This window comes from Alloalcanivorax xenomutans, assembly GCF_900217905.1.
Taxonomy (GTDB): domain Bacteria; phylum Pseudomonadota; class Gammaproteobacteria; order Pseudomonadales; family Alcanivoracaceae; genus Alloalcanivorax; species Alloalcanivorax xenomutans.
Genome location: NZ_OBMO01000002.1, coordinates 1 through 115,343 on the forward strand (window position 1 = coordinate 1; position 115,343 = coordinate 115,343).

Consider the following 115,343-nt stretch of genomic DNA (forward strand, 5'->3'; position numbering starts at 1 on the left):
CGCCCGCACCGCCTTCGCCCTGATGAAGCAGCAACAAGAATATTGCCCCGCAAAGCTCTTTTAAGCGTTGCAGGGCACCATAGAATCTCCCACAGCGGCCTTGTAGCGACCTCCTGCTACCCCAGGCACAACCGCACCCGCACGCCCTGCTCCAGGTTTTCCACCTGCAACCAGCCGCCGTGCAGCTCACCGATTTCCTCCACCATGGCCAGTCCGAGCCCGGAGCTTTTTTCCTCCCCCGGCGCCGGCAGCGAGTAAAATCGCTCGGTCACCCGGGCCAGCGCGTAGTCCGGAATACAAGGCCCCCGATTGCTGACGTCGATACCTTGCTGGCCCTCTTCCCGCCAGCCGCGGACGTCGATGGTGGAGCCCGGTTCGGCGAACCGAAGGGCATTGTCGAGCAGATTGAACAGGGCCAGACGGGTAGTATCTGGTTCCACCCGCAACACCGGCTCGCCGCTCAACGCCACACTCAGCCGTTTCTCATCCAACAACACCTGGCGGCTGAGCTGCCATTCCTCCAGCAACAACGCCAGCCGCTGCTGTTCCCTTGGCGGCAGGCTTTCCAGTTTTTCCAGCCGCGCCAGCGCCAGCATGCGATCCAGCAGATCACTGAGCCGCTGACTCTCGTGCACCACATTTCCGGTCAGCCGGCTCAGGGCAGGTTCGCTCACCTCCTCGGCCAGAATCTCCCCGGCTCCCCGAATGGCCGCCAGCGGACTCTTCATTTCGTGGGTCAGCATGGTGATGTGATTCTCCAGCCGCGCCCGTTCCTCCAGGCGGCGGCGCATGGCGGTGACGGCATCGGCCAGTTCGCGAATCTCATCATGCACACGGAAACGGGGCGGCGATGGCCTGCGCCCATCGGCCACCGCCAGGGCATAGCCGCGCAGCCGCCCGACCCGGTGGCTGATCCACCAGGCCAGACCGATACCCAGCAACAGACAGGCAACCAGCGCCTGCCAGCCGTAACCAATCAGACGCTGCTCCGCCTGCTCGATGAACGGCTCGATGGCCGCCCCCGGCTTGCCCAGGGTCACCACGCCGATTAACGTGCCCTCGTGGCGCACCGGGGCCGCCACGTACAGTACCGAGGACGCCGGGTCATTAGGGTCGGTGCGAGTGGTGCGAGCGCCATATTTGCCCTGCAAGGTCAGGTGCACATCGTTCCAGCGGGAAAAATCCTTACCTTCGTTTTCCCCGCGCGAGTCAAACAGAACGATGCCATCGGCGCTGGTGATATAGATGTGGGTATCGATGCGATTTTTGCTCAATCCCCAGATCTTGGCACCCGGCAGCCGCTGAGCGTACCGCCTCAGCGCCGAGCGCAGCGCCGGGGTAACCGCCAGTTCGTCCCCCCGGGTATCCATGGCGATCACCTCCGCCAGCAGGTTGGCGGCGTCCACCAGGGTTTCCTCCGCGGACTGGCGCACCAGCGGCTGGGCCTCATCCAGCACCAGATCCATGGTGAACCAGCTCACCAGCCCCATGATCAGGAAGAAGATCAGCAGGAACTGACCGCTGAGTTTCATGGCCGCTCCAGCACGTAGCCGAGACCGCGCCGGGTGACGATCCAGGCGTCCCCGCCCAGCGGTCGCAGCTTGCCGCGCAGAGTCTTGATATGGGTATCCACGGCGCGCTCGAAGCTGTCCTCGTCACTGCCACAGATATCCAGCAGTCGGGCGCGGCTGAACACCTGCCCCGGATGTTTCACCAGCGCTTCGAGAATAAGGAATTCAGAGCGCGTCAACGACAGCGCCTGATCCCGAAACCAGGCTTTTGCCGCCTGCTCGTCCACCCGCCATTCCCTTCCTTCCGCCACGGGCGCCGGCGTGCCTTTATCCAGACGCTTGAGAATGGCACGGATGCGCGCCACCACTTCGCGCGGACTGAAAGGCTTGGTGACGTAGTCGTCACCACCCAGTTCCAGACCGAGAATGCGATCCACCTCATCCTGGCGGGCAGTGAGGAACAACACCGGCACTTCACTGGAACGGCGTAATTGTTTGAGAACCTCGAAGCCATTGAGATCCGGCAGCCCCACGTCCAGCACCACCAGCGCCGGGCTGTCGCCGTCCAACCGCGCCAAGGCCTGTTCGCCACGTTCCACATGGGTGACCTGAAAATGCTCCCGCTGCAAAGCGAAGATCAGCGGCTCCGCCACCCGAGGCTCATCATCGACAATCAAAATGTGTTCCGTCACCGGGCACCCCCTTCTCTGGATCGCGCCCATCATACCACCGACATCGCTACCGGTTGCCCTGAACGCCGCTGACGGCTTACGGTTGAGGCTCGCGAGGGCCGAGAGCCCGCTGGCAAACAATAGAATGGGAAGAATCATGAGCGAGGCACGGGAGTTTGATCTGATTGTATTCGGCGCCAGTGGTTTCACTGGCCGCCTGGTGGCGGAGTACGTACAGGAGCGCTATGGCGCAGACGGCGGGCTGCGCTGGGCCCTGGCCGGCCGCAACGAAAGCAAGCTGGAACAGATACGCGACGAACTCGGCATTGATCCCGGCGTGGCGATCCTCAAGGCCGACGTCACCGACGCCGACAGTCTGCGCGCCCTGGCGCGGCGGACCCGGCTGGTGCTGACCACCGTCGGGCCTTATCAGCTCTATGGCGAGCCCCTGGTGGCCGCCTGTGCCGGCGCCGGTACCGACTACGTGGATCTGTGCGGCGAAGTGGCGTGGATGCGCCGGATGGTCGATAAGTACCAGGAGCAGGCGCAAAACAGCGGCGCCCGCATCGTTTTCTCCTGCGGCTTCGACTCCATCCCGTTCGACCTCGGCGTCTGGTTCCTGCAGGAGCAGGCGCGGGCCAAACTGGGCGCGCCGCTGCCCCGCGTCAAGGGACGGGTACGGCGAATGAAGGGCACTTTCTCCGGCGGCACCGCCGCCAGCCTGCAGGCCACCCTGGCCGCGGCGCGGGACGCGGAAATCCGTAAGCTGCTGGTGAACCCGTTCGCGCTGACCCCAGGTTTCGAGGGCCCGAAGCAGCCACCGGCCGCCGAGATCGAATATGACCAGACCCTCGGCAGCTGGGCGGCGCCTTTCATCATGGCGGCCATCAACACCCGCAACGTGCACCGCTCCAACTTCCTGCTCGGTCACCCCTACGGCGAGGACTTCGTCTACGATGAGATGATCCTCACCGGCCCCGGCGACAAAGGCGAAGCCACCGCCCAGGCCGTCGCCAACGACCGTTCGCTGACCGGTGACAAAGCGCCCAAGCCCGGCGAGGGACCGGGCAAGGAGGAGCGGGAAAACGGTTTCTACGATGTACTGTTCCTGGGTGAAACCGCCGACGGCCAGACTCTCGCCGCCAGTGTCTCCGGCGACAAGGATCCCGGTTACGGCTCCACCTCGCGCATGATCACCGAGAGCGCCCTGTGTCTGCTGCGGGACGCCACCGACACCCCCGGCGGCATCTGGACCACGGCGCCGGCCATGGGCGACAAGCTGATCCGCCGCCTGGAACAGAACGCCGGGCTGCGTTTCGCCCTGGAAGACTGACCGCCCCGGGACGGCCAGGAAGTGCGGGAAGCCCCGCGCTTCCCGGCTCAGCCGTCGAACTGGTAAAGACGGGCGGGATTATCGGTCAGCACCTGTTTCCTGATCGACGGGTCCGGAACCAGGCGCAGAAACTCATTGACCAGATCCCCATCGTCCGGGATTGGCCCTGGCAGTTGCACGTGAGGCCAATCCGTCCCGAACAGGCAGCGATCCGCCCGAGCCTCCAACAGCGTGGAAAAGAACGGGTCCACATCGTGAAACGGCGCGTGCTCTAGGGCGGTAATGCGGTTCGGTCCGGTGAGCTTCACCCAGGTGCGCCCACCTTGCAGCAACTCCAGAAGAGCCCGGAATCCGGGATGTTCGATTCCCCGGTGGGTGGGAATATGGCCCATGTGGTCGACCACGCTGTCGGTGGGCAGCCGGTCCAGGCGCTCGACCAGCCGTTCGAAGCGCGATACGTCCACCAGCAACTGAACATGCCATCCCAGACCGGCGATTCGCCGGGACAGCAGTTCAACGTCCGCAAACGTCAGGCCGCCGGGAAATACCAGATTGACACGCACCCCGCGTACCCCGGCCTCATGCATCCGCTCGAGCTCGGCGTCGCTGATGCGGTTATCCACCACGGCGATACCACGCCATTGGATATCATCGTCAGCGCGCCGACGGGCCAGTGCATCCAGCATGCGCCGGTTATCGGTGCCGTACACACTGGGTTGCACCAGCACCGCGCGCTGAAAGCCCAGGGTATGCAACAGATCCCGATAGGCTTCCTCGGAAGCGTCCGGCGGTGTGTAACTGCGATTGGGCTGATACGGGTAGCGACTTTGCGGCCCAAACAGATGGGCGTGGGTATCACACGCTCCCCGGGGCAAGGCGCTCAGGGGCTTGCTTGGCGCCGGGTGCGGTCCCGGGATCGTCGGCTCACTGATCCCGGACGTCGGTTTCTGATTCACGGTCATACCATCTCCTAGCCCAACAGGCCCGGAAGCCAAAGCGTCACCGCCGGCACATAGGCGGTCAGTGCCACCACGCCAATGAGGACCAGGAAGAACGGCCAAAGATTGCGGGCCACTTTCTCAATACTCAAACCACTGATGGTGGAGGCGACGAACAGGGAATAGCCCAGCGGAGGGGTGATCATGCCCACGGCGAAATTGATCACCACCATGGCACCCAGTTGAACCGGATCCAGGCCCACCTGGGTACCCACCGCGGTCAGAACCCCGCTGAGGATGACCATCGCGGACACGGTGTCCATGACCGCGCCGAGCACCAGCAACATGATGTTCAGCAACAGCAGGATCAGGAACGGGTTCGATGTAATACTCAGCAGTACTTGCGTGACCTGCGAAGGAATCTGCTCACTGGCGATGATCCAGGCAAAGCCGTAAGCCACCACGATAATGAACATGATCACCGTGGTGGTACGCATCGACTTTATGAACAACGGGATCAGCGATTTCCATTGCAGATCCTTATAAATGAACAGGCCAATGACGAGGCTGTACAAGGCGCCCACCATGGCCGCCTCGGTGGGGGTAAACACGCTCCCGTAAATACCTCCGAGGATCACCACCGGCGCCAACAACGCCCATATCCCTTCACGTATCGCCGCCAGGATCTCCCGGACACCGGGGCGCTTCTCCCTGGCGATACCCAGGCGCCGGGCATAGACATAACTGACAACACAGAACCCCGCCGCCGCGATCAAGCCGGGAACCACCCCCGCCAGAAACAGCTTGGAGATCGACTCTTCCGCCAGCACCCCCCAGATAATCATGGGAATGGAGGGCGGGATCATTTGCCCCAGCGGCCCGATGGAAGTGGACAGCGCCGCGCCGTAGCCCCGTGAATAGCCGCGTTTTTCCAGTTCGTCGATCATCACCGATCCAACAGCGGCGGTGGTGGCCGGCGCGGATCCGGTAATGGCGCCAAAAAACGTACCCGCCGCCACGGTGGACATGGAAAGCCCTCCGGTTAAGTGGCCAAAACAGACCGAGGCCACCCTGACCAGACGTTTTGACAGCCCCCCCGCGCTCATCAGATCCCCCACCAGGATAAAACCGGGGATCGCCAACAGGCTGGTGATAGTGCTACCCGCGATCAGGCGCTGGGCCAGGATCATCGGATTGTAGTCGGCCATCCAGATACCCACGGCGGTGAGCAGGCCCAGGGTAAAGGCGATGGGAATCCCCAGCAGCAACAGGACGAACAGCCCGACAATCAGAACAACGCCAATCTCACTCATCGACGGCGCCTCCGTGTTCACCAAGCTGCCCGGGTCGGAACAGCAACACCAGGGCATGGAAGACGATCAAGGCGCCGCTCGCCGGCACCGCCGCACCTTGCAGCCACAAGGGATAGCGCAGCGCCGGTGACACCTGGTGCGCGGTAAAGGCGGTGAATTGCCAGCCGGCCCACAACATCAATCCGCCAAACAGCAGAATCAGTATCACGCTGCCCCGTTCAAGCAGGTGCCTGGGCAGGCCGGGCAAGGCGTCCACCACGATGGAGACGCGCACATGTCCGAACTCCCGCGTCAAAACACTGGCGAACAAAAACACCGTCCAACTGAACGCCAGCAGCGCGACCTCATCACTCCAGGACAAGGACGAGTTCAGCACATAGCGGCAGAACACCCCGGCCAGCAGAGCCAGGGTCATGATCAACGCGCTGGCCGCGCCAAGCGCGGCCGTCACGGCGGCAAGGTGTTTGCTGCCTGCTTCGAGATATCTGTACATACCGGTATCTAAGGCTCTAGGGACAGGGCTCCGGGACCTTGCCGGAGCCCCATGCCAGCGTTATTCCGTGACCAGTTCCATGGCGCGGTCGACCAGGTTTTCGCCGATGCGTGGCCGATATTCTTCATAGACGGGGCGCACCTCGTCACGGAAGGCGCCGGTATCGGCAATCTCGGTAACCGCCATGCCCTTCGCCTTGATCTTCTCGATCAGCGCCTGCTCGTTCTTCGCCACCTCGGCACGTTGCCGCTCGATGGCTTTCCGCGCGGCGGTACGCACCGCGTTCTGCTGTTCGGACGACAAACGGGAGAAAGCCTGCTTGGACATCAGCAGCGGCAAGGCGTTATAGGTGTGATTGGTCAGGGAAAGGTACTTCACCACGTCGGCGTACTTGTTGGCGTAAATCACCGCCAGCGGAATCTCGAGACCGTCCACCGTACCTTGCTGCACCGCCATGTAGGCGTCGCTCCAGGCCATGGGAACCGGATTGGCGCCCAGAGCCCGGAAGCTGGCGATAAACAGATCACTCGGCTGTACACGCAGCTTCACGCCCTGCAAATCGCCCGGTGCCTGCACCGGCCGCTTATTGTTGATGACATGGCGGAAACCGGCTTCACCGAAGCCCAGGCCGATCAGGCCCTGTTTCTCCAATCGGGCGAACAGCTCCTGCCCCACTTCGCCATCCAGAACCTCGTGGGCCTGGGCCCTGTCCTTGAACAGGAAAGGCAGATCAAGGAGCTGGAAGCTCTTGTCCAGGGTACCCAACTGAGTGCCGGTGATAACGCCGGCATCCAGGGTGCCGAACTGCATCCCTTGCAGCATATCCGTGTCGTTCCCCAACTGGTTGTTGGGGAAGAACTTGATCTCGAACTGTCCCGGCGCGGCGGCTTCCAACTCTTCCTGGAAGTAGTGGGCGGCGATGGCGTAGGGATCCACTTCGCTGTCGGCGGTGGTCCATCCCAGGCGGATCACGGTGGCGGCCTGAGCCACGCTCACCGCGGTCAGGGCCGCCGCCAAAATGGCAGCGGGCATCAACGTTTTGACGGATCGGAGTAAGGGCGTCATCACGGCTTTCCTGTTTGTTTTGATGGGGTTGATGGCGTGGAGGCAGGCGGGGCGAAGCGCGCCCCACCAAACTTGTCCTACAAGTTGATCATAATTTTACCAGTGCTGTAAAGTCAGTCATCACGCCACGCATCAAGGCCCGTAATCTCCGGCCCAGGCCCGGAACCGGCCCGTACATGGAGCGGCAAGCCATCCGGAGAGGTACTATTACCGCTGCCGTTTAGCCAACACCGTTTGTACCGAACAGGATGAGTCCTATGAAACAAGCTGCCGCTGCAGGACGCAGCCAGCTTTCCGTCAAGATTTCCCGCCATCTGGAGGCGGAGATTTCCGCCGGCCGCCTCAAGCCCGGCGACCGCATCCCCAGTGAGTCGCAACTGACGGCGCGGTTCGGTGTCGGCCGCAACGTGGTCCGGGAAGCGATAGCACGGCTCAAATCGGAAGGTCTGGTGGAGAGTCATCAGGGCCTCGGTGCCTTCGTATCCAGCAAAGCCCATCGCAACAGCTTTCGCATCGACCACGATGAACTGAGCCATTTGCCAAAACTTCGTCAGCTCTATGAGTTGCGTCTTGATCTCGAGGTTTCCGCCGCCGGCATGGCTGCCCGCCGCCGCTCCCGCAGCCAGCTCGCGGCGATCCAGGCCGCCTTGTCCGCGTTACGCGACGCCCTTGCCAACGGTCAGGGCATGGTCGAGAGCAGCCTGGCTTTCAAACGCGCTATCGCCGACGCCACCGGCAACGAATACTTCAAGAACTTCGTGCTGTTCCTGACCGCCCATATCTTTGAGGCCGCCTCTTTCGAACGGCGCATCGCCACTTCCGGAGCGCTGCGCGAAACCGTGCTGACCGAGTACGAGTCGATCCTCGAGGCCATCACCGTGGGCGACCCGGACCTCGCCCGCCGCGCGGCCTGGACCCAGATCATCAATTCCGCCGAGCGCAACGGTCTGCGTGGTCTGCAAGGCTGGGAGGTCACGCGCATGACCTCGCTTGGCGAGACCTACGCCCCACCCTGTGCGCCGCCGGTATCCAGCTGCGCCACCCCGTCGCTGCCGCTTCCCGACGGCGCCTGCGATTGCCATTTCCATATTATCGGTGACGCCGCGGTACACCCTTTCACGCCGCATCGTTCCTATACACCGCCGCCCGCGTCACTGGACGACTATCGGAAAATGCAGGGCACGCTGGGGCTGAGCCGGGGGGTTATCGTGCAGCCCAGCGTCTACGGCTACGATAACCGGGTGGCACTGGAAGCTCTGCGTCAAGGCGGCGACAACTATCGCGGCGTGGTGGTGATCAGTGATCAGACCAGCGAACAGGAATTGCGGGACATGGACGCCCTCGGGGTACGCGGCGTGCGCGTCAATCTGATCTACAAGAGCGGTGTCGAGGTCTCGGACGTGACCAGTCTGGCACGCAAGGTCGCACCGCTGGGCTGGCATCTGCAATTGCTGATCGACATCTCGGAATTCGCCGATCTCTACGACACCGTGGCCAATCTGCCAGTGGAGGTGGTGATCGATCACATGGGACACATGCCGGCCAGCATCGGCGTGAAGCATCCGGGATTCCGCGATCTGCTGCGCCTGGCCCGGGACGGCAAGGCCTGGGTGAAATTATCCGGCGCGTACCGCTTCACCAACCAGCCGGACACGCCCTACTCCGATGTCACTCCGTATGCCAAGGCGCTGATCAAAGCCAATCCCGATCAGATCCTGTGGGCCAGCGACTGGCCCCACGTGTGTATTTCCGTACCGATGCCGGACGACACCACCCTGCTGGAAGAATTTTTCCAGTGGACCGGGCATGACGAGACCATCATCCGCAAGATCCTGGTCGACAATCCCGCCCGCCTTTATGGCTTTTAAAGAGAATCCTCGCGGAATGTTGCCGGGCAACCTGTTAACAGGCAAAGAAATGGCCGCGAAGCCACTGTGGGAGCTTGCCTGCAAGCGAATCTTGAAACCCTGAGGCTAATTCGCTTGCAGGCAAGCTCCCACAGCGGCTTCGTAGCGGAGCCGTGATAGAGGGAGTGCCCCACCAAAGCGCAATGAGCGCTTATAACTCCGGCGGCACACGATGCATCCACGGTTCCGCCCGTTCCAATTGTGCCGCCAGGGACAACAGCTTGCCTTCGTCGCCATGGCCGCCGACAAACTGCACGCCCAGCGGCAGGCCGTTGTCACACCAGTGCAGCGGCACCGACATGGCCGGCACGCCGGTGACATTGGCCAGTTGCGTGAACGGCGTGTATTTCAGGTTTTCCCGCGCCATCTGCTCCACCAGCCCGGTCTTCATCAGCAACTTTTGCGCGCCAACTTTCAGCACCAGCTTCAGCGCCGCTTGCTGCAAGGATGGTGTCGCCATGGCACCGATGCGCGCCGGCGGCATGGCCAGGGTCGGCGTCATCAGAAAGTCATAACCCTGAAGGAACGCCATCAACTGACGCGTGTAGGTTTGCCAGCGCTGATAGCACTGCAGATAATCCGGCGCGCTCAGGCTGCGCCCGAACGCCGCCATCGCCAGAGTATCCAATTCAAAGCCGTCATCACCGGCGCCGGTAAGCCGGCGCATCTCGTCGACGCTGTCGGCGCACTTGGCGAACCACACCATCAGCCAGTCCATGCTCATGGCCATGACATCGATATCCGGCTCCGCTTCTTCCACCCGGTGGCCGAGGGATTCCAGCAAACGGGCCGTCTTCTCCACCGCCCGCACCGCCTCGGGATCCACCGCCGTACCAATGGGCGAGCGGTTGGAGAAAGCGATACGCAAAGTCCCCGGGTCACGTTCGGTCCCCTCCCGGTAAGGCCGCGCTGGCGGCGCCAGCGGATAGAGGCTGGCCAGTTCGTCTCCGGCCACCGCATCCAGCAACACCGCGCAATCACGGACCGAACGGGTGACCGCGTGATTCACCGACAGTCCATGCAAGGCTTCACCGAAATCCGGCCCCCAGGGGGTACGGCCACGACCGGGCTTGAGCCCGAACAGGCCGCAGCAGGCCGCCGGAATACGGATGCTGCCGCCGCCATCGTTGGCGCCGGCGAAGGGCACCACCCCGGCGGCCACCAGGGACGCTGAACCGCCGGAAGAGCCGCCAGGGGTGTGATCGGGATTCCAGGGGTTGCGGCAGGGGCCGAACGAATCCGGTTCGGTGATCCCCTTGGCGCCAAACTCCGGCGTATTGGTGCGCCCGAACAGCACCAAACCAGCCTGGCGCCAGCGCTTCACCAACTCCGAATCATGGGGAGCGCGGAAGCCCATGTTCTTGAGCGCCTTGTTACCCATGTAACAGGGCGCTCCGGCCATCTCCTGGAACAGATCCTTGGCCAGCATGGGCACCCCCGCCAACGGCCCGGAGAGCGGTCCCGCCGCTGTGCGCCGTCCTTCCTCGTAAAGCGGAATCACCAGGCCGTTGAGCCTGGGATTGACCTGTTCCGCCCGGGTGATGGCCAGTTCCAGCAATTCCGCCGCGCTGACTTCTCCCCGGGCCACCAGCCCGGCCAGGGCCACGCCATCCAACTTACGGTATTCGTCGAAATCCATGATGGTATCCTTGTTCTCTGAAGTCCGCGGCCCATTGCCGTGCCGCCCCGAAGCCCGCTTGTCATCCTACACGGCGGCGACCGGTTCGCGCGGGCTCACTTTGCGCCAAACTGCGTTACCAGGAGGAGAGGATGAAAGCTGTCGGTTTCGACCGCCCCCGAGCCATTGAAGACCTGCACGCGTTACAGGATATCGAGTTGGAGACACCGGTTCCCGGTCCCCGTGATCTGCTGATCGCGGTGGAAGCGGTGTCGGTGAATCCGGTGGACACCAAGGTGCGCCAACGGCCATTGGCTGAACCCGGTTTCCGGGTGCTCGGTTACGACGCCGCGGGCCGGGTACAGGCGGTGGGTGACGAGGTTCGGGGTTTCAAACCCGGCGACCGGGTCTGGTATGCCGGCGCCATGCAACGCCAGGGCAGCAACGCCCAGTTCCAATGCGTTGATGAAAGGCTGGTGGCACACAAACCCGACAGTCTGGGCATGCAGGAAGCCGCCGCCTTGCCGCTGACCACGCTGACGGTCTGGGAAGCCCTCGAAGACCAACTCGGTCTGACCCCGGACACCGCCAAGGGCAAGACCCTGTTGGTGGTCGGCGGCGCCGGTGGTGTCGGCTCCATCGGTATTCAACTGGCCGCCCGCCATTTTGGCATGACCGTGATCGCGACCGCCGGCCGCGATGAATCCGCCCGTTGGTGTCAATCCATGGGCGCCGCCCACACCATCGATTACCGCCAGGGGCTGGTGGAACCGGTAAAAGCCCTCTGTATCGACGGCGTGGATGCCATTCTGCTGGCCCAGGAACCGGATCCGTATTGGGCCGAAGCCTGCGAGTTGGTCAAACCGCTGGGCGGCATCGTTACCATTGTCGATGCCCGCGGCCCTCTGGACCTGAACGCGCTGAAGCCCAAAAGCGCCCGCTTCGCCTGGGAATTCATGTTTACCCGGGCCATGTTCGGCGTGGATATGGAACGCCAGGGGGAAATTCTGTCCCAGGCCGCCAAGCTGGTGGATGAAGGCGTACTGCAAACCACTCTGGGCGAGTCCCTGGGCCCGATCAACGCCGCCAATCTGAAACAGGCGCACCGCCGTATCGAGGACGGCCAGACCATCGGCAAGCTGGTACTGGCCGGCTGGGAGGAATAATCCAGGGACTCGCGGTGCGTTCCTGCATGACTGTACCCGCAGGAACGCACCGCGAGCCGCCATGTCAGGCCGACATCAGCACCAGCCCGAGTTCCGCCAGCCGCTCCCGCGCCCGGTCATGCATGGCCGCGGCCGACGACGACGACCAGTCAATCACGATTGATTTGGCGTCCGGCTGCGGGCAGCTCACCCGGGCGCCGGTATCCAGCTCGGCGATCAATTGCCCGGCCCGGTAGCTCACCGCCTTTTGCCGCAATTGATAGCGCGCCACCTTGCCCAGCGGAGTCATTGGCATCGAAGGCAACACGAACACATGGCGGGGCCGGGCCTGCGGCACGGTTATGCGATCACGCACGAAGGCATTGATGCTTTCGACACTGCGCTCATCCGCCCCGGCTCGCAGTGTCACGTACAGCACCGGCAGTTCCCCGGCATACTGATCCGGCATCGCCACCACGGCCGCCTCCAGCACCGCCGGGTGTTCTTCCGCCACCTGCTCCAGCATTTGCGGATCGATGTTGTGGCCACTGCGGATGATCACTTCCTTGGTACGACCGACGATCCGCAATTGCCCGTCATCGGTGACGGCCACCAGATCACCGGACGGAATCCAGCCGTTGTGCGGCCGGTCCTGTGTACCCGTGGCGGTACGATAGCCAGCGAAGACATTGGGGCCCCGGACCCACAGTTCGCCTCGCTGGCCGGCCCTGAGCGGCCGCCCCGGCTCCTCGATGGCCACCTCCACCAACGGCACCGGATGCCCGGCCAGCGGCGGCCGGAACATCCCGTCGATGAATTGGGCGGTAACGATACCGGCGGACTCGGTCATGCCGTAAAGCTGATACACCGGGGCGCCGCTGATGGTTTCCAGACGCCGGGCCAACTGCGGATTGAGCGCCGAACCACCGGTGAGAAAGGCTCTCAGGGAAGCGCATCGTTGCTGTTGGCGGGGGGCGTCGGCCAGGGTCGAAAGCGTGGCCGGCACGCCGCCCACCAGCGTCACCTCCAACGCCTCCAGCATCGACCAGAAACGCCGGATCACCGCCGGATTCTTTAACCCCAGAGCGGTGGGCAGCACCAGCGTGGCACCGGCGGCGATGATCGCCAGCACGGCGTCCACCGAACTGCCCACATGGAACAGGGGCAGACCGTTCAGGAGGCGGTCGCTCTGACTGTAGCCGCACCCGGCGCAGGTCATCACACCGCCGGCGGCCAGATTACCCAGGGTCAATTCCGCCAGCTTCGGCGCGTAGGTGGTGCCTCCGGTATGCAGCAGAGCGGCCACCCGCTCCGGATCATCGTCCGCGGCCAGACCGGCATCGCCCGCCTTCGCCACGAACGCCGGCCAGGGCTCGCCGTCGAACGCCGCGTCCCCCGCTTCCCCCAACGGCAAAACCACCACAAGGGGTGGTCGCGGCAGACTCGCGGCGGCGGCGCTGACCCGCTCGCTCAAATCCGACTCCGCATGGGATCCCACGGTGATCACCACTTTGCAACGGGCCAGCGCCAGTTGGGAGGCGATCGCCTGTTCCGACATCAGCAGATTCACCGGAAACGCCACCCCCACCGAACACGCGGCGATCAAGGCCGATACCGCCTCCGGCACCAGAGGCAAAAACATCGCCACGCCATCTTCCGGGGTAACCCCGCTGGCACGCAGGGCACGGGCCACTGCTTCGGTCTCGGCCAGCAATTGAGCATAACTGACCGTCACCGGCTGGCCGCTATCGGCATCGCACAGATACACCAGGGCCGGATGATCCGGATAGCGCGCCGCGGCCTGACGCAGCAAGCGCAGCGGCGTTGGCGCCCGCTCCAGACAGGCCCGAACCGCACTACTGGTGTTCGCGATAGCTGGTTCCATCATCACATCCTGTTATTTTCACGCTCCCTCGGCGAATACCGCGCGCCCATCGCCCCTGCCCCTTCGCCCCGGAACACGAGCATCGGCGTCTTGTTTCAATTCCAACTGGCAAGCGGGCCTTCATGCGGGTAAGTAAGACGGCTGGATTTCATGGAATAATACCCGTTGGCCCCACCCTACTTGTTACTCAAAAGTGGAATCGATGAAAGATGATGTAACTCCCCAGGGACGACCGTCAATCCCCTCGCTCACCAAACTGGCGGAATTGACTCCCAGAACACTGGTCCTGGATATGCTCGCCGTGGCCGCGGATACCGCGCTGACCTCGGTGGCGCTGGCCCAGGGTGGCGACATCATGGGGTTCAAGGCCGGCGCCATTCGCGTGGCGGTGAGCCGCCTGTCCACGCAGGGCGCCATCATCAGCCCTCAACGCGGCAGCTGGCAATTGGCGGAAAACGCCCCCTGGGCCCGGGAACAGGGCCGCTGGCGGGGTCTGAGCGAGTTGCTGTGCCCCTGGAGAGAAAACTGGTGGGTGGCGGTCACCCATCAGGTATCGCGTTCCAACCGCAGCGGCTGGCGGGAACATGAGAGAGCCCTCTGGCAAAGGGGTTTTGCCGAGGTGCAACGGGATCTGTTCGTCCGCCCCGCCAACCTGTCACTGGCCTTTTCCGCCCTGCGGCAGGAACTGCGGGCCCTGGGCATGGCCCCGCAAACCGTGCTGCTGCGGGCCGATCAGTTATCGGTCACCCCCAGGCCCGGTTTGTGGGATTTTCGGCGCCGCCACACCCTGCTCGAGAAGGTCCGTGATGAAATGTGCCGGCTGCTCGACCAGGCCCCCGCCGGCACCGCCCCCGACAAAGTCCTGTGCGCGCGTTTTTTGCGCGTGGGCCGGGCCGCCACCAAGATCCTCAACACCGACCCGTTATTGCCGGAAGAATGGACCGGTCCGTCCCCGCGTGGCGAGGTGATCCGCCTGTTGCCGCACTTCATCAGTACCGGCCGCACACTGTGGTTTCGGTACATGGGCATCGAGTAGTGCTGGTCAGGTGCCGATCTCGCCGCCGTCCTCACGTGTGATCAGCACCGTGGTGGAACGGGGGCGGGTATGGCCATCGCTGGCCGGATAGCTGATCCCCGGATGCTGCACGTTGACCCACAAGGTCCGCCCGTCCGGCGTACCGGTAATGCCGGTGATTTCGCATCCCCGTGGCCCGACCAGAAAACGACGCACCTCGCCGCTGTCCGGGTCCGCGCACAACAACTGGTTGGTCCCCATGGCCTGATGGTCCGGGCTTTCGTCGTCGTAATCGGTTTCGATCCAGAGGCGCCCCGCCGGATCGAACCAGAGGCCATCCGGCGAAGAGAACACATCGCCCTGGATGGTACCCCACTGATGGGCCGGCGCCTCACCGCCGGCGGGGTAACCCGCCAATAAAAACAGCTCCCAATCAAAAACCGTGGCGGCGGGATCATTGTCCCGCTCCCGCCAGCGCAGAATCTGTCCGTGCAGGTTCCTGGGCCTGGGATTGGCGGCGTTCACCGGTTGCCCGTCATCGACACCGCGCTCATCGTTATTGGTCAGCGTAACGTAAACCTCGCGGCTGCCGGGCCGCACCGCCACCCATTCGGGCCGGTCCATGCGGGTGGCGCCAAGCAGATCCGCGGCGCCGCGCGCATTGATCAGCACCGCCGCCTGATCGGGGAAACCATTGGCGGCGTTAAGCGGGCCATGACCATGCCGCAAGGGGCGCCATTCACCCCGGCCGTCATCATGGAATACCGCCACATACAAAGTGCCGTGGTCCAGCAGTTCGCGATTGGCGCCGGGTTCATCGGCGCGGTAACGGTCGCGGGGCACGAACTTGTAGATGTACTCCCCCCGGGTGTCATCCCCGAAGTAAAACGCCATGCGCCCATCATCGGCCAGCGAAGGCGTGGCGCATTCACGCACCAGCCGTCCCATGGCGGTACGCTTCACCGGCGTGCTGTCCGGGTCGAAGGGATCGATTTCCACCACCCAGCCGAACCGGTTCGGTTCATTGACCTCCCCCTGGTGAGGCAGGGAACGGTCCGGTGTGGCATCGAAGCGGGATTGCGCGGTTTCCCATAAATAATAGTTACTGCGCTCTCCCTGACTGAGCCGATAGCGGGCCTGCTGCGGACGCCGCTGATAATCCTCCGTGTCCCGATTGACGAAGTAGTTCGGCCAGTTTTCCTCACAGGCCAGATAAGTGCCCCAGGGGGTGTAGCCCAGCGCGCAATTGGCGAACGTGCCAATCACCCGGCGCCCAGTGGGATCCGAGGCGGTGCGCATGGCTTCGGACCCCGCCGCCGGACCACTCAGTATCATCGGCGTCAAACCGCTGATGCGACGGTTATAGGAAGACGTCATTATTCGCCGCCACTGGCCGTCGCGGTCCTTGGCGATCTCGATGACGCTGACACCGTGGGCGGCCAGTTCCTTATTCACTTCCTCGCCGGGCCGGCGCGGCCTGCCCTGTTCGTCATGCAGCACCGTGGCACCCCGTGGATGCAGAAAATCCGTCGCCACTTTTTCATGATTGATCACCAGCAGGCCGTGCCCGTTGGGATTATCCGCAAACGGGAAATAGTGCATCCCGTCATGGTTATCTCCGGCCTGCCGCAGTTGATCACGCCAGTCGTTACCGGCGTCCGCGCGCCACCGTGGCGCCTCGGCATCAATCGGATCTCCCCAGCTGTAGAAAGGCACCGCGCGATATCCCGCCGGCACCCGCACCGCGTCAAAGCCGGGATCGGTTTGCGCCGGCAGCGGCGTGAATCCGATGCGTGGCCGCGCGCCACCGGTCACCGCGCAGCCTCCGACAAAGACCGCCGCCAACCCCAGGCCACCCTTGAGCACACCGCGCCGGGTCAGGCTGAGCCAGTGGCCCTCGCTACTCCGGAGCACCGGATGATCGTCCTGTGCTTCCCAATCGTCCGGATCGGTTCGCCATTCCCCGCTCATGGCCGCGCCTCTCTGGTCAGGTTCAACGCCTCACGCACCGCTGACCAGGGCACGTACTTGAAGTTCTGCGGCGCCTGCGGCAACCGGTTGCGCCCATCCTGAACCACCAACAGCCCTTCTTCGTAAGCGCCTCCCAGGTTGGCGGATGTCACTTCCAGACCATCGGTTTCCGACACCCCGTCCACGCCACGCAGTGAATCCAAAGCAATACGGAATCGTCCCCGGTAGGCATAAGGCGGCAAGGCATCCAGCACCACATAGCTGTCGTTGCCCTGACTGGAAATCACCAGGTAACGGTGGTCCTCGCCGGCGTAGATCGCCAGCCCTTCGATATCGGCCACCAGTTTCTCCCCCACGGCCATGACCTTGGTCAGCGTGGCGGGCACTTCGGGGTCGGCGGGCAGAGTCCACACCGCCTGATCTTCCTCGCCGACAAACAACTGGCCGGTCACTTCATCGGCCACGCACCCTTCCGGCTGGCTGTCCACCCGGAAACGCCGCGCCAGGGTCGCCGAGGGCGCCTCGCCGGTGAGGTCCAGGCGGTATTGTTCGAACTCGCCATTCTTGCCGTTGGCGATGGCATGCAGCTCATCGGCACCGGCCTGATAAAGGCACACCCCGTAAATGTCCTTGAGCGTGGTTTCGATTTCACCGGCGTTGGAGACGTTGCCTTCGGTGTCGATACGAAACACCTGGAGGCTGTCATGATCCCGGTTACTGGCCACCGCCCAGTCACCGCGCACGTCCACATTGTTGAGCCGCCCCACGGGCAGAAACTGCCGGGTTCGGCCGAGCAGATCGTAAACGTACAAACCCGCTTTCTTGTCGGTACCGAGCACACGGCCGTGTTCCGGTTTTTCCGGGTGCAACCAGATCGCCGGATCATCCGCGGCGTCACCGAAACGGGCCACCGGATCGGTTTGTGCCGCCGCGTGCACCACCGCCATATTCATGTCCCCGAACGTTGGGTTCGCCGCCCGCCAGGGCAGCGTCATGGTCCGAGCGGCACTTCCTTCGTCGTCCAATACCACCAGAGTCAACTCTCCGTTCCGCCAAAGCGCCGCCAGTTTTTCCGGTTCCTTCTGAGCCGGCACCGTTATCGCCGCTCCCACCGGTTCGCCGTCGCGATACAAGTGCAAGGTCCCGGCGTCCTTGTCCAGTACCGCCAGCCCATCCGGAATCACCGCCAGACCGGCGGCGCCCAGCCGCAGCCCGCCTCGGGGCGCCACCATATCCACCACCCGGCGTTCGGGATCCCGCTCGGCATCGGCGGCATAACGCCAGACACCAACTCGCTCCTCACTGACGTAGAGGTCGCCATCGTTGTCGTCCACCCGGCAGGCCTGAACCTCCGGCGGCAATACCAGATGGCGCAGCGGCGCCACCATCTCGTTGATCAACCACTGGTCGGCACCGCCCCGCTCATCCAGCAAAAACACCGACAACAGGCCGTCCCGGTCCTGATACAGACAGAGACCGGCCACTTCATAGTCCGGGGCGGGGATGGTATTGCCTGCCATGACCTGACCATCGCGGACGGTCAGCACATGCACTTCATTGCTGCTCTGCTCCGCCAACGCCAGGCGCCAGTCTCCCGAAGCGACAACCCGGCCATCCAGATGCTGATAGCCCTGGGCGGCGCTTGACTGCCGCTCGCCGTTGATCCAGAGACCGCCCCGTTGATCCAGCGCCGCCCACTGCGTGGTGCCCGGCGCATACCAAAGATCCTGAAATCGCCGCTCCGGCTCCCAGCTCCGCCAGTCGGATTCCGCCACACTATCCACGGCGCAACCCGCCAATCCCAGACCACCACAAAGCAATATCGCAAACCGTCTTCTCGTTCCCATCCGTTTCATTCAACGGCTCCTCAGTAATGCTTCAGGGACAGGCCCAGTTTGTAGGTGGCACCGTACTCTTCGTACTGCGCGTTGTAGCGTTCCCTGCCGGTGTAGGCATAGAAGGGTTCGTCGGTCAGGTTGATCGCCTCGAAGGTCAGTTGCAGCTGTTCGGTCAGGAAATAATGGCCGGTGAAATCCAGTTGAACGTGATCGTCCACGTGAATGTCGTAGCGCTTGTCCAAAGGATCCTGCACTTCCTGAAGATAGTTTCCGGTGTAGTTGGCGGCCAGCCGCAGGCTGAGCTTGCGGGTCTCGTACCCCACCATAAGATTGGCGGTAAGGTCCGACTGGCTCGGCAAGGCGATGGTGCGATCCCGGTACCCCCCGGCATCCTCGTCATAAGCGCGAATGCGCGCCTCGGAATCAACCAGAGTGGCGTTGGCACCGACCAACAGGCCATTGAACGGCGCCGGCAAGCCGCTGAAGGTTTTCGAGTAGGCCAGCTCCAGACCGTACAGGGAAGCACTGTCGCCATTTTCAAATGTCTCCGCCTCATCGTACATTTCGTATCCGCTGGCGCCGCCCACATCGGTGCGATACACGAAATTCTTCAGATCCTTATAGAACAGGAAGGCGGAGACCACACCAGCGCGCCCCATGTAATGCTCGATGCCCAGATCGTAGTTGTCCGCTTCCAGGGACTTGAGCCCCGGATTGCCGAAACTGGCCTCGTCACCGTCGATTTCATAACCTGGTGATAATTGCTCGAAGGTGGGTCGCACCACACTCTGGGTGAACGCCGCCCGGACCTGGGTATCCGGCCCCAGCCGGTAACGCAGATGCAGCGCCGGCAGCCAGTGCCGTTCATCCTCGTTGAAGCGATTGGCGACGATATCGCCATCTTCCACGCCGTACCCTCTGGCGGAGAAATCCGTGCTCTGATAGCGCACTCCGCCCAGCACCCGCAGATCCCCCACATCCACGGTGCCCATCACATAGGCTGCCCGGCTGTCCTCGGAGATGTCGTAGTCCTCGATGGCGGAGGCCTCATCGTCCCGCTCGCCAGGTCCACTGAGTAGATTGTCCACGCTGGTATCGATACCCGATCCCATCTCACCCAGCCCATAGTCCACATCCTTGGCAAAATCCGACAGATTGCCATCGGGCTCGTAGATCCAGGTTTCGGCGTCCGACTCCTTGTCCCGGCGGGCCACCTTGCCGCCGAACTTGAGGGTGGCGAAGTGCTGGTTCCACATCAGATCACGGGTGAAATCCAACTTCAGGTCGGTTTGCCGGTCCTTGGTGTCACTCTGGGCGACCTCCACTTCGTCCAGCTCATACAAGGCATCGTCGAAAAAACCGGACGGGAAAACCGGGCGGGGTTTACGACTACCATGATAGCCACCATCGTCGAACTCGGCGGCAAACACGGCGCCACCGGTATGGCGGGGCTCGTCCTCGCTGGCCCGGCTGTGACCGATACGGTACTCCATGGCCCAGTCATTCCAGCGTTGCTCACCGCCGAACACCACCGAGGTGATCTTCTGGGTTTCCTCGCGGTTCTTCAGCTCTTTCTGTACTTCCACGGCGCCGGTTTCGTTGGGCGCCATGGCTTCCTCGAAGCCGAACACGTTGGCCTGACGGATTTCCTCATCCCGGAAACGGCTGTGCAGGGTACGCAAGTAATAGCGGCTGTTGTCGTTGGGCAGGTAATCGAAGTTCAACGCCAGACCGAGCCGTTCCCGAGTGATGGTGTAATCCCGCTGTTCGAATTCCTCCAGCCGCGCATCACCGTCATCAAAGTCCCAGCCGCCACCGGTTTCCACGTTATCGGAACCGAAGTCGCGCTCGGACCAGCTGAACGCCGCCGCCACGCCGAAATTATCCTCACCGGAGCCGATACTGAAGCGATTGCTGAAAGCGGCGGACAATTCCGGGCTGGTTTCATCCATCAGCTCGTTGTAACTGCCCTTTCCGGTCACCGAATAGTAAAGGCCGGGGCGGTCGAAAGCCGACAGGCTCCGCACCTGTACCGTCCCGCCGAGGGAATTGGCGTCCATGTCCGGCGTCAGGGTCTTCACCACGGTGAGCGATTCCAGCAGATCCGCCGGCACCACATCCAGAGCCACCGCCCGGCGCCCCGCCTCCGGCGCCGGAATCTGTACGCCATCCACATCCACCGCGTTGTAGTCCGGCGCCAGACCACGCACCCGCACGAAGCGGCCCTCGCCCTGGTCCCGTTCGATGGAGACACCGGGCAGGCGTTGCAGTGATTCCGACACGTTGGTATCCGGCAACTGACCGATGGCATCGGCGCTCACCGTGGTCTGGATGTTGTCGGCCGCGCGTTGGCTGGCCAGCGCCTCTTCCACACTGGCGCTTTGGCCGACCACTTCCACCGCCTGCAGACGGTGGCTCTCCACGCTCTCTTCAGCGCCGGCGCCTTGCGCCAGGGCACCGATCACCGAGGCCAGTAACGTACGTTTCAAAACAGGTGTATTCAGTTGATAGCGGGTCATGTGTCCCCCAAGGCAGTCAGCAACGTCATCCGCGTTGCACGGAACCTAGGCAGAGGCCATGTCACTTCCGTTACACCCCGTGGCCAGCCCCCTGGTTATCAGGGCTTTGAGCGGCATTTCCGGCCCGCGCTGAGCCGATCACACCCTCCCGTCCGGACGATTTACCGGCATTGACGCCGTCTCAGGCTCGGTCCAGCACGGCGAAAACACCGATGCCATGAGCTGATCCGACCCCCTGCGTCGACGGCACCGATCCTGTCACGCCGATGCAATGCCCACGGCGTAGGAAGGGTAGGAGTTCAAAAAGGAGTAATGACGGATGTGGGGATTCGCACTGCATCGATGGAAGTGGTTCGGTCTACTGACCATCGCCTCGGCGATTCTGGCGCTCAATACATTGACCGGCACCCTGAAGCCGATGGCCGAGGTGGTCTGGCTGGATATCGCCGGCGAAGGCGGCGCCGCCCTGCTGGTTCTGATCTGGCTGGCCCTGATGCTCAACAGCCGGCCCGCCGGCCGTGTCACCAACCTTCTGGCACTGGGGCTCAGCGGTATTTTCGTGGCCTACTGGCAGGACGTCATGGACGAGGTCATTCAACTGCCGGCCACCATAGTCTGGGATCACTGGCTGGAATCCGGAGCCATGCCGGTGGGCATGTTGCTGCTGACACTGGGTCTGTATCACTGGCACAAGGAGCAACAGGCGATCTGCGATCAGCTGCGTAAGCGGGAAAAGCTGTTCCGGGAGCACCGGGATTTTGATCGTCTGACCCCGCTCACCCGGGCCGGTTATCTGCGCGAACATCTGGCCCTCGCTTCCCGCTGTGCCGCCCCCCCGGTTCTGTTGATGATGGAATTGCCGGACTTCGATGCCCACCGCCGCCATCTCGGCGAGCGGGACAGCCAACGGCTATTGCAGGAAGTAGCCGAATTGCTGTTGCTGAACCTGCGCCGCAACGACTTGCTGTGCCGCTACGCCGGCCACCGTTTCGCCGCGTTACTGACCGATATCGACGCCAGGCAGGCGTTGGATCTGGCGCGGGAACTGGAACAAGCGGTGGCGGCTTTCGCCTTCAAGAGCGGTCAGGGCCGCACGCATTATTCACAGCTGGTGGTGGCCATCACCGAGGCCGGCGCGGACCCCCCCGAGGCCTGGCTGGAGCGCGCCAACCGGGATCTGGATGAAGTCCGCCGGCGGCGGGCGGCGAACGTCGCGGCCTGATCATGCGCGGCGGCTCTCACCACCATATCGGTTATCAGCGGGACGACCGTTTCATCCCCTGTCACCATCACCCGGCGCTGTTGCTGGAGATGGTGCGCGAACCGGGGCTGGACGATCACAAGGCGCTCAGACATACCGGCTTGTTTCCCGATGATCTTCTGGATACCAGCGCGCGTTTGTCGCCGCGCCAATACCTGCAACTGGTGCATAACATTCGCCGCCTGCACCCTGATCCCGAGCTCGGCTTCCGCTATGGGCAGACATTGCTTCCCGGCCACTATGGCGCGATCAGCACGCTGCTCGGCAACGCCGCCCATCTGGATCAGGCGCTCATCACCCTGGAGGATTATCAGCCTCTGATCACACCACTACTGGCGCCCCGCATCATCCGTACCGGCGAATATTGTTGCGTGCAGTGGCTGGACAGCTGTGGCGCGGGGAATGAGTACCGGTTTCTGGTGGAGAGCATGATGTCAGCCCTGGCCTCGGTGACCCGCTGGCTCAGCGGCGGACCGTTGCCGTGGACCTTCCAATTCAGCTACCCGCAACCGGACTATCCGGAGCACTATCAGGTCTACCTCGGCTCCCAGCTGTACTTCGAAGCGCAAATGGATGCCATGCTGATTCCCGCCCATTATCTGAATCAGCCCTGGCCCAGGGGCTCGCACACCGCGCGGGCGGTTTCCGAGCAACAATGCCAAGAACAACAGTTGGCCCTGGGATGCGACACCAGTCTGGTTCACCAACTCTATCTGGCGCTGATCGAACGCATCCGCGAGCCGCCATCCCTGGATACCGCAGCGCGGGAACTGGGCCTGAGTCCGGCCACGTTAAAACGCAAACTCAAACACCATGGCACTCACTTTCAGGACCTGCTGGACCGGGCGCGCAAGCATACCGCTCTGCATCTTTTGCAGTTTTATGGCTACAACAGTGAACAGGTGGCGCGCTATTTGCGCTTCAACGACAACACCAATTTCCGCCGCTCGTTCAAGCGCTGGACCGGCCTCACCCCGAGCGCCTGCCAACAGCTGGTGGACCGCGCCATGACCGCGCTGAAACCGCTATAACGCCGTGTCCAGGCAATCCGCCGGTGCCTCCCCCAGTTGCAGGGTACGCAGACAAAGCACCGGCTTGATGGCGAACGTACGCCGCCATAACTTGGACCACATTCCATCATGAATTCTGACATCGCTCAGACGAGTGCTTGGCAAAGGCCGCCAGTCATCACCATCAAATGCCGCCAGCACAAAACGGAACGGATGGGCGCCCGGAACCCCAAGGCGGACGTCCGTCACCACCAGTTGTTCCTGCTCGCGCTGATAATCCAGCAGACCGCCGGTAAACCAGGCCAGCCGTCGCGCTTCCGGCAGCCCGGCGGCGACCGCCTCAAGCTCCCGATGACGCGGAAACCGTTCCAGCGTCATGCTGCCTGGGTGATCCAATACACCGGTGACCATTTCCAGGCGCTGATCATCGGTCAGCGCGGTGGCCCGCCAAAGCAGAGTCGAGAATGGCATGGGCTGCACCAGCAACCGTTGCGGTGTGACACCGATACCGGCCAGTTCGGCGCGCACCCGCTGCGTCATCCACTGCTGGGCGGCCAGGCTCCAGATCAGATAGGCGCTGGACAAGGTCAGCCCCAACGCCAACGCCCGCCGCGACGGCGGCCGCCACAGCGCCACCAGCACCGCCAATAGCAATGGCAGGGTGTATAACGGGTCGATGATGAACACACTGCTCAACGCCACCGGTTCACCAAGGGGCCACCACAATTGGGTACCGTAGGTGGTGAAGGCATCGAGCAAAGGGTGGGTAAGCAACACCAGAGCGGTGAACGCCCACCAGCGTGCCGGCGACACATCACGCCAACGGCGAGACAACAGGATCGCCAGCAACAGCGAAAAAGGCGTCAGCACCAGCAAGGAGTGACTGAACCCGCGATGCTCGGAAAAATTCGCCACCGCGCTGCCGTAGTCGATCAACACATCCAGATCCGGCAAGGTCGCCAGCAGCGCCCCGCCGAGGATCGCGCCACGCGGGAAACGGCGCCCCAAAACGGCGCCGCCCAAGGCTCCCCCCAGGACCGCCTGAGTCAGAGAATCCATTGCTTTTCCTTCCTTTCTTGCCTTTTCCGGCTCGGACGGCCACGCCTATGAATCCCATAGTTTTGATACATAACGGCGATAACCCCATGAATTAATTTGAAAAAAATCAGGCACTCAAACAGCGAAGCGATAACGAAGGGCTTGCACCCGTGATCAGACCGTCAAAGAATGGGGAACGCGCGTTTAATCCGCCCGTGCGAAGAATCGGATTATTGCGCCATGGCACAGGGAGAGGCCACCGCCAATCGACGATTGGCACGACCCCGGGGAGGCCGGAGCCGTGTAGTACTGCATCCGCCGTTCCCGGATGACGGTGACATCCGGCAGGGAAACACGCTTCATCGTCGCACAATAATCAGGGCAATGGGCAGCCAAGCTGCAGCCCGTGACCCATGCAGTTCATCACCCGAAGGGAGGCACTGTATGTTAGGTTCACGCAGCCGGGACGACACCACCCACACCGGTTCCCGCTCCATCGACGCGATGATTTCCGAGATCCTCGCCAACGCCGACATTCAGATCAATGGCCGGCGTCCCTGGGATCTGCATCTTCACCATCCCGATACTTTGTCCCGATTCGCCGCGCAACGTTCCCTCGGGCTTGGCGAATCGTACATGGACGGCTGGTGGGACTGTGACGCCATTGATGAATTCATCACCCGCATCCTGCGCGCCGGCGCCGACGGCATCAGTCAGCCGCGCTGGATGGTGGCGGTACAGCTGGCGGGCTATGCGCTACGCAACCGGCAAAGCCTGCGCCGCTCCCGGCAAGTGGCGGAGAAACACTACGATCTGGACAACCATCTGTTTCAGCTGATGCTGGATCCGACCATGGCCTACAGTTGCGGCTACTGGAAGGACGCAGCCACCCTGCACGAAGCCCAGCAGGCCAAACTTGATCTGATCTGCCGCAAGCTGGAGCTGGAACCGGGCATGACCCTGCTCGACATCGGTTGCGGCTGGGGTTCACTGGTGGAGCACGCCACCCGCCATTACGGCGTGCGCGCCCATGGCGTCACCGTCTCCAGCGAACAGGCGGACTTGGCCCGCGAGCGCTGTAAGGAACTGCCGGTTGAGATCATGCTCAAGGATTACCGCACCGTCACCGGGCACTACGATCGGGTGGTGTCGGTGGGTATGTTCGAGCACGTCGGACGCCGCAACTATCACACCTTCATGAAAACCGCCGCCAACCTGCTCAAGGACCGCGGCCTGATGCTGCTGCATACCATTGGCAACAACCTCAGCAGCGCCGCCCATGATGCCTGGATCGACAAGTATATTTTCCCCAACGGTGAGCTGCCCTCGATCAAACAGATCGCCCGCGCCGCCGAGCCCTTCTATGTGGTGGAGGATATACAGAACTTCGGCCCCGACTACGCCAGGACCCTGAAAGCCTGGGACGCCAACTTCCAGGCCAACTGGGATCAGCTCAAGGACCGCTACGACGATCGCTTCTTCCGCATGTGGCACTATTACCTGAATGTCTGCGCCGGCGGCTTCCGCGCCCGCCACATTCAGCTGTGGCAATGGGTGTTCAGCAAGCCCGGCCAGCGCTCCCGCACCTATCACGCCCCTCGTTGATGTTCTCCACTCTCCGCTCTTCTCTGCTCGGGTGCCGCTGGCGCCCGGGCGGGGATATCGGCATAATTGCGCCCTGATTCGGAATCATTATCATTTAACGTAATCCGGGCGGACCTCCATGCAAGCGGATCCCCGCGACCATCTGTTCCAGCAGCATGCGGCGGAACTCACCGGCTATCTGAACCGGCGTCTGCAATCACCGGAACTGGCCGCCGAGTTATGCCAGGAAGTGTATCTGCGCCTGCGGCGGGTGCCACGCCACCAAGCGCTGGACAACCCCCGCGCCTTCCTGTTCCGCATCGCCCGCAACCTGCTCATCGATCACCTGCGCCAGCAAAACGGCCAACCCACCGCCATCACCCTGCAGGAGGCCGCCGAGGACCTGGAAAGCCCCGCCCCGGACCCGGAAACCGCCGCCAGCGACGCCCAGGTGCTCGACAGCCTGCGTGAAGCGCTCGGCGAATTACCCCATCATGTGCGCCAGGCCCTGCTCTGGAATCGGCTGGAAGGGCTCACGCAAAAGGAGATCGCCGGCCGGCTCGGGGTATCCGAACGGATGGTCGGCAAGTATATTCTGCGCGCCCTCAACCATTGTCAGGCGCGCCTGGCCTGGGAAGCACAAGGATGAGTCCAATGCAGGAACACCGCCCTCCACCATTGGATCAGGAAGCCAACCGCTGGCTCGCGCACCTGCATTCCGGCCGGGCCCGGGAACAGGATCACCAGGACCTGGACCGCTGGCGCCAGCGCAGCCCGGCCCATGAAGCGGCCTACCAGCGCGCGCAAACCTTGTGGCGACACCTGGGCGCCCTCTCCCTCGACGGCGTATCCCTCGATAACGGGGCGGAAATGGCCGCGCCACGGCGCCAGCGGCGGCTCCTGCCGCTGGCGCTGGCCGCCGCCGTGGTGCTGGCTCTGGTGTTCCTGGGTCAGTCCCCATGGCGGCTGTGGCGGGCGGACCTGCGCACCGCCGCCGGCGAACAGCTTTCCCGTGACCTGGCCGACGGCAGCCACCTGGTTCTTAATGGCAACAGCGCCGCCAATTGGCACCTGGATGACGTCAGCCGCCGCATAGAGCTGCTGCGCGGCGAGGCCCTGTTCCAGGTGGCCGCGGATCACCAGCGGCCATTCACCGTCCAGGCCGGGGATGCCCGTATTCGCGTCACCGGGACCCGCTTCAATGTCGCCCGCGAGGGTGATGACGTCCTGCTCACCGTCATCGAGGGACAGGTACTGGCCAGCGATCGACGGCACCGGGAAACCCTCAACCCCGGTCAGGCGGTACGCTGGAAAGATGGCGGGCTGCAGGATCCGGTCAGCGTCGACGCGGCGTGGGCCGAGGCCTGGACACGCGGGCGTCTGATCGTGCGCGATCTTCCCCTGGAGGAGGTGGTCCGCCGTCTGGAGCGCTACCAGGACACCCCGATCTGGGTACTCGGCGACGCCCGCCACCGGCGGGTCAGCGGTGTCTTCGACACCGGGGATCCGGCAGCCATGCTCACCGCGCTCGCCGCCAGCCTTTCGATCCACCAGTACCGGCTGCCAGGTCTGATCATTCTGCGCTGACACCAGATCAGGTTCCGCCAACCGCGCCACAAGGCCACTGTGGGAGCTTGTAGCGCGGGCCTCCGCATTTATGTCTTCAATGGAGGGTGACCCCCTCTGAATCACGATGAAGAAAAAATTTCCCCTCCCGGGTTCAGAAATCCGGACCGGCTTCGTCTTCTCCGGCAGTGCAATCTAAATCATTTTCATTCGCAGAATTGCCACAGCACAGGAAACCGAACCGCCCATGAGTCTGACCCCCTTGCGTGCCGCCCTGTTCGGCGCGGTCATTCTGACTTCCGCCGCCCAGGCGGCATCGTTGAACCTGCCCGCCCAGTCCCTGGATCAGGCACTGCTGGATCTGGCCGACGCCACCGGCGTCACGCTGATCTACGACACCGCCCTGATCCGGGGCAAACAAAGCCCGGCCCTGCGCGGCGATTACTCCACCACGGCGGCGCTGGACCAGTTGCTGGCCGGCAGCGGCCTGCGCTACCGGCGCAACGAGGACGGCAGCTACACCCTGGAACCGGCCCCGGCCCAAAGTTCCCGGGCCCAGTCCCCGGCCCGGTCCAACGTGCTGGCTCCGGTGGCGGTGACCGCCCAGGCGGCCACCAAGATCGACCAGCCCACGTTGGAAACAGCGCAGTCCATCTCCGTGGTGCGCCGCGAACAGATCGAGTCCCAGGGCTCGGAAACCGTGCAACAGGCCCTGCGCTATACGCCCGGCGTGTTCACTGATCAGATCGGCGCTTCCAAGCGCTACGACTATGTGGTGATGCGCGGCTTTTCCGACGACAGCATCGACAACATCTACCTGGACGGCCTCAAGACCATGGGCGATCCGGGGACCTTCAATTCGATCCAGGTCGACCCGTACTTCCTGGAGCGGGTGGAAGTGGTCAAAGGCCCGTCCTCGGTGCTGTACGGCCGCGCCTCGCCCGGCGGCCTGGTGAACCTGACCAGCAAGCAACCGCTGTTCGAGACGCGTCAGGAAATCCAGTTCCGTGCCGGCAGCAACGATTACCTCGGCGCCGCTTTCGACTTCGCCGGACCGCTCGGCGACCGTGCCGCTTACCGCATCATCGGCCTCACCGAAGGCGGCGATACCCAGTTTGATCACGTGGAACAGAAGCGCCACGCCATCGCGCCATCGTTCACCATTGATCTGAGCGACCGCACCACTCTGGATCTGATGGCCTATTACCAGGATGACCCGGAAGGCGGCAGTCACAGCGGCCTGCCGGCGGAAGGCACCCTGTACCGCCACAACGGGCGCTATGTTTCCCGGCATTTCTTCGAAGGTGAGCCGGGCTATGAACAGTATGAGCGTACCCAGAAAATGATCGGCTACCGCCTGGAACACGTGATCAACGATACCTTCCGGTTCCGGCAGAACTACCGCTATCTGGAAAGCGACGTGCAATTGCAGCAGGTCTACGCCTATGGCTGGGTCGGCGACAGCAATGAGTTGAACCGCTATTTCTCCGGCGCCGACGAGCACCTCAGTGCCCATGCCGTGGATACACAGTTGCAGGCGGACTTCGATAAATGGGGGCTGCGCCATACCGTGCTGCTGGGTTTCGACTACCAGCACCGTGACGTGGACGCGCTCTGGCTGAGTGGCGCTTTCCCGCCCATCGACGCCTTCGATCCGGTCTATGGCGCGGGGCCGGTGGCGGACTTCGTCCCATCCGACAACGACCGCAAGTTGATCCAGACCGGTATTTACTTGCAGGACACCATGAGTCTCGATAACTGGCGCTTCTCACTGGGCGGCCGTCAGGACTGGGTGCGGACCGCCAATGTGGATGTCGCCAGCGGAGCCCGCTCCAGTCAGAACCGCAGCCGTTTCAGTGGCCGTGCCGGTGTGCTCTATCTGTTCGACAACGGCTTGGCACCCTATGCCAGTTATTCGGAGTCGTTCAATCCCAGCGTCTACACCGACGAAGACGGTAATCCGCTCAAACCCACCGAAGGCACCCAGTATGAAACCGGGGTGAAATACCAGCCGCGTGACGGGCGCGGGATCTATACCCTGTCGCTGTTCCATATCGACCAGGAAAACGTCGCCATTCGCGAACCGCAGGAGGCGATCTATCTGCCCATCGGCCAGATCCGTTCCCGCGGCGTGGAGCTGGAAGCCCAGACCATGGTCACCGACCAACTGGCACTGCAGGCCAGCTACACCTATACGGACATCCGCTACCAGGACGCGGAACAGGACATCGAGGGCAACCGGGTCAACCAGGCACCGCGTCACCAGGCTGCTTTGTGGGGGCAATACCGCTTCAACGACGGCGCTTTGGAAAGTCTTGATGTGGGGCTGGGCGCCCGGGTCGTCACCGACATCGTGGCGGATCGCGCCAATACTCGAACGGTGCCTTCCTACACCCTGTTCGATGCTTCCCTGGGCTACGACCTTAGCCGTATCGGCCTGCACGGCATGGATCTGCGCGTCAACGTCAACAACCTGACGGACAAGGAATACGTAGCGTCCTGCTATTCCCTCGATTACTGCTACATGGGCGCCGAACGCAGCGTCATGGCCACACTCACTTATCGCCTGCGTTAACCTCCGTTCGACACGCCCTCCTTTCCGGTTTTTTCCCAAGAGGGCGCGCATCGATTAAGAAACCCGATCATACCGGTCGGGTTTTTTCTATTTTTCTTATCCTTGTCCGCCTCCATCTTATAGCCATCCCGGTAACCATACTCCGTTGCCGAAGTGAGCATGGTGCTGCGCAGAATCGGGCAATGATCTTCCGGATCCGTTCTACCGCCCATATCAGGCCAGCGCCTATAGTGCCCGTCGCCGGCATCGTCCGGCCATGAACCCTGGAGAAACGACGCCATGACCGTGTTGCCCTCAACGCGGCGAGGCCTTCTATTGCTTATCGCCGCGTCCAGCCTTGCTCTGCTGACCGCCGCCGCCCACGCCCAACCCGCCGTGTCCGTGGCCGGTCTTGATAGCGAGCCGCGCCTGGCCATGTTGCCTGGCGAAGAACAACGTCCACGCCGCCCGCGTCCGCAACCCAAACAGGAGCGCCCGGCCACGTCCTGGTCGGTGGCACTGGACAACGACATTCTGGTGCCCGGCTCCCGGGATCAGGACTACACCTACGGGCTGAGCTTTTCCTATACCGGCGCCCGGGCCGCCGATGCCTGGTTCTCCCTGGACCGGCCGCTGGGGTGGCTGGACCGGCTGGTGGGGGTGGACGATCGATCACCGGAAGGCATCGACGGCCACAGCATTGAGTTCGGCATGCAGGCGTTCACTCCGGAAGAGGTCAAGATAAAGGACCTGCTGCCCGGTGATCGCCCCTACGCCAGCCTGGTGTATTTGTCTTCCCACCGGGAGCAGATCGACCGTGCCCGCGACCTGGCCTGGCACACCAGCTTCACCCTCGGCGCCCTCGGCCTGCCACTGGTGGGCGAGGCGCAGAACACCGTGCATCGAATCACCGGCAGCAACCGGGCGCGGGGTTGGGATCATCAGATCAGCGACGGCGGCGAACCCACCGCCCGCTACACCGTGGCCCGGCAAAAGTACCTGACACCAGGCCGCCCCAATCTGGAAGTGAAAAGCACGCTGCAAGGATCGGTCGGCTATCTGACCGAGGCACGCTGGAGCCTCAGCTTCCGCGCCGGCCGGCTACACAGTCCCTGGTGGCGGTTCAACCCGGAACTGGCCCGCTACGGCGAAGGCGCCAGCTACGCCAATCCGCCCGGTGGCGTTCAGGAGCACTATGTATGGGGTGGCATCGGTACCGCCGCGCGAGCTTACAACGCCTTCCTGCAAGGCCAGTTCCGTGACAGCGATCTTAGCTATGACCATGATGAAGTGCGTCATTTGGTGGGCGAAGCCTGGCTCGGCTATACCCTGGCCTGGCACAACGGCTGGCGCCTCAGTTATGTGCTGCGCGCGCAGAGCTCCGAGCTGAAGGACGGCCCCGGAGACCGCCACCTGCTGTGGGGCGGCATGGTCATCGCCCATACCTTCTGATCCGAACCGGCAGCCAGTTCACGCAAGACCCGCCTCTTCTCCCGTTGCCAGCGCCGGAATTCCGGCCGGTTCTGGAACGCTGGGAGGATCCGGTGAGGACATCGACAGCGCCGAAGCCCTGGCGGATCGGTACTGGGAGGAAGTCTATTCCAAGGTAGATGTAAGCCAATATGGCTTGTGATCCGATCTTCGTTAATTCAGAGAAGACTACGAAGCCGTTTGCTCTCCCACATGGCGGGCCATGAGGTCCGCCAGATCCGGGGTGCTACCGAGATATTCCAGCAGTTCGATCTTTAGTTCGGGATAGCGCTCCCGCGCCTCGCGCACTTGGGCGGGAATGTCCCGGGCAACATGTTTGCCGCCATTGAAGAACATCGGATAAACGAAGACCTGTTCCACCGGCTGGTGGGCAAGTTGCTGAATCGCTTCATTCAGTGACGGGCTCGCCAACTCCAGGAAGCAGGGCACCACGGCCACGAACCCGGGGCAACGTCGTGCCAGTTGTTCCACCTGGGAGCGGAATTCATCGTTGGCCGCCGCGGCGCGGCTGCCATGGGCCATGACGACCAGTGCCTTGCTCATAACGCTCTCCGGATTCGGGACGACTATGATACCACTCCCGGCCCGGCACCCCGGAACGGCGCCACCAGTTCGGCCAGGCCCTCCACCTTGATGATCATCGCCAGGGCCATCAGCCGCCCCAGCTCGCCCTTGGGAAAGCCTTTGTCGGCGAACCACAGCAAGTAGGGTTCCGGCAGATCGATGACCGGACAGTTCTGGTATTTACCAAACGGCATGGTGCGTTGGCACACCGCTTTGAGATCCTCGGGTTTGAATTCCATGACGCCCTCGTTTCAACCGTGCCGGTAGCATACATACCGGCCCCGGCTAGCACGAGGAACAACCGCTGCCTTCTCCCCGGCCCTCGGCGTTGGCCTGACGCAGGATCGCCATGGCGCTGTGACAAAACAACGCGGCGATCGCCACCGCCACCGCCAGATCCGGCCAGCGGCTGCCACTGGCCATTACCGCCAGACCGGCGCCGATCACCGCCACATTGGCGATGGCGTCATTGCGGGAACACAACCATACCGAACGGATATTGGCGTCTCCCTGGCGATAGCGCATCAACAACACCAGACTGGTCAGGTTGGCCGCCAGCGCCAGCAAGCCGATGCCGGTCATGGTGTGCCCCGGCGGCGGTGCGCCATTGGTCATCGCCAGCAGACTGTCCGCCAGCACCAGTAACCCCAGCAATAATAACGACGCCCCCTTGATCCGCGCCGCCCGCAACCGCCAGGCCAGAGACTGCCCCAGTGCCCACAACGTCAAAGCATAAGTCGCGCTGTCACCAAGGAAATCCAGCGCGTCGGCGCGTAATGCCCGGGAACCGGAGAACCACCCCACCAGAGCTTCCACCAGAAACAGGGTGATATTGATCAGCAGCACCGCTATCAGTACGCGGCGGTAAGCCGGCGGGGCCTCCGCTTTCAATTCCGGTTCGCAACATGCCATGAAACCGCCCCCTGTCAGCGATGCAGCACGCAGACGTGCTCACTGTCGCCACGCTCCACCTGCAACGTCGTGTGCTCAATACCGAAACGATGGTGCAATTCATCGGCCACGCCATCGACAAAGGCATCATCGGCACCGCCGGGCATCACCAGATGGGCGGTGAGAGCGCTTTCCGTGGTGCTCATGCCCCACACGTGCAGATCGTGAATATCCAGCACTCCGGGCTGATCGCGCAGCCAGGCCTCCACTTCATTCAAATCGATGTGCGCCGGCACCGCGTTCAACGCCAGTTTCAGCGACTCCCTGAGCAGCCCCCAGGTGCCGATCACGATCACCACCACGATCAGCAGGCTGACCACCGGATCCAGCCAGTTCCAGTCGGTCATCAGGATCGCCACGCCGGCGATCACCACGCCCAGGGACACCGCCGCATCCGCCACCAAATGGAGAAACGCGCCGCGAATATTGAGATCGCCCTTGCTGCCCTTGACGAACAGCCAGGCCGAAGCGGCGTTGATCAGAATACCGATGGCGGCGACCACGATCACCGTCATCGACGACACTTCCGGCGGATCAGCAAGACGACGAATGGCATCCCAACTGATGGCGCCACAGGCGATCATCAGGAACATGGCATTGGCCAGGGCGGCCAGAATCGAGCTGCCGCGCAGGCCGTAGGTAAACCGCTGATCCGGTATCTTGCGGGCCAGCAACATGCCCACCCAAGCCACCACCAGGCCCAGCACATCGGACAAATTGTGGCCGGCGTCCGCCATCAGCGCGGAGGATTGCGCCAGAAACCCGTAGATGAACTCCACCACGGTGAAGCCCACGTTCAGTGAAATGGCAATGACGAATGCCTTGCCGAAACTGGCCGGCGCCTGGTGTGAGTGGCCGTGTTCGTGACCATGGTGCGCGTGCATCCGCGTCTCCTCTGGCTTGTGGCGGTCATGTTATCCCCCGGCGGGGCTACAAGACCGCGATTCTTGCGGTTCCGTCCTTGACGGCTGCGATGTCCCCCTATTTGAATACCTGTAGTGGCTACAGCTTCAAGAGGAGACAGTATGTTTTCCATCGGCGATTTGGCCCGGGACACCGGCTGCAAGGCAGAAACCATCCGTTACTACGAACAGATCGGGCTGATGCCCGCACCGGCCCGCAGCGCCGGTAACCAGCGACGCTATACACAGCGGCACCGGGACCGGCTGCATTTCATCCGCCACGCCCGGTCGCTCGGTTTCACCATTGATGATATCCGCGAGTTGCTGTCACTGTCCGACGATAAGCATCGGGATTGTTCCGCCGTGGATGCCCTGGCCCGCCGCCACCGGGACGCGGTCACCGCCCGCATCGAGTCACTGATGACGTTACGCCGGGAGCTGGACCGGATGATCGGCGAATGCGGCGGCGGCGAGGTGGGACAGTGCCGGATCATCGAGGTTCTGCGCGACCACCGGTTGTGTGAGAGCGGGCATCCGTTGGCCTGAACACGCCGATTTCCCCCCGGCGGATGAGGACAGTCCAGGCCCGCACCACGGCCTTGGCCAAAAGGTCGCATGCTTGACCCAAAAGCGCTAGAATCCGCCCCGCTGATTCCTGCCTTGGAAGTCCCCTATGACCGCATTGCTACTTATCCTGGTGGCTCTCGGCTTCCTGTCCATCGTCGTCGAAGACGTGGTTCACATCGACAAGGCCAAGACCACTCTGTTTTTCGGATCCCTGGTTTGGGTTCTGTTCTTTATTGCCCCGCCCTCTCATCTCTCCCATGACGCCCTGATGGAGCAGTTGAACGACCAGCTCCTCGATATTGCCACCCTGTGGCTGTTCCTGATGGCGGCGATGACGTTTGTCGCTTACCTGTCCGGGAAAGGCATTATCGACGGCATCGTCAACAAGCTGATGCCCTCGCGCATGTCCGAGCGCAAGCTGATGATCATGACCGGGCTGTTCGCCTTCCTGTTCTCCTCCATGGCCGACAACATCACCGCTACTCTGGTGTGCATCGCGGTGTTGATGAACCTGCGGCTGCCGGCTAAGAAGTTGCTGCGCTATGTGGTGCTGGTGGTGTTCTCGGTCAACGCCGGCGGAACCGCGCTGATCACCGGTGACGTTACCACGCTGATGATCTTCCTCGCCGACAAGGTGGAGATCGTCGATCTGCTGGTACTGAGTCTGCCGGCCTTCGTCGCGGTCATGAGTCTGGCGTTCATGCTCTCCCTGGGGCTCAAGGGCGACCTGGAGCTGGAAAAACGGGACATCACCTTCGGTCACGGCGACAAAGCGGTGGCGGCACTGTTCTTCATGACCATCCTGACCACCATCGGCGCCAACGTGGCCTTTGGTATTCCGCCGGTGCTGACCTTCCTGTTCGGGCTGTCACTGATGTTCATGGTGGTGCAGTTCATGAACAAGGACGAGCCGGTCCTCGATTACATCCGCAAGATCGAGTTCGACACTCTGCTGTTCTTCCTCGGTGTGCTGCTGCTGGTGGGCATGCTCAAGGAACTGGGCATCCTTGCCTATTTCCCGAAACTGTACGACATCATGCCGACCCTCGCCGCCAACTACGTGGTGGGCATGGTCTCCGCGCTGTTCGACAACGTGCCGTTGACCGCCGCCCTGCTGAAATCCGGTATCGAGATGACATTGCCGCAATGGCTGACCCTGACCTACTCCGTGGGCGTGGGCGGCTCTCTGCTGATCATCGGTTCCGCCGCCGGAGTGGTCGCCATGAGCAAGGTCGAGGAGCTGACCTTCGCCAGCTACCTGCGCTACGCCGGCTATCTGTTCGTCGCCTACACCGTCGGTTTCTTCGGCGTACTGGCCATCGGCGTCATGCTTTGAGTCCGCTCAGTTCCCTGGCTGCCACAGCAGGGAACTGACGCTCATCTCGCCCATGCGTCCCGAGAACACCCGGTCCGCCGGCTTGCCGGCGGCGCCGGCGCACACCAGTGCCGGGAGCAGATGCTCCTCGCGCGGGTGACTGAACGTTCCACCTGGAGCCTGGCGCCAGGCACACAAGCGTTTTCCCCGCTCTTCCTCATCCCAGTCTCCGTTCTGACAGGTCCGCCACAACCACTGCTCGAAATCCCGGTTGGCATTCAATGCTCCCGGCGGATCGCCACGCCCCATCAACACCGCCATGTTATGGAACGAGGAGCCGGAGCCGATCACCGCCACGTCCCGGGCCACCAGCGGCGCCAGAGCACGTCCCAGGCGCCAGTGCGCCCCGGCGTCCAGGGAATCCAACAGCGACATTTCCACCACCGGCACATCCGCCTCCGGATACATCAGCGACAACGGCACGAACAGGCCATGGTCGAAGCCACGCTCACTATCCACCCGTGCCTCGATACCCGCCTCGTGCAGCAGGCTGGCGGCACGGGCAGCCAGGGCCGGATCGCCGGGAGCAGGGTATTGCAGATGGTAAGCGGGCTCGGGAAAGCCGTAATAGTCGTAGACCAGTTGCGGATGGGCACCACCGGTGAACGACGCCACCGGCGCCTCCCAGTGAGCACTGATCAACAGGATCGCCTGTGGACGCGGCACCGCCCCGGACAGTTCACGCAGGGACGCAACCAGTTCCCGTTGCCCCGGATCGCCGAGCAGCGGCAGGGGACCACCACCATGAGTAACATAAGCAACGAATGACATGGATCACTCCCAACACGGATTGTGTTCAGAGTACGGCATCGGCCCCAGGCAAGGGATTCAGCAATTCGTGCGATTACATCAGATTTTTTGTGGCCTGCCGTCCATGGCGGCCACCCTCCGGGACGTCGCGAGCGACGTCAAAAATCGTTCCCGACGATTCTTTGTGGCCTGCCGTCCATGGCGGCCACCCTCCGGGGCGTCGCAAGCGACGTCAAAAACGGCTCCTGGCCAACTTCCCACAGACCAGATCACGAAGCCGCTGTGGGAGCTTGCCTGCAAGCGAATTGTGGGACAGCAAAGCCTCCCAGCGATTTTTGAAGCCACGATATCAATCGTTGCGGCCGATAGTGATGCCACCGATCCGGGTCACGCCGCGCAGGCGCAACAATGCCCAGATCATACCCGCCAGTCCGATGATCGGCGCCAGATAGAGAGTACGGTCGGCGAACAGCATCAGCGCCATGCTGGCGAAAAACATCAGCGCGAAAATGACGAAGAACAGATATAGAGGTTTTTTGTTCATGTTCCGCTACTCCCGGGGAATACCCCATGGAGGGCCGTCCCTGAAAAGGAGAGCCCCATTTTGTTATTATCGGCCCATGCAGGAACGTCAAACGGACCTCCCCGGCCGGATTCATTAATCTTTTCATGGAAGCCGGCGCATTGCGATAGTCCGGTATTCGCTCTTTTCGACCACTTGGTCATGCCTCTTTTCCTCCGCCGCGGTCTGTTACTCTGTCAGACCCCGCACCGGAGTTCCCGACTGGAGTATTCGATGAGCAGTCCTCACGGCTTCCATTTTGACAACGGCTACGCCCGCCTGCCCGAGCGCCTGTTCGCCCGCTGTGAACCGACACCGGTGGCCGCCCCTGTTGGGGTCCTGTTCAACACCGCGCTGGCCGGGCAGTTGGGCCTGGACGCCTCCACTCTGGACAGTCCGGACGGCGCCGCTCTGCTGGCGGGCAATACTCTGGCCGAAGGCAGCGAGCCAATCGCCCAGGCTTACGCCGGCCACCAATTCGGCTACCCGAACATGCTCGGCGATGGCCGCGCCATCCTGCTCGGCGAGCAGCTTACTCCCGATGGCCAGCGTCGCGACATCCAACTCAAAGGCGCCGGCCGGACGCCCTTCTCCCGTGGTGGCGACGGGCGTGCCGCTCTCGGGCCGATGCTGCGGGAATATCTGATCAGCGAAGCAATGCACGCTCTCGGCATTGCCACTACCCGCAGCCTCGCGGTGGTTGCCACCGGAGAGCCGGTATACCGGGAAACCGCTTTGCCCGGTGCCATCCTGACCCGGGTTGCGGCCTCGCATCTGCGCGTGGGCACCTTCCAGTTCGCCGCCGGCCAGCGCGACACCGCACTGCTGGAAACACTGGTGGACTACACGCTGCAGCGCCATTATCCGGAACTCAGGGAGAGCGACAACCAAGCCCTGGCGCTGCTGGACTCGGTAATGGAACGGCAACTGGATCTGATCGTCCACTGGATGCGAGTCGGTTTTATTCACGGCGTGATGAATACCGATAACGTGACGCTCTCCGGCGAGACCATTGACTACGGCCCCTGCGCCTTCATGGACCAGTACCACCCGGACACGGTATTCAGTTCCATCGACCACCAGGGGCGTTACGCCTATGGCAACCAGCCGGCGATTACCCAGTGGAACCTGACCCGCTTCGCTGAAACCCTGTTACCGCTGATCGACACGGACACCGACACCGCGGTGCAAAAAGCCACCAACGTGATCAGGTCCTTCAGCGGACGCTATGACGCCAAATGGCTGGCGATGATGCGTGCCAAGCTGGGCCTGTTCGGAGATGACCCGGTGGACGCCACGCTGATTCAGGATCTGCTGGACTGGATGCAGCGACGCCAGGCGGATTACACCAATACTTTCCGCGATCTGATCGGCGAAACCGCGCCGGTGGAAGGGATCTATCAGGACGAAGCCTTCGAAAACTGGCATCAGCGCTGGCAAGCGCGCTTGAGCCGCAACGCCAAACCGCTCAAGTCCTCGTTCTGTCTGATGCGCAACAACAATCCAGCGGTGATCCCCCGCAACCACAAAGTGGAGGAAGCCCTGAACGCGGCGGTGCGGGATGATGATCTGGGCCCCACGCACCGGCTGCTCGATGCGCTGTCCCACCCTTACCAGGATCGCGATGACATCGATGACTATCGGCAACCGCCGAAACCGACGGAGCGGGTACTGCAAACCTTCTGCGGCACCTGATCGCCGCTTGGGGCACACCGGCAAACCGGGCACCACACACTGACATGGGCCAGCACATCAAGAAGGGAAAAGACATGGACAAGATCAGGCGGGTAGCCACCCCCCTCTTATTCGCGCTGCTCATTCTCGCCGGCTGTGACAACAGCACCGGAGAAACCGGCGACCAGGCGTCTCCCAACGCTTTTCACAGCGACGAGTACGGCATCGGCCTGGCCTATGACAACCACCAGGCCCACGCCGTAACGGAAACCGGCGGTTATTTCGGCGACCCGGCCTGGCGGCTGGATGCCGAAACGGATGCCCCTGGCGATCGGTTGCTGGTATTGCGCCTTAACGACTCCGACGAGATCCTCACTGGCGAGCTGCGCCTTGGTGTCAGCCGGGATCCGGGCCAGCTGGAACGTTGCACCCGGCCCGGCCCCCTGGCGACATCAAGCAAGACCGGCACCACCGAGCTGGACGGCGCGCTCTTCACCACCTATCGGGGAGGTGACGCCGCCATGAACCACTTTCAAAATCTGCGCGCCTATCGTGCCGTACACCATGGCACCTGTTACGCCATTGATCTGGTCCTCCAGGGTACCAACCCGGAAGTGTACGCCCCTCCCCGGGAAGCCCCGTTCAGCCGCGAGGAAGGATTTCAGCGACTGAAAGCTTTGCTTAGTGGCCTGGCCTTCGATGAGAAACCGCGGGGGCGTAGTTAATGGTGTGAGGGAAAGCGCGGAGTAACGACGGCAGACCGGTCATCATATGTCGATTGTCGCCCCCCCCTGGGAAGTGCTAAGTTGTGTGTATACGATTTTACTTTATACACACAGGTGAATTATGAGAACGAACATTGTCATTGACGACCAATTGATGGCTGAAGCCCTTAAGGTGTCCGGTTACGAAACTAAAAAAGAGGCGGTTGAGCAAGGCCTGAAGCTTCTGGTTCGATTGAGCAAACAGCAGGAGATCCGGAAATTGCGCGGCAAGGTCAAGTGGGAAGGAGATCTGGATGAAATGCGGGGGGCCGGATGATACTGGTGGACACCAGCGTCTGGATCGACTATTTCAATGGAATTCACAGACCACAGACCGACCTTCTGGATGCCTTGATTATTGAAGGGTCAGCTGCTATTGGCGACCTCATATTCCTGGAAATCCTGCAAGGAATCCGTAACGATAAGGATTATCGCCAAACGAAAAAAAGCCTGATAGCTCTGGATCAGTATGAGCTGTTTGGTAAAGAAATGGCGGAGAAGTGCGCAAGCAATTACAGAGCACTGCGAAAAAAAGGCATTACAATCAGAAAAACCGCCGATGTCATCATCGCGACATTCTGCATTGAAAACCATCTCCCTCTGCTTTTCCTCGACCGCGACTTCATTCCCTTTGTCGACCACCTTGGGCTTGAATCCGCTCTTTAAGAAAAACGTCACGCCTCAGCGGCCCCCCCCTCCAAGAGGAGAGGGAAGCCACGTCAGGTTAGCGCTGTAACTCCTCTATCTTCTTCCTGGAAAACAGACCATAGAGGCTCGGCAGCACCAGCAGTGTCAATGCCGTGGCCGAGACCAGACCACCGACGATCACAACCGCCAGCGGTCGCTGCACTTCGCTGCCGACGCCAGTGGCCAACAGCATCGGCATCAACCCGAGCATGGAGGTCAACGCGGTCATCAGGACCGGACGCAGCCGCGATACCGCGCCTTCGAAGACGGCCTGATCGACGCTTTCGCCGTCACGCAATCGCATGTTGATCGCTTCCACCATCACCACGCCATTAAGTACCGCCACCCCGAACAGAGTGATGAAGCCCACCGAACTGGGCACCGACAGGTACTGGCCGCTGATCGCCAGGGAGAGAATGCCGCCGATCAACGCCAGGGGCACATTGACCAGGATCAGCAATGCCTGGGCCACCGAGCCGAAGGCGAAGTACAGCAGCAGGGCGATCAGCCCCACGGCCACCGGGACCACCATGAACAAACGTTGTTGTGCTCGTTGCTGGTTTTCGTACTGGCCGCCGATATCGACGTTGTAACCGGACGGCAGATCCACCTCGGTATCGATAGCACGCTGGATATCGGCCACCACCGAGCCCATGTCACGGCCAGCCACATTGGCCTGGATCACCACTCTCCTCTGCACATCATCGCGGCTGATCTGCGGCGGCCCGGTGACCAGCTCCACCCGCGCCACGTCGGCCAGGCGTACCCAAGCGCCATTGGCGGCCTGCAGGCGCAGGTTACGGATGGCTTCCGCATCGCGGCGGGCATCCTGTTCGAAACGCACATAGATATCGTAGCGTTCATTGCCGTTGATCACCTGTCCGGCGGCACCGCCGCCGAGTCCGTTGCTGACCAGGCTCATCACCTGATCAACGCTGAGCCCATAGCGGCTCAGTGCATTGCGGTCAGGCTCCACCACCAGCTGCGCTTCTCCGGCGATCTGCTCCAACTGCACATCCGTGGCGCCCTCGACCTGCCGTACCGCCCGGGTGATGGCATCGCCTTTTTCCTGCAATACGTTCAGATCCGGGCCAAACAGCTTAATCGCCAATTGCGCTTTGACACCGGACAGCAATTCGTCAACGCGCATGGCGATGGGTTGCGAGAAGTTGAGCAACAGGCCGGGATGGACCCGCAGTTTCTTCTCGATTTTTTCCTGCAGCTCCAGCCGATTGCCGGCGCTGGTCCATTCGTCCACCGGTTTCAGGCCGATATAAATCTCCACATTGCTTACCGGTTCCGGATCACCGCCGATCTCCGCTCGGCCAACCCGGCTCAGCGCGTAGGTCACTTCCGGAAAGGTCATGATTTCCCGTTCCAGTTTTTCTCCCACTTCCAGCGCCGTATCCAGGCTGGAAGACGGCGCCAGCGTGACCCGTAATGCCAGAGTGCCTTCCTCCAATACCGGCACGAACTCGGTACCGATAAACGGCACCGTGGCCGCCGCCAATACCAACAGGCCAACCGCGCCGCCGATCACTGCCTTGCGCGCGGCCAGCGCCCTCGCCAGTAGCGCGCGATAGCGAACTTCCAGCCAGCCGACCAGTTTATTGGGTTTTTCTTCCACACCATGCCGGAACAGGAAAGACGCCAGCGAAGGCACCACGATCAACGCCACCAGCACGGCGGCGGCCATGGCCAGCATGATGCTGATCGCCATCGGCACGAACATCTTCGCTTCAACGCCTTCGAAAGCGAACAACGGCATGAACACCACCAGAATAATGCTGGCGGCGAAAAACACCGGCCGGGCCACTTCCTGGGCCGCGTCCTTGACCCGCAACGCAATGCCACCGGCCGGGTCATCAGCGCCTTCCCCGCGGCTCAGGTGCTTGAAGATGTTTTCCACCATCACCACCGAACCGTCCACCAGCATGCCGATGGCCACCGCCAGGCCGCCCAGGGACATCAGATTGGCGGACATCCCCAGGCTCGCCATCACCAGCAGCGCAAGGCCAATGGACAGGGGAATCGACAACAGCACCAGCACGGTGGCCCGCAGGTTCATCAAAAACAGGGCCAGAACGATGACGATAAACAGGAACGCCAGCAGCAACGCGCTGACCACCGTGCTCACCGCCTTTTCCACCAGATCCGCCTGATCGTAGAACACCTCGAAGCGCACCCCGTCCGGCAACGCCTGCTGAATGCGTTCCACCCTTTCTTCGATGCCATCAATGGTGGCCTTGGTGTTGGCGCCCATGCGTTTGAGGACGATGCCCGCCACCACTTCACCGAGAAATTCCGGGTTTCCCTCGGCATCGCGACGGGTCATGGTCAAGGCCCCCTGGCGGATCTCACCGCCGAATTCCACCCGTGCCACATCACGCACCCGGACCTGGGTGCCGTTGACTTCCCTGAGAGGAATGGCGGCGATGTCCCGGAGACCCTGCTCGCCGTTACCGACCCAGCCCATGCCACGGATCACCAATTGCTCGGCGCCGCGATCCAGGTACCAGCCACCGGCATTACGATTATTGCCGGCGATGGCATCCATCACCTGTTGCAATGTCAGATCGTAGGCCAGCAGGCGGGACGGATTGACGTTGACCTGATACTGCCGCACTTCGCCCCCGTAACTGAGCACGTCGGTGACGCCGCCCACCGGCATCAGCAGCAGTTTCACCACCCAGTCGTTAAGACTGCGCAATTGCATGGCATCTACACCGGAGCCGGGTTCAGCGGTGAGCAGGTATTGGTAAACCTGCCCGAGGCCGGAGGTATTCGGGCCCATTTCCGGAGTGCCCACACCTTCGGGAATATCTTCCCGCGCCGCCTGCAAGCGCTCGAAGACCAGTTGCCGGGCGAAGTAGATGTCGGTGCCGTCCTCGAACACCACGGTGACAATGGACAAGCCGGTCTTGGAGATCGAGCGGACTTCCGCCACCTGTGGCAATGCATACATCACCGCTTCAATCGGATAGCTGATCAGTTGCTCCACCTCCTCCGCCGCCAACCCGGGGGCCTCGGTGTTCACTTGCACCTGCACATTGGTGACGTCGGGAAAGGCATCCAGTTTCAGGCGCGGCATTTGCCAGGCAATCACCCCCACGGTGATCACCAGCAGAAGCAGCACCACCAGGCGGTTGTTCACCGCCCAGTCGATACAGCGATTCAACATCATGTTCTCCTTGCTGGATCCGAGCGGCCGTTAGTGGGCGTGCACATCGAAGCCTGATTTGGCCTGTTCGCTGGCGAGGAAGAAGGCCCCCCGGGTAACGATCCTGGTGCCCGCCGGCAGCCCCTCGACCACACGGGCCCCTTCCAGCGCTTGTCCCGGAGAGACTTCACGGGCCTCGTAAATACCCGGCTTCTCCTCCACGAAGACTTGCCAGTCGCCATCGCCACCACGGGTCAGGGCCTCTTCCGGCACCACCAAGGCGTTGTCCGATAGCGGCAGTACCAATTCCACATCAGCGAACATCCCCGGATGGAGCAGATGGTTTTCGTTGGGAACGCGAATACGGACTTCCATGGTTCGGGTCACGGGATCGAGCCGGTGACCGGAGAGAATCACCTCGCCGTCCACCAGGGTCTCACCGACTCGTACCCGGGCCGGCGTACCGGTATCGACTCTGAGCCCCGGCTGCGGCGGCAACGCGGCTTCCGCCCACAATTCAGCCTCGTCCACCAGCGTAATCAGCGGACTGCCGGCGGCGAGCCACTGGCCTTGCTGGAAGGCATCGCTGAGAACCAGCCCGGCATCCGGTGCACGCAACGTATAAACACCGGCGTCTCCTTTACCCTTCTCGATGTCCGCCAGATCCGCATCGGCAAGCCCGTAACCACGCCCCCGTGCCTTCAGGTCCTGGTAACGGCCCTGTACATCCAGGTAACGCTGATTGCCCACCGTGGCACGGCCAAGACTACGAACCCGGCGCCATTCGTCGGACACCGCTCGCAACTCGGCCTGCAGGGTAGCCATCTCGGCGCTAAACAGGGTGGCGACAGGGTCGCCTTTCTCCAGGTGCTGACCCAGGGTGGCGGAGCGCGACAGCACCTGGGAATCCACCCGCACCGGTACTTCCCAGGTGCGATACAGATTACTGGTGATTTCCGCCGGCAAACGCAGCGAACGGGTCGCGCTGGCGGCAGGTTGCAGGGTGATCACTTGCAGCCCGAGCATGCGCCGCTGCGCCTCGGTCAGCGTCAGATCATCACCATGCCCATTTGCTTCGCCGGCGGACTCTTCCTGGCCATGCTCATGCTCGGCGGCACCGGCACCATCGTCATGCCCTTCGCCTTGATCCGCCCAAACCGACGAAAAGGCCAGCAGCAACAGGCAAAGTCCCACTCTTTTTCTCGTGATCACATTTTTCATGATTGTCCTCCCTGCCCCCGGTTCCCGGCGGCCAACATCTCGATCCAGCTATCCAATTGCGCGCTTTGATAAAGCCATTCCAGCCACGCCTTTTGCATCGACTCGCGCAGAGCGATGCCGGCCAATAGCGCGTCCTGACGCTGGTTGAGGCCTTGCAGATAGTCCTGGGTGGTGATTTCTCCCAGTTGCCAGGTGCGCTGCAACAAGTCGGCGGAATCCGCCAGGCGAGTGCCGGACAGTTCCCGCCAGGACAACCAGCGGGCGCGGCGTTGCCGGTAATCAATCAGCGCGCCTTCGACTTCGGCGCTCAACGCCCGCTGCTGCTGATCCAGCAGGGCCTGTTGCGCGTCGCCGTCAGCCAGCGCCGCCTGGTACTCCGCCTTGCCGGTATTGAACAGCGGCAGTGGCAGGCTGAAATCCAGCCCCCACAGATTGTCCTCACCTTCCCGGCCGACGGTGACACCGAGAGTGGGATCAGTGCGGCGTTGCTTGCCGGCCAGTTCCACTTGGCGTTCCGCCGCCATCACCTGCAGACGAGCCAGACGCAGGTCATAACTGTCCTTCGCACGGCCGGCATCCATCACCACGGAACCGTCCGCCTCCCATAGCCCGGCATCCGGCAACGGGTAGTCCGGCACGTTCTGGTTGAATACGGCGCGCAAGCGGGTCTCGGCGGCGGTGGCTTCACTTTCCGCGTCGGCCAGAGCTTGCTGGGTCCGGCCCAGGGCCAGATACGACAACTGCGCGCTCATGCGCCCCAGATCACCGGCGCGCTCGCGCTTGCGTACCAGCGCCAGCAGATCCGACAGGCGCTGCTCCTGCTCGCGAACGCCTTGCAGGCGGGCCTGGGCGGCGTCATAGGCGGCCAAAGCGGAAAGCACATCCACCGCCAATCGTGCCCGCGCCTTTTCGGCGCGGACTTCCGCCAGCTGCGCCTGCACGTCACCAAGGCGGGCACTACTGCGCCCCTTACCGGACCAGTCCAGGGTCTGCCCCAAACCGACGGTGCGGGTGGTTTCGGCGCTGTTTTCGTAGCCGATATTCAGTTCCGGGTTGTACAGAGGCTGCGACTGGGCGCGGGCCTCGGCCCGATCACGCTGCAGGCGCGCTTCAATGGCGCGGCTGGCGGGCAGCTCCGCCATCTCGCGGTTGACCCAGCGCGCCCAGGTGCGGGTATCCGCGGCAGCGGGCGCCACCAGCAGCACCGCCAGGCAGGCAACGCCCATGGCGCGCAGAGGCCGCGCCCTTGCAGAAAGGATAGGCATCATCATGACTCCGAATCAGGGCCCGCCGGAATCGGTTCGCGGGCCCGAATCAATGGACACGGGCAGCCTCCGGCTTAACGCCGGCAGCGGTTCCCGTGGACAAAAGCGATGTCAGGAGTCAGACGATGGGAGGCCGGTACGGTGAGGAAGAGGGCGGCACCGGCAGAACAGGTACCCGGCTGTCCGCCAGTACCGGCAAGGGCGCCCGGGCGCTCTGCTCGACGGCAGGGGAGGCCATGAAGCCGTGACACTGACAGCAGTGCTGGGCGCCACCATGGTGCTCGGCGCCGGCATTCTGGTCCGGTTGATCCAGGGCCGCGGTCAGTTCTTGGCCGTCCGTCACTGGCACCCGCTCATGACTGGCCACGTCCGTCACCAGCACATGAAAGCTGGTCACGCACAGCAGCAGCAAAGCCATATAACGTCGAAGTACCATGGCGGATCCATACCGGCAAAGAAACACGATTCACGCACGAGGCGCGGTCGCGCCTGAGTATGCTTGGAACCGGTGTACCATGACAAGTTCCCTGGCCCTCTTGCAGTTTCCTTCCGGCACGGCATAGTGAGCCGCCATGTTGAGAGCCTGAGAGGTCACCGTCACCATGGACACAAGCACCTTGATTGATACTATCCTGGCCCGCCCTCTGCACCGCGCCTGCGGCCTGAACCTGGTGCGCAGCGCCGATGGCGAGAGCGAGGTCACCCTGGAGCTGAATGAATTCACGCTGGGCCCCACCGGCGATCTGCACGGCGGCATACTCTACGCCTTTTTTGACGTAGCCAGTTTTCTCGCCCTGCTTTCGGTGTTGCCGGAGGACCGCTACGCGGTATCCATCGAGACCCATACCAGCTTGCTGCGCGGCGCCAGCGGCGAAGGAAGGATCGTGATCCGCACGCGTGTGGACCGGCTCGGCCGTACCCTGGCGTCGATGCGTGGCGAAGCCTTCTTCCAGGCCGCGGACGGCACCGAAAAGCTGATTGCCACCGGCTCGGTAACCAAGGCGGTGGTGGCCAAAGGCTGATATCCATACAGAGGAAACCCGATGACCGACAAGATTCTCACCGGCGACCGCCCCACCGGCCAATTGCATCTCGGCCATTACGTGGGCTCCCTGCGCGCCCGGGTGGAACTGCAGAACCAACACCCGCAGACCATTTTGATCGCCGACATGCAGGGCCTCACCGACAACGGCCACAACCCGGCCAAGGTGGCCGAGAACATTCTCAATGTGCTGGCCGACTATCTGGCGGTGGGCATCGATCCGCAACGCACCACCCTGTGCCTGCAATCCGGCCTGCCGGCGCTGGCCGAACTGACCCAGTTCTACGCCAACCTGGTGACGGTATCACGGCTGGAACGCAACCCGACGGTGAAGGCGGAGATCGCCAGCAAGGAGTTCGGTGCCTCCATTCCGGCCGGCTTCCTGACCTACCCGATCAGCCAGGCCGCCGACATCACCGCCTTCCGCGCCACCCTGGTACCGGTGGGCGATGACCAGTTGCCGATGATCGAGCAGACCAACGAGGTGGTACGCAAGGTCAATAACGTGGCCGGCCAGGAGTTGCTGGTGGAGTGCCGCGCGCTGATCGGCAAGGCTTCCCGTTTGCCCGGCGTCGATGGCAAGGCGAAGATGTCCAAATCACTGGGCAACGCGCTGGTGCTGGGCGCCAGCGAAAAGGACATCTCCAAGGCGGTGAAGAAGATGTACACCGACCCCGGCCATCTGCGCATCGAGGACCCGGGCAAGGTGGAAGGCAATGTGGTGTTCACCTATCTGGACGCCTTCCATCCGGACGAAGCCCTGGTGGCGGGCCTCAAGGAACACTATCAGCGCGGTGGCCTGGGCGACGGACAGGTGAAGAAAGTTCTGGAAGAATGTCTGCAGGAGCTGCTGGCGCCGATCCGCGAACGCCGGGAACGTTTCATCGCCGACAAGGGGGAATTGATGCGTATCCTCCAGGCCGGCACGCAGGCGGCACGGGAAGAAACCGGAGTAGTGCTGCAGGATCTGAAAAAGGCTTTCGGTTTGCCGATCCTCTGACCCTCTCCCGGGCGGCGAATTCGAAAGCAAGGAACGGAGCGTCACGCCGCTCCCGCCGCCCTACTCTGGCTCTGTCCATGCCGGCATGCCCGGCGATCCGGTTTCCCAGGAGGCAGCCATGAACAGAGCAGCAAGCAAACAGCAACAGGCCCAGGCCACTCTCGCCGATCCGCGCTGGCAAGCCCTGGTGGCACGGGATGCCGACGCCGACGGCCACTTCTACTACGCGGTCATCACCACCGGGGTCTACTGCCTGCCGTCCTGCGCGGCACGGCGGGCGCGGCCGGAGAACGTGCGTTTCTTCGAGCACCGCGAGCAGGCCGAGGCAGCCGGCTTCCGCCCTTGCGCGCGCTGCCACCCGGACCGCACGGCGCCGGCGCATCTGCCGGCGATTATCGACGCCTGCCGGCACATGGAACAGGCGGAAACACCACCGACCCTGAATCAGCTGGCGGAACAGGCCGACCTCAGCCCTCATCACTTTCACCGGGTGTTCAAACGGATCCTGGGGGTCACTCCCAAGGCCTACGCCAGCGCCCTGCGTGCACGCCAGTTGCGCGAGGGCCTGCAACGGGATGGCCGTATCACCGATGCCATCTTCGACGCCGGCTACAACAGCAGCGGCCGTTTTTACACCCAGGCCCGGGCTCTGCTGGGCATGGAGCCGGCCCGCTTCCGCGATGGCGGCAACGGTGAACGTATCGAGGTGGCCTTGGGGCAGTGCTCACTCGGGGCCCTGCTGGTGGCACGCAGTGGCCAGGGCATTTGCGCCATCGCCCTCGGCGATGACGCCGACACCTTGCTGCGCGAATGTCAGGATCATTTTCCCAAGGCCGACCTGCGGCCCGGCGGCGACCGGTTCGACGCCCTGGTGGCCAGGGTGGCGGCCTTGATGGAGCACCCGGAACAAGAACCGGACCTGCCGCTGGATATTCGCGGCACCGCCTTCCAGCAAAAGGTGTGGCAAGCGTTGCGCCGGGTGCCGGCCGGAGAAACCCTGAGCTACGCCGAACTGGCCAGACGCATCGGTTCGCCGAAGGCGGTGCGCGCGGTGGCCGGCGCCTGCGCCAATAATCCGCTGGCGGTGGTGATCCCCTGTCACCGCGTGGTGCGCAGCGACGGCGACGTGTCCGGCTACCGCTGGGGCGTGGAGCGCAAACGCGCGCTGCTGGAGCGGGAGACCGGTGCACAAGAGGCCCGTTCATGACACCACGGCAACGTCTGGAACAAGTAGATTGGCCGGCACTGGAACAGCACCTCGATGATCAGGGCCACGCGGTTATCCCCGGCCTGCTCGACGCCGGCGAGTGCACCGGGCTGGCGGCGCTGTACGCGGAAACGGACCGTTTCCGCTCGCGGGTGGTGATGGCCCGTCACGGCTTTGGCAGGGGCGAGTACCAGTACTTCGCCTATCCGCTGCCGACGCTGGTCGACACCTTGCGTCAGGACCTCTATTCACGGCTGGTACCGATAGCCAATCGCTGGCAGGCCCGCCTGGGCAAGGCCCGGCGGTTTCCAGCGCAGCACCGCGCTTACCTGGCTCAATGCCATGACGGCGGCCAATGCCGCCCCACGCCCCTGCTGCTGCGTTACCGGCCCGGCGATTACAACTGTCTGCATCAGGATCTCTACGGCGAGAACTGGTTTCCACTGCAAGTGGCGGTGTTGCTGTCGGCACCGGGCGAACAGTTCGAAGGCGGCGAGTTCGTGCTCACCGAACAGCGTCCGCGCCGCCAATCCCGGGCCATGGTGCCGCCGCTGCGACAGGGCGACGCCCTGGTGTTCGCGGTCAATCAAAGACCGGTGGCCGGGCAACGTGGGGATTACCGGGTCACTCTGCGCCACGGCGTCAGCGAACTTCGCCGTGGTGAACGCTATACTCTCGGGCTGATCTTTCATGACGCCGCCTGAGTGAGCCCGTTTCGGGGCCACCGGCGGCCCTGACTCGGGAGCTCCACATGCAAATAAAAAACGCCGTCGCTCTGATCACCGGCTCGTCCTCCGGCATCGGCGCCGCCACCGCCCGCCTGTTCGCCGAATACGGCTGCAACGTGGTCATCAACTACAGCCGTAACGAGGCGGGGGCGCAGAAAGTGGCCGACGATTGCCGCGCCCTCGGCGTGGAAGCCCTGGTGGTGCAGGCGGACGTCAGCCGCGATGAGGATTGCCGGGCACTGGTGCAGGCCACGCTGGACCAGTTCGGCCGTCTCAACATTCTCGTCAACAACGCCGGCACCACCCTGTTCTGCGCTCATGAAAACCTGGACGGTCTCAGCGCCGACGACTTCCTCAACATTTACCGGGTCAACACCGTCGGCCCGTATCAGATGGTGCGGGCGGCGGAAAAAGCACTGCGCGACAGCGGCGTTGCCCACGTCGTCAACATGGCCTCCATCGCCGGGCTGGCCGGGGTCGGCAGCTCCATCGCCTACGCCGCCTCCAAGGGCGCGCTGCTGACCATGACCAAATCCCTGGCGCGGGTGATGGGCCCGCAGGTGCGCGTCAATGCCATCTGTCCGGGCTTCGTGCAAGGGGAATGGCTGGCCCAGGGCCTGGGCCAGGAGCGCTATGACGCGCTGTTGGAGCAAACCAAAAGGGGCGCCGCGCTGAATGACGCCGCGTCACCGGAAACCGTGGCTCAGGCGGTACTGGGCCTGGTCATCGGCGGCGACCTGAGCACCGGCGAAGCATTGCTGGTGGACGGCGGCAGCCATCTCAACGCCAGCGGCGTAAAACGCTAGGGAACCCGGTCTGGGACTGCTGGCCTACGCGGCCTTTCCGGTGCCGATCAACCGGCCTGCCGCCGTGGCGGCCGTGCCGCCAGCAGCGCCAGCCAGTGCGGACGCCAGGACAGTGCGAACGCCACGATCAGGGCCGCGCCGGCCAGGGACATGATCCACACCAGGGCCGCCATGGTCGGATGATCCACTTGCAGGCACAGGATCAGCGACAGCGCCAGCGCGACACCGCCAAACAGCCTCAACCCGCGGGCGGAAGCCACGCCACGGGCCTGCTTGCCGCAGGCCTGTTTCCAATGCACATCCAACGCCAGGGCAAACCAGCCCAGGCCAATCACGCTGAGCAGCAAGGCCGCCAGCAACAGAACATTCTCAGGCATGGGCGGCCTCCCCGGACAGCTCGCCGCTGTCCGCCGGCTGCGGACGGGCACGGCGCTGCAGACGCCGCGCGGTAAGCACCGCCACCAGCGCACTCACCAACATGAACAGATCCACCCCCGCCACCGGCCAATAACCGGCACTCAGGGTTTTCAACAGATGGTCGCCGGTGGTGATCCAGTTGAGCACCACCGCGCTCACCGCCAGCACGGCGATGGCCCAGCACTGCTCGCCCCAGGCCGGCGCCAGCCTGGCCCGGGCCACCGGCGCTGTGCGCCAGAACGCGTGCACCATCGCCAGCCCCCATATGCCCCAGAAGCAATACTGTTCCCAGGTGCCCCGGGCCGGCAGGCTCACCGGCAGCAATCGGTTGGCAATCAAAATGCCAAGCGTGGCGATCAGCATGCCGGTAACCGTGGTCACCGCCAGGGCGTCCACCACCCGCGAACCGATCTGGCCGCGTTTGGCATGCTGGCGCTTGCGTTTCTCCACGAAGAACAGGAAACCGGTGGCGATACAGGCGCAGCCGGTAAGACCGCCAAGCACGTAAAGCCAGCGCAACAACCAATGGCGGAAATGCTGCAAATGCAGACCGGTGAGGAACTCATCGATCCGTTCCACCGCCGATGGCGGCGGGTCCTCGCGCAGCACTTCACCGGTGGAGGCGTTGAAGTGAATGCCCTCCCCGGTGAGGGCAATGCGGTCGGTACCGGCGCGGTAAATGCTCACGTAACCATTGGCGTCACCAACGTGCTGCAACGCCAGAAAGCCCACATCACCGGCCATGTCCCTGGCCGCCCAGCGGCGCTGGGCCTCCGCCACCATCGCGTCCACCGAAGCGATTGGCGCGGCGACGCCGGCCCGTTCGTGGGGTAAGCCGGTTTCCTGGGACTCCATCACTTCGTGCAGATCATGCAGAGGTTCCAACTGCGTATGAGTGACCGGGAAATAGATGCCCGCGAAAATCACCAGCCCGGTGAACGCGAACATAAAATGGAATGGCAGCGCCACCACACCAGTCAGGTTGTGCAGATCGAGAATACTGCGCTGATTGCTTTTGTTCGGCCGGAAGGTGAACAGCTCGCGGAACAGCTTGCGGTGCATGATCACTCCAGTGACCAGTGCCACCAGCATGATCAGCGCCGCCAACCCGACAATCCAGTAGCCCAGATCCTTCCAATGCAGATTGAGGCTGTAGTGCAGCGGATAGAAGAAGCGGCTGCCGATCTTCAGTTGATCGTCCGGCAGGGACTCGCCGGTGCGCGGATCGATGGTGCGGGTGCCCCACACCAGCTCGTCCGGGTTGTGGGCGTTGGGCACCTGGTAGCCGGCGAACAGTCCCAGCACCGGGTCCCGGTGCGTGGTGTAGGCCCCCCAGCGCACCGGCGTGTCGAAATGTTCCGGCATCGGCCCATCCACCCGGGAGCGCATCTGGTCGACGCTTTCCCTGGAGGGCTGCATGTCCTCGAACACCGGTTTCAGGATCTCGTCAAAGGACGGCATCGGCTGCGGCTCGAAGCGGCTCTCCGGAATCGCCCAGCGGTCGATTTCCCGATCGAACACCGACAGCGAACCGAAGAAGAACACCACCATCAGCACGAAGCCCAGGAACAGCCCGAACCAGGTGTGGACCCAGGCCATGGCGAGACGGAAATTCTGAAACATGGGGAGCTCCTCTTCCGGTCACACCAGCGCGTGTTGAATGAGAGACGCCAGCGCCGCCATCAAGGCGCCACCACCGGCCAGAACCAGCCATACCCGGCGCGAATCACGGGCGGCGAAGCTCCACAAGAAGGTCACCAGGTAGAGCAGAAAGGCCAACAGGCTGAACAGATGCTCGGCGTCATGGAAAGGCATGCCGGCGGCGAAGGCGGCGGCCACGCCCAGCGCGATGAAGCCCCAGGCGAACACATAGCCGCCAAGCAGGGCGGCGGCAATGCGGGAAAGCCGTTGCGCGTGGGACACGATTGCGGTGCTCATGGTCTTCCTGTCCGGGACACCGGGGGCATCCTGTTCGCGGGTTGATGGAATGCCGCAAATGATATTCGATCGCAAACACTAATGAAATTCGCCCCAGAATGGCGGCGCCCGCATGGACACGCGGATCATTCGACAGGCCCGCCCATATATTTCAATTTTGAATATGTATTCAATTATTTATTACTTTTAAGTTGTTCAGCAAACGATACCCTGTGTGGACATCCATTCCGGCAGGAACCCACCCATGTCCCTCGAACATCTGATCATCCCCGGTTGGCATGGCTCCGGTCAGGACCATTGGCAAAGCCATTGGCAGGCCCGATTACCCACGAGCCGCCGCACCCGCGTGCGCGACTGGCAATTGCCGGACCGGGAAGACTGGATCGAAGCCCTGCACCATCTGGTCAGTACCAGTACTGCTGACCGCGTGATTCTGATCGCCCACAGTCTCGGCTGCGTCACCGTCGCGCATTGGGCCCGCCGCCATGGCCAACAATGGGCCCATCGAGTGGCCGGGGCGTTGCTGGTGGCGCCAGCGGACGTGGAACGGGATACCGCACCAGCGGCGTTGCGCGGTTTTGCCCCAGTGCCCATGGAGCCGCTGCCGTTCCGATCGATCCTGATCGGTTCCAGCAACGACCGTGCCGCCAGCGCCGCCCGGGCGGAACATTTTGCCGATGAATGGGGCAGTGATTTCGAGTTGCTGGAAGGCGTGGGGCACATCAACGTGGCTTCCGGTCACCACCACTGGGACGAGGGCCGCCGTTATTTGCGGCGCCTGACCGCGGAGCGTCCTGCGATGCCGACGGTGCCGCGCATCACTCCTTCCGCTGTCTCCCAGGCGTATTGATGGATCGCGGTCCAGGGGCGATGAATTGGCAACTACATTCGCGGCCAAGGCCGCTTCCCACAGAAGTCTCTTAAGCGCTGTGGGAAGCGGCCTTGGCCGCGAATAGGGCATATCAGTTGTGTGGACAGGGCTGGGGCTGCCCCGCGATTGCGGGGCAGCTTTTATTCCGCCAATGGTCAGGCGGCGTCACTCACCGAGGTGCGGATCAGGTGGTCGAAGGCGCTCAACGCGGCCTTGGCCCCTTCGCCCATGGCGATGACGATCTGCTTGTACGGCACCGTGGTGACATCGCCGGCGGCGTAGATGCCGGGGACGGACGTCTCGCCGCGGGCGTCGGTGATGATCTCACCGTGGCGGGACAGCTCCACCGTGCCCTTCAGCCAGTCGGTGTTGGGCACCAGGCCGATCTGCACGAACACCCCGGCCAGTTCCACGCGGTGCTCTTCGCCACTGTCGCGATCCTTGTACAGCAGCCCGTTCACTTTGGTGCCATCACCGGTGATCTCGGTGGTCTGGGCGTTCACGTGCACGGTGACGTTGGCCAGGCTGTGCAGTTTCTTCTGCAGCACGGCATCGGCGCGCAGCTTGGTGTCGAACTCCAGCAGAGTGACGTGCTCGACGATGCCGGCCAGATCGATGGCCGCTTCCACGCCGGAGTTACCGCCGCCGATCACCGCCACGCTCTTGCCTTTGAACAGCGGCCCGTCGCAGTGCGGGCAGTAGGCCACGCCGCGTCCCCGGTACTCTTTCTCGCCGGGCACGTTCACTTCACGCCAGCGGGCGCCGGTGGCCAGAATCAGCGTCTTCGTTTTGAGGCTGGCACCGGAGGCGAAACGGACTTCATGCAAGCCGCCTTCGCTGTCCGCCGGAATCAGCTGTTCCGCGCGCTGCAGATTCATGATGTCCACGTCGTATTCACGGACGTGCTGCTCCAACGCGGTGGCCAGTTTCGGCCCCTCGGTTTCCTTCACCGAAATGAAGTTCTCGATGGCCATGGTATCCAGCACCTGACCACCAAAGCGCTCGGCGGCGACACCGGTGCGGATGCCTTTACGGGCGGCGTAGATAGCACTGGCGGCACCGGCGGGTCCACCGCCCACCACCAGCACATCGAAGGCCTCCTTGGCGTTCAGTTTCTCGGCATCACGCTCGGCGGCGCCGGTGTCCAGTTTGGCAAGGATTTCCTCCAGCCCCATGCGGCCCTGGCCGAATTCCTCGCCGTTCAGGAACACACTGGGTACCGCCATCACCTGGCGCTGATCGACTTCGTCCTGGAACAGGGCACCGTCGATGGCCACGTGTTTGATGTTCGGGTTCAGTACCGCCATCAGGTTCAATGCCTGGACCACGTCCGGGCAGTTCTGGCAGGACAGAGAGAAATAGGTTTCGAAGCGGAAGTCGCCTTGCAGCGCTTGCACTTGCTCGATCACCTCGTCGCTGACCTTGGGCGGATGACCACCCACTTGCAACAGCGCCAGCACCAGAGAGGTGAATTCATGGCCCATGGGGATACCGGCGAAGCGCAGGCTGATGTCACCCTCCACACGATTCAGGCTGAATGAGGGCCGGCGCTCGTCATCGCCATCCTCACGCAACGTGATCTTGTCGGACATCGCCTCGATGTCGCGCAGCAGCTCCGACAGCTCCCTGGATTTGTCGCCATCATCCAGGGACGCGACCATTTCGAACGGTTGCGTGATGCGCTCCATGTAGGATTGCAATTGGGTTTTCAGGTTGGCGTCCAGCATGCTGGCGGTCTCCATGAACGATTAACAGGATTTCGATTAAAACCCGGGCCCGTGGGCCCGGGATTGATCCATGCCCGTGGCGGGATCAGATTTTGCCGACCAGATCCAGGGACGGTGCCAGGGTGGCTTCGCCTTCTTTCCATTTGGCCGGGCATACTTCGCCAGGATGGGCACGCACGTACTGAGCGGCTTTCACCTTGCGCAGCAGGTCTTCGGCGTCACGGCCGATGCCTTCGGCGGTGATTTCCACTGCCTGAATGATGCCGTCCGGGTCAACGATGAAGGTGCCGCGGTTGGCCAGGCCTTCGTCTTCACGCAGTACTTCGAAGTTACGGCTGATTTGCATGGTCGGGTCGCCGATCATGGTGTACTTGATCTTGGCGATGGTCTCGGAGCTGTCGTGCCATGCTTTATGGGTGAAGTGGGTGTCGGTGGAGACGGAGTAGATTTCCACGCCCATTTTCTGGAACTCTTCGTAGTGATCGGCCACGTCGCCCAGCTCGGTGGGGCAAACGAAGGTGAAATCGGCCGGGTAGAAGAAGAACACTCCCCACTTGCCTTTCAGGTCGGCTTCGGTCACTTCGATGAATTTACCGTCCTTGAACGCCTGGGCTTTGAACGGCTTGATTTCGGTATTGATTACAGACATGTCTTGCTCCTTTCGAAGGGTTGTCAACTTGACGGAGAGAAGCATAACGCCGGCGGCGCGATATTCATAATGGATAGGCAGAATGGCCGCGATTGGTTTTACCTATTCATGTTTTGCGTCGCCGAACGCCCGGCTTTTCCCTGAAACGGGCGGTATCCGTGAGCCGCCCGTCCGGGCCCCATCTTCATTACCCTCGGTGACAGTGGCAAGACGATGTCCTGAATCGAGAGTATCGAGCGCCGCTGTATCCGCTGCCAAGGCAGTGAATACAGCGCGTCAGGCGCCTTCGCTCAGTTCACGCGTTACCCCGCAAACACCCTCGCGGCACGTGGCAGCGCCTTCACCGGCTCACCAACCTGAAACGGCCAACCTCCGCCGCTGTGGGGCAATTCCACCTGCAAGGAGGTGTCACCGTCCGGTATCCGTACGCTGACCCGTAACGCCGCGCCGACCTGGGCCACACTTTCTACCCGCACAGCCACCCCTTCTCCCTGGTCAGCGGTCTGCAACTGAATATCGTGGGGGCGGATATAGCCGGTCACCGGGCGCGGTTCTGGCTGCCCGAACTCGGGGGCGGGCACCCGCAGCCCGGCCAGTTCCGCCCAGCCATCGGCGGCGTGTCCAGACAGCCGGTTGGCATCACCGATGAATCCGTACACGAACGGGGACGCCGGCGCGTTATAGATTTCCCGGGGTGTGCCCACCTGCTCGACCCGTCCCTGATTGATCACCACGATGCGGTCCGCCACTTCCATTGCTTCTTCCTGATCGTGGGTGACGAAGATCGAGGTCACGTGCAGCTCATCGTGCAATCGCCGTAACCAGCCCCGCAGGTCCTTGCGCACACGCGCATCCAGTGCTCCGAACGGTTCGTCCAGTAACAACACCTTCGGCTCCACCGCCAGCGCCCGGGCCAGGGCGATGCGCTGGCGCTGACCGCCGGAGAGTTGATCCGGGTAACGGTCCGCCAGCCAGTCCAGTTGCACCAGTTCCAGCAACCGATGCACCCGTTCGGCGATCTCCCCCCGCGAAGGCCTTTGCCGGCGCGGGCGCACGGTCAAGCCGAAGGCGACGTTGTCGAACACGGTCATGTGACGGAACAGCGCGTAATGCTGAAACACGAAGCCGACGCCCCGTTCGCGCACATGGGTGAAAGTAGCGTCCTCACCGGAAAACAGCACCGCGCCGCTGTCCGGGTATTCGAGCCCGGCGATGATCCGCAGCAGGGTGGTCTTGCCACACCCGGACGGCCCCAGTAGCGCCACCAGCTCACCGCTGTTGAAGGTCAACGAGACCTCATCCAGCGCCTTGAAATGTCCGAAGGTTTTGCGCAGATCACGGACCTGAATGCTCATGAGACCTCCTGACGGGCGGCGGCGCGCGCGGCACGCTCGCGGTCCCGTTGATGTTTGAATTCGAGAAAGGACTTCGCCACCAGGGTGACCACCGCCAGCAACGCCAATAGCGATGCCACAGCGAAAGCGGCGGCGAACTGGTATTCGTTGTAGAGAATCTCCACATGCAGGGGCAGCGTATTGGTCTTGCCGCGGATATGCCCCGACACCACGCTGACCGCGCCGAATTCGCCCATGGCGCGGGCATTACACAAGATGATGCCGTACAGCAGCCCCCACTTGATCGACGGCAGGGTGACGCGGCGGAATGTTTGCCAGCCGCTGGCCCCAAGCGTCAGCGCCGCTTCTTCCTGGCTGACGCCCTGCTCCTGCATCAACGGAATCAGTTCCCGCGCCACGAAAGGGAAAGTGACAAACACCGTGGCCAGCACGATGCCCGGCACCGCGTAAATAATCGACAGATTGTGCTCCTCCAACCAGGGGCCGAGCCAGCCCCGGGAGCCAAACACCAACACGTAGATCAGGCCGGCGATCACCGGTGACACCGCGAACGGCAGATCGATCAGGGTGATCAGCACCTGCTTGCCGCGAAAATGGAATTTAGTCAGGCTCCAGGCAGCGGCAACGCCGAACACCACGTTCAAAGGTACCGCCAGACCGGCGGCGATCAGCGTCAGCTTCACCGCATGCCAGGCGTCCGGCTCGGTCAGCGCCGCCAGATAAGCCTGCCAGCCTTTGGAAAACGCCTCCTGGAACACCAGCACCAGAGGCACCACCAGAAACACACCGAGGAACGCCAGCGCCAGGGCGATCAGCAGCCCCCGCAGCCAGGCTGCCTCGGTCACCGCCCGACGGCTGACCACCACGTTGCCCGGCGTGGACAGGGAAGACACCACACCACTCATTTCAACCTCCTCCCTGCCGGCGCAGGCTCCAGTACTGCAAACCGTTGATGGCGAGCAGCAGAACGAACGAGAACACCAGCAGCATCACGCCCAGTGCCGAAGCACCGGCGTAATCGTATTGTTCCAGCTTGCTGTAGATCAGCAGCGGGGTGATTTCAGTTCGGTATGGCATATTGCCGCTGATGAACACCACCGAACCGTACTCCCCCACGGCACGAGCGAAGGACAGGGCGAAACCGGTGAGCAACGCCGGCACCAGCGCCGGCAGCAGCACCCGCCGGAACGTCTGCCAACGGTTGGCACCGAGGCTGGCGGCGGCTTCTTCCAGCTCCCGCTCCAGCCCTTCGAGCACCGGCTGCACCGTGCGCACCACGAACGGCAGACCGATAAGGGTCAGCGCCACGACAATGCCGGCGGGGGCATAGGCCACTTTGAATCCCCACCAGCCTTCCAGGTACTGGCCGAACCAGCCATTGCGGCCATACAACGCGGTCAGGGCAATGCCGGCCACCGCCGTCGGCAAGGCAAACGGCAAGTCCACCAGGGCGTCGGCGATGCGTTTGCCTGGAAAGGTGTAACGCACCAGCACCCAGGCCACCAACAGACCGAATATCAGATTGATCAGCGCCGCCACCAGGGAAGCGCCAAAACTCAGTTGGTAACTCGCCACCGCCTGCGGATGACTGACCACCGCCCAGAACGTTTCCGCGCCCAGGGAAATCCCACTGGCGGCCAACGCCGCCAACGGGATGAACACAATCAGGCTGGTGTAAAGCGTGGCGTATCCCAAGGACAACCCGAAGCCGGGTATGACTCGGTTTCGTGACATGAGGGTATCCGCTCACCGGGGTTGGTAAATGTGATCGAAGACGCCACCGTCGTTGAAGTGCGTCTCCTGCGCCTTCCGCCAGCCGCCAAAGGCGCTGTCCACGGTGATCAGATTCACTTCAGGAAAGGCGTCGGCGTACTCACGAGCCACGTCCGGATCGCTGGGGCGGTAGTAGTTTTCCGCCGCCAGCTTCTGGGCGGCCGAGGTATAGAGGTACTCCAGATAGGCTTTGGCCACGTCGACGGAGCCATGCTTTTCGGCGTTCTTGTCCACCACCGTCACCGGCGGTTCGGCCAGAATGGACACCGAAGGCACCACGATCTCGAACTCCCCCTTGCCCAGTTCATTGATCGCCAACAGTGCTTCGTTTTCCCAGGCCAGCAACACATCGCCAATCCCCCGCTGCACGAAGGTGGTCGTGGAACCACGGGCACCGGAATCCAGCACCGGCACTTGTTGGTAGAGTTTGGTGATGAACTCCCTGGCGGCGTCCTCGGAACCGTACTTCTCCTTGGCGTAGGCCCAACCGGCCAGGTAATTCCAGCGCGCGCCGCCGGAGGTCTTCGGATTCGGCGTGATCACCTCGACCCCTGGCTTCACCAGATCGTCCCAATCCTTGAGCCCCTTCGGGTTGCCCTTGCGTACCAGGAATACAATGGTCGACGTATAGGGCGCGCTGTTATTGGGCAACCGTTTCTGCCAGTCGGCGGGAATCCTGCCGGTCTTCTCGGCGATGGCGTCAATGTCGTAGGCCAGCGCCAGGGTCACCACGTCCGCTTCCAGACCATCGATGACCGCACGGGTCTGTTTGCCAGCGCCACCGTGGGACTGGCGCACCACCAGCGTTTCGCCGGTTTCTTCCTGCCAGTGTTTGATAAAGTCCTTGTTGAACGCTTCGTACAACTCCCGGGTGGGGTCGTAGGACACGTTGAGGATTTCCCGGTCCGCCAGGGCCGGAGAGGACAGAGCCAGGCCGAGCGCGGCCGCGGCAAAAAAACGAATGAACTTCACGATACAGTCTCCACAAAAATCGGGTGTCACGAATGTGTTGGAGACCTCCGGTGGTCCGGTCGGCCGCAAGCCGGGTTTCGTTGCTTCAGCCGCTCAACGGGGCTTGTCGAAACGGTATTTTTCCTTGCGTTCCACCTGCACTACCCGGCCCTCGTGGACAATGATTTCCACGGCGCCAAAGCGCAGATCCTTGATCAGCGACGTCACCAGTGTGGCCAGATCCACCTCTTCCGACGCCGGGTTGCGATGCGTGTCAGGCCGTGCCATGTCGCGTACTCCTCGGTTCCGTTCGTTAATGAACGTCAGAATTTAAAGGCCAGACCGGAGCCAACGGCACGGTCCTCGGTGCCTGCCTCATCCCGCTCCAGATTCGACAGATACAGATAAGCCACGGTATTGCGTCCCAGGCTGTAGTCGGCGCCGAGGGCCCAGAGTGTCAGTTTTTCGTCGGTCTCTTCACCACGGTTTTCACCACCCTGGGCTTTCAGCGTAAGCCGCTCATCCACATGCCAGGCGGCGCTGATCAGGTAGCCACGATCTTCCAGGTCACTGCCCGGCGCGGTATCCCTGGCCTGCTGGTAGAGCGCACCGAGTTCCAGGACGCGCCAGCGGTAGGTGGTGACCGCGCGCAGAATGTCGGCACGGCGAAAACCGTCCACCGCCCGCCGGGCCGCCTGATCCTTTTCGTAAGCGAGGGCGGCATAAAAACCGTCGCGCTGCCAGACCAGAGCCAGGGACACCACATCGGCAAGATCGTCATCCGGCTCGCCATTGTCATCGGTGTCCTCCTGTTCCCCCGGGGAGAACGCGCCGTGCACCGACAGGCCACCCAGCAGCGTCGGGCTCAGATACTGGACGCTGTTGCTGTTACGGGTCTGTCCACCAAGGAAATGGTCGATATCACCGTACAGGTCATTGAACTGATCGACCTTGCCCTCGATGCTTTTCAGCGGGCTGTCGATGTTGCCGGCGCGCAGGGTACCGAAGGCTCCGGTCAGGCCGCCGTAAATGTTGCGTTTGCTGAAGGTGTCGTCATCGTCGCCATCCACGTCGATGCCATACTCCGCCAGATAGATCGCCTTGAGGCCGCCGACTTCGAGGTCGAAGTCGCCTTTGATCCCCAGACGCGAGGCGTTGGAATTCAGTTCCCACTGGTCGTTGCCGCCGGCGCCGGCCAGACTGGCGCCCTCGAAGTCCACGTGCTCCAGCGAGACATTAATCTTGCCGTACAGCGTCGGTCCATTGGCCCCCGACACCAAAGGTAATGCCCCCAACAGGCCGATCCCCAGTGCGTTCCCGAGCTTCATTCGGTGTTCTCCAAAACAGCGTTGCGCAAGAAATGAAAAGCAACGCCTCCCGAGGTCGGGTGGGCATCCTTTGTTGATGATGGGGATGATGCTAACGAGAAAATCAAAAGACCAAAAAGTAATATATTTCTATTTATTTATTCTTTTTAAACATAATTGGTTTCTCTTTATCCTGGCGGCTCCATTGACGCTTGATGGAGGGATCCACCATGCCCTTGCACGACCTCGTCGACTACTTCAACCGTGAACAGCGCCGTCAGTACGGCACCGCCATTGTCCCTAAAGACACCCTGCGCATGCGGGACAATACGGTGGAAGCCGATTACGCCGGCCTGGTTCTGCGCAGTCGCTTCCAACCAATCCTGCCCCTCCGCCAGGAAGGGGTTTACGGCCATGAGGCGTTGCTGTCGGTACACGGCAAGGGCGGCCCGCTATCACCGCAGGCACTGTTCATGATTCCCACCAGCGCCGACGAGATCGTCTATCTGGATCGTCTGTGCCGCACGGTGCACGCACTGAACTTCCTGCTGCAACCGGACACCGGCGGCCTGCTCTCGCTGAATATCCACCCGCGCCACCTGGCCAGCGTGCGGCAGGATCACGGTCTCGCCTTCGAACAGATTCTGCGCCAATGCGGTCTCGCGCCGGAACAGGTGATCCTGGAAATCCGTCATGATCCCGCCGGCACCGAAGACCCGCGCCGGGCGGTGGATAGCTATCACCGCCACGGCTATCGCATCGCCCTGGACAACGTGACCTCGGCACCGAGCACCACGCTTTGGCGGGCACTGGCCCCGGACATGGTGAAACTGGCTCCCGAACTGGAAGCGACCGAGCGTGACAGGGTGCTCGCCGCCGCCGCGCGGCACGGCACATCGTTCACCCTGCAACTGGGCCTGACCACCGACCTTGCTCTGGAACATGGACTCAGCCACGTGCAGGCGCGCGCAATGGCGCCACCGGCGGAAGGCCTCACCGGCCCCACCTGGCGGCGGGGCGCCTTCCCTTGAAGGCGGCTCCGCCCACCGGCGGCACCGGCAAAGGCCGTTGTCATCCCCCTTTCCCGCGCCGGTAAAGAAAGCGACAACTCCTCTGTCTATGCTGACGCTCCCTCTCCTTGTCACTGGGAGCATTGACGATGTCCGCCCGCGATAGCGCCCCCTTCCATGGACTGTTGGTGCCCGGACTGCATGGCAGCGATCCGGATCATTGGCAGCAGCGCTGGCAAACCCATTTACCCTGGCTGCACAGCCTGACCCTGCCGGACTGGCAAAACACCGAGCTGGCCTTCTGGCTGGATCGGCTCGACCTGGCCGCCGACGCTTTACCGTCCCCCTTCGTGCTTATTGCCCATGGCTTCGGCTGTGTGGCCGCGGCTCACTGGAGCGTAACCCGGCCACGGCGGGTATCCGGATTGTTGTTGGTGGCTCCGGCCCTGCCGGAGACTTCGCCGCGACGCCTGCCCGCCCCCCTGACCGTCCCGGCCCGTCTGGTGGCCAGCACCAGCGACCCCTGGATGAGCCTGGATGAAGCCCGCCGCCTGGCCCGGGATTGGGGCTGCGCGTTTCGCAATGGCGGCGATCTGGGTCACATCAACAGTGCCTCCGGTATCGGCGAGTGGCGGCGCGGCTTCGAGGATCTGCGCTGGCTGCTCAGCCAGCGCGTTTCGCGAGGTACCGCCTTGACCGGATAGCGCCTATCAACCTGCGGCCTCTTCTGCCGATAGTTCTCTTGGAGACAACAATAAAGAGGCTCAGATATGAAGCAGTGGACCATGACCCGACAACTGTGGGGCATGCTCGGGTTACTGTGGCTGGCGATGCTGCTCCTGGCGGGCTGGACCGCCTGGGAAAACCGCCAGACCATTCTGACCGAGCGCAAGACCGGGCTGTCCCAGTACGTGGATTCAGCCCTCAATGCCATTGACGGACAGGCCCGGCTGGCCGCTTCCGGCGCCATCAGCGAAACCGAGGCCCGGCAGCGCGCCGAGGAACTGATTCGCGATATGACCTATGACGAAGGGCGTGGTTATCTGTACGCCTTCGATGAGAATCACCGGATGTTGACCCACCCCAGTCTCGCCAAGGGTACCAACATGTGGGACTACCAGAACGAGGAAGGGCGCTATCTGTTCCGGGAGTTCATGGAGGCGGTGAAAAACGGAGACGGGTTCGTCGATTACCTGTGGGTGCATCCCGGCCAGGAAGGCCTGGCGAAAAAGTCGTCCCTGCATGTGCATTACCCGCGCTGGGACTGGTACCTGGGCGCCGGCGTCTACATCAACGACATCAACGACGCTTTCTACGCCAGCCTCACTCAATCGCTGCTGTTCCTGTTGGCCCTGGGGATTCCGCTGACACTGCTGATGGGCGCGATCATTCGCGGCGTGCTGCGCCGGCTTGGTGGCGAACCCGGTTACGCCGCCGAAGCGGTGCGCTACATCAGCGAAGGCGATCTGAGCCAACCCACCCGTTTGAAGGACGGCGACACCGGCAGCCTGCTGTTCGACATCGAACGGATGCGCCAGTCCCTTGGTGCCACCGTGGGCGACATTCACCGCAGCGCCAACATCGTCAATACCGCGGTGGAGGACATCAAGGCCGGCAACGACGAACTGGCCACCCGCACCGAGCAGCAAGCCGCCTCGCTCACAGAAACCGCCGCCAGCATGGAACAACTCACCACCACCGTGCAGCAGAACGCGGACCACGCCGAGCAGGCCCGGCACCTGGCCAACAATACCGCCGGCGACGCCCGCCGCGGCAATGACGCCATGGAGGCGGTGATTAAAACCATGGGCAGTATCCATGACAGCGCTGAACAGATGAGCGCCATCGTCGACGCCATCGACGAGATCGCGTTCCAGACCAATATTCTGGCTCTCAACGCTTCCGTGGAAGCCGCCCGCGCCGGCGAGCAGGGCCGCGGGTTCGCGGTGGTGGCGGAAGAAGTGCGCAATCTGGCCAGCCGCAGCGCCGAAGCCGCCGGCGAGATCAAGGCCCTGATCGAAAGCGCCGGCACCCTGGTCGCCACCGGCAGCCAGCAGGTGCGCGACACTGGCGAGATCATCACCGGCATGGTGTCGGATATAGGCCGTCTCAGCACTTTGGTCAGCGACATCGCCACCGCGTCCAATGAGCAGAGCCGGGGCATTGGTCAGGCCAACGAAGCGATCACGCAAATGGACATGATGACCCAGCAGAACGCCCGGCTGGTGCAGGAAAGCTTCTCAGCCGCCCAGCGCCTGGCGGACCAGAGCCGGCAACTGCGCCTGTATGTGGCCCGCTTTCAGGTCAAGACCCCGCCACGGACCGGGACAGCGGACGACCACGACTTGCCCAAGGACGAAAAGGCGGTGCCGGCGCCGGCTTGAATAAGGCTTGACCCGGGGGTAACCCCGGGGTTGTATAAGCACACCATGATTCCCGTTTCCGCCGCCTTCCGGCCCGTGGCAACGCTGCTCGCCGGATTATTGATGACCTGGGCCCTGTTGAGCCCGATCGCCGCCATGGCTTCCCACCATGGCGGCGATCACCCCTGCGCCAGCGGCGAGATGCGGGAGCACCATCCCTGCCCCCATCACGCCGGCGACACGGAAGGCTGCACCTGTCTTCAGGCCTGCCAGGGCGGCGCCTTGACCACCAAGGCCAGTTCAGTCCGCGCGCCTCAACGGCCAGCCTCGGACCGCCTTGCCTCTCCCGGCCAGCGGTTCGCCGGTTTCCCCACGCCACCGTGGCGCCCACCCTCCGTCTAGACCGTTTTTCCCATCGAAACACGCGCCCCCGCAGACGGGTGGCGTCTTTTGTTTTCTATTGAGGAGAACGTCCATGACGACGTCTTTTTCTCTGCCCCGCCGTCGCTTCGTGCAGGGGCTGGCTTTGGGCGGTACCGCTCTGGGGCTCGGGCTCACCCCGACACAATTGTTCGCCCGCCAGGGTCAGACCGGCGCGCCGGAGCTGCGCGGTAACCAATTCCAACTGAACATCGGCGCCGCCGATGTGAATCTGACCGGCCGCAACCGGCCCGCCACCTTGGTCAACGGCAGCCTGCCGGCGCCAACCCTGCGTTGGCGTGAAGGTGAGACGGTGACCCTGAGAGTGACCAACCATCTGCCGGAAACCACTTCGATCCACTGGCACGGCCTGCTGCTGCCGTTCCAGATGGACGGCGTGCCGGGGTTGTCCTTCGACGGCATCAGCCCAGGCGAGACCTTCACCTATCAGTTTCCGCTGCGGCAAAGCGGCACCTACTGGTATCACAGTCACTCCGGTTTTCAGGAGCAGACCGGCCTGTACGGCGGCCTGATTATTGATCCGGCGGAACCGGACCCGCATACGGTGGATCGCGATTACGCGGTGGTGCTTTCCGACTGGAGCGACCAGGACCCCAAGCGTATCTATGCCACGCTGAAAAAACTCAGCCACTACTACAATTTCAGCGAACGGACGCTGTTCGACACGCTGAGGGATTTCCGTGAGAAAGGCGTGGTGCGGACGCTCAAGGATCGCCACATGTGGAACCGGATGCGCATGAGCGAGACCGATCTGGCGGATGTGACCGGTTACACCTACAGCTTCCTGGTCAACGGCCATACCCCGGCCGCCAACTGGCAGGCCCGCTTCGAGCCCGGCGAGCGCATCAAGCTGCGCTTCATCAACGCCAGCGCCATGACCATCTTCGACTTGCGCATCCCCGGTCTGGACATGACCGTGGTGGCCATGGACGGCCAACCGGTGAAACCGGTGCGCTTCCACGAGTGCCGCCTGGGCGTGGCGGAAACCCTGGACGTAATCGTCGAGCCGAAGGATCACCGCGCCTATACCCTGTTCGCGCAAACCATCGACCGGTCCGGCTACGCCCGCGGCACCCTGACGCCGGACTCCTCTCTCAGCGCCGAAGTGCCGGAGCTGGACCCGGTGCCGCTGCTCGGGCACCGGGAAATGGGCATGGGCGCCATGGATCACGGAGTCATGGGACACGACAGTGGCGCCATGAAGACCATGGACCACTCTCGCATGAATCATGGCGGCATGGACCATGGGGATATGAACCATGGCGATATGTCCGGCGGCATGGATCATGGAAGCATGAACCATCAAGGGATGAACCACGGCACGCAGAGCGGGATGGACCACTCGGCCATGGGGCACGCCAACCACGACACCAACGCCGCCGTGCCCTTCGCGGTCTCGGCGGACAACCCGGATCTGCCGGCCCGACAAAGCGCCACGGAACACGCCGACAGCGAATACGGTCCTGGCGTGGACATGCGTGCCATGTCTCCGGCGCCGATGCTCGACGATCCCGGCATCGGCCTGCGCGACCGGGGCTGGAAAGTACTCACCTACGCCGACCTGGAATACGCCCACGGTTTGCCCGACAGCACGCGGCCGGAGCGGGAAATCGTGTTGCACCTCACCGGCAACATGGAACGCTACATGTGGAGTTTCAACGGCATCCCGTTCGCCGATGCCGAGCCGCTCGAGCTGTATCACAACGAGCGGGTGCGGCTGACCCTGGTGAACGACACCATGATGCACCACCCGATCCACCTGCACGGTCTGTGGAGCGATCTGGAACTGGGAGACGGGCGCCTGCTGCGCAAACACACCCTGTTGGTGAAACCCGGAGAAAAACTCAGCTATCTGGTGCGCGCAGATGCCCTGGGACGCTGGGCCTACCATTGCCACCTGCTCTATCACATGGAAGCGGGCATGTTCCGGGAGGTTCGAGTAGTACCGCCACCGCAATCGCGGCACCAGCACCAGGAGGGCCACTCATGAAATCACTGACAATCACCAACGGCGCCCTCACCGCGCTGCTCGCCCTTTTCGCCCTGTTTACCACCACCTCCGCCCAGGCCATGGAGGGCGTGCCCGCCCGCTTCGGTCAAATCCTGGTGGACCAGTTGGAAGCCCGCGACGCCGACGACGGCACGGTGGCGGCCTGGTCCGCCAACGCCTGGTACGGCGGTGACATCAACAAGCTGTATTTCGCCACCGAAGGCGAGCGGCTCATGGACCGGGGCGGCGAAACCGAGAGTCTGGAAACCCGGCTGGCCTGGAGCCGTGCCTTCGCGCCTTACTGGGACTGGCAACTGGGTGTACGCCGGGACTGGCAACCGGACGATCCCAACCGGGACTGGGTCAGTGTCGGGGTGATGGGTGTTGCTCCCTACTTCTTCGAGACCGAGGCCAACCTGTTCCTGGGCGAATCCGGCCACAGCGAACTGCGTCTGGAAGCGGAATACGAGTTGCTGTTCACGCAGCGGTTGATCCTGACTCCGGAAGTGGAAGCCAGCCTGTACGGCAAGGAGGACCGGGATCTCGGTATCGGCAAGGGGCTCGCCACGGTGGAAGCGGGATTGCGGTTACGCTACGAAATCCGCCGCGAATTCGCCCCTTACATCGGCGTGCATTGGGAGAGGAAATTCGGCGACACCGCCGACTTCGCCCGTGATCACGGTGAGGACGCCAGTGACACCCTGCTGGTGGCCGGTATCCGGGTCTGGTATTAATTCAGGAGGCGCCATGAAAACGGTTCTTTATACGCTCTTTGCAGCCATTGCCATCGCTTCCTTCACGGTGGCCCTGGTGGTCTTCGGCGGGTTCTATAACTTCGCCGCGGACCAGCCCCATTGGTCACTCACGGAAAAGGTGATTTCAGTCGCCCGCCATCAAGCGGTGGAACGGCGCGGCGCCGACATCACCGTTCCGGACGACCTGTCGTCCCGCGAACGCCTGCTTCGAGCGGCACCTTCCTATGACGAAATGTGCGGTGGCTGCCATCTGGCTCCCGGAACCGGGGGCACCGCCTTGAGAGATGGGCTCTATCCCGTGCCACCGGATTTCACCCGGCACGGCATTCACGATCCCGGTGGTGCGTTCTGGGTGATCAAACATGGCCTGAAAATGAGCGGCATGCCGGCCTGGGGACAAAGTCATGATGACGAGGCCCTGTGGGACCAGGTCGCTTTGCTCAGTGTCTTGCCGGAACTGAGCCAGGAGGAATGGCTGACGTTGCTGCAACAAGCGGAGGAGACCGGTCACACCCATCACCATTAAGAAGGGAAGTGGCCCCGCATGGGGCCACGATTTCCTAGACCTCGAATTCCTGGCTTTCCAATTCACGCAGGTGGGCATTGTTGTCCACCTCGATGCCCAGATCACCGAGACGACCATCACCGATGCCGTAAATCCAGCCGTGGATGGTCAGGGGCTGCTCGCGGCGCCAGGCTTCCTGCACCACCGTGGTATTGGAAACGTTGATCACCTGACGGGCCACGTTCAGCTCGCACATGCGGTCAAGGCGGGCGGTGGGGTCCAGGTCCGCCAGCTGTTTGCGGTGGCGCAGATACAGCTCCCGCACTTGGCGGATCCAGTTGTCGATCAACCCGTGAGGCTGGTCTTCCATGGCGGCACGCACGCCACCACAACCGTAATGGCCCACCACCATCACATGCTTGACCTTGAGTACTTCCACGGCGAATTGCAGCACCGAGAGCAGATTGAAATCGGTGTGATGCACCAGATTGGCCACATTGCGGTGCACGAACAATTCGCCAGGCATCAGACCGACGATTTCATTGGCGGGGACGCGGGAATCGGCACAGCCGATCCACAGGAATTCCGGGTTTTGCTGGCCCACCAGGGTACGGAAGAAACCGGGGTGTTCTTCCTCCACCTGATGGCGCCACTGTTCGTTGTTGGTGAAAAGCTGCGGCAGGGTTTTCATGGTCGGGCATTCTCCATATCCGACCCCCATGATGCCGGAACAGCTCCGTAAAGAAACGGCGAAAACCCTTTCAAAGTGTATCGGACCCGTCCGGTCCCGGGGGCAAGGCACCAATGGCACAGGCCGGTGACACGGCAAGCGGAGCCGATTATAACGTCCGGGGCGCCGGCACGCAGCCAGCCGGCGATTGGTCACGGCCGTCGCTGCCCTGTTACCATGCCGGTATGCGGGCGCGGGAACGGTTCCCGCCCAAAATTCATCAACCCGAAAAGGGCACCCATGCAAATTGCAGACAACAAGGTGGTGGCGTTCCACTACACCCTGACCAACAACGCCGGTCAGACCATCGACTCCTCCCACCAACGGCAGGAGCCGCTGACCTATCTGCACGGTCACGGCAACATCATCCCCGGTCTGGAAAAGGCGTTGGTGGGCAAGGAAGTGGGCGACAAGCTGGACGTGACCGTGGCGCCGGAAGAAGGCTACGGCGAGCGTCACGACGGCCTGATTCAGCAGGTTCCGGCCTCCGCCTTCGAAGGCGCCGGCGATGAGCTGCAACCGGGCATGCAATTCCAGGCACAAACGGAAGCCGGCCCGCGCATCTTCACCATCACCGAGGTGAATGGCGATCAGGTCACCATCGACGGCAACCATCCGCTGGCCGGGGAAACCCTGAACTTCGCCGTGGAAATCACCGATATCCGCGAATCCAGCGAAGAAGAGCAACAGCACGGCCACGTGCACGGGCCGGACGGCCACGACCACTAAGTCGCCTATTGCTCGTTTTTGGCGTGCCCGCGACACGCGGGCACGCCTGCGCGCTTTATCTAAAGACTGAAGAAGCCCTCCGCTTTCCTCTTACCCTCTCGATACTCATCCCTGAGCAACCGCTTCAGCAGCTTGCCGTTGGGTTCACGCGGCAGCGCGTCACGGAATTCCAGCGTGCGCGGACACTTGATTGACGACAGTTTCTCACGGCAGAAACTCAGCAGCTCCGCGGCCAGTTCCGCGGTGCCAGGCCTGTCCTCCCGGGACTGCACGATGGCGTGCACGGATTCCCCCATCTCCTCATTGGGGATACCGATCACCGCCACATCGAATACGGCGCGATGTCCCATCAGGGTGTTTTCCACCTCCTGCGGGTAGATGTTGACGCCGCCGGAAATGATCATGTTGCTCTTGCGGTCGGTGAGATACAGATAGCCGTCCTCATCCAACCAGCCGATATCACCGACACAGGCCCAGCCCCTGTCATTGTGCGCCTCGGCGGTCTTGGACGGATCCTTGTGGTATTCGAACGGATGGCCGCCGGAGAAGTAGATGGCACCTTCCTGGCCAACGGGCAGTTCCTCGCCGGTTTCCTCGTCGACGATATGCAGGGTACCGTAGATCGCCTTGCCCACGGTGCCGGTGTGTCTCTTCCAGTCCTCGCTGTTGGTCATGGTCAGACCGGCGCCCTCGGTGCTGCCGTAGTACTCATAAATCACCGGGCCCCACCAGTCGATCATCGCCTGCTTGGTGGTCACCGGACAGGGCGCCGCCGCGTGCACCGCCATTTTCAGGCTGGAAACGTCATAGCGGTTACGCACCTCCTCGGGCAGGTGCAGCATGCGGTGGAACATGGTCGGCACCCACTGACTATGGGTGACCTTGTACTTCTGGATGTTTTCCAGTGCCCGCTCAGGATCGAATTTCTCCATGATCACCGCGGTGCCGCCGAGCACCAGCACGCCACGGGTCCATTTCAGCGGCGCGGCATGGTAATACGGCGCCGGCGACAGGTAGACCATGTCACCATTGCCGCCGAACGCCAGTTCAATCAACCCCGCAAGGGTTTCGGTGCTGCCCACCGGCAAGCCGCTGATTTCCGGTTTCACCCCCTTGGGGCGGCCGGTGGTGCCGGAAGAATAGAGCATGTCGCTGCCTTCCCGGGCGCCGGGCAGCGCCTCCGGAGATTGCGTTTCCATGGCCTGTTCCAGGGACTCACATCCCGGTAACGGCTCATCCAGCATGAAGATCTTCGGCGCCAATGGCAGCTCACCAATGGCTTCAACCAGTTCCGGGGTGGCGGTTTGCGCACTGAGGATCACCACCCGGGCCTCGCAATCCTCAAGGATATAGAGCACTTCTTCCGGTTTCAGCCGGGTGCTGACGAAGGTGTAATACAGACCGGCATAATGGCCGCCCCACTGGACCGCCGGACACTCCAGGCGGTTTTCCAGCAAACAGGCGATGTGATCGCCGTAATCCAGCCCCTCGTTCTGCAGCACCCGGGCCAGGCGGTTGGCGAAGGCGTCCAGCTCCGCATAACTCATACTGCGACCGGTATCCGCCAGAATCACGGCGGGATGATCGGGTTTCACCCGCGCGTGCAGACCCGGATGGCGCAGACTGGCTTCCGTGTTCATGAACCTCTCCTAGTGTTGTTGTTTTTTGGATGTCGCCCGGCAGGCGTCAACCCTTGATGTTGCCTGGGAGAAGACGGCGGGTATTCGTCAGAACCGACTATTTTGTCATGGCCAAACCGATCATTACCGGACTACGCCGAAGCCAACGCTGGCCGCGACGGCTCGTCCAGATCCGGTAACCAGGGCCCTTCCATGAAGGCCCGCAACGGCCGGCTCCAGGTATTCTCCTCGGCGGTGGCGATGGCGGTGGTCACCGCCGACAACGCTTCCGGCAGGGCCACCGAGTGCAATGGATAGCGATGGCGGTACTGGCGCACCGTGGATTCCGGCAATACCGCCAGCCCCATACCCGAGCTGACACAGCCCAGAATGGCGTCCAGGCTGCCCAATTCATGGATCGGCGCGGGGGGCGCGCCCTGCTCCGCCAGCAGCACCGACACCGTCTGCCGGTAACCACAGCCCTGGCGGAAGGACAAAAAGGAGGTGCGTGACAATTCCGCCGCGGACGGCACGCCATCGAGCGGCCGCCCACTCACCAGCACCAGCCGTTCGCGGAACACCGGCCTCATGATCAGACCGTCGCCGACGTTACCGGCAATTACGAACGCGGCGTCCAGGCGCCCCTCGCGAAGTTCGTCCAGCAAGCAGGCGGAAGGACTGGTGCGCAAATTCAAGGAGACCGCCGGCCAGCGCCGGCTGAAGGCGGGCAGCACTTTCGGCAAATGCACGGCGGCGGTGGTTTCCATGCTGCCCAGGCGCAATTCTCCGGTGGGTTCGCCACCTCCCTTGAAGTGATTCAGCGCCTCACTGTGCAAATCGCCGATTCGGCGAGCGTATCCCAGCAGCTGGTGCCCCGCGGAAGTGAGCGCCACCGGATTGCGGCGCTCCAACACGCGCACGCCCAACTCGCTTTCCAGCTTCTTGATGTGGGCGGTGACATTGGACTGCACCGTGTGCAGGCGCTCGGCGGCGGCACTGAAACTGCCGCTTTCCACCACGGCCTGAAAGATTTCCAAGGATCGGATCAGCATGCCTTAAATCTCTTTTCGCAATGACTGAAGAGAGTAACATCTCCATTAGAGATAATGCCAAGAACCCAGCCCCTCTCGCGGACGGTTTACCGGGACCGCTTCTCCGAACGAAACATGTGACATATTTCACATTTTTATCTGGTCACCTATATTGTTTAAAACACGCCCTTTTCATAAGAGAAGAATCTCCGATCAGGGCCAAACGTATCGTCGACCTCCGCGCTTCCAGCTCAACTGAAGCCGGCACCACGGAGAATTGTTCATTGACCAACGAGCTACTTGGTTTTGTTGGGGAAATCTACGAAGCCTCCTACAATCCGGGGCACTGGGACGCAGTGGCTACTGGCCTGTGCCAACTGCTCAATGCCCGCTCCGGAGCCATCTTTCTGGAAGATCATGAGGGCCGAACCCGTGGCATGATCGGTGCCCACGGCCTGCCCAAACCGGTACGAGCGGCCTATCGCTTCGGCATATCCCGATACGACTACACGTTTCAACTGCAACGCCGCGCGCCACTGGGCAAAGCCCACCAGCTTATCCGGGCGGAAGATGTACGCACCGAGCATCCCTTCTATTACCGGCTGGTACTCAAACCCAATGACATCGGTTTTCTGGCTGCCATGAATGTCTACAACGACGATGAATGGCATGTGGGGATCGGCCTGCACCGCTCATTTCAGGCCGCGCCGTTCTCCGACGATGACTGCCTGACCTTGCAGCAACTCTATCCCCATTTCAAAAGAGCACTGCGCATTCACAAGGAATTCCACCGCCTGCGCTGTCGGCAGCAGACTCTCGAGTCCGCTTTGGGGCGTTTCATGACCGGATTGATCATCCTCGGGCCGGATGGTCTTGTGAACTACCGCAATCCGGTCGCCGAAGCCCTGCTCTCGCAGCACAAGGCATTGACCATCAATAGCAATGGTCAGATACATGCCCACTATCCGCAGGAAAACCAGCACTTTCAGGCCTTGCTGGCCCAACTGGTCACGACCGACCGACGGGACGTCACCACTCGTAATCAGGCTATTGGTCTCCATCATCCTGACCGGGAACACGCCCTCAACCTGATGCTCGCGCCACTGGAAAACTCCCCGGACCATGAGGACCAGTCCGCCGGCGGCGTGGCATTGTACCTGTGCGACCCGGATTCCACCTTCAATCTGCCGGCCGAGGCGTTGCGCTCTCTGTATGGCATGACGCCCACCGAAGCCAGTGTCGCCATGGGGTTGGTCAACGGCCTGTCCACCATGCAGATCAGTGAGCAGCATGGAGTCAGTGTGGAGACCATTCGCAGCCAACTGAAAAGCATTTACCTGAAAATGGGTGTTAATAAGCAGCAGGATGTGATCCGCACTCTGTTGTCCGGGGTCGTGCAGATCAGCTAGCCAGGAGTTAAAACAGTGAAAACGCAAGACCTGACGATGGTTCCCCGGTCGGACCAGGACGCCAGCCTGCCTTTTCCATCACTGGATGGGAACACACTTCAGGCGTACAACAAATTGGTAAGCACCCTGTACCGATGCCTGCACGACAATACCGGCTTTCAGTCTTTCTTCGATGCCTTTCAACAACACTTCAAGGCTTTACAGGGAGGGATTCTCGGGGTTACCTCCAATCCCCAGCGCATGGTGTACGGCTGGACCTTCGGCTACCCGGAAGGGTTCGAGGAGTGGTATATCAACAGCGACTTGCCGGAAAAAGACGAAGCCCTGACCCGCTATGCGCAGCTGCCCCCGCGACAGTTCGATTCTTTTCTGGGCGGCGATAGCAGCCGCACCATCCTCGATATCCTCGGCCCGGAAAGCAGGGCCTGGGCGGAAGCAGTGGGCATGGGCGACAGCGCCGGCATGCTGGTGACCCGGGAAAACGGCACCAATGTGGTTTTCATGGCCAACCGCCACCAGGATTTCGGGCCTTATACCGATGACGAACTCCTGCAGATGAATCTGCTGGCCCCGCATATCGAGAATGCCGTTGCCCTGCACCTGAAGCTGTACCAATCAAACAGCGACAACGAAAACCTGGCCATGGCGCTTAACCATGTAAACAAGCCGCTGGTGGTATTCAACGCGCTGGGCAGCATTGCCCAGGCCAATGATGCCGCCCGAAACCTGCTGACCCACGCCGGCAACCTCTTCATAGGTGAAGACCAGCGTTTGCACAGCAGTGACAAACGCCTGAGTCGCAAATTGCACGACGCCATCAGCACCTGCATTGTGCATTCCCACAAGGGCCATCTGGACACCCGCACCCTGTTTATCCACAACGGACCTGAGCGCCTTGCCATCTGCCTGACACCGCTGGTCGCCGAAAGTGTCGAAAACAACGGTGTTCTCGCGGAACTGTTCAGTTTCGATATAGAGCCGGTGCCGGACCTGGAACGGATACAAACCCTGTTTCAATGCACCCCGGCGGAAGCCGCCGTGGCGGCGGCATTGATCCAGGGCCTGGGTGCCGGCGCGATCGCCGAAGAAAAACAAATATCCATCCATACCGCCCGCCAGCACATCAAGAACCTGCTGGCCAAAAACGGCTATCGCAAGCAAACCGAACTGGTGGCCATGCTGGTGCGGGCGTTGGGATAAAAATACACACCAATCGGAAAACAAGACAATGTCATCCCGCGCACAGTCATCGCGAACCGCACCCGGGATGACAGAGCTGAATTTGTGTAAGGGATGTCCCAATGATAACCAGGAAAAACCATGGCACCAGTACTACAGAATGAGCCTGATCTGCTTCAAACACTCTACCGCTCTCTGACTCACCAGGAAGGCTTTCACGCCTTTCTGGAAAAACTGACTGGCGCCATCAACGGCTGTGCCGCCCAGCTATTGGTGATTCACCGTCAGCCCCTGCGCATGGAACATCTTTGGTATCACGGCCTGTCGGAAGAGTTCCTTGACTGGTATCTGGAAAACAACATGATCGCCCAGGATGTGGTGAGCAATCAGGCAATCAAACAGGCACCAGGGCTCTTCCAGTCAGCCCTGCCGCTGCTGCCTGATTTTCAACCCGACGCGGATTACTCCAAATGGGAGAACGAGCAAGACATGCTGGACTCCGCCTGGCTGGTGGTTGACAGCACCCACACCCACACCTTTGTCCTGACCATTCAGCGCACAGTGGGCCAGGGACCTTATCAGCAGGCGGAACTGAATGCCCTGAACCGGCTGGTTCCTCATATCCGCCAGACCGTGCAGCTATATCGGCAACTTGAAACCCGCAGCAAGGCAGCGTCATCCCTGTCAGCGGTCATTGATGTTCTCCCCAATGCCACCTTTGTACTCGACAGCCTGGCCACCGTGCTGTATTCCAACAAGGCCGCCCGCGCTTTGATCAACCGAGAGCGCTGCCTTAGCATCCGCGACGAACGCTTCAACTTTGCCGAAGAGGACGTGCAGGCCGCCTTCTTTCGCACCTCAGCCCAGGTGGTTCGCTCCAGCATGGGCAAGGAGGGCTACTACAGCGAGACCCTGTTTCTCAAACGTGCAGGGCGAACGCCGCTGATCTTCGTGATCCGTCCCATCGAAAGCAGCGAACTGCTTGCCGGAGGTGCCCTGGTCAGCGTCTATGAACCGGACAACCGCCTTCTTCCCAGCGCGGAACATATCGCGACCTATTTCGACTTGACCCGGGCTGAAGCGCAGGTTTGTGAACGGTTAGTGGCGGGGCATGACGTGCAGACCATCGCCGGGCAACTGGGCCGCGGGGTCTCCACCGTACGCACGCAGATCAAACATATCTTCCAGAAAACCGGCTGCTCCCGGCAGGGGGAACTGATCAGCCGGATTCTGGCGGCGTTGTTGCGTTAACACGCCTCTCCGTCACTCCGGTCTTGCCCCCAACTCACGTCATCTTGGGCTTGCCCCCGAGTCTCCATCAGACCATCGCGGCTTTTCCTGATGCTCTGCCAACGGAAGAAAGGGGAGACATTGCTCCCCTTTCCACGCTATTGATTACAAGGCATTACTGAGGAGTATTTTCTGCGGCGGGATTTGCCACGTCACTGATGAAAAACCCGAGCAAGCTCTCGCTGCCACCATCAATATGGCGGAAATCGACGAGCACAGAACTCGAGTCACTATTCTTGATGGGCGCAAGCGTCCAACTGCCTGTGGAATCGTCCAACATGGTTTCAGTAAACATCAGAGTGCCGCCTGCCGTGGCTGTCCAGGGTGCATCAATGGTGCTTGATTCTTCGTCCTCGGTACCAGGAGAGAAGGTGACCGTACCTGTACCATCCGCGTTGAGATAAATATTGGCCGTGTCATCTTCGCCAACCAGATCAATGCTGAAACCAACTTCCATCCCTTCGAAGAAACCCTCACTCTCGCGCTCGACTACCGCGACGCTGGAATCGCCGGCCAGATCCTCCAGCGCCACGGCGAAGCGGCCAATACGCCCAAACGTTATGACGTCTTCTTCATCGAATGCCATCCGAAGATCGCCATAGGCCGTTGCTTCCAAGGAAGCCGACGCACCAGCCTCACCTTCGCTGCTGGAATCGTACAGCCCCCCCGGGCCATCGGTTTCCTGCTCCACGCCGGTTACCTGAAACTGCCCACCGTTGAGGCTATAGGTGCCCCATTCCGAAGATGCGGCGAGAAGAGTACCGCCTTCATAAACCTCTTCATTGCGGGAGTGCGCAACCACATAGTGGCTGTCGTCCAGAATGGTGAGCACGTTGAAACCGTACTCCTCTGGCAGGTACCAGGCGCCCACAAAGGTATTATCAGAATCCTTAATCGCCTGGAAAGGGGCTTCGGCGCCAGACTCGCTTCCGAGGAGCAGCTCACCGCCAACCAGCCTAATAGTGTCACTACACTCTTGCTCATTGCTGCACAATCCGCCATTGGCATCCGAATTGCCTTCTACCTCAAACGTGACAGCACCGGTCTCCGGATCCCAGTCGTAGTATCCCCATTCCACCGTGGCGGCGCCTTGATCATCGTTACCATATTTGTGGGCTATGATATAACGCCCATAATCCATGAAGGTCAGCACATTGATCTCTTCACCATTGGGCCCGAGACCATTGCTGCTTTCCCCCGCCGGTTCGACAAACACCCAACTTCCTCGCAGATCCGCTTGCTGGGATTCGGCGAAATGCGCTTCGGCTTCTTCAGCGCTGATCAGAGTTGCGTTGGTTTGGGATTTCACCTCTGAATCAAACTGCGATTCAAACGCGGTAGCGCTCAATTCGAGCTGCAACTCAGCATTGACCAGAGCAGCGTGTGTCGCATCACTGATGGTAATGCCGTTATCCGGATTGCCATCATCATCCAGGGACTGAAGCAACCGCAAAATATTGGTCACTTGATCCGGGTTCGCATCACTGCCCATGTCCGCGGGGGTCACCCGACCCGTTGCTTGTACCGTCGGCAACGGAATACCACCGATCATGAAAGTAACCGTGTCACCCTCGACGTAATCGTATTCACCCAGGACACTGGTCTTGCCGCTTCTGTTCCCGGGAGAAGTCTGGTAGTTGATGCCAGCGACGGCGCTATCGGTGAATACCCCTGTTTCCGTCTTCACTGAAGGCTCGGGCTCTCCGCCGCCGCCGGATGATGATCCCCCTCCGCCACAAGCGGTGAGCATCACCGCCAGCGCCACTGATCCATATTTGAATGCGTTCATGGTCCCTCCAGTACTGTTGAAATCGTTCAATGACATAAGGAAACCACCGGCACCCACCGGTCCGCATCCCCCAAATTGGGGATAAGGAATTGCTCGCGGACAGGTTTCAGTCGGACTGACGGGGTTCTTTGGAGAGACGCACTGGAGGCCTTGGCCTTCAATGGCCTGACCAAAGGATGAGCGGCAAAAAAGCTTCCGGGGGAAGTGCCCCCGGAAGAACGCAGGGAAATCAGGCGCTGAGTTGCTCCCGCAACACATGTTTCTGGAATTTGCCGGTGGAGGTTTTTGGCAACTCGTCGACGAAGAACACTTTTTTAGGGCACTTGAAGCCCGCCAGGCCCTCCCGGCAATGGCTGACGATGTCCTCCTCGCTGACCGAGAGCCCGCCCTTCAAGGCGATGAAGGCACAGGGAATTTCTCCCCAATGCGGATCAGGGCCGGCCACCACCGCCGCTTCCAGTACCGCCGGGTGGGCATACAACACACTCTCCACTTCCAGAGTGGAGATGTTCTCGCCGCCGGAAATAATGATGTCCTTGGAACGGTCCTTGATCTCCACGTAACCGTCCTCATGCCACACCCCCAGGTCACCGGTATGGAACCAGCCGCCGGCAAAGGCTTTTTCGGTGCCCTGCGGATTCTTGAGATAGCCTTTCATGACACTATGACCACGCACGAACAGCTCGCCGAGGCTGACGCCGTCCCGCGGCACCGGTGTCATCGTCTCCGGATCAGCCACCATCATGTCGGTCATCGACAGCGACAGGATCCCCTGCCGCGCCACCTTGTCGGCTTTGTGCTCCAGGGACAGATCCGCCCACGGGTCCTGGAATTCACACACCAGACTGGGCCCATAGGTTTCGGTGAGCCCGTACAGATGGACGATGTTGATCCCCAGCTTTTCCATGGCGGCGATGGTGGCGGCCGGCGGCGCGGCGCCGCCGGTGGCCACGGTCACGGTGTGATCGAAGGGCCGCCGTTGCTCTTCCGGCGCGTTGATCATCATGTTCAGTACCACCGGGGCGGCACAGAAATGGGTCACCTTGTGCTCGCTGATGGCACGGAAAATCGGCTCCGGGTGCGGCTGGCGCAGACACACGTGGGTGCCGGCCACGGCGGTCACCGCCCAGGGAAAACACCAGCCATTGCAGTGGAACATGGGCAGTGTCCAAAGGTAGGCCGCGCCCTGAGGCAGCCCCAGACCGATGATGTTGCTCAAGGCATTCAGGTAGGCACCGCGATGGTGGTAGACCACGCCTTTGGGATCGCCGGTGGTGCCGGAGGTGTAGTTCAGCGTGATTGCCTGCCATTCATCCGCCGGCTCCCGCCAAGTGAAATCGTCACTTCCGCGCGCCATCAATTCATCGAAGGTCAGTTCCCCAACCCGTTCACCGCCCTCGAAAGTCGGGTCTTCCACATCCACCACCAGAGGGGAGACCGAACAGCGAGACAATGCCTCCCGGCTGCGGTCATGGAATTCCGGATCGGTGAAGAACACCTTGGCTTGCCCGTGATCCAGCATGAACGCCATGGATGCCGCATCCAGGCGGGTGTTCTGGGTGTTGAGCACCGCCCCCAGCATCGGTACGGCGAAATGCAGCTCCAGCATTTCCGGCACATTGGGCAGCAACGCCGCCACCGTGTCACCGGGCCCCACCCCCATGGCTCGCAGCGCCGAGGCCAACCGCAAGCAGCGCCGATGGGTCTCGCCCCAGGTGCGCCGTACCGGGCCATGAATCACCGCGGTGCGATAAGGATGCGCCAGCGCGGTACGGGTCAGAAAGGTGAGCGGCGTCAGAGCCGAGAAATTGGCGGCATTGGGCGTCAGGTCCGCATCGAAAGCAAGGGTGCTGGACATGATCGGAATCTCCTGAATTGAGGGCGCCCCATGCCGTTCACGGGGCGCCGGATGGTTGTGTCACTTTGTTGTTTTCGCGGGATTATTACGCTTACTCGGAGCCGGCGGGCTCGGCGGCACCGGAAGCCGTGCGGCTGTCACCGGCGAGCCAATCACGTTCCAGTACCAGCCACAGAATCAGACCCGCACCCAGCCCCCAGGCCGCGCCTTTAGTGGCCAGAATGGCGCCGACGATCACCGCCACGCCACGTTGCAGATTGGAGCCCTTGCCGAGCATCTCCACCGCCAGGTATCCGCACAGATAGCCCTGGATCAGCAGCGTCAGCGCCAGACCGATGTTCAAGCCCGGCTTGAACAGGGACACCACCGGCAGCAATAACAGCGCGATGCTCATGCCCCAGTAAATGCTGTTGGCCCCACCCCAATAGCTGTCCATGGCCTTGCGATCGTTGTTCATGTAGCGATTGACCACCAGTGCCTGGCCACCGGTCCAGGACGGCCCGGACAGACTGATGAAAGGCGCGCACAGACCATGAAACAGATTGCGGAGCCCGGCGATGATGCTGTTACGGCGCGGGCTGAAAACCAGTTTTTCGTCCTTGCGCACCTTATCCGCGTTCTTGAACAGGGAATCGATCACCAGCACATCGCCAAAGGCGATGACATAGGCGGCCAGCGCCAGCGGCAACGCATCGAGGAAATACTGGAACGGCGGCCAGCCCAGACCGAACACGGTGTAATCATTGAGCATGTCGCCAAACGGCAGGGATACCCAGCCCCACTCCAGGGTTGGCGCCTGGACCTCGCCGATCAGAATACCGAACACATAGGCGATCACGAACGGTACGGCGATACCGTACTGTGCAATGAAACGGAACAGGGAATAACGCTCCCGCAAAGGCGCGGCGGTGCGGGAAAACAACATGAAAAAGCCGAGGACCGTACCGAGCAAAATGGTGATCGGCATGGTCCACACCCGCCCGGTGGCGGAAAACTCCGTCATTATGGCGGAGAAGCCCGCGCCCACCAGAATCCCCGCCTTCAGCGACATGGGCATCTTGCGAACCAGTACATCCGCGCCCTTGAACAAGCCCATGGCGAAAAAGAGTCCCGCCACCGTCAACTGCAAGGCAATCAACGCCAGAATGCGCGCATCCCCCTCCGGATAACCGGACAGAAACGCCACATACAACGGAATCCCAGCGGTGATCCAGCCGGATACCGCCGGGTCGCCGAAATGGCCATGCAGCATGAACAGAAAATTGTTGATCACCACGAAGGCCACGGCGACTTCGAAGGGGATGCCCAGCACCGACGTCATCAGGCCGGAAATACTCAGGGGCACCACACACAGAATCGCCCCTTGCAGGATGTCCGGCAATTCCAGCTTGTAGTGGACAAAAGGAATGCGCAGCTTGAGGAAACCCAGCGTCGAGGGCTGTTCGCCCCCGTCCGCTCTCTTTCGCAGACTCATGTTGTTCTCCGTTATCGGGCTTTATTAGCGTTATCGATGCGGCAGAGATGCCGCCTTCTGAATCAGGGGTTTTCCCCTGAATACTAGGTATATATACCTTTTTAATCAAGCATAAATACCCAATAAAAAGCCCGCCGAAGCGGGCCTTTCAACGGAACCGAACGGGTGTGGCGGTCAGACCGCCACGCCACCGAGCTTGGTTTCCAGATATTCCAACAAACCTTCGCGAGCCCCCTCGCGCCCCAGACCGCTCTCGTTCATGCCGCCGAACGGCGCCGCCGCGCTGGTGGGGTTGATGTCGTTGATGCCGATGATGCCGAACCGCAGCCCTTCGAACATGCGGATCGCCCGGGAGAGCTTCTCGGTATAGACGTAGGCCGCCAGCCCGTAATGGGTATCGTTGGCCATGGCCAGCACCTCCTCTTCGTTATCGAAGGGGATCACCGGCGCCACCGGCCCGAACGTCTCCTCCCGATAAATACGCATGTCCGGGGTCACGTCCGCCAACAGGGTCGGCGCATAGAAATGCCCGCGATCCGCTTCACCGGCGAACAGGCGCTCACCGCCCTGCATCAGGCGGGCGCCCTTGGCCACCGCGTCGTCCACCTGCCCGGCCACCTTGTCGATGGCCGCCTGGTTGATCAGCGGGCCGATGCTGATGCCCTCTTCCATGCCATTGCCCGCTTTCAGTTTGGCGATGCGATTACTCATCTCCGCCAGGAACGGCTCGATGATGTCCCGCTGAACAAAAATACGATTGGGGCTGATGCAGGCCTGCCCGGTATTAAGGAATTTCACCAGCGACAACCCCTTGGCCGCATGCACCGGATCCACATCATTGAAGACAATGGCCGGTGCGTGACCACCCAGCTCCATGGAAACCCGTTTGAGATGGCCGCCGGCCAGCCCGGACAGGTACTTGCCCACCGGCGTGGAACCAGTGAAAGTAATTTTTTTCACCAGCGGATGGGTGCAGAACGCCTCGCCCACCGGCTTCGGATCCTGTTTGGTGATCAGGTTCACCACGCCTGGCGGGAAACCGGCCTCGTGGAAAATCTCGAACATGGCCCGGGCGCACAACGGCGTCGCTTCCGCCGGTTTCAACACGATGGTGCAGCCCGCCGCCACCGCCGGCGCCAGCTTGCGGGTGATCATCGAGATCGGGTAATTCCACGGCGTGATCGCGCCGACCACGCCCACCGGATGCTGCTGTACCCAGAAACGCTGGTTAGCGCGGGCGGATGGGATGGTTTCGCCGTACATACGCTTGGCTTCCTCGGCGAACCACAGTAGAAAATCAGCGCCATAACCCACCTCGTTGAGCGCCGCCTTGAGGGGTTTGCCCTGCTCGCGGGTCATCAATTCCGCCAGCTCCCGTTTGCGCGCCAGCATCAGCCCGTGGGCCTTGTACAACAGCGCCGCCCGTTCATAGGCGGTGGTGGCGGACCAGGACGCGAAGGCGGTATTGGCCGCTTCGATGGCCGCCGAGATATCAGCGTCGTCAGCGTCGGCGACGGTACCGATCTGCTCGTTGGTGGCGGGGTTGAACACCGCGAAGGTGTTGTCCTTGTTGATCCATTCACCGTTGATGTACATGGTTTTCTCCTGGGGCCTGGATTGGTGACGTTTTAGCCGCAACGGGCGCGATGGAAATAGTGTGAACTGGCCCTATAGCAGCTCTTCGGGCAGTGCCATCAGTGTATCGTCACCGAAACGCAAAGCCCGGGCGTGATGCAGATAACGGGGCAATATCTGCTCAAGGTAAAAGTGGACGTGATGCCGTTTGCGGCGAGCGAACGGGGAATCGTCTTCCGCCACGCTCAGCGCCGCGCGGCCCATTTGCCAGGCAGCCACCACGGTGGCGCTCAGCATCAAATAGTGGAAAGCGATAGCGCCGGGCAGCGTGGCACTGTCGCTGGCGCCCAGCAAAAATTCCGTGGCGTCGGCTACCGCCACCACCGCATCCGCCAACAGCGCTTTGCGTTCAGAGCCCAACACACTCTCCAGGTGCGGCTCGGACAGAAACGCATCCATCTCCTCCAGCATCTCAAACATGGCGGTACCGCGATCACGCAAGGTCTTGCGCCCCACCAGGTCCATCGCCTGAATGCCGTTGGTGCCTTCGTAGATCGGCAGGATGCGCGCATCCCGGAACAACTGCCCGGCACCGGTTTCCTCGATGAACCCCATACCGCCATGACACTGCACGTTCAGGGACGTGACTTCCTGGGCCATCTCCGTGCACCAGCCTTTGACCAGCGGCGTGAGCAAATCCAGGCGCCGCTGATGGCGGGCCCGGCGTTGCGGGTCGCTCTCACCGTGGGCCCGGTCCACTTCGGCGCAGCCCACATAGGCCAGCGCACGGCCCGCCTCGGTGAGCGCGTTCATGGTCATCAGCATACGGCGCACATCCGGATGACCGATGATCGGCCCCGCCTCACGCTGTCCGGGAGCCACGCCCTGTACTCTTTCGCGGCAATATTCGCGCGCCTGCTGACAGGCCCGTTCGGCCACGGCCACGCCCTGCAGCCCAACGGTAAGGCGGGCGTTGTTCATCATCGTGAACATGCACGCCAGCCCCTGGTTGGGCTTGCCCACCAGGTAACCAATGGCACCGCCATGATCGCCGTAGCTCATCACACAGGTGGGGCTGGCGTGAATGCCGATCTTGTGTTCCAGCGAGATAGCCCGGCAATCATTGCGTTCGCCCGGGGAACCATCCTCGTTGAGCAAATACTTGGGCACCAGGAACAGGGAGATGCCCTTCACCCCCTCCGGCGCATCGGGCAAACGGGCCAGCACCAGATGGACGATGTTTTCGGCCATGTCGTGATCGCCCCAGGTGATGAAAATTTTCTGCCCGGTAACGCGGAAGTGATCGCCTTCCGGGACCGCCCGTGCCTTCACCGCGGCCAGATCGGAACCGGCCTGCGGCTCGGTCAGATTCATCGTGCCACTCCAGGTACCACTGACCATGGCAGGCAAATAGCGGGCCTTGAGAGACTCGTCGGCATTGGCGGCGATGGCTTCCACCGCGCCCTGGGACAACAGCGGGCAAAGCCCCCAGGACATGTTGGCGGCGTGCCACATCTCCTGCACCGCCACCGCCAGCGAGAAAGGCAGCCCCTGGCCGCCGTACTCGGGATCGAACTGCAGACTGCCCCAGCCGCCTTCCACGTAGCGCTGGTAAGCGTCACGGAAACCGGGCGCGGCAACCACGCCATCCTCTTGCAGACGCACGCCATGGCGATCGCCGTCGGCATTGAGCGGCGCGATCACCGACGAAGCCAATTTACCGGCCTCATCCAGCACGGCTTCGGCCAAATCACGGGACACTTCGGTAAACGGCGGCAATGCCGCCAGACCATCGATATCGGTCAGCTCGCCGAGCACGAAAGCCATGTCCTGCAGCGGCGCTTTATATTCCGGCATGGGGCATCCTCTGTCTTTGTTGTTCGCGTAAGGGGTTCGCGGTGCCGTCAGCTCATGTACTGACCGCCATTCACCGACAGATTCGTGCCGGTGATGAAACCCGCCTCGTCGGCGGCCAGGAAGGCCACCGCCCGGGCGATGTCGTCGGGCTGGCCCAACCGGCCCACGGGAATACCGGCGATGATACCTTCAAGAATGTTCTCCGGCACCTGCCGCACCATCGGGGTGTCGATATAACCCGGCGAGACGGCATTGACGGTGACGCCCTTGCGCGCGCCTTCCTGGGCGATGGAGCGAGTGAATCCATAAACACCGGCCTTGGCGGCGGCGTAGTTGCACTGGCCGAACTGGCCCTTTTCCCCATTCAGGGAAGAGATGTTGACGATACGGCCGAAGCCCCGTTGGCACATGCCATCGAACACCGCCCGGCACAGGTTGTACATGGAGGTCAGGTTGGTGTTGATCACATCCTGCCAGAAGTGCGGCTCCATGCGCTTGATCGGCGCGTCCCGGGTGATACCGGCGTTATTCACCAGCACATCGATGGGGCCGAGCTCCGCTTCCACATCAGCGGCGAAGACGGCGCAGGCGTCATAGTCGGTGACATCCAGGGGACGGACGTGCACGGAATAGCCCTGCTGCTCCATGCTTTCCTGCCATTGCCGCGCCTGTTGTTCCTGTTGCGGGTCAGGATAGTAGGTCCCCACCACGGTGCGGCCCTGATCACACAGAGCCTGACACATGGCCACGCCCAAGCCGCCGGTGGCGCCGGTCACCACCGCCAATCGTTTCTCGCTCATAACTTTACGCCTTCAACAGTTTTTTCATGGATGCCGACGTGGCCACGGCCCCATCGACGGTGTAACTCTGGCTGCGCGCTTCGATACGCGGCAGCTCATAGCGATAATTGACCATCATGCCGGCGGACTGGCGCCGGCCTTTTTCGGACAGGTCCGCGGCCCAATTCAGCCGGGCCACCTGAGCGCCGTTACTGAGATGGAAGTGGGCCACCGGATCCAGGGCGTAGCGGCCCCGGCGTTGTTCACGGCACAGGTACCAGGCCATCAGCCGCCGCAGCGCCTCGGCACGCAAGGGATCCAGCCGCTCAGGATCCAGCAGAGCCCCGGCGCTGCCGGTGTCCCGCCATACCGCGCCGCCGGGCAAACCGGCCAGAACATCGTCGGACAACCCCTCCAGCCAACGGCTGAATCCGGGGATCGGCGACAGGGTGGCGAACTGCTTCAGTTGCGGTAGTTCCTGGCGCAGCAGCTTCACCACCCGTTTGATCAGGAAGTTGCCGAAACTGATTCCGGCCAGACCAGCCTGGGCATTGGAAATGGAGTAGAAAATCGCGGTGTCCGCTTGCCGGGCATCCAGCACCGGCGCGTCTTCATCCAGTAGCGCCTGGATGCTGCCGGCCATGCCCTCCACCAGCGCCACCTCGACAAAAATCAACGGCTCGTTGGGCATGTTGGGATGGAAGAACGCGAAGCAGCGGCGGTCCGGGCGCAAACGGTTCTTCAGATCGTTCCAGCCACGGATCGCGTGCACCGCCTCATAGGCGATGAGCTTTTCCAGTAACTCGGCGCTGCTTTGCCAACTGATCTGTTCCAATTGCAGCAGCCCCACGTCGAACCAGGCACCGAGCAACCGCTTGAGATCCGCTTCCAGAGGTGCCAGTTGGGGATATTCCTTGCGCAACGACAACAGTTCCGCACGCAGATCCACCAGGAACTTGACTCCCTCCGGCACGCCATTGAAACGGGTCAGCAAGGTCATGCGCGGCGGCTCCAGGGCATCACGCAGAGCCAGGGCGGCCTGCATGCGTCCCTCACTACCGGCCGCGCGCCATTGCTCCATGGCCTGCTCCACCCGCGCCTCGTCCACGGCGTATTGTTCCGCCAGCAACATCAGAAAACGGGCACGGCCGTCGTGATTCAGAGCCTTGAATTCCCGCGCCAGGGTCACCGCCCGGTCACGGGCCGCCACCTGCCCGCCATCGTCCGCCAGACAAGCGTCTATCCATTTGATCAGGCGCTCCACGTCACCGCCGTTCAGGTCCGGGGTCAGTGTCAGCTTGCCGTCCAGCAGCCGCCGCTCGTTCCAGGCCTCCAGCCCCAGCGGTACCAGTCGGCGGATGGCCTTTTCCCAAAGACCGTCATTCTGATCCTGCATCATTGCTCTCTCCCACCAGGCCGCTCCACGCTGGTGCGGCACCGACGGCCAAGAGACTAGCAAAGCTCGATTACAAAACCAAGTATTTCTACTTGGATTTAAAAGTGTAAACCACTACACTTTTGAGTCACTGGCTTTAACTGGATGGCTTCGCGCCTTGTGAATAAACCAAAGCCACGACATAAAGAGTCACTACGTAAAACAAGGAATCCCGATGGACGAACTGCACGGTTACTACCTGGAAGATCTGAAAGTCGGCCTCAGCGCCAGCTACGCCAAGACCATTACCGAGGCCGACGTGGTACTGTTCGCCGGCATCACCGGTGACGACAATCCGGTGCACCTGAACGCGGACTACGCTGCCGGCACCCAGTTCGGCCAGCGCATCGTGCACGGCATGTTCAGCGCCGGCCTGATCTCCGCCGTGCTCGGCACCCGCCTGCCCGGCCCTGGCGCCATCTATGTGGACCAGCAACTGTCGTTCAAGGCGCCGGTCCACATCGGCGATACCGTGGTGGCCACCGCCACCGTGCTGGAGATTGACGAAAGACGGCGCCGGGTGAAGCTGGAAACCGTCTGCCGCGTCAAAGACAAGATCGTAGCCCAGGGCGTGGCCACCAACATGGTGGACCGCCGCCCCTCCCAGTAAAGATTATGAACAGGCTCTAAGGACCCGACCATGCTGATCGAAGCCCAAGATTCCACCCTGCTGGTCATCGACGTTCAGGAACGTCTGCTGCCCGGCGTACATGAACACGAAACCCTGGTGAAAAACTGCCGCTGGCTGATCGAAGTAGCGCAGCTGATGGACGTGCCGGTGCGCTTCACCGAGCAATACCCGAAGGGCGTCGGCCCCACCACCGACCAACTGCTGGAGCTGGCCGGTGACACCAACCCCGCCATCGCCAAGACCGTATTCTCCTGCGCCGACGCGCCGGAATGCGCCTCGCTGCTCTCCGAAGCCCGCGGCAAGACGTTCGTGCTGTGCGGCATGGAAGCCCATGTCTGTGTGATGCAAACCGCCCTGGGGCTGCACCAGGCCGGCAACAAGGTATTCGTGGTGGCCGATGCGATCTCCGCGCGTAACCCGCTGGACACCGAGATTGCCCTGCAACGCCTGCGCGACGAGGGCGTGCGCGTGGTCACCCGGGAAATGGTGGGTTTCGAGTGGGTTCGCGATTCCCTCGCCCCGCAATTCAAAACCTTCAGCCAGAAGTTCCTGCGCTGATACCCGGAAACACCGCCGGCGCCACGCCGGCGGTGGTTGGGCACCGCACGAGGTACACTATGTTCCTTAGCCAGCAACCCAACCACGGCGCCATGGACACACCGACACCGGAAGAGGGCTTCACCGCGCTCACCGACGATGCCGAGCGCAACCGCCTGCTGGCGGAGATGGCCGAGCAGTCCACCGACATGATTTCCCGGCACACGCCCGGGGACTGGCGTTTCATCTATGCCTCACCGGCGGTGACTCATCTGCTCGGCTACAGCGTCGAGGAAATCGTCGGTGTCTCCGCCTATGACCTTTATCACCCGGACGATGTGGAGAATTTTCAGCGACGCGCACCCAGCGTTCGCTACGAGCGCGGCCTGTACACTCACACCTACCGGTTCCGTTGCAAGGACGGCCATTACACCTGGCTGGAAAGCACCAGCCGCACCTTGCGCGACCCGGGCACCGGTGACATCCGTGAAATCCTGGTGGTATCCCGGGACGCCAGCGGCCGTATCGAGGCGGAGCAGACCAACCGGCGGCTGGCGCGAGTGCTGGAAAGCACCAGCGATCTGGTGATCTTCACTTCCCTGGATCATCGCATCACCCATCTCAACGAGTCCGCTCGCCAGGTGCTGGCCCTGGACAGCGCCACCCCATCCGCCAATTTGTCGGAGCTGTTCACCGAGACCAGCTATCGCCTGCTTGGCGAAGCCGCCTTCCCCACCGCCCTGCGACGCGGCAACTGGAGCGGTGAACTGGACATGCGTGACCGCCGCGGCCAGACCATTCCGGTTTCCCTGGAATTGCTGGCGCACCGCTCCTATCACGGCGACATGGAGTATTTTTCCCTGGTGGCCCGGGATCTGAGCGCGGCCAAGGCGGCGGAAGCGCAATTGAAGGCCTATCAGGCGGACATCGAACACGCCAGCCGGCTGGTGACCATGGGCGAGTTGGCTTCGAGCCTGGCCCACGAGTTGAATCAGCCACTCACCGGCATCGTCAATTATCTGCGCGGCATCCAGCGCCGCTTCGGCGATCAGACCGAGGTGCGCTGGCAGGACCTGCGTGTGCCGCTGGAGAAAACCGTGGATACCGCTCTGCGCGCCGGCGGTATTATCCATCGAATGATGGATTTCACCCGCAAAAGAGCGCCGGTGCACGAAGCCATGGATTTGCTGCCGGTGGTCGACGATCTGCTGCAATTCTGCGAACCCAACGCCGAACGCCACAATGTGGTGCTGGAAAACCGCATGACTCTGACCGGCGCCCGGGTTGTGGCGGACCGCATTCAGTTGGAGCAGATCCTGCTCAATCTGATCGTCAATGCCATCGAAGCCTGCCAGACTCCCGCCGGTCAAGCACCGCTCAAGGTCTGGCTGGAGGCACAGCGGCACGGCAGGCAACTGGAGATCCGGGTGCGCGATCAGGGCCCTGGCCTGCCGCCGCACAGCTCGGATAAACTGTTTGAGCGCTTTTTCACCACCAAGAAGAACGGGCTGGGCATGGGCCTGGCGATCAGCCGTTCCCTGGTGGAATCCCTCGGCGGCGAACTGTGGCCCCTCGCCGTGGAAGAAGGGGGCGCCTGTTTCTGTTTCACCCTGGCACTGGCGGACGACGAAACGCCGACCACAACGAATTGACCCGGATCCCAATGGCAAACAGCGAACCGACGCAAACCATTCATATCATCGACGACGACGCCGATGTGCGCGACTCCCTGCAATGGCTGCTGGAATCCGTGGGGCTGCAGGTGCGCTGTTATGAAACCGCCCTGGCGTTTCTTGAACGTTTCCAGCCCGGCGCTGGCGGTTGCGTGGTGATGGACGTGCGCATGCCCGAACTCAGCGGTATCAACGCGCAGAAGAAATTCCCCGAATATGGCATCGACCTGCCGGTGATCATGATCTCCGCCCACGGCAGCATCGACATGGCGGTGACCGCTCTCACCGACGGCGCGCTGACGTTCATCGAGAAACCGTTCGACGACCAGGTGCTGATCGACCATGTCCAGAACGCCCTTGAGCGGGACCGTCAGCACCGCCGCAAACTGCAGGCGCTGGCGGTACACCGGCAACGCTACGAAGGCCTGACCAAACGGGAACGGCAGGTGTTCGAGGAAGTGGTCAACGGCCTGTCCAATCAGGAAGTGGCCGATAAGCTCGGCATCAACCGCAAAACGGTGGAAGGCCATCGCGCCAACATGATGAGCAAGATGGCGGCGGATTCCCTGGCCGAACTGGTGCAGATCGCCATCAGCCTGCGCCAGCAGGACGCCGTTCTCCACGCCTGAACCATCCCATTCGGTTCAGTGATGCCGAGCATCTGTATAAATCATTTTTAGTGATAGGCGGACTCTGCTTAACTGGGCGCCTGCCAACGACCGCCTCTCGCTTTGGAGCCGCCCATGACCACCACCGTCTCGCCCACCCGCCTGATACTGATGGGAGCGGCCACCACCCTGGCCGGGATCGGGTTGGGCCGTTTCGCCTACGCCGCGCAACTGCCGGGGCTGATCGAGGCCGGCTGGCTCAGCGCCCGTGACGCCGGTTTCGTCGGCGCCACCAATCTGCTCGGCTATCTGGTCGGCGCGGTACTTGCCAGCCGTCTGGCACGCCGGCTTGGCCCCGGCCCGGTGATCAAGCTGTCCACCTTGCTGATCGCCGTCAGCTTCCTGGCCAGCATGTGGCAAGGGCAGGTGTGGTGGTTCAGCCTGTGGCGCTTCGTCGCCGGCGTCACCGGAGCCCTGCTGATGGTGGTGGCGCCTTCCCTGATCGCCAGCCAGCTACCGGAATCCAAACGCAAACGGGGCACCGCCTGGATCTTTACCGGCGTCGGCACCGGCGTGCTGATCTCCGCCACCCTGGTGCCCTTGCTGATGCAGCAGGGGCCGGAACTGACCTGGCTGGGCCTCGGCCTGATCGCCCTGTTACCGGTGGCGCTGGTGTGGCGCCCCTGGCCGGGCCTGCCGCAGGCGCCCCAACAAGGACAACAGCAGGCCCGCGTCGGCCTGGTGATGGCCGCCATCTATCTCGCCTACCTGCTGGACGCGGTGGGCTTCGTACCGCATACGGTGTTCTGGGTGGATTATCTGGAACGACAAAGAGGGTTCAGTACCTGGGCGGCGGCGATCCAGTGGGGGCTGGTGGCCTTGGGCGCCATCAGCGGCCCGTTCCTGGTCGGCGCCATTGCCCGCCATGCCGGCTGGCACCGCACCCTGTTCACCGCTTTGGCGTTGAAGGGAACCGCGGTCCTGCTGCCGATGCTGGTACCGGGAACACTGGTGGTATCGCTCTCGTCCTTTACCGTGGGCGCGCTGATCCCCGGCATGGTCGCCACCACCATGGGCCGCATCGGCGAGCTGGTGCCCGCCCATGTGCACGCCACCGCCTGGGGCCGGGCCACCGCCCTGTTCGCTGTCGGGCAAGCGGCGGCTGCCTACCTGATGGCACCGATTTACGCCAGCGCCGAACACAGCTCGCTGATTTTCATCATCGGCGGCAGCGCCCTGCTCTGCGCCGCCACCTTGACTCTGGCGACGCCGCTGTTCGCCAGGCACAAGCCGGTGACGGAGGTGTCCTGAGCGCTGCCTGCTGACCTGGATGCAGAGATGGCCACGCGGCCACTGTGGGAGACCAGCTTGCTGGCGAATACCGTTCTTCCGAGGTTGGTGCATTCGCTTGCAAGCAAGCTTCCCACAGCGGCTTCGAAGTCCAGTCTGAGGGAAGCTGTTTCAGTGGCGGGCTTGCGTGTGCCCTCAGGCGCTTTCCGGCAGCCCGAACAACAAAGCCCGGTGCGCGCCCATGGCCGCCATGGTGCCGTCGGCCATGGCCAGGGTCACGTTGCCGGCGGCCCGGGCGGTGTCGCCACAGGCGAAGATGCCGGGGATCGACGTCGCCTTGATGTCGTTGGTGGCGATGACGGTCCCCATGGGTGTTTCGTCCAGCCTGCAGCCCAACTGTTTCGCCAGTGGCCCAACTGGCGCCACCTCCGTGGCCACGAACAGACCGGCCAGTTCCCTCTCTCTGCCGTCCTTCAACGCCACCGTGGCCCAATCGCCCGACACCGCCACCACGGCTTCCGTTTCCACCGTGACGCCACGCCGGGCCAGATCCTGTTGCTGTTCTTCATCCAGGGTCAACGCGCCATTGGTGAAAAGGGTGGTGGGCCCCCACTGCGGAATCAATTGCGCCTGATGCAGCGACATAGGCCCACTGGCCAGCACCCCGAGCGCGCCCCGGTTCAGTTCGTAGCCGTGGCAGTACGGGCAGTGAAACACCGAACGTCCCCAACGTTCCTCCAATCCCGGAACGTCGGGCAAGGTGTCGGAAACGCCGGTGGCGAGGATCAGGAAGCGGCCGGAGAACCGGTCGCCATCGGCGGTGCCCACGGCAAACCCGTCATCAAGCCGGCTTGCCGATACAGCTTCGCCATCACGCCAGGTGAGATCCGGATAGAGCATTAACTGCCGCTTCCCTTCAGCGGCGATCTCCCCCGGCGGGCGCCCATCCTGGGCCAGAACGCCGTGGGCAGCATCGGCGAAGCGGTTACGCCGCAATCCGCTGTCGATCACCAGCACCTTGCGGCGAGCACGCACCAGCGGCAGCGCCGCGGACATGCCGGCATAGCTACCGCCGATAATAATGACGTCAAACATAACAGCCTCCGGCGAACGTAGCCGCGGTCAGGAAGAACAGTGAGAGTGGTCCCGCCGTTGCAGGCCACGATGAAAATCCCGGCTCAGATCCGCCAGGGTCACATCACGCAGGCGCGCCATCAGTACCGCTTCGGCCTGTTGGAACGCGTCGTTCATGTGAGCGTTGACCGCTTTTTCCACCAGGCAGCCAGGCGATTCGGTACGGTTGCCCATGGCGAACACCGCCGGCTCGCCCAGTGCCACATAGATGTCATGCAGAGTGACGGTGTCGAAATCGCAGCACAGACGCCAACCGCCCCCGTGCCCTTTGACCGAGGTCACCAGCCCCTGCTCGCGCAGCCCGGCAAGAGTGCGACGGATCACAACCGGATTGGTCTGCATGATCCCGGCCAGGGCCTCGGAGGTAACCGGCCCTTCCATTTCCGCCATGTGCAGAAGCACGTGGAGCACACCTGATAATCTGCTGTCTCTCTTCATGCAACAAACAATATTACATGAAAAGAGAAAAGACAAGCTAGGCAGCCGATGCCCGGCTTGCCGATACAGTGTGAGAAAAACCGGGGATAGCGGCCCTGGGGAAGAGCCGCCCTGTCCCGGTTTACGAAAGCAGGAAGTTGACGACGGCGCGGGCTTGCCGCGCCGGCCGCCTCACCATTGATACTGGTATCCGATCTTGGCGGTGATGCCCCGGGCGGGAATATGGCTGGTGTTTCTGCCGTTACGCAGCAACTGACCATAAACGTGGTAGTAATCTTCGTTGAACAGATTTTCCACGCCGAGATCCACGCTGTGCCGTCCCTGCTGGTAACGGGTGCTGTAATCGACGGTGGAGTAGCTGTCCACTTTACGACTGCCAAAGCCCACTTCATCGTCGAAGGCATCATCCCGGGAGCCGCTGTAGTTCGCCTGCAGCCGGTGAGACCAATGACGTCCGGAAGCGTATTCAACGTAGACGTTCAACTGCAAGGGAGGAATACGATACCCGTTCAGTGCCTTCCATTTTCTGTCGGCCCTGTCATAGCTTTCCCCTTCCATCCAGCTCAACAGGCCACCCAGCCGCCATTGCGCGTTCAGTTGATGGTCCATCGTGGCTTCAACGCCGTGGATCCGTTCCTTGGCGCGGCGCTGGGCAAAGGCAAAGTCCTGAATCACTACCGGACCAAGATCCGATGTGTTGTAGAACAGCGCCAGACTGGCCTGGGTGGCACCCCAATAGCCTCGCGCGCCCACTTCATAGTTATCCGTCTTGATCGGTTCCAGCTGGGAATCGCCAACATCGAAATCGGACGGCGCGATGCGTAACTGCAAGCCCAGATCAGGCAATTCGAAGCCTTGGGAATAATTGGCGTAGACATCCACCGTGTCGTTCAGTGCATAGATGAGACCGGCGTTGAACAGGACGTCATCAAAATCCACTTCCCCGCCCTCGATCTGATTCCCCTCTCCCAGAGTGGTGAAGTCATTGAAGGACGCCTCCGCGTACTCGTACCGGACACCGGCTTCGCCACGCAGTTGATCACTGAAGTTATGTTCCAGTTGGGCAAACACGGCGACGGTGTCCTGGGTCACCGGCGGCATGAAAAGACGATCACCGGTATCGATATAGACCAACCCGCCACTATTGTCGTAAGCGCTACCGTCGTAGGTGGTCACCGGCATTTCGGTTTTTTCCCGCCCGCTATCCAGCCCCCAGCGGAGTAAAGCGGTCTCGCTCAAATCGGTGTTGACGGTGAGGCGACCGCCATAACTTTCACTGTCCAGATAGGTTTGGACCAAGGCGCCCCAAGAGGGAATTCCGCGCGCGTCGAACGGCGTGAAACGGGCATGATAGTCGCGATAGTAGAGCTGGGCATCCACCGCGCCAACACGGGTGTCGCCCGCGTGCCAGGCCAGATTCAACAGGCTGTTGTGGGTCCGGTTCTGTTCATTCAGGTGCAGCCCGGATATTGCTTTTGCGCGGGCCTCGCCGGGGGGGACATCATCGACCGCCGGGTCGGAGGCGTAATCGGTATCCTGCTTCGCGTCCAGGTGACTGCCCGACAATGTCAGCGTGCCCGTCGGCAGATGCCAATTGAGCTTGCCACCCAGACTCCAGGTTCCGGTGTCCGACATGTCCCCCTGGCTCGGCTCGGGCGCGATGCGGCGCCCGTTCCCGTCATAGAAAGCGCCTTGCTCTTCCCACGCCAGGTTAGCGCCATAGTCCAGATCGCCCCGGGCGCCCCCGACGGATTGCTCTCCCCGGTACCCCAGACCATCCCCGGTGACCTTGGACAAGGCACTTTGCAATTCCAGTTTGGTGACCGCTTGGGAACGGTTGCGGCGGGTGATGATGTTGACCACGCCACCGGCGGCGCCGCTGCCATACACAGCACTGCCGCCTCGCAGCACCTCAATTCGCTCAATGTTGGCGGGATCGATGTTCATCAGATCACGGCTGATGTTCCGGCTGGTGTTCTGTGGAATGCCGTCGATCAGAACCAGCAGGTTTCTGCCCCGCAAGGTCTGGTTGAAATTGGTCAGCGTCTGGCTGGCCGGGGCCATGCCCGGCACCGTTTTCGCCAGCACTTCGCCAAGGTTAGCGGCGGTGCGCCACTGGGTTTCCAGCTCCTCACGCTCAATAACAGTCACCGCATGGGCCAGTTCGCTGGCCGCCATACTCTGGCGAGTGGCGCTGACCACAACCTGGTCCAGTTCGTTCGCGCCGGTCTCTTCCGCCCATCCGGACAACGGCGCCAAGACCGACACCAGCACCGGCAGGATTGTTTTGTTCGTCATGAAAAATCGTTCCCGATAACAGATCGCAAACCGACGAACCGAATTCCCGGTTCCTCGATTCATCGGACCCCAACAAGAGCCTGTTTAAGGCCTCCAGGAGCCCCTCGGATCATGCCCTTCCCCTTTGGCATGGTGTTGTTATGCCGTGGCGGGTCACCGCCTTTTGCACCATGCGATGGTAATGAGAACTATTCTTGTGAGCAAACATTCCGACGCCCAAACAACCAAAGCGCCACTTATCCGTACCATGGTCCATTAAGTCGGCAAAAAATCCTGCAAATAATGCCGTAACGAAGTGAGGTCCAAGTGCTGTTCAACACTGTCGGCCAGACGATCCAGATCGGTCTGACGATGTTGCTGGTAGTCCACCGCCGCGGCTTGGGAGGGTTTCAACAGGGCATCACAGGCCCCGGCCCGATCAAACAGGCCATGCAGGTAGCCGCCCATCACCTGGCCGTCGTCACTGACCGCACCGTCCAGGCGTCCGCCCACATCGAACAGCGGCCGTTGCAGCGCCGGCCCGCGGGTGACGCCATTGTGAATCTCATAGCCGGTAACGGCTTCACCACCGGGCAGCAAACGCGCCACCACCTGCCGCAGCTGCTTGCCAGCCACCAGAGTGGTTTCCATATCCAGCAGCCCCAGTCCATCACTGCTGCCGGGCCGTCCCTCAATACCGTCCGGATCGTGTATCGCCCTGCCCAGCATCTGGAAGCCGCCGCAGATGCCCAGCAGTCGCCCGCCGTAACGTAAATGACGCTGTAAATAAGGCTCCCAGCCTTGCTCCCGCAACCATTGAAGATCGGCGCGGGTGTGTTTGCTGCCAGGCAGGATCACCCAGTCAGCCGGCGGCGGCGTTTGTCCCGGTCCGATCAGGTGCAAGGCAATACCAGGATGCAGGCGCAGCGGATCCAGATCATTGTGATTGCTGATGCGAGGAAAGACCGGCACCACCACGTTCAGCGCCTCACCGTCATGCTCACCGGCATCGGCCACCGCGTCTTCCGCGTCCAACAACAGGCCATGCAGATAAGGCAGCACGCCGAGCACCGGTTTGCCAGTGCGTTGCTCCAGCCAGTCCAGGCCGCTTTGCAGGAGAGCCGGATCGCCGCGAAAGCGATTGATGACGAAACCCACTACCCGGTTGCGTTCACTTTCGCAGAGCAGCTCCAACGTACCCACCAACTGCGCGAAGACACCACCCCGGTCAATGTCCGCCACCAGAATCACCGGGCAATCCACCGCTTCGGCAAAGCCCATATTGGCGATATCGTTCTCACGCAGATTGATCTCCGCCGGACTGCCGGCGCCTTCGGCGATAATCACCGGGTAACGCGCGGACAGATCACGCCACGCCGCCAGCACCGCCTCGCGGGCGGTGTTTTTGTAATCGTGATAGGCAATGGCGTCCATGTTGCCGAGCACCTGCCCTCGCACGATCACCTGGGCACCACGGTCGGTCTGCGGTTTGAGCAATACCGGGTTCATGTCACTGTGCGGCGCGAGGCCACAGGCCAGCGCCTGTAACGCCGTGGAGCGCCCGATCTCGCCACCATCGTCGGTCACCGCGCTGTTCAACGCCATGTTCTGCGGCTTGAACGGCGCCACCGCCACACCCTGCCGCGCCAGCCACCGGCACAACGCCGCCACCACCGTACTTTTTCCGGCATCCGACGTCGTGCCCTGCACCATTAATGTCACCGAGCCGCCGGTCACACGGAAAGGCGCGCTCTGATTTTCACTGTTCACTGTTAACTATTCACTGCCTTTAAAGCTCTATTCCTTTCTGCGCCTTCACCCCCAGATCCTTGAACGCGTGCTTCACCACTTTCATCTCGGTGACGGTGTCGGCCAGTTCGATCAATGGCTTCGGTGCGTAACGGCCGGTGACCACCACGTGTTGCATTTCCGGGCGGTCCTGCAGGTCATCCAGCACCGCGTCCAGATCCAGATACTCGTAGCGCAGGGCGATGTTCAATTCGTCCAGCACCACCAGTTTGTAGTCCGGGTCGCGCAGCATACGGCGCGCCTCGGCCCAGGCGGCTTCGGCGGCGGCCACATCACGTTCGCGGTCCTGGGTATCCCAGGTGTAGCCTTCACCCATGACGTGGTAATCCACCAACGGCTGCGCGCGGAAAAAGCGCTCCTCGCCGGTTTTGAACGCTCCCTTGATGAACTGCACCACGCCGACTTTCATGTCATGGCCCAGAGCACGCGCCGCCATACCGAAAGCGGAACTGCTTTTGCCTTTGCCGGGACCGGTCAGCACCAACAGCACGCCTTGGCTGTTCCGCGCACGGGCGATCCGCTCCTGCATGATTTTCTGTTTTTTCGCCATGCGCTCGGCATGGCGTTGCGGGGTTTTGGCGTCTTCACGCATGGTCTTTATCTCCAACAAACAACGCCGCCACCGCTTCCGGCGCCGACGGAAAATAGCCGTGAAAGTAACTGGCGGTCAGATTGCCTTGATGGAACACCGGCTCACCGCCGGTGCCGCTTTGTTTTTCACTATGCTGATCCGGCACGCGTGGCGTTTCCAACCTGGAGTAGTGGAAGGTATGCCCACGCAGCTGCCCCCGTGGCAATGACAAGGCGTGCATGCCAAGCCCCTGCAGGCGTTCCATCATCCGCGCCGCGCCGGGCAGCAGGCCAAGCATGGCGTGGCGCCGGCCCTTGTTGTCCACCAATGTCTCCATGCAATACATCAGCCCGCCGCACTCCGCCAGGATCGGCTTGCCTTGTCGATGGTGGTCGCGGATCGACGCCCGCATGGCCAGATTCGACGATAACGCGCCGCCATGCTGCTCCGGGTAGCCGCCGGGCAACCAGAGCGCTTCCGCCTCCGGCAACGTCCGGTCATTCAACGGTGAGAAAAAACACAGCTCGGCGCCCATGGCGGTGAGCAGATCCAGGTTGGCCTGATAGAGAAAGCCGAAGGCGGCGTCCCTGGCCACCGCGATGCGACGGCCGGCCAACAGCGCCGCCGGCGGCGCCGGACAATCCGCGCTCAACGTCACCGCCTCCGGCAACCGGTCCAGGCCCGCCTCCGCCAGCACCGCCGCCACCGCATCCAGGCGCCGGTCCAGGTCGAGCAATTCCTCCGCCTGCACCAGCCCCAGATGCCGCTCCGGCAACGCCAGGTCCGGATGGCGAGGCACCGCGCCCAGCAGCGACAACGACGGCGGCAACGCTTCGGCCAGCATCTCACCGTGGCGCGGACTGCCCACGCGATTGGCGATCAGTTGCCGAACTCGCAGTTCCGGCCGGTAATCCGACAGGCCCTGGGCGAGTGCGGCAAAGGTCTGCGCCATGCCCGAAGCATCGATTACCGGAATTACCGGCAAGCCACACAGCACTGCCAGATCGGCACTGGAGGGCGAGCCATCGAACAGGCCCATGGCCCCCTCCACCAGCACCAGGTCCGTGTCACGGGCGGCCTCGGCGAGGCGCCAGCGGCACTCCGCTTCGCCAGTCATCCACGGCTGTAACTGATACACCGGCGCGCCGCTGGCGCGGGCCAGGATCATCGGATCGAGATAATCCGGGCCAAACTTGAATACCCGCACACGGCGGCCGGCATTGCGGTGCAGGCGCGCCAAGCCGGCGGTGATCAGGGACTTGCCCTGCCCCGATCCGGGCGCGCTGATCAGAGCGGCGGGCGCGCAGCCCTCCACTCGGGAAACCGCTTGTGTCATGGATGGCGGTCCTTATGTAAGAGAGTCAGCCCGGCAGGAATACCCGGGTGCCGTTTATTTCGGTAACCATAAGCCGTTGCCGGTAGAGCTTCTCCAACGCCTCCAGTATCAGCATGGCGTCGGCGGGCCCATGGCACAGCTCACCGTCGGGATAGAGCAGCAGGACCCGGTCACACCAGCGCGCGGCCAGGTTCAGATCATGCAGGCACAGACACAGGCCCGCGCCCTGTTGCGATTGCTGTTCCAGCAATCGCATTACCGCCACCTGATGATGCAGATCGAGATGATTGGTGGGCTCGTCCGCCAACCACAGGGCCGGTTGTTGGGCCAGGGCCGTGGCCAGCGCCAGACGCTGTCGCTCACCGCCGGACAGGGTGCTTACCAGGCGCGGTTCCAGATGGCTCAAATCCAATAGGCGCAAAGCGTTCCGGGCCTGTTCCAGATCCGCGGCGGTTTCCATGCGCCACGGTGGCAGGAACGGATGCCGGCCGATCAGCGCGGTCTCCAGAACGGTGGCGGGGAAGCCGTCCTGCCGTTCCTGAAACACCACCGCCAGCCGCTGGGCGACCTGACGGCGGCGCCATTGAGACAGCGGCTTGCCATCCAGCAGCACCTGGCCGGAACGCGGCGCGCGCAAACCCGCCAGGGTATGCAGCAGGGTGGTCTTGCCGGCGCCATTGGGGCCGAGAATGCCCCAGCGCTGCCCTGGTTCGATACGCAGACTCAGCGCCCGTCCGGATACCCGCCCGGGCACATCGATGATCAACTCGCGAGTTTCCAGCACGCTCATCATCGGCTCCGGTACAGCAGGAACAGGAACACCGGCACCCCCAGCAGCGCCGTGATCACACCCACGGGCAACTGTTGCGGCGCCAACAGGATACGGGCCAGGGTATCCGCCAGCGTCAGTAAGATGCCGCCGGCCAGGGCGCTGGCGGGCAGAATCAGGCGCTGATCATTACCCAGCACCAAACGCAGCAGATGGGGCACGATCAGACCGACGAAGCCGACGCTGCCGGCGGTGGTCACCGCCACCGCGGTGACCAGGCTGGCCAGCACGTACACGGAGGTCTCCAGCGGCCGCACCGCGACGCCCAGAGCCGCCGCTTGCAGCGGCCCGCGCGCCAGCACATTGAGAGGGCGCCCCAACGGCAACATGGCCGCCACCGCGACCACCAGTACCAGCCAGGCCCAACCCGGGGCGCCGGCGTGAGAGAGATCCCCCATCAGCCAATACAGCATGCCGGGCAAACGCTCCGCCGGGCTCATGGTAAGCAGAAAGCTGATCACCGCGCTCCACCCCGCCGCCACCACCACGCCGGTAAGCAGCAACCGGGTCGGAGTCCAACTGCCACCGCCCCGGGCCAGGCCGAATACCAGCAACGTGGAGAGCAGGGCTCCGGCGAAAGCGGAACCGGATACCAGCACCGCTCCCGCGCCCAGCAGCATGGCGCCAAGCGCGCCGACGGCGGCGCCACCGGACAATCCGAGCACGTAAGGATCAGCCAGCGGATTGCGCAACAGCACCTGCATCAGAGCGCCGGCCAGAGCCAGCAAACCACCGGTGGCGAACGCCGCCAGCGCACGGGGAGCACGCAGCGACCAGATCAGATCCCGCTGCAGTTCGTTGCCGCCGCCGGTGAATACCGCCCACAGATCGGCGGCGCCCAGCGGCACGCTGCCCACCGCCACCGCCAGGGCCATGGCCAGCACACCCGCCAGCACCAGAACCCACAGTGCGGTCCAGGGGTAAGCACGCGCCGGCGCGTCAACGCCGGGCACGGGCCTGCTCCAGGTGCTTGCACAGTCGGCGGGTGCCTTCCAGCATGCGCGGCGTGGGCCTTTGCAAGGTGGAAGGCGGAACGAAGAACAGATTGTCGCGACGCACCGCGGTGAGCGAACCGAACTCGCGCCAGGGATCGAGCCAGGCCGGGTTATCCTCGCCCATGCCGCCGGCGATGATCACCTCAGGGTCCGCGCCCAGCACCGCTTCACGGCCGATGCGCGGCGTCAACGCCGGCAACCCGCCGAACACATTGACGCCGCCGCACAGACGGATGGCTTCGCTGATCAGGTGCCGGTCGTTCACCGTCATCAACGGTTCTTCCCATACCTGATAGAACACGGTGACCGGCTTGGCGTCGCCATGGCGCTGGCGCAGAGCATCGATGCCGGCGCGGAACTGCTCCGCCACCGGCTCGCCCAACTGCTCGGTACCGGCCAGTCTGGAGAACCGTTCCAGGGTCGTGCCGATCATTTCGAAGCGGACTGGTTCGCTGTAATAGACAGTGAGGCCGAGCCGTTCCAGCTGTTCGATCTGAGCGGCCGGATTACCGCTGCGCCAGGCGATCACCAGATCCGGCTTGAGCGCCAGGATCGCTTCCAGGTCCAGCCGTTTATAGCTGCCCACCCGGGGCACTTTGCGCGCCGCCGGCGGCTCGTCGCTGAAGCTCACCGCGCCCACCACCTGCTCACCGGCACCGGCGGAAAACAGCAGCTCCACCGCGCCCGGCGACAGCGCCACGATACGTTGCGCGGGCCGCTCCAGACAGACTTCACGGCCGACATCGTCCTCGACGCAACGGGGTGCCGCCATGGCGGCCAGGGGCAACAGCGCGATCAGTACCATGAATACAGTCCATTGCCCCATTCTGGCCACCATAACATTCTCCCGTTGCGATCAGCGGATATCGTAGCGCACGCTGACGAACACGGTGCGGCCGGCGTTGAGATAATGCCAGCCGGAATAGTTCCGCGCCGTGGCGTATTCCTTGTCGAATACGTTCTTCACCGAGACCCGGGTGGTCCAGTCGGGGGCAAAGCGCCAGCTGGCGCGCAGGTCCAGCAAGCCGTAGCCCGGCAGGCGCTGGGTGGCGGCGGCGTCGTTGTAGCGGTGATCCTGGAACACCGCGCTGCCGCCCAGTGACACGGTACCGAAGTCCCGGTCCACATCGAAACGTACGCTCTTGCGGTTTCGACGCTGCAACAGCTCATCGGTTTCCTCGTCCTTGGGATCCAGTACCGTTATCGCCATGGCCAGACGCCACTGATCCAGGTCGAGACCGGTTTGCAGTTCGGCGCCGCGAATGCGTGCTTCGTTGACGTTATAGGGAAGGTATTTGCCGTCCCGCAGTTCCGAGGCGATCAGATCCTCGACATCATTCTGGAATACCGACAGATCCCAGAAGCCACGGCCGTACTGCCCACGAATGCCAATTTCCTTGTTTTCGGATTTTTCCGGCGACAGGTCCGGATTACCGAAACCGGGGTAGTACAGTTCGTTGAAGGTCGGCGCCCGGAAGGCGGTACCGTAACTGACACGAAGGCGATGATGCGGGTTCAGCGCGTAACCGAGGGCCACACCGCCCGTGCTCTTGTGGCCAAAGGCTTCGTTGTCGTCATAGCGCACGCTGGCCTGCGCATCCAGATCACCGAAGGTGGTCATCAGCTGGGCGAAAGCGGCCTTGTTCTCGCGGTTATCCAGGCTGTATTCCGTGGTGCTTTCGATGTCGTCGCGCAGGTATTCGCCCCCGACGATCAATTCCACGTAGTCGTTCACCAGGAAGTGGTTCTTCAGATTGACGGCACGGGTCTTGGTGTTGAAGGTGCTGGTCAGATCACCGTCGGTGAAATTGTCGTTCTCATCCTTCGCTTCACTGACTTGCAACTGCATCAGCCAGTCGTCGGACACCAGCAATTCACCGCGCAGCGCCCCCACCTGGATCAGGTAATCGGTGTCTTCCCGGGTGGCGGTGGTGCCGGGCTCAAACTCGGTGTTGCCCTCGGCGCGGAATCCCAGCACGCCGATTTCCGCCCGCTCGCCGAAGCGATGGCTCAGTTTGACGATGCCGGAAGTATTGTCGTAACCGCGATCATCCCCGTGCTCACGCAGGCGAGTGCCGTCGGTGTCGAAACGGTTCACCGCCATGCTGTAGCGGGTGCCGTCTTTTTCGCCGGCCGCGCCGCCGCCGATGGAACGGGTGTTAAAGCTGCCACCGCCCAGTTCCAGCCAGGCGCCGGGCTCACCGCTGCCGTCCGGGGTGAATACCTGAACCACGCCGCCCACCGCGTCGGAACCGTAGAGACTGCCCCGCGGACCGCGCACGACTTCCACCCGGTCGATCATTGATGGCGGCAGGAACTGCCAGGACGGCGTGCCGCCGGTGGCGGGCCGGATGCGCACACCGTCGAGCAACAGCAAGGTGGAGCTGCCGGCGGTGCCACGCATGTAGACACTGGTGTTCTTGCCGAAAGCGCCGTTGCCGATGATATCCAAACCGGGCTGAGCGCGCAGAATGTCCGCCATTTCCAGCGGTTGCTGCTCACGCAGCGTTTGTTCGTCGATCACCGCTACCGGCGTGAGACTGGCGCGGGCGGTTTGCGTGGTCATGCTGGGCGTCACCACCACCGGATCGAGCCGATTCTCATGGGGCTTCACATCCGGCAACGACAGTTGCGCCAGCAAGATGGGATCGGTTGGGTTTTCCCCGGCGTGGGAGGCGGTGGCGCACAGGCCGATAACGGCGGCGGCCACCGGAGTCAGTTTGAATCTGGACATGGCACGAATTTCCCCTGGCCGTGCTCACCCGCACGGCGAATGGTGTCGTGTCACGGCGGGACATCCGGGAGAAGCGGCGGAGGCAAGCCACGAAAGCGGGCGCGGAAAACGCCCTCGCATCACCCGGCGGCCGCCCACCGCGACGCCTGGCGGAGAGGCAAGCCTCTCCCCTTCGGGCCGGTATCCGGACTGATGAGGTGGAAGGTGGAACATCCTTCCGCCGCGATCACCTTCCCATGCCTGAGGCACAGTGGTGGCGGCCGGCGCCGGACCGGTCGCGGATCGCGGTGTACTCAATCACCGTTGCGGGGGCAGTGCCGGATTCACCGTTGGGGGCTGCTCGCAACCCAAGGTTCACCGACTTCCCGTTTAACCCGTAGCCTGGCAGGCTCCCGGGCACCCGAAAGTGGCGCGAAACTATCAATCCGGCCGCGGCGGGTCAATGATTTCCCGCACCGCCGGCGCGACCAGAGCCTGCTCCAGCCGTTTCCAGGCGCCGGCCTCGTCCGGAGGCAGGCCGATGCGCAGGGCCGGCGGTTCAACGAAGTCCCGCACCAGAATGCCTTGCCGGGCCAGCGCATCGGCCAGTACCGTGGCGCGTGAATGGGGGCAGTAAAGGAACAGATCCGTGCCGCCGGCCACGGCAAGCCCCGCCCGTTCCAGCAGCGTGGCCAAGCGCCGCGCCGCCCGCCGCCGCTCTGTCCGGTTTTCGCGTTGCCAGGCGTGGTCCGCCAGGGCGCCCGCCATCACCGCCTGGGCCGGGCCGCTCAGGCTCCAGGGGCCCAGCGTCCGCGCCAGCCGTTCCAGCAACGCTGCTTCGGCGAAAACCCAACCGGCACGGACGCCCGCCAGCCCGAACACCTTGCCCAGAGAACGCAGTACCACCAGTCCCGGCGTCCCGGTGTCGGTGGCGACGCTCAGCGCCGGCTCATCCAGAAAGGCTTCATCCACCACCAGCCAGCCACCGCGATCGGCCAGCCGCCGGCACCAGGCCAGCAGCCGCTCCGGCGGCAACCGCTCACCGCTGGGGTTATTGGGATTGATCCAGACCAGCACATCCAACTGGTCCAGCGCCGCCTCTACCTGCCCGCTGCCGAGACCGCGCACCTGATGACCGGCCCGCCGCCAGCACAAGGCATGCTCGCCATAACCCGGCACCGGCACGCCGACCCGGCCAGGCGCGCGCAACAACGGCAGTTGCTGAATCGCCGCCTGGCTGCCCGGCACCGCCAGACAGGTCGCCGTCGACGGCGCGCCCACCCATTGGCGGGCCAGATCCGCCAGTTCCGGTGCCGGCTCAGGTAACCGTTGCCACACCTCCGGCGGCAGCGGCGGCACTGGCCAACCGTTCGGATTAATGCCGGTGGACAGATCCAGCCAGTCCGCCTCCGGGCGCCGCCAAAGCCGGGCCGCCGCCCGGCGGCGGCCGCCGTGATCGCGTTCCCAGTCCCGGCTCATGGGCTCCCCACCGACAGCAACACACTTCCGGTCACCGCCACCAGCAACCACAGCCCAAGAGCTCTGCGCAGCAACCGCAGCGACGCCTTGATGGTCGCCGCCTCCGCCGCCGGGCCGGCACCCAGCACGGGCCGTTGCCGCCATTGGCCGTGATAGGGCGCGCCGCCGCCAAGCGATACGCCCAGCGCCCCAGCGCCAGCGGCCATCACCGGGCCGGCATTGGGACTCGACCACTGCCCGGCTTGCCGGCGCCAACAGGACAGCGCCAGCCGCGTGCGTCCACACAGCGCGTAGCTCAATGCGGTGAGTCGCGCCGGCACCCAGTTGAGCAGGTCGTCCAGACGGGCCGCGGTTTTACCGAAATATTCGTAACGCTCGGTGCGATACCCCCACATGGCGTCCAGGGTGTTGGCGGCGCGGTGGGCCACCACGCCAGGCAGACCCGCCAGCAGAAACCAGAACAGGCTGGCGAACACGGCGTCGGCACCGTTTTCCAGCACCGACTCGGTGGCGGCGGTGGCGACGCCGGTTTCATCCAAGGCGTTGGTGTCGCGGCTCACCAATTGTCCCACGGCGGCACGGGCGGCGGGCAGATCACCGGCGGACAGTGGCCGCGCCACCGCCAGAGCGTGCTCATGCAGACTGCGCGGCGCCATCGCCAACCACAGCACCAACACCTGCAGCGGCCATAACAGCAACGGCGGCAACCACCACTGGCAGAACACGGCCACCAGCACCGGCCCGCCCACCAGCAACAGCGTCGCCTTGAAGCCGGCTCCCACGCTCCGGTCGGGCCGCCGGTTCCAGCGCCGCTCCAGGGCCGTGGCCCAGCCGCCGAACACCACCAACGGATGCCCGCGCCGGGGTTCCCCCAAAGCGGTGTCCAGTAAAACAGCCAGTACGCACAGCCAGGCGCCCATGGATTGTGGAGACCATCGCAATAAAAAGAGGCGCCAAGTCTAGCGTGGGAGGCGGGGGGCACAACACTTGCGGCGCATGGGGGCGCTCAGACGTTTGCAACATTCGCTTGCAAGCAAGCTCCCACAGCGGCGGCGTCGTTACTCCCGTACCCCTGTTTCCGGGTGAGACCATGATTTTGTGGAACACCAGTGGTCCACGGACCCCAATTCGCTTCTTCCCTTGACAGCCTCCCCAGCCGTGCCGACCATTTTGCTCTTTGCCACTGGATGACCCCGTGTCCGTTTCTTCCCCTTTCTGGCGACAATCGCCCCCCTCCCTGAACCCGGATTTTCTGCGGCAGGGCCGTCAGCGTCAGGCCAGCCTGACCAAACCCGCCGGCTCCCTGGGACGGCTGGAACAGCTTGCCATTACCCTGAGCGCGCAACAGCAACGCCCCCGCCCGGCGGTGGACCGCGTGCGCATCGTGGTGTTCGCCGCCGACCATGGCGTTTGCGCCGAAGGCGTGTCCGCCTTCCCCCAGGAAGTGACCGGTCAGATGATCGCCAACTTCGTCAATGGCGGTGCCGCCATCAGCGTGCTGGCCCGCCATTTGGGCGCGGAGCTGGAAGTGGTCAATCTTGGAACCGCCCACCCGCTACCCGCCCGTGACGGAGTCGTGATGGCGGAAATCGCCCCCGGCACCGCCAACCTGGCAACGGCGGCGGCGATGAGCGAAGAACAGCTGCAGGCCGCCTTGAGTGCCGGGCGGGACGCGGTGCAACGGGCGGCCGGCGCCGAGCTGTTCATTGGCGGTGAGATGGGCATCGGCAACACCACCGCCGCGGCCGCGGTGGCCTGTGCCCTGCTGGACCTGGCGCCGGAGGTACTGGCCGGCCCCGGCACCGGACTCGACGCCGACGGCCTTCGCCACAAGGTGGCGGTACTGCACCGGGCTTTGCAACGTCATCGCGATACCGTTGCCGAGGCGGATCAGCCACTGCCGGTGCTCGCCTCCCTCGGCGGCTTTGAGGTGGCGGCCCTGGCCGGCGCTTTCCTGGCCGCCGCCCAGGCCCGGCTGCCGGTGCTGGTGGACGGTTTCATCGCCTCGGTGGCGGCGTTGGCGGCGACGCGCCTGCAACCGGGCCTGGCGGACTGGCTGCACTTTGCTCATCAGTCCGCCGAACCCGGCCACGCCCGGGTCCTGGCCGCACTGGACGCCGATCCGCTGCTGCGACTGAATATGCGGCTTGGCGAAGGCAGCGGCGCGGCGGCGGCGATCCCTCTGCTGCGCCAGGCCTGCGCCCTGCATAACCAGATGGCGTCGTTCCAGGACGCGGGCATCAGCAAAGGACAGTAGCGATGGACACGGAAACGACCACCTGGGTGGACCTGATCCGCCACGGTGAACCGGAAGGCGGACGCCGCTATCGCGGACACCGGGACGATCCGCTCAGTGCCACCGGCTGGGCGCAGATGCGTGCCGCCCTCGGCGCCGAAGAGCGCTGGGACGCGGTACTCTGCTCACCCTTGCTGCGTTGCCGCGCCTTCGCCGAGGAGGTGGCGCGGGAACAGGGCCTGCCTTTGCACGTGGAACCGCAACTGAAGGAAATCCACTTCGGTGACTGGGAAGGCTTCACCCCGACTGAACTGGCGCAACGTGACGGCGAGCGGCTGGCGGCGTTCTGGGCCGATGGCGAGCGCCACCCGCCCCCCAACGGCGAGTCTCTGACCGAATTTCACGCCCGCGTATCCGGCGCCTGGCAGCACTGGACTGACCGGTTATCGGGACAGCGCGTGCTGCTGGTCGGCCATAGCGGCATGATCCGGATGATATTGGCTTCGGTACTGGATCTGGCCCCGGCGCGGGCCATGGCACGCCTCTATATCCCCTACGCTGGCCGCAGCCGGGTACGGCTGGACGATACCGAACACGGCCGTCTCGGCTGCCTGCTCAGCCACGGACTGACGCCATGATAAGCACGCCGCTGCGCACCGCCCTGGCGTTGATGACCCGCCTGCCCAGCGGGTTGAAGCAACCCCCCAACGACCGCGATCAGGGCCTGGCGGTGGCCTGTTATCCGCTTGTGGGGCTGATCGTCGGACTGCTGTTGTGGCTCGGCGCCGCCGCCGGCGGCTGGCTGCATTGGCAAAGCGCCCCCCTGGCCATCCTGTTGGTGACGGCCTGGGTGCTGATCACCGGCGCCTTGCATCTGGACGGTCTGGCGGACAGCGCCGACGCCTGGCTCGGCGGCTACGGCGATCGTGAGCGCACCCTGCGCATCATGAAGGATCCGGCCAGCGGCCCCGCCGGGGTATGCGCCGTGGTGCTGGTGCTGCTGGGCAAGACTCTGGCGTTATGGACACTGCTGGATCTGGGCTGGTCGCTGGCGTTGCTGTTGGCACCGGTGCTGGCCCGCGCGGCCGGCGCCTCACTGTTCCTGCTGTTGCCCTATGCCCGCCCGGAGGGCCTTGGCCGCGCCGGCGCGGACCACTTGCCCCGGGACAAGGTCACCGTGGCCCTGGCGCTGACCGCCCTGCTTGCCGTACTGCTCGGTGGACTGGCCGGTGCCGCCTGGGTGCTGATCAGCGCGCTCATAACCTGGGCCGCCGTGCGCTTGCTCCGTCAGCGGCTGGGCGGCTTCACCGGGGACACCGCCGGCGCCTTGATCGAGGTGGTGGAAACCCTTGTTCTACTGGCCGCCGCCTTGGTGCTGTAATCCCAGGCCCGCCGGTACTGCTCGAGAAACCAGGCCCAGTCCCGCTCCGGCATGGCGCCACGGTGACGGCCGAACTGATCCAGATCACGCCATGACGCGGTGGCCCGCCGGAACCGGCGGCGGCTCTTTTCCAGATCGATCAGCGCCACCCGCGGCCGGCCATGCCCCACATTGACGAACACATGCTTGGCGTAAAGGCAGCCGTGTTGCCAACCGGCGGTGTGCAGTCGCGCCAGAATAGTGGCCAGATCATGGAGCATGGCATGCCGCTCCGGTTCCGCGCGCGGCGCCTGCTCATACCATTGATCCAGGCTGATGAAGCCGGTCAGCGCTTCGGTGACCAATAGCGCGCGCCATTGTCCCTGTTCGCGCCGGGCGCCGGCGTAGCGAAGCACCGGCAAGGGAATACCCAGAGCCTGCCAGGCCCGGTAGGCCTCCGCCTCACGGATCACCGTGGGGCGCCCCAGCGGATACCGCAGCGAGCGATACAAATGGCCGGTTTGCCGTTTGCAATACAGGCCGGGCGCGCCATCACCCTCGACGTGCAGGTACTGAACACCGCTTTCGCCACCCCGGCGCTGGTTGGCGGGCTCCACCCAGGGCCCATGGCATTGCCACCAGTAGCGGAAGGTTGATTCACTCATCTCCGCCCCCGGCCGCCGATATCGCTCTTGCGCAGAGTGTAGACTCGCCACATGGCGTAACCCGGCAGAAAGTCCTGGTGACCGACTATGGCGAAGCCGGCGTCATGGAATTCCCGCTCCACTTGCTCCCGGGCGATGATGAAACGGTTGTGGCCATGGCTGCGGCTGTAGTTGCGATCGTAGTTGCGACCCTGCTCGCGACGTTGTTCCAGACGGCGGCGGCGCCACGCTTTGTAGTTGCCATCCACCCACAATGACAGGATCACCGTATCGCGGCTGACCCGGTGAAACTCGCGCAATATCGTCGTTCGGTTTTCCACGTCGGCGACATGATGGAGCAAGCGCATGCAGAACACGCAATCCACACTGGCGTCATCGAGGTCGATGGAGAACGCCGACGTTTGCAAGGTCCGCACCCTTCCCTGGCTTTCACTGCCCTGATAGCGGCGGGCCACATCCAGCATGTCGGCGGAGTAGTCAGCAGCCAGGATCTCCCGGCCCGGATGCTCGGCCAGAGTCGCCCAGAAACGACCCGCGCCGCAGGGCAGGTCCAGCACCAACCTGGGCTCGCCGGCCTGTTTCAGAGCGCGCCGCGCGAGCTGTTGATCGCGCCAGTTGGACAGCCGGCGGGACCAGCCATCCTGGTGTTTTTTCAGATAGTGTTCGGCGTGTTGCAGGTCGTACTTCCTGGAAAATTCCAGTTCCACCGGCCGGGAATCCGACATGGCTCTACTCCATTGGGAATATCAGCCATAACAGTAGAAAAGCCCGCCTGAAACACTCGTCAAAGAGATGTCAAAATTTCGTTAAGTAGGCATTTTTCGAAAAAATCAGGGCGACGACAACGACACATGAAAACAACAGCCGCCCGCTGGCAGGGAGGCGACCGAGATACGCCAACCCTGACTGGCACAGATGCGTTTCACCAGCGAAAGACCGAGCCCCATGCCTTCACCCCGGGCGCTGCTTCCCCGCACGAACGGCTGAAAAACCGTCACCTGCTCCGCTTCGGGAATACCGGACCCGCTATCCTCCACTTTGAAGCCATGCGCCGACAGCGTCAGTATGACGCCGCCGTTTTCGGTGTAGTGGCAGGCATTGCGCAGCAGGTTGCCCAGAACCGCTCCCAGTAAAGTCTGGTTATAGGCCTTGGAGGTGCAGCCCCCGCCATGCGGGTATCGCACTTGAAAATCCAGCCCCTTGGCACGCATCTGAGGCGCCCAGCGGGCACATTGTTCTTCCACCACCTGCTCAAGAGTGGCGTCGGCGGCGAAGGCCGAATCCTTTGGATCATTACGCGCCAGCATCAGGAAGGTGTCCACCAGACCATGCATTTCCTTCACCGAACGGGCGATACGTTCCACCTGTTCCCGTTCCCGCTCCGCCAGTGGCCGGGCCGCCAGCAATTCACAGCTGCCGGCGATCACCATCAGCGGCGTGCGCAGTTCGTGACTGACATCCCCGGTGAACAGACGCTCGCGCTCAAGGGATTCATGCAAGCGCCGCAGCGTGGCGTCAAAGGCCGCCGCCAGATGTCCGATTTCATCGTCCGCGTAATGCAGCGCCAGGGGCGGCGAATGGGAAAGCAAGCGGTCTTCCTGCCGCACCTGCCAGGCCAGCCGCACCAAAGGGGCCATCACTTTTCTTGCCAGCAACCAACCAAGCAGGCAGGCGGCCACCACGCTGAGCAGGAAGCCAACCGCGACCACCTGGAATAATGCCTGCTCACGGGCTTCGAACTCCTGCTGCTCCTGCAACAGCAAATAACGCTGCCCACCTTCATCACGCACATAGGCGTAATAGGCTTCGCCGCCGCGCTCCAACTCGTGAAAGCCGGCAGTCAGCGTCATCATCCAGGGCGCCACCGGCAGACCCGCGCCGGCATCACTGTAGAAACGGGTCTTCACGTCCAGCCGCGACGAAGAGTGTGCCGGCGCGTCATCGGAAAGAATCGAATCCATTTTGCGATCCATTTCCTCCGACATCAGATGCTGCTCGACAAAATGAACGGAGAAGAAAATGCCGAAGGAGAACAGTCCGCTGACCACCAGTGTCATCAACGTAAAAGCAATCACCAAACGCTGGACGAACGGCTGCCGGCTAGACATCGGCGCGGTCCGAGAGTCGATAGCCGATACCATGAACGGTATGAAGAAGCGCCCGCTCGAAGGGTTTGTCCACGGCCTGACGCAATTGATGGATATGGCTGCGCAAGCTGTCGCTGTCCGGAGGATCCTCCCCCCACAACGCTTCCTCCAGCGCTTCCCGGCGCACCACCGCCGGGCTTTTCCGCATCAGGATCGCGAGCAGCTTCAACGCCAACGGGTTCAGACGTAAAGTCTGATCGGCGCGGGTGACTTCCAGGGTATCCAGATCGTAATGCAGGTCCGCCACTTGCAGGTGCCGCTTCAGCTCACCATGACAGCGGCGCAACACCGCTTCGATACGGGCCACCAGTTCCGACAGCGCGAACGGTTTGATCAGATAATCGTCCGCGCCGGTACGCAACCCCCGGACACGATCATCCAAGGCGTCGCGCGCCGTCAGCATGATGATCGGCGTGGTCACGCAAGCGTCCTGACGCAGCCGTTCGCACAGCTGATAGCCGTCCATGCCGGGCAGCATGATATCCAACAGAATCAGATCGAACGACTGGGTTACCGCCAGGTGCAATCCACTGACCCCGTCCCGGGCACAATCCACCGTAAACCCCTTCAATTGAAGGTAATCCATGACGTTGGCCAGAATATCCGGGTTATCCTCGATGACCAGAATACGCACATCTCTCTCCGACACTTCGGGGCGCACTGACGCCGCGCGAACGGCGGCCTGAGTGGCAAACACTCAGAAAGAAGACCTTCCGGCCCCCGATTACGTTCCACCGGACCCGCTCCGTGTCCGCGATTCTTCATCCATTTTTCATCCCCTCGTCACCTTTAACTGGGCCCTTACAAACCGATACATGGCACTACGGTACTAAACGCAAGAGCCACGGCGCCGGTGCAATTCCCTGCTTACTCTTGGGGCGTTTATTGACCGTCTTTCAGCGGGGATCAGCATGGATCACAGGCGTCGCGCTCTGGTACGAGCGCTCGGGGCAGGCAGCACTTTGGCATTGGCCGGCTGTGGCGGTGGCAGCGGTGGTGACGGTGGCGTGCCCGCCGGCAATCCCGGCACACCCAATCAGCCCACGGACCCCGACACACCGACGCCCCCATCACCGGAACCCCCGGCGCCGCCCAACGTCCGTTTTCTGCATGGCGTGGCATCCGGCGACCCGCTCTCCACGCAAGTGATCCTGTGGACCCGGGTCACTCCCGAGGAAGACGCCGTGGTAACGGTCACCGCCACCGTCGCCACGGATCCCGCCATGACCGCGGTGGTGGCTCAATACCAGGCCGTGGCCAGCGCCGATGGCGACTATTGCGTCAAGGTGGATGCCACCGGACTGCTGCCCGGCCGCTGGTATTACTACCAGTTCGAGGTGGGGCAGCAGCGCTCCCCGATCGGCCGCACCCGCACCTTCCCGGAGTCCTGGAAGGCCACTGATCGGGCCCGCTTCGCGGTGGTGTCCTGCTCCAACTTCCCCAATGGCTATTTCTCGGTCTACAAAGCGGTGGCGGACCTGGGCGACCTGGATTTCGTGTTGCATCTGGGGGATTACATCTACGAATACGGCGCCGGCGAGTACGGCGACTTTCCCGAGCGCGTCCCCGATCCGCCTCATGAAATCGTCACCCGGGAGGATTACCGGCGCCGCCATGCCCAGTACAAAACCGATGAGGACCTGCAGGCGCTGCACCAACAGTTCCCCATGATCGCGATCTGGGACGACCATGAGTCCGCCAACGACAGCTGGCACGGTGGCGCCGAGAACCACGACCCTCTCACCGAAGGTGTCTGGCAGCAGCGCAAAAGTGCCGCCCGTGAAGTGTATTTCGAATGGATGCCGATCCGTCCCCGCGAGCCCGGTAACACGGACATCATCTATCGCCGCTTCCACTTCGGCGATTTGCTCGATCTGACCCTGCTGGATACCCGGCTGGAAAGCCGTGACGAACCCTTGCCGGCGGTGGCCGGCTCACTGGATCCGAACCGCAATGACCCGGATCGCCGCCTGATCAGCGAGGCACAAATGGACTTCCTGCTCGCCGGGCTCGACAACGCACGGGGACACTGGCGTTTCATCGGCCAGCAGGTCATGTTCGCGCAACTCAATATTCTCGAAATCCCCGGCCTGACCCCGGACATGAAGGGCCAGCTGCTGGCCGTCAACATGGATCAGTGGGATGGCTATACCGCCGACCGCGACACCATTCTCAAACATATCGAGGACAACCGGATCGATAACGTGGTCGTGCTCACCGGGGACATTCACACCTCCTGGGCCAACGAGTTGTACCGCAATCCCGCCGTGCTGGTGGGGGATCTGTTTGCCCGCCCGCTGGCGGCGGAATTCGTGGCGCCGTCGGTAACCAGCCCCGGTTTCCCCGACGGCCTGGCGGAGCTGGCCTCTGTCGCGCTTCCGGTGGTCAATCCGCACATTCGCTACACCGAGTTGAAAACCCACGGCTTTATCCTGGTGGATGTGACCCGCGGCCGCGCCCAGGCCGAGTTCCATTATGTCAACAGCATCGAGGCCTATGACCTGCGCGGTCAGATCAATGATCGGCTGACCAAGGTCGTGGCGGTGGAAAGCGGCAGCAGCCGCATCAAGGAAGACCTGCCGCTATCCCGCCCCCGAACGTTGCGCACCGCCCTGTTCCATCCTCCCGTCGAGCACAACCAGGAAGAGGTACTATCATGAAGCCCCTATGGACACTGCTGCCCCTGCTGGCGGCTCTGACTCTGGCCGCCTGCGGAGGAGGAGGCTCTTCCGGCAGTGATTCCGGCGGCGGCGCCAACCCCGATCCCAACGTGCCGGGTGATGGCGATGGCGGCAATAGTGGTGACGGCGGCGACGGCGATGGCGGCAATGGGGGGCCGGATCCCGAACCGGAACCCG

Annotated in this window: 102 protein-coding genes, 1 pseudogene and 1 riboswitch (1 of these 104 running past the window's edge); of the genes and pseudogenes, 44 read left to right on the forward strand and 59 right to left on the reverse strand. The window is 62.7% G+C overall.

Annotation, left to right across the window (positions count from 1 at the left end; translation table 11 throughout):
• Positions 1-116: 116 nt before the first annotated feature.
• Together creC and creB are read right to left on the reverse strand one after the other, a co-directional pair.
• Positions 117-1,532: a two-component system sensor histidine kinase CreC gene (gene creC, locus CRO06_RS01640; protein ID WP_097057581.1), complete on the reverse strand. Its 1,416-nt coding sequence runs from the start codon at positions 1,530-1,532 to the stop codon at positions 117-119.
• Positions 1,529-2,203: a two-component system response regulator CreB gene (gene creB, locus CRO06_RS01645; RefSeq protein ID WP_240342656.1), complete on the reverse strand. Its 675-nt coding sequence runs from the start codon at positions 2,201-2,203 to the stop codon at positions 1,529-1,531. The genes creC and creB overlap by 4 nt, the downstream gene beginning before the upstream one ends.
• A gap of 136 nt (positions 2,204-2,339) precedes the next feature.
• On the opposite strand from creB, the gene CRO06_RS01650 reads away from it, so the two are divergent.
• Positions 2,340-3,515 (forward strand): saccharopine dehydrogenase family protein, encoded by a 1,176-nt coding sequence (locus CRO06_RS01650; RefSeq protein ID WP_097057583.1) that lies wholly within the window; start codon positions 2,340-2,342, stop codon positions 3,513-3,515.
• Positions 3,516-3,562: 47 nt separating this feature from the next.
• Here CRO06_RS01650 and CRO06_RS01655 read toward each other — a convergent pair whose 3' ends face one another.
• Genes CRO06_RS01655 through CRO06_RS01670 form a run of 4 tightly spaced genes read right to left on the reverse strand, consistent with a single transcriptional unit; the run spans position 3,563 to position 7,324 of the window.
• A complete protein-coding gene (locus tag CRO06_RS01655; protein ID WP_233925562.1) occupies positions 3,563-4,477 on the reverse strand; it encodes an amidohydrolase family protein in 915 nt (304 codons plus the stop codon).
• 8 nt (positions 4,478-4,485) lie between these two features.
• Positions 4,486-5,766: a TRAP transporter large permease gene (locus tag CRO06_RS01660; protein ID WP_097057584.1), complete on the reverse strand. Its 1,281-nt coding sequence runs from the start codon at positions 5,764-5,766 to the stop codon at positions 4,486-4,488.
• Entirely contained in the window at positions 5,759-6,259 is a 501-nt protein-coding gene (locus tag CRO06_RS01665; RefSeq protein ID WP_022994882.1) for a TRAP transporter small permease, read from the reverse strand. The genes CRO06_RS01660 and CRO06_RS01665 overlap by 8 nt, the downstream gene beginning before the upstream one ends.
• Positions 6,260-6,319: 60 nt before the next feature.
• The gene (locus CRO06_RS01670; RefSeq protein ID WP_097057585.1) at positions 6,320-7,324 is read right to left on the reverse strand and encodes a TRAP transporter substrate-binding protein; all 1,005 of its coding nucleotides are present in this window, start codon (positions 7,322-7,324) and stop codon (positions 6,320-6,322) included.
• Between the two features lie 257 nt (positions 7,325-7,581).
• Between CRO06_RS01670 and CRO06_RS01675 the strand changes: the two genes are divergently transcribed.
• The gene (locus tag CRO06_RS01675) at positions 7,582-9,192 is read left to right on the forward strand and encodes an amidohydrolase family protein (RefSeq protein ID WP_022994880.1); all 1,611 of its coding nucleotides are present in this window, start codon (positions 7,582-7,584) and stop codon (positions 9,190-9,192) included.
• A gap of 190 nt (positions 9,193-9,382) precedes the next feature.
• Here the strand turns inward: CRO06_RS01675 and CRO06_RS01680 are convergent, their stop codons facing one another.
• A complete protein-coding gene (locus CRO06_RS01680; RefSeq protein ID WP_097057586.1) occupies positions 9,383-10,870 on the reverse strand; it encodes an amidase in 1,488 nt (495 codons plus the stop codon).
• A gap of 131 nt (positions 10,871-11,001) precedes the next feature.
• Here CRO06_RS01680 and CRO06_RS01685 point away from each other — a divergent pair, with 131 nt between their 5' ends.
• Entirely contained in the window at positions 11,002-12,015 is a 1,014-nt protein-coding gene (locus CRO06_RS01685) for a zinc-binding alcohol dehydrogenase family protein (RefSeq protein WP_097057587.1), read from the forward strand.
• Positions 12,016-12,079: 64 nt separating this feature from the next.
• On the opposite strand, the gene CRO06_RS01690 is transcribed toward CRO06_RS01685, so the two are convergent.
• Complete coding sequence (locus tag CRO06_RS01690; protein ID WP_097057588.1) at positions 12,080-13,879, reverse strand: AMP-binding protein; 1,800 nt, start codon at positions 13,877-13,879, stop codon at positions 12,080-12,082.
• A 202-nt stretch (positions 13,880-14,081) separates the two neighbouring features.
• Here CRO06_RS01690 and CRO06_RS01695 point away from each other — a divergent pair, with 202 nt between their 5' ends.
• Entirely contained in the window at positions 14,082-14,915 is an 834-nt protein-coding gene (locus CRO06_RS01695; RefSeq protein ID WP_143247703.1) for a hypothetical protein, read from the forward strand.
• A gap of 6 nt (positions 14,916-14,921) precedes the next feature.
• Here CRO06_RS01695 and CRO06_RS01700 read toward each other — a convergent pair whose 3' ends face one another.
• From CRO06_RS01700 to CRO06_RS01710, 3 genes are read right to left on the reverse strand one after another with little or no spacing between them, the layout of a single operon-like run.
• Positions 14,922-16,865 (reverse strand): PhoX family protein, encoded by a 1,944-nt coding sequence (locus tag CRO06_RS01700; RefSeq protein WP_097057589.1) that lies wholly within the window; start codon positions 16,863-16,865, stop codon positions 14,922-14,924.
• Positions 16,862-18,721, reverse strand: coding sequence for a phytase (locus CRO06_RS01705; RefSeq protein ID WP_097057590.1), 1,860 nt, complete (start codon positions 18,719-18,721; stop codon positions 16,862-16,864). Before CRO06_RS01705 ends, CRO06_RS01700 begins: the two co-directional genes overlap by 4 nt.
• A gap of 11 nt (positions 18,722-18,732) precedes the next feature.
• Positions 18,733-21,222 (reverse strand): TonB-dependent receptor, encoded by a 2,490-nt coding sequence (locus CRO06_RS01710; RefSeq protein WP_097057591.1) that lies wholly within the window; start codon positions 21,220-21,222, stop codon positions 18,733-18,735.
• Positions 21,223-21,541: 319 nt separating this feature from the next.
• On the opposite strand from CRO06_RS01710, the gene CRO06_RS01715 reads away from it, so the two are divergent.
• Together CRO06_RS01715 and CRO06_RS01720 are read left to right on the forward strand one after the other, a co-directional pair.
• Positions 21,542-22,444 carry a GGDEF domain-containing protein gene (locus CRO06_RS01715; protein WP_097057592.1) on the forward strand — a complete coding sequence of 301 codons (903 nt, stop codon included), beginning with the start codon at positions 21,542-21,544 and terminating at the stop codon, positions 22,442-22,444.
• Positions 22,445-22,446: 2 nt separating this feature from the next.
• A complete protein-coding gene (locus tag CRO06_RS01720; RefSeq protein ID WP_097057593.1) occupies positions 22,447-23,514 on the forward strand; it encodes an AraC family transcriptional regulator in 1,068 nt (355 codons plus the stop codon).
• On the opposite strand, the gene CRO06_RS01725 is transcribed toward CRO06_RS01720, so the two are convergent.
• Complete coding sequence (locus CRO06_RS01725) at positions 23,509-24,552, reverse strand: metal-dependent hydrolase (protein ID WP_022994870.1); 1,044 nt, start codon at positions 24,550-24,552, stop codon at positions 23,509-23,511. The genes CRO06_RS01720 and CRO06_RS01725 overlap by 6 nt on opposite strands.
• A gap of 423 nt (positions 24,553-24,975) precedes the next feature.
• Between CRO06_RS01725 and cfa the strand changes: the two genes are divergently transcribed.
• The 5 genes from cfa (at position 24,976) to CRO06_RS01755 (ending at position 31,687) form a co-directional block, all read left to right on the forward strand.
• On the forward strand, positions 24,976-26,136 hold the full coding sequence (cfa, locus tag CRO06_RS01730) for a cyclopropane fatty acyl phospholipid synthase (protein WP_097057594.1): 1,161 nt from the start codon (positions 24,976-24,978) through the stop codon (positions 26,134-26,136).
• Between the two features lie 118 nt (positions 26,137-26,254).
• Positions 26,255-26,764, forward strand: a complete 510-nt coding sequence (locus tag CRO06_RS01735) for an RNA polymerase sigma factor (protein WP_022994868.1) — start codon at positions 26,255-26,257, stop codon at positions 26,762-26,764.
• Positions 26,761-27,702 carry a FecR family protein gene (locus CRO06_RS01740; protein WP_097057595.1) on the forward strand — a complete coding sequence of 314 codons (942 nt, stop codon included), beginning with the start codon at positions 26,761-26,763 and terminating at the stop codon, positions 27,700-27,702. The genes CRO06_RS01735 and CRO06_RS01740 overlap by 4 nt, the downstream gene beginning before the upstream one ends.
• Positions 27,703-27,928: 226 nt before the next feature.
• A complete protein-coding gene (locus tag CRO06_RS01745; protein WP_097057596.1) occupies positions 27,929-30,256 on the forward strand; it encodes a TonB-dependent siderophore receptor in 2,328 nt (775 codons plus the stop codon).
• Positions 30,257-30,535: 279 nt separating this feature from the next.
• On the forward strand, positions 30,536-31,687 hold the full coding sequence (locus tag CRO06_RS01755) for a lipid A deacylase LpxR family protein (protein ID WP_097057598.1): 1,152 nt from the start codon (positions 30,536-30,538) through the stop codon (positions 31,685-31,687).
• A 207-nt stretch (positions 31,688-31,894) separates the two neighbouring features.
• Here CRO06_RS01755 and CRO06_RS01760 read toward each other — a convergent pair whose 3' ends face one another.
• From CRO06_RS01760 to CRO06_RS01775, 4 genes are read right to left on the reverse strand one after another with little or no spacing between them, the layout of a single operon-like run.
• Positions 31,895-32,269 (reverse strand): sirohydrochlorin chelatase, encoded by a 375-nt coding sequence (locus CRO06_RS01760; protein WP_022994863.1) that lies wholly within the window; start codon positions 32,267-32,269, stop codon positions 31,895-31,897.
• 23 nt (positions 32,270-32,292) lie between these two features.
• Entirely contained in the window at positions 32,293-32,529 is a 237-nt protein-coding gene (locus tag CRO06_RS01765; protein ID WP_022994862.1) for a DUF3820 family protein, read from the reverse strand.
• Positions 32,530-32,575: 46 nt separating this feature from the next.
• Complete coding sequence (locus CRO06_RS01770; protein ID WP_063141029.1) at positions 32,576-33,202, reverse strand: cation efflux transmembrane domain-containing protein; 627 nt, start codon at positions 33,200-33,202, stop codon at positions 32,576-32,578.
• A gap of 14 nt (positions 33,203-33,216) precedes the next feature.
• Positions 33,217-34,125: a cation diffusion facilitator family transporter gene (locus CRO06_RS01775; protein ID WP_022994860.1), complete on the reverse strand. Its 909-nt coding sequence runs from the start codon at positions 34,123-34,125 to the stop codon at positions 33,217-33,219.
• A 141-nt stretch (positions 34,126-34,266) separates the two neighbouring features.
• Between CRO06_RS01775 and CRO06_RS01780 the strand changes: the two genes are divergently transcribed.
• A complete protein-coding gene (locus CRO06_RS01780; RefSeq protein WP_097057599.1) occupies positions 34,267-34,689 on the forward strand; it encodes a MerR family transcriptional regulator in 423 nt (140 codons plus the stop codon).
• A 127-nt stretch (positions 34,690-34,816) separates the two neighbouring features.
• Positions 34,817-36,046, forward strand: a complete 1,230-nt coding sequence (gene nhaD, locus CRO06_RS01785; protein WP_022994858.1) for a sodium:proton antiporter NhaD — start codon at positions 34,817-34,819, stop codon at positions 36,044-36,046.
• A gap of 6 nt (positions 36,047-36,052) precedes the next feature.
• On the opposite strand, the gene CRO06_RS01790 is transcribed toward nhaD, so the two are convergent.
• The gene (locus CRO06_RS01790; RefSeq protein ID WP_055100474.1) at positions 36,053-36,856 is read right to left on the reverse strand and encodes a DODA-type extradiol aromatic ring-opening family dioxygenase; all 804 of its coding nucleotides are present in this window, start codon (positions 36,854-36,856) and stop codon (positions 36,053-36,055) included.
• A 328-nt stretch (positions 36,857-37,184) separates the two neighbouring features.
• Positions 37,185-37,379, reverse strand: coding sequence for a hypothetical protein (locus tag CRO06_RS01795; RefSeq protein ID WP_022994856.1), 195 nt, complete (start codon positions 37,377-37,379; stop codon positions 37,185-37,187).
• Positions 37,380-37,631: 252 nt separating this feature from the next.
• On the opposite strand from CRO06_RS01795, the gene CRO06_RS01800 reads away from it, so the two are divergent.
• From CRO06_RS01800 to vapC, 4 genes are all read left to right on the forward strand, one after another.
• Positions 37,632-39,092, forward strand: coding sequence for a protein adenylyltransferase SelO (locus CRO06_RS01800; protein ID WP_097057600.1), 1,461 nt, complete (start codon positions 37,632-37,634; stop codon positions 39,090-39,092).
• Between the two features lie 74 nt (positions 39,093-39,166).
• On the forward strand, positions 39,167-39,796 hold the full coding sequence (locus CRO06_RS01805) for a hypothetical protein (protein WP_097057601.1): 630 nt from the start codon (positions 39,167-39,169) through the stop codon (positions 39,794-39,796).
• 121 nt (positions 39,797-39,917) lie between these two features.
• Positions 39,918-40,112 carry a type II toxin-antitoxin system VapB family antitoxin gene (locus CRO06_RS01810; protein WP_097057602.1) on the forward strand — a complete coding sequence of 65 codons (195 nt, stop codon included), beginning with the start codon at positions 39,918-39,920 and terminating at the stop codon, positions 40,110-40,112.
• The gene (gene vapC, locus CRO06_RS01815; RefSeq protein ID WP_097057603.1) at positions 40,109-40,501 is read left to right on the forward strand and encodes a type II toxin-antitoxin system VapC family toxin; all 393 of its coding nucleotides are present in this window, start codon (positions 40,109-40,111) and stop codon (positions 40,499-40,501) included. Before CRO06_RS01810 ends, vapC begins: the two co-directional genes overlap by 4 nt.
• A 58-nt stretch (positions 40,502-40,559) precedes the next feature.
• Here vapC and CRO06_RS01820 read toward each other — a convergent pair whose 3' ends face one another.
• The 4 genes from CRO06_RS01820 to CRO06_RS01835 all read right to left on the reverse strand — a co-directional run bounded on the left by CRO06_RS01820 (position 40,560) and on the right by CRO06_RS01835 (position 46,604).
• Positions 40,560-43,706 carry an efflux RND transporter permease subunit gene (locus CRO06_RS01820; RefSeq protein WP_244902753.1) on the reverse strand — a complete coding sequence of 1,049 codons (3,147 nt, stop codon included), beginning with the start codon at positions 43,704-43,706 and terminating at the stop codon, positions 40,560-40,562.
• A 27-nt stretch (positions 43,707-43,733) separates the two neighbouring features.
• Positions 43,734-44,903, reverse strand: coding sequence for an efflux RND transporter periplasmic adaptor subunit (locus CRO06_RS01825; RefSeq protein ID WP_022994851.1), 1,170 nt, complete (start codon positions 44,901-44,903; stop codon positions 43,734-43,736).
• The gene (locus CRO06_RS01830) at positions 44,900-46,168 is read right to left on the reverse strand and encodes a TolC family protein (protein ID WP_233925409.1); all 1,269 of its coding nucleotides are present in this window, start codon (positions 46,166-46,168) and stop codon (positions 44,900-44,902) included. Before CRO06_RS01830 ends, CRO06_RS01825 begins: the two co-directional genes overlap by 4 nt.
• Before the next feature lie 118 nt (positions 46,169-46,286).
• On the reverse strand, positions 46,287-46,604 hold the full coding sequence (locus CRO06_RS01835; protein ID WP_097057605.1) for a hypothetical protein: 318 nt from the start codon (positions 46,602-46,604) through the stop codon (positions 46,287-46,289).
• Positions 46,605-46,785: 181 nt separating this feature from the next.
• On the opposite strand from CRO06_RS01835, the gene CRO06_RS01840 reads away from it, so the two are divergent.
• From CRO06_RS01840 to CRO06_RS01860, 5 genes are all read left to right on the forward strand, one after another.
• Complete coding sequence (locus CRO06_RS01840; protein WP_244902754.1) at positions 46,786-47,190, forward strand: PaaI family thioesterase; 405 nt, start codon at positions 46,786-46,788, stop codon at positions 47,188-47,190.
• Positions 47,191-47,211: 21 nt separating this feature from the next.
• Positions 47,212-48,210, forward strand: coding sequence for a tryptophan--tRNA ligase (gene trpS / locus CRO06_RS01845; protein ID WP_022994847.1), 999 nt, complete (start codon positions 47,212-47,214; stop codon positions 48,208-48,210).
• Between the two features lie 118 nt (positions 48,211-48,328).
• Positions 48,329-49,417, forward strand: coding sequence for a bifunctional DNA-binding transcriptional regulator/O6-methylguanine-DNA methyltransferase Ada (gene ada, locus CRO06_RS01850; RefSeq protein WP_097057606.1), 1,089 nt, complete (start codon positions 48,329-48,331; stop codon positions 49,415-49,417).
• Positions 49,414-50,121: a 2OG-Fe(II) oxygenase gene (locus CRO06_RS01855; protein WP_097057607.1), complete on the forward strand. Its 708-nt coding sequence runs from the start codon at positions 49,414-49,416 to the stop codon at positions 50,119-50,121. Before ada ends, CRO06_RS01855 begins: the two co-directional genes overlap by 4 nt.
• A 47-nt stretch (positions 50,122-50,168) precedes the next feature.
• Positions 50,169-50,951: an SDR family NAD(P)-dependent oxidoreductase gene (locus tag CRO06_RS01860; protein ID WP_014996405.1), complete on the forward strand. Its 783-nt coding sequence runs from the start codon at positions 50,169-50,171 to the stop codon at positions 50,949-50,951.
• A gap of 47 nt (positions 50,952-50,998) precedes the next feature.
• On the opposite strand, the gene CRO06_RS01865 is transcribed toward CRO06_RS01860, so the two are convergent.
• Genes CRO06_RS01865 through CRO06_RS01875 form a run of 3 tightly spaced genes read right to left on the reverse strand, consistent with a single transcriptional unit; the run spans position 50,999 to position 53,306 of the window.
• On the reverse strand, positions 50,999-51,328 hold the full coding sequence (locus CRO06_RS01865) for a DUF3325 domain-containing protein (protein WP_063141049.1): 330 nt from the start codon (positions 51,326-51,328) through the stop codon (positions 50,999-51,001).
• Positions 51,321-52,991 (reverse strand): PepSY-associated TM helix domain-containing protein, encoded by a 1,671-nt coding sequence (locus CRO06_RS01870; protein WP_022994843.1) that lies wholly within the window; start codon positions 52,989-52,991, stop codon positions 51,321-51,323. The genes CRO06_RS01865 and CRO06_RS01870 overlap by 8 nt, the downstream gene beginning before the upstream one ends.
• Before the next feature lie 18 nt (positions 52,992-53,009).
• On the reverse strand, positions 53,010-53,306 hold the full coding sequence (locus CRO06_RS01875) for an iron uptake protein (RefSeq protein WP_022994842.1): 297 nt from the start codon (positions 53,304-53,306) through the stop codon (positions 53,010-53,012).
• Between the two features lie 244 nt (positions 53,307-53,550).
• On the opposite strand from CRO06_RS01875, the gene CRO06_RS01880 reads away from it, so the two are divergent.
• Positions 53,551-54,156: an RBBP9/YdeN family alpha/beta hydrolase gene (locus CRO06_RS01880; RefSeq protein WP_097057608.1), complete on the forward strand. Its 606-nt coding sequence runs from the start codon at positions 53,551-53,553 to the stop codon at positions 54,154-54,156.
• Positions 54,157-54,332: 176 nt separating this feature from the next.
• Here the strand turns inward: CRO06_RS01880 and ahpF are convergent, their stop codons facing one another.
• From ahpF to CRO06_RS01920, 8 genes are all read right to left on the reverse strand, one after another.
• Positions 54,333-55,904, reverse strand: coding sequence for an alkyl hydroperoxide reductase subunit F (gene ahpF / locus CRO06_RS01885; protein ID WP_055100455.1), 1,572 nt, complete (start codon positions 55,902-55,904; stop codon positions 54,333-54,335).
• An 85-nt stretch (positions 55,905-55,989) separates the two neighbouring features.
• Positions 55,990-56,553 carry an alkyl hydroperoxide reductase subunit C gene (gene ahpC, locus CRO06_RS01890; RefSeq protein ID WP_022994839.1) on the reverse strand — a complete coding sequence of 188 codons (564 nt, stop codon included), beginning with the start codon at positions 56,551-56,553 and terminating at the stop codon, positions 55,990-55,992.
• A gap of 302 nt (positions 56,554-56,855) precedes the next feature.
• Complete coding sequence (locus CRO06_RS01895; protein WP_097057609.1) at positions 56,856-57,908, reverse strand: sulfate/molybdate ABC transporter ATP-binding protein; 1,053 nt, start codon at positions 57,906-57,908, stop codon at positions 56,856-56,858.
• Entirely contained in the window at positions 57,905-58,813 is a 909-nt protein-coding gene (cysW, locus tag CRO06_RS01900; protein WP_097057610.1) for a sulfate ABC transporter permease subunit CysW, read from the reverse strand. The genes CRO06_RS01895 and cysW overlap by 4 nt, the downstream gene beginning before the upstream one ends.
• Before the next feature lies 1 nt (position 58,814).
• A complete protein-coding gene (gene cysT, locus CRO06_RS01905) occupies positions 58,815-59,642 on the reverse strand; it encodes a sulfate ABC transporter permease subunit CysT (RefSeq protein ID WP_097057611.1) in 828 nt (275 codons plus the stop codon).
• A 12-nt stretch (positions 59,643-59,654) separates the two neighbouring features.
• Positions 59,655-60,653, reverse strand: a complete 999-nt coding sequence (locus tag CRO06_RS01910; RefSeq protein ID WP_280522533.1) for a sulfate ABC transporter substrate-binding protein — start codon at positions 60,651-60,653, stop codon at positions 59,655-59,657.
• Positions 60,654-60,746: 93 nt separating this feature from the next.
• A complete protein-coding gene (locus CRO06_RS01915) occupies positions 60,747-60,920 on the reverse strand; it encodes a YezD family protein (RefSeq protein WP_080531678.1) in 174 nt (57 codons plus the stop codon).
• Between the two features lie 35 nt (positions 60,921-60,955).
• Positions 60,956-61,960 (reverse strand): porin, encoded by a 1,005-nt coding sequence (locus CRO06_RS01920; protein ID WP_097057612.1) that lies wholly within the window; start codon positions 61,958-61,960, stop codon positions 60,956-60,958.
• A gap of 209 nt (positions 61,961-62,169) precedes the next feature.
• On the opposite strand from CRO06_RS01920, the gene CRO06_RS01925 reads away from it, so the two are divergent.
• From CRO06_RS01925 to CRO06_RS01955, 7 genes are all read left to right on the forward strand, one after another.
• On the forward strand, positions 62,170-62,970 hold the full coding sequence (locus CRO06_RS01925; RefSeq protein WP_179746422.1) for an EAL domain-containing protein: 801 nt from the start codon (positions 62,170-62,172) through the stop codon (positions 62,968-62,970).
• Positions 62,971-63,098: 128 nt separating this feature from the next.
• A complete protein-coding gene (locus CRO06_RS01930; protein WP_022994838.1) occupies positions 63,099-63,653 on the forward strand; it encodes an RBBP9/YdeN family alpha/beta hydrolase in 555 nt (184 codons plus the stop codon).
• A gap of 66 nt (positions 63,654-63,719) precedes the next feature.
• Positions 63,720-65,333: a methyl-accepting chemotaxis protein gene (locus CRO06_RS01935; RefSeq protein ID WP_097057614.1), complete on the forward strand. Its 1,614-nt coding sequence runs from the start codon at positions 63,720-63,722 to the stop codon at positions 65,331-65,333.
• Between the two features lie 45 nt (positions 65,334-65,378).
• The gene (locus tag CRO06_RS01940; RefSeq protein WP_143247704.1) at positions 65,379-65,714 is read left to right on the forward strand and encodes a hypothetical protein; all 336 of its coding nucleotides are present in this window, start codon (positions 65,379-65,381) and stop codon (positions 65,712-65,714) included.
• A 73-nt stretch (positions 65,715-65,787) separates the two neighbouring features.
• Positions 65,788-67,743 (forward strand): copper resistance system multicopper oxidase, encoded by a 1,956-nt coding sequence (locus CRO06_RS01945; protein WP_097057616.1) that lies wholly within the window; start codon positions 65,788-65,790, stop codon positions 67,741-67,743.
• Positions 67,740-68,477: a copper resistance protein B gene (locus CRO06_RS01950; protein ID WP_097057617.1), complete on the forward strand. Its 738-nt coding sequence runs from the start codon at positions 67,740-67,742 to the stop codon at positions 68,475-68,477. The genes CRO06_RS01945 and CRO06_RS01950 overlap by 4 nt, the downstream gene beginning before the upstream one ends.
• A 13-nt stretch (positions 68,478-68,490) precedes the next feature.
• On the forward strand, positions 68,491-69,024 hold the full coding sequence (locus CRO06_RS01955) for a c-type cytochrome (protein ID WP_097057618.1): 534 nt from the start codon (positions 68,491-68,493) through the stop codon (positions 69,022-69,024).
• Positions 69,025-69,058: 34 nt separating this feature from the next.
• On the opposite strand, the gene can is transcribed toward CRO06_RS01955, so the two are convergent.
• Positions 69,059-69,694, reverse strand: a complete 636-nt coding sequence (gene can, locus CRO06_RS01960) for a carbonate dehydratase (protein ID WP_022994833.1) — start codon at positions 69,692-69,694, stop codon at positions 69,059-69,061.
• 279 nt (positions 69,695-69,973) lie between these two features.
• On the opposite strand from can, the gene CRO06_RS01965 reads away from it, so the two are divergent.
• A complete protein-coding gene (locus CRO06_RS01965; protein WP_022994832.1) occupies positions 69,974-70,462 on the forward strand; it encodes an FKBP-type peptidyl-prolyl cis-trans isomerase in 489 nt (162 codons plus the stop codon).
• A gap of 59 nt (positions 70,463-70,521) precedes the next feature.
• On the opposite strand, the gene CRO06_RS01970 is transcribed toward CRO06_RS01965, so the two are convergent.
• Both CRO06_RS01970 and CRO06_RS01975 read right to left on the reverse strand, forming a co-directional pair.
• Positions 70,522-72,102 (reverse strand): acyl-CoA synthetase, encoded by a 1,581-nt coding sequence (locus tag CRO06_RS01970; RefSeq protein WP_022994831.1) that lies wholly within the window; start codon positions 72,100-72,102, stop codon positions 70,522-70,524.
• Positions 72,103-72,233: 131 nt separating this feature from the next.
• Positions 72,234-73,133, reverse strand: a complete 900-nt coding sequence (locus tag CRO06_RS01975) for a LysR substrate-binding domain-containing protein (protein ID WP_022994830.1) — start codon at positions 73,131-73,133, stop codon at positions 72,234-72,236.
• 263 nt (positions 73,134-73,396) lie between these two features.
• Here CRO06_RS01975 and CRO06_RS01980 point away from each other — a divergent pair, with 263 nt between their 5' ends.
• The 3 genes from CRO06_RS01980 (at position 73,397) to CRO06_RS01990 (ending at position 76,951) form a co-directional block, all read left to right on the forward strand.
• Entirely contained in the window at positions 73,397-74,521 is a 1,125-nt protein-coding gene (locus CRO06_RS01980; RefSeq protein WP_097057619.1) for a helix-turn-helix transcriptional regulator, read from the forward strand.
• A gap of 15 nt (positions 74,522-74,536) precedes the next feature.
• Positions 74,537-75,721 (forward strand): helix-turn-helix transcriptional regulator, encoded by a 1,185-nt coding sequence (locus CRO06_RS01985; RefSeq protein WP_097057620.1) that lies wholly within the window; start codon positions 74,537-74,539, stop codon positions 75,719-75,721.
• Positions 75,722-75,841: 120 nt separating this feature from the next.
• A complete protein-coding gene (locus CRO06_RS01990) occupies positions 75,842-76,951 on the forward strand; it encodes a helix-turn-helix transcriptional regulator (RefSeq protein ID WP_097057621.1) in 1,110 nt (369 codons plus the stop codon).
• 154 nt (positions 76,952-77,105) lie between these two features.
• Here the strand turns inward: CRO06_RS01990 and CRO06_RS01995 are convergent, their stop codons facing one another.
• The 7 genes from CRO06_RS01995 to CRO06_RS02025 form a co-directional block, all read right to left on the reverse strand.
• Positions 77,106-78,779, reverse strand: coding sequence for a hypothetical protein (locus CRO06_RS01995; protein WP_097057622.1), 1,674 nt, complete (start codon positions 78,777-78,779; stop codon positions 77,106-77,108).
• Positions 78,780-79,008: 229 nt separating this feature from the next.
• Positions 79,009-80,637, reverse strand: a complete 1,629-nt coding sequence (locus CRO06_RS02000) for an acyl-CoA synthetase (protein WP_097057623.1) — start codon at positions 80,635-80,637, stop codon at positions 79,009-79,011.
• Between the two features lie 91 nt (positions 80,638-80,728).
• Positions 80,729-82,111, reverse strand: coding sequence for a hypothetical protein (locus tag CRO06_RS02005; protein ID WP_097057624.1), 1,383 nt, complete (start codon positions 82,109-82,111; stop codon positions 80,729-80,731).
• Between the two features lie 174 nt (positions 82,112-82,285).
• Complete coding sequence (locus CRO06_RS02010; RefSeq protein WP_055100440.1) at positions 82,286-83,707, reverse strand: NAD-dependent succinate-semialdehyde dehydrogenase; 1,422 nt, start codon at positions 83,705-83,707, stop codon at positions 82,286-82,288.
• Between the two features lie 72 nt (positions 83,708-83,779).
• Positions 83,780-85,543: an acyl-CoA dehydrogenase gene (locus CRO06_RS02015; protein WP_097057625.1), complete on the reverse strand. Its 1,764-nt coding sequence runs from the start codon at positions 85,541-85,543 to the stop codon at positions 83,780-83,782.
• Positions 85,544-85,590: 47 nt separating this feature from the next.
• A complete protein-coding gene (phbB, locus tag CRO06_RS02020) occupies positions 85,591-86,343 on the reverse strand; it encodes an acetoacetyl-CoA reductase (protein ID WP_022994821.1) in 753 nt (250 codons plus the stop codon).
• Positions 86,344-86,347: 4 nt separating this feature from the next.
• Positions 86,348-87,721 (reverse strand): malonyl-CoA decarboxylase, encoded by a 1,374-nt coding sequence (locus CRO06_RS02025; RefSeq protein ID WP_097057626.1) that lies wholly within the window; start codon positions 87,719-87,721, stop codon positions 86,348-86,350.
• Positions 87,722-87,932: 211 nt separating this feature from the next.
• Here CRO06_RS02025 and CRO06_RS02030 point away from each other — a divergent pair, with 211 nt between their 5' ends.
• The 5 genes from CRO06_RS02030 (at position 87,933) to CRO06_RS02050 (ending at position 92,517) form a co-directional block, all read left to right on the forward strand.
• Positions 87,933-88,367, forward strand: a complete 435-nt coding sequence (locus tag CRO06_RS02030; protein WP_014996430.1) for a MaoC family dehydratase — start codon at positions 87,933-87,935, stop codon at positions 88,365-88,367.
• A gap of 30 nt (positions 88,368-88,397) precedes the next feature.
• Entirely contained in the window at positions 88,398-88,946 is a 549-nt protein-coding gene (locus tag CRO06_RS02035) for a hydrolase (RefSeq protein ID WP_022994819.1), read from the forward strand.
• Between the two features lie 59 nt (positions 88,947-89,005).
• Positions 89,006-90,577 (forward strand): ATP-binding protein, encoded by a 1,572-nt coding sequence (locus tag CRO06_RS02040; protein ID WP_233917359.1) that lies wholly within the window; start codon positions 89,006-89,008, stop codon positions 90,575-90,577.
• Between the two features lie 11 nt (positions 90,578-90,588).
• Positions 90,589-91,227: a response regulator transcription factor gene (locus tag CRO06_RS02045; RefSeq protein WP_097057627.1), complete on the forward strand. Its 639-nt coding sequence runs from the start codon at positions 90,589-90,591 to the stop codon at positions 91,225-91,227.
• Positions 91,228-91,341: 114 nt separating this feature from the next.
• On the forward strand, positions 91,342-92,517 hold the full coding sequence (locus CRO06_RS02050; protein WP_097057628.1) for a YbfB/YjiJ family MFS transporter: 1,176 nt from the start codon (positions 91,342-91,344) through the stop codon (positions 92,515-92,517).
• Positions 92,518-92,691: 174 nt separating this feature from the next.
• On the opposite strand, the gene CRO06_RS02055 is transcribed toward CRO06_RS02050, so the two are convergent.
• From CRO06_RS02055 to cbiB, 12 genes and pseudogenes are all read right to left on the reverse strand, one after another.
• Positions 92,692-93,591 (reverse strand): NAD(P)/FAD-dependent oxidoreductase, encoded by a 900-nt coding sequence (locus tag CRO06_RS02055; protein ID WP_097057629.1) that lies wholly within the window; start codon positions 93,589-93,591, stop codon positions 92,692-92,694.
• 27 nt (positions 93,592-93,618) lie between these two features.
• The gene (locus CRO06_RS02060) at positions 93,619-94,068 is read right to left on the reverse strand and encodes an Rrf2 family transcriptional regulator (protein WP_031228234.1); all 450 of its coding nucleotides are present in this window, start codon (positions 94,066-94,068) and stop codon (positions 93,619-93,621) included.
• 171 nt (positions 94,069-94,239) lie between these two features.
• On the reverse strand, positions 94,240-96,366 hold the full coding sequence (locus tag CRO06_RS02065; protein WP_179746424.1) for a TonB-dependent receptor: 2,127 nt from the start codon (positions 96,364-96,366) through the stop codon (positions 94,240-94,242).
• Between the two features lie 255 nt (positions 96,367-96,621).
• The gene (locus CRO06_RS02070) at positions 96,622-98,058 is read right to left on the reverse strand and encodes a cobyric acid synthase (protein WP_026948280.1); all 1,437 of its coding nucleotides are present in this window, start codon (positions 98,056-98,058) and stop codon (positions 96,622-96,624) included.
• Between the two features lie 76 nt (positions 98,059-98,134).
• Positions 98,135-98,746 carry a cob(I)yrinic acid a,c-diamide adenosyltransferase gene (cobO, locus tag CRO06_RS02075; RefSeq protein ID WP_022994811.1) on the reverse strand — a complete coding sequence of 204 codons (612 nt, stop codon included), beginning with the start codon at positions 98,744-98,746 and terminating at the stop codon, positions 98,135-98,137.
• Positions 98,739-100,061, reverse strand: a complete 1,323-nt coding sequence (locus CRO06_RS02080; RefSeq protein ID WP_097057631.1) for a cobyrinic acid a,c-diamide synthase CobB — start codon at positions 100,059-100,061, stop codon at positions 98,739-98,741. Before CRO06_RS02080 ends, cobO begins: the two co-directional genes overlap by 8 nt.
• Before the next feature lie 277 nt (positions 100,062-100,338).
• Positions 100,339-100,854: pseudogene (locus CRO06_RS02085) on the reverse strand (ABC transporter ATP-binding protein); the annotation flags it as partial.
• Positions 100,851-101,843, reverse strand: a complete 993-nt coding sequence (locus CRO06_RS02090; protein ID WP_022994808.1) for a FecCD family ABC transporter permease — start codon at positions 101,841-101,843, stop codon at positions 100,851-100,853. The pseudogene CRO06_RS02085 and the gene CRO06_RS02090, both read right to left, overlap by 4 nt.
• Positions 101,830-102,711, reverse strand: coding sequence for a cobalamin-binding protein (locus CRO06_RS02095; protein ID WP_244902755.1), 882 nt, complete (start codon positions 102,709-102,711; stop codon positions 101,830-101,832). The genes CRO06_RS02090 and CRO06_RS02095 overlap by 14 nt, the downstream gene beginning before the upstream one ends.
• A 30-nt stretch (positions 102,712-102,741) precedes the next feature.
• Positions 102,742-104,619, reverse strand: coding sequence for a TonB-dependent receptor domain-containing protein (locus CRO06_RS02100; RefSeq protein WP_097057633.1), 1,878 nt, complete (start codon positions 104,617-104,619; stop codon positions 102,742-102,744).
• Between the two features lie 158 nt (positions 104,620-104,777).
• Positions 104,778-105,039: riboswitch (cobalamin riboswitch) on the reverse strand.
• A complete protein-coding gene (cobD, locus tag CRO06_RS02105; RefSeq protein ID WP_097057634.1) occupies positions 105,040-106,077 on the reverse strand; it encodes a threonine-phosphate decarboxylase CobD in 1,038 nt (345 codons plus the stop codon).
• The gene (gene cbiB / locus CRO06_RS02110) at positions 106,074-106,997 is read right to left on the reverse strand and encodes an adenosylcobinamide-phosphate synthase CbiB (RefSeq protein ID WP_097057635.1); all 924 of its coding nucleotides are present in this window, start codon (positions 106,995-106,997) and stop codon (positions 106,074-106,076) included. The genes cobD and cbiB overlap by 4 nt, the downstream gene beginning before the upstream one ends.
• Positions 106,998-107,272: 275 nt before the next feature.
• On the opposite strand from cbiB, the gene cobT reads away from it, so the two are divergent.
• Genes cobT through CRO06_RS02125 form a run of 3 tightly spaced genes read left to right on the forward strand, consistent with a single transcriptional unit; the run spans position 107,273 to position 109,694 of the window.
• Positions 107,273-108,334, forward strand: coding sequence for a nicotinate-nucleotide--dimethylbenzimidazole phosphoribosyltransferase (gene cobT / locus CRO06_RS02115; protein ID WP_097057636.1), 1,062 nt, complete (start codon positions 107,273-107,275; stop codon positions 108,332-108,334).
• Between the two features lie 2 nt (positions 108,335-108,336).
• The gene (locus tag CRO06_RS02120) at positions 108,337-108,951 is read left to right on the forward strand and encodes a histidine phosphatase family protein (RefSeq protein ID WP_026948288.1); all 615 of its coding nucleotides are present in this window, start codon (positions 108,337-108,339) and stop codon (positions 108,949-108,951) included.
• Positions 108,948-109,694, forward strand: coding sequence for an adenosylcobinamide-GDP ribazoletransferase (locus CRO06_RS02125; RefSeq protein WP_097057637.1), 747 nt, complete (start codon positions 108,948-108,950; stop codon positions 109,692-109,694). The genes CRO06_RS02120 and CRO06_RS02125 overlap by 4 nt, the downstream gene beginning before the upstream one ends.
• Here CRO06_RS02125 and CRO06_RS02130 read toward each other — a convergent pair.
• From CRO06_RS02130 to CRO06_RS02145, 4 genes are all read right to left on the reverse strand, one after another.
• Positions 109,601-110,338 (reverse strand): lipopolysaccharide kinase InaA family protein, encoded by a 738-nt coding sequence (locus CRO06_RS02130; RefSeq protein ID WP_022994800.1) that lies wholly within the window; start codon positions 110,336-110,338, stop codon positions 109,601-109,603. The two genes, CRO06_RS02125 and CRO06_RS02130, sit on opposite strands and share 94 nt — an antisense overlap.
• Positions 110,335-111,063 carry a class I SAM-dependent methyltransferase gene (locus tag CRO06_RS02135; protein ID WP_097057638.1) on the reverse strand — a complete coding sequence of 243 codons (729 nt, stop codon included), beginning with the start codon at positions 111,061-111,063 and terminating at the stop codon, positions 110,335-110,337. Before CRO06_RS02135 ends, CRO06_RS02130 begins: the two co-directional genes overlap by 4 nt.
• A gap of 105 nt (positions 111,064-111,168) precedes the next feature.
• Positions 111,169-112,446 (reverse strand): sensor histidine kinase, encoded by a 1,278-nt coding sequence (locus CRO06_RS02140; protein ID WP_097057639.1) that lies wholly within the window; start codon positions 112,444-112,446, stop codon positions 111,169-111,171.
• The gene (locus CRO06_RS02145; RefSeq protein WP_022994797.1) at positions 112,439-113,119 is read right to left on the reverse strand and encodes a response regulator transcription factor; all 681 of its coding nucleotides are present in this window, start codon (positions 113,117-113,119) and stop codon (positions 112,439-112,441) included. Before CRO06_RS02145 ends, CRO06_RS02140 begins: the two co-directional genes overlap by 8 nt.
• A gap of 277 nt (positions 113,120-113,396) precedes the next feature.
• Here CRO06_RS02145 and CRO06_RS02150 point away from each other — a divergent pair, with 277 nt between their 5' ends.
• Positions 113,397-115,145, forward strand: a complete 1,749-nt coding sequence (locus CRO06_RS02150; protein ID WP_080531700.1) for an alkaline phosphatase D family protein — start codon at positions 113,397-113,399, stop codon at positions 115,143-115,145.
• Positions 115,142-115,343: the beginning of a metallophosphoesterase gene (locus CRO06_RS02155; RefSeq protein WP_097057640.1), read on the forward strand. The gene runs 1,931 nt beyond the window's last position; only the first 202 of its 2,133 coding nucleotides appear in the window; the start codon lies at positions 115,142-115,144; the stop codon falls past the right edge of the window. Before CRO06_RS02150 ends, CRO06_RS02155 begins: the two co-directional genes overlap by 4 nt.

Coding starts and splice junctions, on each gene's coding strand:
- cobD (WP_097057634.1), bottom strand. CDS start 106,077: ATGAGCCGGGACTGGGAACGCGATCACGGCGGCCGCCGCCGGGCGGCG.
- CRO06_RS01790 (WP_055100474.1), bottom strand. CDS start 36,856: ATGTCATTCGTTGCTTATGTTACTCATGGTGGTGGTCCCCTGCCGCTG.
- CRO06_RS02015 (WP_097057625.1), bottom strand. CDS start 85,543: ATGCCGGAATATAAAGCGCCGCTGCAGGACATGGCTTTCGTGCTCGGC.
- CRO06_RS01965 (WP_022994832.1), top strand. CDS start 69,974: ATGCAAATTGCAGACAACAAGGTGGTGGCGTTCCACTACACCCTGACC.
- vapC (WP_097057603.1), top strand. CDS start 40,109: ATGATACTGGTGGACACCAGCGTCTGGATCGACTATTTCAATGGAATT.
- CRO06_RS01810 (WP_097057602.1), top strand. CDS start 39,918: ATGAGAACGAACATTGTCATTGACGACCAATTGATGGCTGAAGCCCTT.
- ahpF (WP_055100455.1), bottom strand. CDS start 55,904: ATGCTGGACGCCAACCTGAAAACCCAATTGCAATCCTACATGGAGCGC.
- CRO06_RS01770 (WP_063141029.1), bottom strand. CDS start 33,202: ATGGCATGTTGCGAACCGGAATTGAAAGCGGAGGCCCCGCCGGCTTAC.
- CRO06_RS01745 (WP_097057596.1), top strand. CDS start 27,929: ATGAGTCTGACCCCCTTGCGTGCCGCCCTGTTCGGCGCGGTCATTCTG.
- cysT (WP_097057611.1), bottom strand. CDS start 59,642: ATGTCACGAAACCGAGTCATACCCGGCTTCGGGTTGTCCTTGGGATAC.
- CRO06_RS01820 (WP_244902753.1), bottom strand. CDS start 43,706: ATGATGTTGAATCGCTGTATCGACTGGGCGGTGAACAACCGCCTGGTG.
- CRO06_RS02035 (WP_022994819.1), top strand. CDS start 88,398: ATGCTGATCGAAGCCCAAGATTCCACCCTGCTGGTCATCGACGTTCAG.
- CRO06_RS01685 (WP_097057587.1), top strand. CDS start 11,002: ATGAAAGCTGTCGGTTTCGACCGCCCCCGAGCCATTGAAGACCTGCAC.
- phbB (WP_022994821.1), bottom strand. CDS start 86,343: ATGAGCGAGAAACGATTGGCGGTGGTGACCGGCGCCACCGGCGGCTTG.
- CRO06_RS01970 (WP_022994831.1), bottom strand. CDS start 72,102: ATGAACACGGAAGCCAGTCTGCGCCATCCGGGTCTGCACGCGCGGGTG.
- CRO06_RS02125 (WP_097057637.1), top strand. CDS start 108,948: ATGATAAGCACGCCGCTGCGCACCGCCCTGGCGTTGATGACCCGCCTG.
- CRO06_RS01795 (WP_022994856.1), bottom strand. CDS start 37,379: ATGAACAAAAAACCTCTATATCTGTTCTTCGTCATTTTCGCGCTGATG.
- CRO06_RS01710 (WP_097057591.1), bottom strand. CDS start 21,222: ATGACCCGCTATCAACTGAATACACCTGTTTTGAAACGTACGTTACTG.
- CRO06_RS01725 (WP_022994870.1), bottom strand. CDS start 24,552: ATGGATTCTCTGACTCAGGCGGTCCTGGGGGGAGCCTTGGGCGGCGCC.
- CRO06_RS01715 (WP_097057592.1), top strand. CDS start 21,542: ATGTGGGGATTCGCACTGCATCGATGGAAGTGGTTCGGTCTACTGACC.
- CRO06_RS01695 (WP_143247703.1), top strand. CDS start 14,082: ATGAAAGATGATGTAACTCCCCAGGGACGACCGTCAATCCCCTCGCTC.
- CRO06_RS01670 (WP_097057585.1), bottom strand. CDS start 7,324: ATGACGCCCTTACTCCGATCCGTCAAAACGTTGATGCCCGCTGCCATT.
- CRO06_RS02010 (WP_055100440.1), bottom strand. CDS start 83,707: ATGTACATCAACGGTGAATGGATCAACAAGGACAACACCTTCGCGGTG.
- CRO06_RS02135 (WP_097057638.1), bottom strand. CDS start 111,063: ATGTCGGATTCCCGGCCGGTGGAACTGGAATTTTCCAGGAAGTACGAC.
- CRO06_RS02045 (WP_097057627.1), top strand. CDS start 90,589: ATGGCAAACAGCGAACCGACGCAAACCATTCATATCATCGACGACGAC.
- CRO06_RS02070 (WP_026948280.1), bottom strand. CDS start 98,058: ATGGTGCAGGGCACGACGTCGGATGCCGGAAAAAGTACGGTGGTGGCG.
- CRO06_RS01955 (WP_097057618.1), top strand. CDS start 68,491: ATGAAAACGGTTCTTTATACGCTCTTTGCAGCCATTGCCATCGCTTCC.
- CRO06_RS01660 (WP_097057584.1), bottom strand. CDS start 5,766: ATGAGTGAGATTGGCGTTGTTCTGATTGTCGGGCTGTTCGTCCTGTTG.
- CRO06_RS01870 (WP_022994843.1), bottom strand. CDS start 52,991: ATGTTTCAGAATTTCCGTCTCGCCATGGCCTGGGTCCACACCTGGTTC.
- CRO06_RS01805 (WP_097057601.1), top strand. CDS start 39,167: ATGGACAAGATCAGGCGGGTAGCCACCCCCCTCTTATTCGCGCTGCTC.
- CRO06_RS02000 (WP_097057623.1), bottom strand. CDS start 80,637: ATGTCCAGCACCCTTGCTTTCGATGCGGACCTGACGCCCAATGCCGCC.
- CRO06_RS01675 (WP_022994880.1), top strand. CDS start 7,582: ATGAAACAAGCTGCCGCTGCAGGACGCAGCCAGCTTTCCGTCAAGATT.
- CRO06_RS02080 (WP_097057631.1), bottom strand. CDS start 100,061: ATGACACAAGCGGTTTCCCGAGTGGAGGGCTGCGCGCCCGCCGCTCTG.
- CRO06_RS02120 (WP_026948288.1), top strand. CDS start 108,337: ATGGACACGGAAACGACCACCTGGGTGGACCTGATCCGCCACGGTGAA.
- CRO06_RS01650 (WP_097057583.1), top strand. CDS start 2,340: ATGAGCGAGGCACGGGAGTTTGATCTGATTGTATTCGGCGCCAGTGGT.
- creC (WP_097057581.1), bottom strand. CDS start 1,532: ATGAAACTCAGCGGTCAGTTCCTGCTGATCTTCTTCCTGATCATGGGG.
- CRO06_RS01665 (WP_022994882.1), bottom strand. CDS start 6,259: ATGTACAGATATCTCGAAGCAGGCAGCAAACACCTTGCCGCCGTGACG.
- CRO06_RS02055 (WP_097057629.1), bottom strand. CDS start 93,591: ATGTTTGACGTCATTATTATCGGCGGTAGCTATGCCGGCATGTCCGCG.
- CRO06_RS01875 (WP_022994842.1), bottom strand. CDS start 53,306: ATGAGCACCGCAATCGTGTCCCACGCGCAACGGCTTTCCCGCATTGCC.
- nhaD (WP_022994858.1), top strand. CDS start 34,817: ATGACCGCATTGCTACTTATCCTGGTGGCTCTCGGCTTCCTGTCCATC.
- CRO06_RS01880 (WP_097057608.1), top strand. CDS start 53,551: ATGTCCCTCGAACATCTGATCATCCCCGGTTGGCATGGCTCCGGTCAG.
- CRO06_RS01775 (WP_022994860.1), bottom strand. CDS start 34,125: ATGCACGCGCACCATGGTCACGAACACGGCCACTCACACCAGGCGCCG.
- CRO06_RS02060 (WP_031228234.1), bottom strand. CDS start 94,068: ATGAAGAGAGACAGCAGATTATCAGGTGTGCTCCACGTGCTTCTGCAC.
- CRO06_RS01940 (WP_143247704.1), top strand. CDS start 65,379: ATGATTCCCGTTTCCGCCGCCTTCCGGCCCGTGGCAACGCTGCTCGCC.
- CRO06_RS01935 (WP_097057614.1), top strand. CDS start 63,720: ATGAAGCAGTGGACCATGACCCGACAACTGTGGGGCATGCTCGGGTTA.
- CRO06_RS01925 (WP_179746422.1), top strand. CDS start 62,170: ATGCCCTTGCACGACCTCGTCGACTACTTCAACCGTGAACAGCGCCGT.
- CRO06_RS01735 (WP_022994868.1), top strand. CDS start 26,255: ATGCAAGCGGATCCCCGCGACCATCTGTTCCAGCAGCATGCGGCGGAA.
- CRO06_RS02150 (WP_080531700.1), top strand. CDS start 113,397: ATGGATCACAGGCGTCGCGCTCTGGTACGAGCGCTCGGGGCAGGCAGC.
- CRO06_RS02100 (WP_097057633.1), bottom strand. CDS start 104,619: ATGTCCAGATTCAAACTGACTCCGGTGGCCGCCGCCGTTATCGGCCTG.
- CRO06_RS01865 (WP_063141049.1), bottom strand. CDS start 51,328: ATGCCTGAGAATGTTCTGTTGCTGGCGGCCTTGCTGCTCAGCGTGATT.
- CRO06_RS01945 (WP_097057616.1), top strand. CDS start 65,788: ATGACGACGTCTTTTTCTCTGCCCCGCCGTCGCTTCGTGCAGGGGCTG.
- cbiB (WP_097057635.1), bottom strand. CDS start 106,997: ATGGGCGCCTGGCTGTGCGTACTGGCTGTTTTACTGGACACCGCTTTG.
- CRO06_RS01995 (WP_097057622.1), bottom strand. CDS start 78,779: ATGAACGCATTCAAATATGGATCAGTGGCGCTGGCGGTGATGCTCACC.
- CRO06_RS02030 (WP_014996430.1), top strand. CDS start 87,933: ATGGACGAACTGCACGGTTACTACCTGGAAGATCTGAAAGTCGGCCTC.
- CRO06_RS01835 (WP_097057605.1), bottom strand. CDS start 46,604: ATGGTACTTCGACGTTATATGGCTTTGCTGCTGCTGTGCGTGACCAGC.
- CRO06_RS02130 (WP_022994800.1), bottom strand. CDS start 110,338: ATGAGTGAATCAACCTTCCGCTACTGGTGGCAATGCCATGGGCCCTGG.
- CRO06_RS01705 (WP_097057590.1), bottom strand. CDS start 18,721: ATGAAACGGATGGGAACGAGAAGACGGTTTGCGATATTGCTTTGTGGT.
- CRO06_RS02040 (WP_233917359.1), top strand. CDS start 89,006: ATGTTCCTTAGCCAGCAACCCAACCACGGCGCCATGGACACACCGACA.
- CRO06_RS01930 (WP_022994838.1), top strand. CDS start 63,099: ATGTCCGCCCGCGATAGCGCCCCCTTCCATGGACTGTTGGTGCCCGGA.
- ada (WP_097057606.1), top strand. CDS start 48,329: ATGAACAGAGCAGCAAGCAAACAGCAACAGGCCCAGGCCACTCTCGCC.
- CRO06_RS02050 (WP_097057628.1), top strand. CDS start 91,342: ATGACCACCACCGTCTCGCCCACCCGCCTGATACTGATGGGAGCGGCC.
- CRO06_RS01780 (WP_097057599.1), top strand. CDS start 34,267: ATGTTTTCCATCGGCGATTTGGCCCGGGACACCGGCTGCAAGGCAGAA.
- CRO06_RS01800 (WP_097057600.1), top strand. CDS start 37,632: ATGAGCAGTCCTCACGGCTTCCATTTTGACAACGGCTACGCCCGCCTG.
- CRO06_RS01740 (WP_097057595.1), top strand. CDS start 26,761: ATGAGTCCAATGCAGGAACACCGCCCTCCACCATTGGATCAGGAAGCC.
- CRO06_RS01895 (WP_097057609.1), bottom strand. CDS start 57,908: ATGAGCATTCAGGTCCGTGATCTGCGCAAAACCTTCGGACATTTCAAG.
- CRO06_RS02065 (WP_179746424.1), bottom strand. CDS start 96,366: ATGACGAACAAAACAATCCTGCCGGTGCTGGTGTCGGTCTTGGCGCCG.
- CRO06_RS01990 (WP_097057621.1), top strand. CDS start 75,842: ATGGCACCAGTACTACAGAATGAGCCTGATCTGCTTCAAACACTCTAC.
- CRO06_RS01950 (WP_097057617.1), top strand. CDS start 67,740: ATGAAATCACTGACAATCACCAACGGCGCCCTCACCGCGCTGCTCGCC.
- CRO06_RS01680 (WP_097057586.1), bottom strand. CDS start 10,870: ATGGATTTCGACGAATACCGTAAGTTGGATGGCGTGGCCCTGGCCGGG.
- CRO06_RS01855 (WP_097057607.1), top strand. CDS start 49,414: ATGACACCACGGCAACGTCTGGAACAAGTAGATTGGCCGGCACTGGAA.
- CRO06_RS02140 (WP_097057639.1), bottom strand. CDS start 112,446: ATGTCTAGCCGGCAGCCGTTCGTCCAGCGTTTGGTGATTGCTTTTACG.
- CRO06_RS01825 (WP_022994851.1), bottom strand. CDS start 44,903: ATGAAAAATGTGATCACGAGAAAAAGAGTGGGACTTTGCCTGTTGCTG.
- CRO06_RS01860 (WP_014996405.1), top strand. CDS start 50,169: ATGCAAATAAAAAACGCCGTCGCTCTGATCACCGGCTCGTCCTCCGGC.
- CRO06_RS01720 (WP_097057593.1), top strand. CDS start 22,447: ATGCGCGGCGGCTCTCACCACCATATCGGTTATCAGCGGGACGACCGT.
- CRO06_RS01760 (WP_022994863.1), bottom strand. CDS start 32,269: ATGAGCAAGGCACTGGTCGTCATGGCCCATGGCAGCCGCGCCGCGGCG.
- ahpC (WP_022994839.1), bottom strand. CDS start 56,553: ATGTCTGTAATCAATACCGAAATCAAGCCGTTCAAAGCCCAGGCGTTC.
- CRO06_RS02005 (WP_097057624.1), bottom strand. CDS start 82,111: ATGAGTCTGCGAAAGAGAGCGGACGGGGGCGAACAGCCCTCGACGCTG.
- CRO06_RS01920 (WP_097057612.1), bottom strand. CDS start 61,960: ATGAAGCTCGGGAACGCACTGGGGATCGGCCTGTTGGGGGCATTACCT.
- CRO06_RS01755 (WP_097057598.1), top strand. CDS start 30,536: ATGACCGTGTTGCCCTCAACGCGGCGAGGCCTTCTATTGCTTATCGCC.
- cfa (WP_097057594.1), top strand. CDS start 24,976: ATGTTAGGTTCACGCAGCCGGGACGACACCACCCACACCGGTTCCCGC.
- CRO06_RS01700 (WP_097057589.1), bottom strand. CDS start 16,865: ATGAGCGGGGAATGGCGAACCGATCCGGACGATTGGGAAGCACAGGAC.
- trpS (WP_022994847.1), top strand. CDS start 47,212: ATGACCGACAAGATTCTCACCGGCGACCGCCCCACCGGCCAATTGCAT.
- cobO (WP_022994811.1), bottom strand. CDS start 98,746: ATGCGTGAAGACGCCAAAACCCCGCAACGCCATGCCGAGCGCATGGCG.
- CRO06_RS02095 (WP_244902755.1), bottom strand. CDS start 102,711: ATGGGGCAATGGACTGTATTCATGGTACTGATCGCGCTGTTGCCCCTG.
- CRO06_RS01975 (WP_022994830.1), bottom strand. CDS start 73,133: ATGCTGATCCGATCCTTGGAAATCTTTCAGGCCGTGGTGGAAAGCGGC.
- CRO06_RS02025 (WP_097057626.1), bottom strand. CDS start 87,721: ATGATGCAGGATCAGAATGACGGTCTTTGGGAAAAGGCCATCCGCCGA.
- CRO06_RS01690 (WP_097057588.1), bottom strand. CDS start 13,879: ATGGAACCAGCTATCGCGAACACCAGTAGTGCGGTTCGGGCCTGTCTG.
- CRO06_RS01915 (WP_080531678.1), bottom strand. CDS start 60,920: ATGGCACGGCCTGACACGCATCGCAACCCGGCGTCGGAAGAGGTGGAT.
- can (WP_022994833.1), bottom strand. CDS start 69,694: ATGAAAACCCTGCCGCAGCTTTTCACCAACAACGAACAGTGGCGCCAT.
- CRO06_RS01765 (WP_022994862.1), bottom strand. CDS start 32,529: ATGGAATTCAAACCCGAGGATCTCAAAGCGGTGTGCCAACGCACCATG.
- CRO06_RS01655 (WP_233925562.1), bottom strand. CDS start 4,477: ATGACCGTGAATCAGAAACCGACGTCCGGGATCAGTGAGCCGACGATC.
- cysW (WP_097057610.1), bottom strand. CDS start 58,813: ATGAGTGGTGTGGTGTCTTCCCTGTCCACGCCGGGCAACGTGGTGGTC.
- CRO06_RS01830 (WP_233925409.1), bottom strand. CDS start 46,168: ATGCCTATCCTTTCTGCAAGGGCGCGGCCTCTGCGCGCCATGGGCGTT.